The organism is Janthinobacterium sp. GW821-FHT03A03 (genome assembly GCF_059421435.1).
In genome coordinates, this window is record NZ_JBWKUZ010000021.1 from 1 (window position 1) to 96,642 (window position 96,642).

83 protein-coding genes and 1 pseudogene are annotated in these 96,642 nt (G+C 60.6%); 37 read left to right on the forward strand and 47 right to left on the reverse strand.

Translation table 11 applies throughout. The features are described 5' to 3' along the window. Window positions 1–129 precede the first annotated feature (129 nt). From AC07VI_RS24900 to AC07VI_RS24995, 20 genes are all read right to left on the reverse strand, one after another. Complete coding sequence (locus AC07VI_RS24900) at window positions 130–975, reverse strand: LysR family transcriptional regulator (protein WP_086148206.1); 846 nt, start codon at window positions 973–975, stop codon at window positions 130–132. Between the two features lie 28 nt (window positions 976–1,003). After that, on the reverse strand, window positions 1,004–2,161 hold the full coding sequence (gene cfa, locus AC07VI_RS24905) for a cyclopropane fatty acyl phospholipid synthase (protein WP_492996357.1): 1,158 nt from the start codon (window positions 2,159–2,161) through the stop codon (window positions 1,004–1,006). A 296-nt stretch (window positions 2,162–2,457) separates the two neighbouring features. Then, window positions 2,458–3,495 (reverse strand): cupin-like domain-containing protein, encoded by a 1,038-nt coding sequence (locus AC07VI_RS24910; RefSeq protein WP_492995137.1) that lies wholly within the window; start codon window positions 3,493–3,495, stop codon window positions 2,458–2,460. A gap of 78 nt (window positions 3,496–3,573) precedes the next feature. Beyond that, the gene (locus tag AC07VI_RS24915) at window positions 3,574–5,523 is read right to left on the reverse strand and encodes a glycosyl hydrolase family 18 protein (protein ID WP_492995139.1); all 1,950 of its coding nucleotides are present in this window, start codon (window positions 5,521–5,523) and stop codon (window positions 3,574–3,576) included. Window positions 5,524–6,065: 542 nt separating this feature from the next. After that, the gene (rlmD, locus tag AC07VI_RS24920) at window positions 6,066–7,406 is read right to left on the reverse strand and encodes a 23S rRNA (uracil(1939)-C(5))-methyltransferase RlmD (RefSeq protein ID WP_086148210.1); all 1,341 of its coding nucleotides are present in this window, start codon (window positions 7,404–7,406) and stop codon (window positions 6,066–6,068) included. A gap of 131 nt (window positions 7,407–7,537) precedes the next feature. Then, window positions 7,538–8,569: an RNA polymerase sigma factor RpoS gene (gene rpoS, locus AC07VI_RS24925; RefSeq protein ID WP_086148211.1), complete on the reverse strand. Its 1,032-nt coding sequence runs from the start codon at window positions 8,567–8,569 to the stop codon at window positions 7,538–7,540. Window positions 8,570–8,577: 8 nt separating this feature from the next. Continuing rightward, window positions 8,578–9,489, reverse strand: a complete 912-nt coding sequence (locus AC07VI_RS24930) for a peptidoglycan DD-metalloendopeptidase family protein (RefSeq protein ID WP_492995141.1) — start codon at window positions 9,487–9,489, stop codon at window positions 8,578–8,580. A gap of 61 nt (window positions 9,490–9,550) precedes the next feature. Next, a complete protein-coding gene (locus AC07VI_RS24935; RefSeq protein WP_086148213.1) occupies window positions 9,551–10,441 on the reverse strand; it encodes a protein-L-isoaspartate(D-aspartate) O-methyltransferase in 891 nt (296 codons plus the stop codon). A 9-nt stretch (window positions 10,442–10,450) separates the two neighbouring features. Beyond that, window positions 10,451–11,188 (reverse strand): 5'/3'-nucleotidase SurE, encoded by a 738-nt coding sequence (gene surE, locus AC07VI_RS24940; protein ID WP_086148214.1) that lies wholly within the window; start codon window positions 11,186–11,188, stop codon window positions 10,451–10,453. A 94-nt stretch (window positions 11,189–11,282) separates the two neighbouring features. Further along, window positions 11,283–13,748: a tetratricopeptide repeat protein gene (locus AC07VI_RS24945; protein WP_492995144.1), complete on the reverse strand. Its 2,466-nt coding sequence runs from the start codon at window positions 13,746–13,748 to the stop codon at window positions 11,283–11,285. 21 nt (window positions 13,749–13,769) lie between these two features. Beyond that, entirely contained in the window at window positions 13,770–14,375 is a 606-nt protein-coding gene (locus AC07VI_RS24950; protein ID WP_086148216.1) for a toll/interleukin-1 receptor domain-containing protein, read from the reverse strand. Window positions 14,376–14,653: 278 nt separating this feature from the next. Beyond that, window positions 14,654–16,645 carry a DNA repair helicase YoaA gene (gene yoaA / locus AC07VI_RS24955; RefSeq protein ID WP_086148217.1) on the reverse strand — a complete coding sequence of 664 codons (1,992 nt, stop codon included), beginning with the start codon at window positions 16,643–16,645 and terminating at the stop codon, window positions 14,654–14,656. A gap of 99 nt (window positions 16,646–16,744) precedes the next feature. Further along, on the reverse strand, window positions 16,745–16,945 hold the full coding sequence (locus AC07VI_RS24960) for a YdcH family protein (RefSeq protein ID WP_076566935.1): 201 nt from the start codon (window positions 16,943–16,945) through the stop codon (window positions 16,745–16,747). Window positions 16,946–17,090: 145 nt separating this feature from the next. Further along, window positions 17,091–17,798, reverse strand: a complete 708-nt coding sequence (locus AC07VI_RS24965; protein ID WP_494808827.1) for a hypothetical protein — start codon at window positions 17,796–17,798, stop codon at window positions 17,091–17,093. A 16-nt stretch (window positions 17,799–17,814) separates the two neighbouring features. Beyond that, window positions 17,815–18,912, reverse strand: a complete 1,098-nt coding sequence (zapE, locus tag AC07VI_RS24970; RefSeq protein WP_086146047.1) for a cell division protein ZapE — start codon at window positions 18,910–18,912, stop codon at window positions 17,815–17,817. A gap of 218 nt (window positions 18,913–19,130) precedes the next feature. Further along, on the reverse strand, window positions 19,131–20,561 hold the full coding sequence (gene lpdA, locus AC07VI_RS24975) for a dihydrolipoyl dehydrogenase (protein ID WP_035820749.1): 1,431 nt from the start codon (window positions 20,559–20,561) through the stop codon (window positions 19,131–19,133). Further along, window positions 20,551–20,934, reverse strand: a complete 384-nt coding sequence (locus tag AC07VI_RS24980; RefSeq protein WP_099374981.1) for a PspC domain-containing protein — start codon at window positions 20,932–20,934, stop codon at window positions 20,551–20,553. The genes lpdA and AC07VI_RS24980 overlap by 11 nt, the downstream gene beginning before the upstream one ends. 94 nt (window positions 20,935–21,028) lie before the next feature. Continuing rightward, entirely contained in the window at window positions 21,029–22,270 is a 1,242-nt protein-coding gene (gene odhB / locus AC07VI_RS24985) for a 2-oxoglutarate dehydrogenase complex dihydrolipoyllysine-residue succinyltransferase (RefSeq protein ID WP_099374982.1), read from the reverse strand. Between the two features lie 112 nt (window positions 22,271–22,382). Beyond that, the gene (locus AC07VI_RS24990; RefSeq protein WP_086146044.1) at window positions 22,383–25,238 is read right to left on the reverse strand and encodes a 2-oxoglutarate dehydrogenase E1 component; all 2,856 of its coding nucleotides are present in this window, start codon (window positions 25,236–25,238) and stop codon (window positions 22,383–22,385) included. Between the two features lie 254 nt (window positions 25,239–25,492). After that, window positions 25,493–26,467, reverse strand: coding sequence for a LysR family transcriptional regulator (locus tag AC07VI_RS24995; RefSeq protein ID WP_099374983.1), 975 nt, complete (start codon window positions 26,465–26,467; stop codon window positions 25,493–25,495). Between the two features lie 118 nt (window positions 26,468–26,585). On the opposite strand from AC07VI_RS24995, the gene AC07VI_RS25000 reads away from it, so the two are divergent. Then, entirely contained in the window at window positions 26,586–27,041 is a 456-nt protein-coding gene (locus AC07VI_RS25000; protein WP_086146042.1) for an MBL fold metallo-hydrolase, read from the forward strand. Window positions 27,042–27,114: 73 nt separating this feature from the next. On the opposite strand, the gene gltA is transcribed toward AC07VI_RS25000, so the two are convergent. The 7 genes from gltA to AC07VI_RS25035 form a co-directional block, all read right to left on the reverse strand. Beyond that, window positions 27,115–28,416 carry a citrate synthase gene (gene gltA / locus AC07VI_RS25005; protein ID WP_086146041.1) on the reverse strand — a complete coding sequence of 434 codons (1,302 nt, stop codon included), beginning with the start codon at window positions 28,414–28,416 and terminating at the stop codon, window positions 27,115–27,117. Window positions 28,417–28,538: 122 nt separating this feature from the next. Then, complete coding sequence (locus AC07VI_RS25010) at window positions 28,539–28,820, reverse strand: FAD assembly factor SdhE (protein ID WP_034752073.1); 282 nt, start codon at window positions 28,818–28,820, stop codon at window positions 28,539–28,541. A 117-nt stretch (window positions 28,821–28,937) separates the two neighbouring features. Next, window positions 28,938–29,648 (reverse strand): succinate dehydrogenase iron-sulfur subunit, encoded by a 711-nt coding sequence (locus tag AC07VI_RS25015; RefSeq protein WP_034752075.1) that lies wholly within the window; start codon window positions 29,646–29,648, stop codon window positions 28,938–28,940. A gap of 9 nt (window positions 29,649–29,657) precedes the next feature. Then, entirely contained in the window at window positions 29,658–31,439 is a 1,782-nt protein-coding gene (gene sdhA / locus AC07VI_RS25020; protein ID WP_086146040.1) for a succinate dehydrogenase flavoprotein subunit, read from the reverse strand. Window positions 31,440–31,441: 2 nt separating this feature from the next. Further along, complete coding sequence (gene sdhD, locus AC07VI_RS25025; protein ID WP_034752078.1) at window positions 31,442–31,807, reverse strand: succinate dehydrogenase, hydrophobic membrane anchor protein; 366 nt, start codon at window positions 31,805–31,807, stop codon at window positions 31,442–31,444. Between the two features lie 2 nt (window positions 31,808–31,809). Further along, on the reverse strand, window positions 31,810–32,232 hold the full coding sequence (sdhC, locus tag AC07VI_RS25030; protein ID WP_086146039.1) for a succinate dehydrogenase, cytochrome b556 subunit: 423 nt from the start codon (window positions 32,230–32,232) through the stop codon (window positions 31,810–31,812). A 306-nt stretch (window positions 32,233–32,538) separates the two neighbouring features. Next, window positions 32,539–33,423: a GntR family transcriptional regulator gene (locus AC07VI_RS25035; RefSeq protein ID WP_086146038.1), complete on the reverse strand. Its 885-nt coding sequence runs from the start codon at window positions 33,421–33,423 to the stop codon at window positions 32,539–32,541. A gap of 305 nt (window positions 33,424–33,728) precedes the next feature. On the opposite strand from AC07VI_RS25035, the gene AC07VI_RS25040 reads away from it, so the two are divergent. The 5 genes from AC07VI_RS25040 to AC07VI_RS25060 all read left to right on the forward strand — a co-directional run bounded on the left by AC07VI_RS25040 (window position 33,729) and on the right by AC07VI_RS25060 (window position 40,662). Further along, window positions 33,729–34,718, forward strand: a complete 990-nt coding sequence (locus AC07VI_RS25040; RefSeq protein ID WP_099374984.1) for a malate dehydrogenase — start codon at window positions 33,729–33,731, stop codon at window positions 34,716–34,718. 111 nt (window positions 34,719–34,829) lie between these two features. Further along, window positions 34,830–35,828, forward strand: a complete 999-nt coding sequence (locus tag AC07VI_RS25045) for an HpcH/HpaI aldolase/citrate lyase family protein (protein WP_086146036.1) — start codon at window positions 34,830–34,832, stop codon at window positions 35,826–35,828. A gap of 13 nt (window positions 35,829–35,841) precedes the next feature. After that, window positions 35,842–36,387, forward strand: a complete 546-nt coding sequence (locus AC07VI_RS25050) for a hypothetical protein (RefSeq protein ID WP_086146035.1) — start codon at window positions 35,842–35,844, stop codon at window positions 36,385–36,387. Window positions 36,388–36,474: 87 nt separating this feature from the next. After that, window positions 36,475–39,195 (forward strand): aconitate hydratase AcnA, encoded by a 2,721-nt coding sequence (acnA, locus tag AC07VI_RS25055; protein ID WP_086146034.1) that lies wholly within the window; start codon window positions 36,475–36,477, stop codon window positions 39,193–39,195. 213 nt (window positions 39,196–39,408) lie between these two features. Beyond that, on the forward strand, window positions 39,409–40,662 hold the full coding sequence (locus AC07VI_RS25060) for a DUF2863 family protein (protein WP_086146033.1): 1,254 nt from the start codon (window positions 39,409–39,411) through the stop codon (window positions 40,660–40,662). Window positions 40,663–40,733: 71 nt separating this feature from the next. On the opposite strand, the gene AC07VI_RS25065 is transcribed toward AC07VI_RS25060, so the two are convergent. Both AC07VI_RS25065 and AC07VI_RS25070 read right to left on the reverse strand, forming a co-directional pair. After that, window positions 40,734–41,198, reverse strand: coding sequence for a CYTH domain-containing protein (locus tag AC07VI_RS25065; RefSeq protein WP_086146055.1), 465 nt, complete (start codon window positions 41,196–41,198; stop codon window positions 40,734–40,736). 12 nt (window positions 41,199–41,210) lie between these two features. Further along, window positions 41,211–42,332, reverse strand: a complete 1,122-nt coding sequence (locus AC07VI_RS25070) for a M14 family metallopeptidase (protein ID WP_086146032.1) — start codon at window positions 42,330–42,332, stop codon at window positions 41,211–41,213. A gap of 302 nt (window positions 42,333–42,634) precedes the next feature. On the opposite strand from AC07VI_RS25070, the gene AC07VI_RS25075 reads away from it, so the two are divergent. Both AC07VI_RS25075 and AC07VI_RS25080 read left to right on the forward strand, forming a co-directional pair. Beyond that, a complete protein-coding gene (locus tag AC07VI_RS25075; protein ID WP_086146031.1) occupies window positions 42,635–43,297 on the forward strand; it encodes a TetR/AcrR family transcriptional regulator in 663 nt (220 codons plus the stop codon). Between the two features lie 96 nt (window positions 43,298–43,393). Next, the gene (locus tag AC07VI_RS25080; RefSeq protein WP_492995155.1) at window positions 43,394–43,765 is read left to right on the forward strand and encodes a hypothetical protein; all 372 of its coding nucleotides are present in this window, start codon (window positions 43,394–43,396) and stop codon (window positions 43,763–43,765) included. 61 nt (window positions 43,766–43,826) lie between these two features. Here AC07VI_RS25080 and scpC read toward each other — a convergent pair whose 3' ends face one another. Then, complete coding sequence (scpC, locus tag AC07VI_RS25085) at window positions 43,827–45,323, reverse strand: succinyl-CoA:acetate CoA-transferase ScpC (RefSeq protein ID WP_086146054.1); 1,497 nt, start codon at window positions 45,321–45,323, stop codon at window positions 43,827–43,829. A 160-nt stretch (window positions 45,324–45,483) separates the two neighbouring features. Here scpC and AC07VI_RS25090 point away from each other — a divergent pair, with 160 nt between their 5' ends. Continuing rightward, a complete protein-coding gene (locus tag AC07VI_RS25090; RefSeq protein ID WP_086146029.1) occupies window positions 45,484–46,377 on the forward strand; it encodes a LysR substrate-binding domain-containing protein in 894 nt (297 codons plus the stop codon). 56 nt (window positions 46,378–46,433) lie between these two features. Here the strand turns inward: AC07VI_RS25090 and AC07VI_RS25095 are convergent, their stop codons facing one another. Beyond that, window positions 46,434–47,741, reverse strand: coding sequence for a sugar MFS transporter (locus tag AC07VI_RS25095; RefSeq protein WP_086146028.1), 1,308 nt, complete (start codon window positions 47,739–47,741; stop codon window positions 46,434–46,436). A gap of 303 nt (window positions 47,742–48,044) precedes the next feature. Here AC07VI_RS25095 and AC07VI_RS25100 point away from each other — a divergent pair, with 303 nt between their 5' ends. Both AC07VI_RS25100 and AC07VI_RS25105 read left to right on the forward strand, forming a co-directional pair. Further along, window positions 48,045–48,278 (forward strand): DUF3563 family protein, encoded by a 234-nt coding sequence (locus AC07VI_RS25100; protein WP_083708080.1) that lies wholly within the window; start codon window positions 48,045–48,047, stop codon window positions 48,276–48,278. A gap of 110 nt (window positions 48,279–48,388) precedes the next feature. Then, the gene (locus AC07VI_RS25105) at window positions 48,389–48,916 is read left to right on the forward strand and encodes an NADPH-dependent FMN reductase (RefSeq protein ID WP_492995159.1); all 528 of its coding nucleotides are present in this window, start codon (window positions 48,389–48,391) and stop codon (window positions 48,914–48,916) included. A 58-nt stretch (window positions 48,917–48,974) separates the two neighbouring features. On the opposite strand, the gene AC07VI_RS25110 is transcribed toward AC07VI_RS25105, so the two are convergent. The 4 genes from AC07VI_RS25110 to AC07VI_RS25125 all read right to left on the reverse strand — a co-directional run bounded on the left by AC07VI_RS25110 (window position 48,975) and on the right by AC07VI_RS25125 (window position 53,739). Further along, complete coding sequence (locus AC07VI_RS25110; protein ID WP_099374987.1) at window positions 48,975–50,681, reverse strand: lactate permease LctP family transporter; 1,707 nt, start codon at window positions 50,679–50,681, stop codon at window positions 48,975–48,977. Between the two features lie 93 nt (window positions 50,682–50,774). Further along, on the reverse strand, window positions 50,775–52,220 hold the full coding sequence (locus tag AC07VI_RS25115; protein WP_492995161.1) for a LutB/LldF family L-lactate oxidation iron-sulfur protein: 1,446 nt from the start codon (window positions 52,218–52,220) through the stop codon (window positions 50,775–50,777). Next, on the reverse strand, window positions 52,217–52,933 hold the full coding sequence (locus AC07VI_RS25120; RefSeq protein WP_099374989.1) for a LutC/YkgG family protein: 717 nt from the start codon (window positions 52,931–52,933) through the stop codon (window positions 52,217–52,219). Before AC07VI_RS25120 ends, AC07VI_RS25115 begins: the two co-directional genes overlap by 4 nt. Then, window positions 52,930–53,739, reverse strand: coding sequence for a (Fe-S)-binding protein (locus AC07VI_RS25125; protein ID WP_492995164.1), 810 nt, complete (start codon window positions 53,737–53,739; stop codon window positions 52,930–52,932). Before AC07VI_RS25125 ends, AC07VI_RS25120 begins: the two co-directional genes overlap by 4 nt. Window positions 53,740–53,892: 153 nt before the next feature. On the opposite strand from AC07VI_RS25125, the gene AC07VI_RS25130 reads away from it, so the two are divergent. The 8 genes from AC07VI_RS25130 (at window position 53,893) to AC07VI_RS25165 (ending at window position 62,693) form a co-directional block, all read left to right on the forward strand. Continuing rightward, window positions 53,893–54,591 carry a FadR/GntR family transcriptional regulator gene (locus AC07VI_RS25130; protein ID WP_226935830.1) on the forward strand — a complete coding sequence of 233 codons (699 nt, stop codon included), beginning with the start codon at window positions 53,893–53,895 and terminating at the stop codon, window positions 54,589–54,591. A 111-nt stretch (window positions 54,592–54,702) separates the two neighbouring features. Further along, a complete protein-coding gene (locus tag AC07VI_RS25135) occupies window positions 54,703–55,803 on the forward strand; it encodes a GGDEF domain-containing protein (protein ID WP_492995167.1) in 1,101 nt (366 codons plus the stop codon). 81 nt (window positions 55,804–55,884) lie between these two features. Beyond that, window positions 55,885–56,904 (forward strand): helix-turn-helix transcriptional regulator, encoded by a 1,020-nt coding sequence (locus AC07VI_RS25140; protein WP_086146022.1) that lies wholly within the window; start codon window positions 55,885–55,887, stop codon window positions 56,902–56,904. Between the two features lie 63 nt (window positions 56,905–56,967). Next, the gene (locus tag AC07VI_RS25145; RefSeq protein ID WP_492995169.1) at window positions 56,968–57,381 is read left to right on the forward strand and encodes a hypothetical protein; all 414 of its coding nucleotides are present in this window, start codon (window positions 56,968–56,970) and stop codon (window positions 57,379–57,381) included. A gap of 276 nt (window positions 57,382–57,657) precedes the next feature. Next, a complete protein-coding gene (locus AC07VI_RS25150) occupies window positions 57,658–58,464 on the forward strand; it encodes a TorF family putative porin (RefSeq protein ID WP_086146020.1) in 807 nt (268 codons plus the stop codon). A gap of 57 nt (window positions 58,465–58,521) precedes the next feature. Further along, window positions 58,522–60,597 (forward strand): methyl-accepting chemotaxis protein, encoded by a 2,076-nt coding sequence (locus tag AC07VI_RS25155; RefSeq protein WP_086146019.1) that lies wholly within the window; start codon window positions 58,522–58,524, stop codon window positions 60,595–60,597. A 318-nt stretch (window positions 60,598–60,915) separates the two neighbouring features. Then, window positions 60,916–61,533 (forward strand): hypothetical protein, encoded by a 618-nt coding sequence (locus tag AC07VI_RS25160; protein WP_139842502.1) that lies wholly within the window; start codon window positions 60,916–60,918, stop codon window positions 61,531–61,533. A 122-nt stretch (window positions 61,534–61,655) separates the two neighbouring features. Further along, window positions 61,656–62,693, forward strand: a complete 1,038-nt coding sequence (locus tag AC07VI_RS25165; protein ID WP_086146017.1) for an acyl-CoA dehydrogenase family protein — start codon at window positions 61,656–61,658, stop codon at window positions 62,691–62,693. A gap of 265 nt (window positions 62,694–62,958) precedes the next feature. Here the strand turns inward: AC07VI_RS25165 and AC07VI_RS25170 are convergent, their stop codons facing one another. The 3 genes from AC07VI_RS25170 to AC07VI_RS25180 form a co-directional block, all read right to left on the reverse strand. Further along, complete coding sequence (locus AC07VI_RS25170) at window positions 62,959–64,971, reverse strand: S9 family peptidase (RefSeq protein WP_492995173.1); 2,013 nt, start codon at window positions 64,969–64,971, stop codon at window positions 62,959–62,961. 234 nt (window positions 64,972–65,205) lie between these two features. Further along, window positions 65,206–65,640 (reverse strand): GNAT family N-acetyltransferase, encoded by a 435-nt coding sequence (locus AC07VI_RS25175; RefSeq protein WP_086146015.1) that lies wholly within the window; start codon window positions 65,638–65,640, stop codon window positions 65,206–65,208. Window positions 65,641–66,093: 453 nt separating this feature from the next. Next, on the reverse strand, window positions 66,094–67,530 hold the full coding sequence (locus tag AC07VI_RS25180; protein ID WP_492995176.1) for an MFS transporter: 1,437 nt from the start codon (window positions 67,528–67,530) through the stop codon (window positions 66,094–66,096). An 80-nt stretch (window positions 67,531–67,610) separates the two neighbouring features. Here AC07VI_RS25180 and AC07VI_RS25185 point away from each other — a divergent pair, with 80 nt between their 5' ends. Continuing rightward, a complete protein-coding gene (locus AC07VI_RS25185) occupies window positions 67,611–68,270 on the forward strand; it encodes an ArsR/SmtB family transcription factor (protein WP_086146014.1) in 660 nt (219 codons plus the stop codon). A 387-nt stretch (window positions 68,271–68,657) separates the two neighbouring features. Here the strand turns inward: AC07VI_RS25185 and AC07VI_RS25190 are convergent, their stop codons facing one another. Beyond that, entirely contained in the window at window positions 68,658–68,924 is a 267-nt protein-coding gene (locus tag AC07VI_RS25190; RefSeq protein WP_492995177.1) for a hypothetical protein, read from the reverse strand. 453 nt (window positions 68,925–69,377) lie between these two features. On the opposite strand from AC07VI_RS25190, the gene trxA reads away from it, so the two are divergent. Both trxA and trxB read left to right on the forward strand, forming a co-directional pair. After that, the gene (gene trxA, locus AC07VI_RS25195) at window positions 69,378–69,695 is read left to right on the forward strand and encodes a thioredoxin (RefSeq protein ID WP_086146013.1); all 318 of its coding nucleotides are present in this window, start codon (window positions 69,378–69,380) and stop codon (window positions 69,693–69,695) included. Between the two features lie 5 nt (window positions 69,696–69,700). Next, entirely contained in the window at window positions 69,701–70,723 is a 1,023-nt protein-coding gene (trxB, locus tag AC07VI_RS25200; protein ID WP_086146012.1) for a thioredoxin-disulfide reductase, read from the forward strand. A 514-nt stretch (window positions 70,724–71,237) separates the two neighbouring features. Here trxB and AC07VI_RS25205 read toward each other — a convergent pair. The 3 genes from AC07VI_RS25205 to AC07VI_RS25215 form a co-directional block, all read right to left on the reverse strand. Then, entirely contained in the window at window positions 71,238–71,912 is a 675-nt protein-coding gene (locus AC07VI_RS25205; protein WP_492995179.1) for an AAA family ATPase, read from the reverse strand. A 411-nt stretch (window positions 71,913–72,323) separates the two neighbouring features. Continuing rightward, complete coding sequence (locus AC07VI_RS25210; RefSeq protein WP_086146010.1) at window positions 72,324–73,856, reverse strand: efflux transporter outer membrane subunit; 1,533 nt, start codon at window positions 73,854–73,856, stop codon at window positions 72,324–72,326. Between the two features lie 80 nt (window positions 73,857–73,936). Then, on the reverse strand, window positions 73,937–74,119 hold the full coding sequence (locus AC07VI_RS25215; RefSeq protein ID WP_139842501.1) for a hypothetical protein: 183 nt from the start codon (window positions 74,117–74,119) through the stop codon (window positions 73,937–73,939). A 21-nt stretch (window positions 74,120–74,140) separates the two neighbouring features. Here AC07VI_RS25215 and AC07VI_RS25220 point away from each other — a divergent pair, with 21 nt between their 5' ends. The 8 genes from AC07VI_RS25220 to AC07VI_RS25255 all read left to right on the forward strand — a co-directional run bounded on the left by AC07VI_RS25220 (window position 74,141) and on the right by AC07VI_RS25255 (window position 84,537). After that, window positions 74,141–74,482, forward strand: a complete 342-nt coding sequence (locus tag AC07VI_RS25220) for a hypothetical protein (protein ID WP_139842500.1) — start codon at window positions 74,141–74,143, stop codon at window positions 74,480–74,482. A 71-nt stretch (window positions 74,483–74,553) separates the two neighbouring features. After that, window positions 74,554–75,657, forward strand: a complete 1,104-nt coding sequence (locus AC07VI_RS25225) for an efflux RND transporter periplasmic adaptor subunit (RefSeq protein ID WP_492995182.1) — start codon at window positions 74,554–74,556, stop codon at window positions 75,655–75,657. Further along, window positions 75,654–78,770 (forward strand): efflux RND transporter permease subunit, encoded by a 3,117-nt coding sequence (locus tag AC07VI_RS25230; protein WP_492995184.1) that lies wholly within the window; start codon window positions 75,654–75,656, stop codon window positions 78,768–78,770. The genes AC07VI_RS25225 and AC07VI_RS25230 overlap by 4 nt, the downstream gene beginning before the upstream one ends. A 97-nt stretch (window positions 78,771–78,867) precedes the next feature. After that, window positions 78,868–80,037, forward strand: coding sequence for a saccharopine dehydrogenase family protein (locus tag AC07VI_RS25235; RefSeq protein WP_086146007.1), 1,170 nt, complete (start codon window positions 78,868–78,870; stop codon window positions 80,035–80,037). Between the two features lie 142 nt (window positions 80,038–80,179). Then, the gene (locus AC07VI_RS25240) at window positions 80,180–80,953 is read left to right on the forward strand and encodes an isocitrate lyase/PEP mutase family protein (protein ID WP_086146006.1); all 774 of its coding nucleotides are present in this window, start codon (window positions 80,180–80,182) and stop codon (window positions 80,951–80,953) included. Beyond that, window positions 80,940–82,058, forward strand: a complete 1,119-nt coding sequence (locus tag AC07VI_RS25245; protein WP_086146005.1) for a bifunctional transcriptional activator/DNA repair enzyme AdaA — start codon at window positions 80,940–80,942, stop codon at window positions 82,056–82,058. Before AC07VI_RS25240 ends, AC07VI_RS25245 begins: the two co-directional genes overlap by 14 nt. Before the next feature lie 31 nt (window positions 82,059–82,089). After that, window positions 82,090–83,316: an MFS transporter gene (locus tag AC07VI_RS25250; RefSeq protein ID WP_492995187.1), complete on the forward strand. Its 1,227-nt coding sequence runs from the start codon at window positions 82,090–82,092 to the stop codon at window positions 83,314–83,316. A 315-nt stretch (window positions 83,317–83,631) separates the two neighbouring features. Then, a complete protein-coding gene (locus AC07VI_RS25255) occupies window positions 83,632–84,537 on the forward strand; it encodes a LysR family transcriptional regulator (protein WP_172404757.1) in 906 nt (301 codons plus the stop codon). 478 nt (window positions 84,538–85,015) lie between these two features. Here the strand turns inward: AC07VI_RS25255 and AC07VI_RS25260 are convergent, their stop codons facing one another. Further along, window positions 85,016–85,483, reverse strand: coding sequence for a helix-turn-helix domain-containing protein (locus tag AC07VI_RS25260; RefSeq protein WP_099374999.1), 468 nt, complete (start codon window positions 85,481–85,483; stop codon window positions 85,016–85,018). A gap of 235 nt (window positions 85,484–85,718) precedes the next feature. Here AC07VI_RS25260 and AC07VI_RS25265 point away from each other — a divergent pair, with 235 nt between their 5' ends. Both AC07VI_RS25265 and AC07VI_RS25270 read left to right on the forward strand, forming a co-directional pair. Further along, window positions 85,719–86,972, forward strand: coding sequence for an MFS transporter (locus tag AC07VI_RS25265; protein WP_099375000.1), 1,254 nt, complete (start codon window positions 85,719–85,721; stop codon window positions 86,970–86,972). 204 nt (window positions 86,973–87,176) lie between these two features. Beyond that, entirely contained in the window at window positions 87,177–87,968 is a 792-nt protein-coding gene (locus tag AC07VI_RS25270) for an alpha/beta fold hydrolase (protein WP_099375001.1), read from the forward strand. Between the two features lie 211 nt (window positions 87,969–88,179). On the opposite strand, the gene AC07VI_RS25275 is transcribed toward AC07VI_RS25270, so the two are convergent. Continuing rightward, entirely contained in the window at window positions 88,180–89,379 is a 1,200-nt protein-coding gene (locus AC07VI_RS25275) for an MFS transporter (protein WP_492996360.1), read from the reverse strand. Between the two features lie 141 nt (window positions 89,380–89,520). On the opposite strand from AC07VI_RS25275, the gene AC07VI_RS25280 reads away from it, so the two are divergent. Further along, window positions 89,521–90,405, forward strand: coding sequence for a LysR family transcriptional regulator (locus AC07VI_RS25280; protein ID WP_086145999.1), 885 nt, complete (start codon window positions 89,521–89,523; stop codon window positions 90,403–90,405). Between the two features lie 443 nt (window positions 90,406–90,848). Here AC07VI_RS25280 and AC07VI_RS25285 read toward each other — a convergent pair whose 3' ends face one another. Together AC07VI_RS25285 and pdxR are read right to left on the reverse strand one after the other, a co-directional pair. After that, entirely contained in the window at window positions 90,849–92,354 is a 1,506-nt protein-coding gene (locus AC07VI_RS25285; RefSeq protein WP_086145998.1) for a glycosyltransferase family 39 protein, read from the reverse strand. Between the two features lie 381 nt (window positions 92,355–92,735). Beyond that, on the reverse strand, window positions 92,736–94,136 hold the full coding sequence (gene pdxR, locus AC07VI_RS25290; RefSeq protein ID WP_086145997.1) for a MocR-like pyridoxine biosynthesis transcription factor PdxR: 1,401 nt from the start codon (window positions 94,134–94,136) through the stop codon (window positions 92,736–92,738). 87 nt (window positions 94,137–94,223) lie between these two features. Between pdxR and AC07VI_RS25295 the strand changes: the two genes are divergently transcribed. From AC07VI_RS25295 to AC07VI_RS25310, 4 genes are all read left to right on the forward strand, one after another. Next, a complete protein-coding gene (locus AC07VI_RS25295) occupies window positions 94,224–94,670 on the forward strand; it encodes a GNAT family N-acetyltransferase (RefSeq protein ID WP_086145996.1) in 447 nt (148 codons plus the stop codon). After that, window positions 94,667–95,287 (forward strand): FMN-dependent NADH-azoreductase, encoded by a 621-nt coding sequence (locus AC07VI_RS25300; protein ID WP_086145995.1) that lies wholly within the window; start codon window positions 94,667–94,669, stop codon window positions 95,285–95,287. Before AC07VI_RS25295 ends, AC07VI_RS25300 begins: the two co-directional genes overlap by 4 nt. Window positions 95,288–95,315: 28 nt before the next feature. Continuing rightward, window positions 95,316–95,747: a carboxymuconolactone decarboxylase family protein gene (locus tag AC07VI_RS25305; RefSeq protein ID WP_086146049.1), complete on the forward strand. Its 432-nt coding sequence runs from the start codon at window positions 95,316–95,318 to the stop codon at window positions 95,745–95,747. A 358-nt stretch (window positions 95,748–96,105) separates the two neighbouring features. Then, window positions 96,106–96,336 carry a hypothetical protein gene (locus tag AC07VI_RS25310; protein ID WP_086145994.1) on the forward strand — a complete coding sequence of 77 codons (231 nt, stop codon included), beginning with the start codon at window positions 96,106–96,108 and terminating at the stop codon, window positions 96,334–96,336. 177 nt (window positions 96,337–96,513) lie between these two features. On the opposite strand, the pseudogene AC07VI_RS25315 reads toward AC07VI_RS25310, so the two are convergent. Beyond that, window positions 96,514–96,642 (reverse strand): annotated as a pseudogene (locus tag AC07VI_RS25315) (serine O-acetyltransferase EpsC); the annotation flags it as partial.

A 96,642-nucleotide genomic window follows, 5' to 3' on the forward strand; every position in this document is an offset into this window, starting at 1 on the left:
ACTGCGTCGAAACCCTTGTTCCATCGGACACTCCTTCTCTGTAACGAAAAAGTGTCAACTTATTCCAGGACGGGTCACGCTTATGAATAAAAGCCGACCCGCGGGTCGGCTTTTTTACGTCTGCAGCATCTACCTGACCTTCTCGGCGACGTCGAGCAGGCAGGCGCGGGCGCGGTCCAGGGTCGGGTTGTCGCGCTGGGCCGCATACACGGCGCAGGCGGAATGCGAAAATTCGGGCGCGTCATGCACGCGGTGCAAGAGGCCCGCGTCCAGGTAAGGCTGCGCGCTGCCGATGCGAAAGTAACTGGCGCCGCCCGCTTCCAGCAGGTACACGAGGGCCAGCGGCCCCAGCGAGATCGACACGGGCGGGCTGCTCAGTTCCGGATACGCCGCCTGGTGATTGGCCGCGAAGCTGGGCCCCCAGTCCACGTACACGTACTTATCGACATGCATCTGCCCGTCCGCGCGCGTGGTCACCATCACCAGCTTTTCTTCGGCCAGCAGCTCGCTGACGAGGCCGGGACGCTGGGGCGGGTTGTACAGCACGGCCAGGTCCAGCGAGCCGTCGTGCACGGCGTCGAGCAGGCGCGCCGGGCTGTCGACTTCCGCGCGCAAGGCGATTTCGGGGCAGTCGCGGCTCATGCGTATCAGCCAGTCGCCGAGCATCGGCTGCCATAAGCTCAGTTCGCAGCCGATGCTGACGGCGTCATCGCGCCCCGGCGGCAAGGCCACCTGGTGGCGCGCCCGTTCCCACACCTGCACCATGGTGGCCGCATGGCGCATGAAGCGCTCGCCGGCCGGCGTCAGCCGCGCACCGGCCTTGTTGCGCACGAACAGCTGGCGCCCCAGCTGCTGCTCCAGCGTGCGGATGCGGGCGCTGACGGCCGTCTGCGTCACATGCATGCGCTCGGCCGCCATGATAAAACTGCCGCAGGACGCCACTTCGAGGAAGGTACGCGCTTGATTGATATCCATCAAGCGATGATATCAGCTGCCGCACATTTCAACTGACGCGCTCGTAGCCGCCGAGCACGCCCTGCTTCGATAACACCCATTGCCACAGCTGCAGATCGCGCGCGCGGAAGGCACCCGCGCAGGACAGCAAATAGTATGACCACATGCGGTGGAAGCGCTCGCCCAGCTGGGCGGAAAAGCGCGGCCACGCCTGCTCGACATTCGCATGCCAGGCCATCAGGGTCTTGTCGTAGTCGGCGCCGAAGTTGTGCAAGTCCTCGGCCACGAACAGATCGTCGATGGCGTCGCCGATCTGGCCGATCGACGGCAAGTCGCCATTCGGGAAAATGTATTTGTCGATCCACGGGTCGCACGCGGAATGGCGTTTATTTTTACCTATCGTGTGCAGCAGGAACAGGCCGTCGTCCTCCAGGCAGCGGTGCGCCACCTCCATGAAGGTGCGGTGATTTTTATGCCCCACGTGCTCGAACATGCCGATGCTGACGATGCGGTCGAATTTTTCATCGGTGTCGCGGTAATCCTGCAGGCGGAAGTCCAGCTGTTCGCCGCCCGGCATGCCGCGCGCATACGCAACCTGCTCTTGCGAAATCGTCACGCCCACGCACTGCACCTGGTATTTTTCCGCCGCATAGCGCATGAAACTGCCCCAGCCGCAGCCGATGTCGAGCACGCGCATGCCCGGCTCCAGCCGCAGCTTGCGGCAGATCAAATCAAGCTTGGCTTCCTGCGCCTCGGCCAGGTTGCTGGCATCCTTCCAGTAGCCGCAGGTATAAGTCATGCGCGGATCGAGCATGGCCGCATAGAAGGCATTGCCCAGGTCGTAATGTTCCTTGCCCACCATCCACGCGCGGCGCTCCGTCTGCAGGTTGAACAGGCGCGCATACAGGGCGTGGAAGGCCAGGCGCATGGGGCGCACGTCGTCGGCCACGCGGGCACGCAGCAAATGGCAAAAGAATTCATCGAGCCGGCCCGCATCCCAGTCGCCGTCCATATACGCTTCGCCCAGGCCCAGGTTGCCGCTGGCGAAAGCCCGTTCGGGCACACCTGGTTTGCGCAACTGCATGTCCCACGCGGCGCGGCCATTCAGGCGGATGTCGGCCCTGGCCAGCAATTCGGCCGCTTCGCGCGTCAGCCGCGTGTCGAGCCCGAGTCCGGTGCCGCCCGCCGGTGTTTGTTGCAACTGCATTGCTGCCCGTGTCGTTTGCTGCGTGTTCATGCCGTGCCGCCTCCAGATGATTGTCGGTACTGGCGCGCCGGCAAGTCATTCAGATGCCAGGCGGCGCGCCACCCACAAAATTATCCGCCCGCCACGACCATCTGGATAATGAAACATCATGGTGATTCATATCAAAATATTTGCTCCAAAATGATTTTAATCAATTATTTTATGGAAATATCTTATACAAGAAGCGCGCCGTAGCATGAAAAAAGCCGCCTATACGGCGGCTGTTCGCGGTGCGTTGGCGCCAGTCGGCCCCGCGATCAAAAGTCGTGATTCGATGGATACTTGCTGTAAAAATCGTTATCCCATTTGAAGTTGGTGAACGCCACCGTCATCGACACGTCCAGCGCTTCGACAAAATGCCAGCAGCCGACGGGCAGGAACAGGATCTCGCCCGGCGCCAGCACGCATTCGCGCACCCGCACGTCGGCCATCAGCGGATAGCGCCGCAGGTCGATGTCGCGCCCGTCGACGGGCGTAAAGCAGTGGCGCTGGTTGTACACGCGCGCCACTTCGCAGGCGGCCATGATGCGCAGGCGCTTGCGCCCCTTGACTTGCGCCATGAAGTTGTTCGTCAGGTCGTGGTGGAACGGCGTCACCGTGCCGGCCGGGCCGAACCACAGGAAGCCCGTGGGAGCGCCACTTTGCTCCAGATATTCGGGCAGCTGGCCGATATCGTCCCACAGCTCGCGCAGCGCCTGCCGGTTTTGCGAATCGTTGTTCGCCGTCATGTAAAAATCGTTGGTCGCGCCGCTGTTCTCGACCAGGCTAGCGTACTCGCCAAAGGCCATCTTGCGCTTGTGCGCCACGCTGTTCATTTCGTACTGGGCATCCGCTTCGCGGCCGAACTGCACTTCCACCTCGCGCTGCGCAAAATGTGCGCGGAAATAGGCCGGGCTCCATTTGGCCATGGCGGGCCAGTCGTCCAGCATGCCCGTGATGATGACGGGCTGGTTGGTCGAATAGTATTCCTCCAGGAATTCCTGCGCGCAGAGCCTCTCGCGGCGGGGAATTTCGGGTGAGCGCAGCTGGTTCAGCTTGCGCTGGATATCGATCACCCAGTCGCGCTTGGCCAGGCGGTTCGACAGGCGCACGGCGCCGGCCAGATACGGGCTTTGCAGCGCCAGCTCCACTTCGCGGCGCGCCAGGCCTTCCGCGATGCCGGCCTTTTGCAGCGCCGGCATCAGCGCCGAAGGATGGCTGCCCAGCATGAGGTTTTCCGCGATCCAGCTGCGCCACTCGCGGCTCAGTTCCTGCTCCTGCTGCTTGTTGACTCCGAATGTCGATACCGCCGCCATCGCCCGCCTCCCATGTTTTTCCATGAATAAACGGCCGGACAGCATGGCTATCCGGCCGCGTCTTACGCTACATCAACATTACCGCACTTTCCACACCTCGGTCGCCAGCACGCCGTTCGCGTCGCCATCGAGTTCCCACGAGAATGCGCCGCGCAAGCCCTGGTCCTTCACGTACTTCACCTTGGTGCCGATGACGGTCGGGTCGTCATAGCTCCACCACTGGCCGCCCGCTCCCGTGTACAGGTACAGCTGCTTGGTCACGGGATGGTAGTAGCGCGTGCCGGCCTTGGCGACGAGGATTTTATAGTCCTCGATGCCCGACTCGTAGGTGCCCGGCGCCGTGCCCGTGGCCGCCTGGTACAGGCCGTCGCCGTTCGGTCCCGGCGCCACGCCCGTCCAGCCGCGGCCATAGAACGGTATGCCCAGCAGCAGCTTGTCGCGCGGCACGCCGGCGGCAAGCATGTACTGCACCGCCTTGTCGCCCACGTATTCGCGCGCCATGCCCGTCGACGGATCGGCAGGGTCGGCAAACAGCTGGGCGTTGAAGTTGGTGCTGTTTTCCCAGCCGCCGTGGAAGTCGTAGGTCATCAGGTTGATCCAATCCATGTACTGCGAGTACAGGGCCGGTTCCGTGTTGTCGATCTTGTCCTTGCCGGCACCGACGGCCGCCGTCAGCAGGTAGCGCTTGCCGTTGGCGGCGCCCAGCGCATCGAGCTGGCTGCGGAATTCCGCCATCAGCAAGGTGAAGTTGCGCTTGTCGTTGGGGCTGACCGTGTTGTACGGCTGGCCGCCGCCGACCGGGTATTCCCAGTCGATGTCGATGCCGTCAAAGATGTTGGCCGCCGCCCCCACGCCGCCGCGCCCGCCCTGTACCGGCAGGTTGCCCTTGATGTAGATGTCGATGCAGGAACGCACCATCTGCTTGCGCAGCGCATCGGTGGCCGACCCGACGGAGAAGTTCTTCGACCAGCTCCAGCCGCCCAGGGAGATGAACAATTTCAGGTTCGGGTGCGCCGCCTTCAGCTTTTTCAGCTGCAGGAAGTTGCCCGACAACGGCGCGTCCCACGGAATGGCCTGGCCATCGACGGTGCGCTTCGGCGTGCGGATGTAGTCGGCCTCGGCATCGCCGCCCGTGCCCGCGTCCGGCGAATTCGGATTCGTCGCGCCCGGCTCCGTCTTGGTGATCATGCCGCATTCATAGCCGCCGTTTTTCGGATAGATATTGCCGAAAGCGTAGTTGATGAATGTCAACTTGTCGGCCACGCCGCTGGTATGCACGTTCGCCACTTCATAGTCGCGGCCATACACGCCCCATTGGGCGAAATAGGAACCGACTTCGCGGCCCGCGGGCGTCGGAGTAGGCGTCGGAGTAGGCGTTGGCGTTGGCGTTGGCGTTGGCGTTGGCGTTGGCGTTGGCGTCGGTGTCGGCGTCGGTGTCGGCGTCGGCGTCGGCGTCGGCGTGATGCTGCACAGCTCCTGGCTGGTCCATGGTTTGCCCGTGCCGGCGGCGCCGTTGTTGGTCGACGGGTTATCGCCCAGGGTCCAGTAATTGGCACGGTAATTGGTGCCGGCAAAGCTGACGATGGCGCCCGCGCTGTAGGCGGTACCCGATGCCCACGCCAGCGCGCAGGTGCTGCCCGTTGGCGTTGGCGTTGGCGTTGGCGTTGGTGTTGGCGTTGGCGTTGGCGTTGGCGTTGGCGTTGGCGTTGGCGTCGGCGTCGGCGTCGGCGTCGGGGTTGGCGTCGGGGTTGGCGTGGTGCCGCCGTCGCAGCTGCCGCCGGCGCTCCACAGGCTCGGCGTGGAAACGGGATTCCAGCCCGAGCCCACGTGGTCGGTCTGCGTCACCAGGGCCGTGTAGTTGGCGCCCAGGTACGTGACCACCGTGCCCGCGTTATACGTGCCGCCCTCCTGCCATGGGATGCAGGCGACCGTGCTGACAGCCAGCAGTTGCGAACCTGCCGGCGCGCTGGCGTCGCCACCGCCGCCGCACGCAGCCAGCACGCCACCGCTGGCCAGGCATACCATCATGTTCCTGATCGTTTTTCTGAGTATTAAATTTTCCACGTTGTCTCCTGTTCAGGTTTGCGGAAATACCACTCTGCTTCGATAAGAGCTACCTGTGATCTTGTTTTTTTGCAGTTGCAAGAACAGCATGCTGCTGAAAAAATAGGCGGTCAAGTGGTTTTGAAGTGGCCTCGAAGTGAGTAATACCACTTTGCGCAAAAAGCGCAGCGGCTTATGCGAACGGCGTGTTGTCCTACTGGACAATGAAAAAACGGCAGAGGAAGGACGAAAAAAGACGCTGGACCAGGAAAAGACAGACCAGTTTTTTAATACGCTGTGAGTGGTATTAGCGCGGAACCCGGGCCAGCGCATGGGGGAGCTTCAGCGCGCCTGAAAAACGTTCAGAGCAAGGCGCCTTGCCGAAGGCAGTACGAATAGTACGGCTAGGCAAGGCAACGCAGCTATGGACGTTTTTTCACGTTCAGAGCAAGTCACCTTGCCAAAGACAGTACGTAAGTACGGCTAGGCAAGGCAACGCAGCTATGGACGTTTTCTCAGGTGTGCCCTCAGAGCAAATCAAACACTGCCATGGATTCCACGTGGGAAGTATGCGGGAACATGTTCACCACGCCCGCCTTGCTCAGTACATAACCCGCTTCCAGCGCCAGGATGCCGGCGTCGCGCGCCAGCGTGGACGGGCTGCACGACACATACACGATGCGCTTGGGCAGCAGGTCCGGACGCACTTGCGACAGGCCGACCAGCGCCTGGCACAGGGCCATGGCGCCATCGCGCGGCGGGTCGACCAGCATGCGGTCGAATTTGCCCAGCGCGATCAGGTCGTCCGTCGTCACTTCGAACAGGTTGCGCGTCGAGAACGAGGTTTTTTCCGCCAGGCCGTTGGCCAGCGCGTTCTCCAGCGCCCGCTCCGTCAGGGTGGTGCTGCCTTCGATGCCGACCACTGCGCTGCCTTGCGTGGCCAGCGGCAAGGTGAAATTACCGAGGCCGCAGAACAGGTCGGCCACGCGGTCTTGCGGCTGCACTTCCAGCAAACGCAGGGCTTTCGATACCAGCACGCGGTTGATGTGGTGGTTCACTTGCGTAAAATCAACGGGTTTGAACGGCATCTTGACGCCGAATTCCGGCAGCAGGTAATGCAATTGCTTGTCGAGCGGATAGAACGGCACGGCCGTTTCCGGACCTTTCACCTGCAGCCACCATTGCACGCCGTACTCGTCGGCAAAGGCCTTCAATTTCGTTTCGTCGTCCGCCGTGAGCGGCGCCATGATGCGCAAGACCATGGCCGTGACGTCTTCGCCGACAGCCAGCTCGATCTGCGGCATCTGGTCGAAGATGGACAGCGACGCAATCAATCCACGCAGCGGCAGCAGCATGGCGGAAATGTGCGGCGGCAGGATTTCGCAGCTATCCATGTCAGCGACAAACGCCGATTTCTTTTCATGGAAGCCCACCAGCACGGCATCCTTCTTCTTGACGTGGCGCACGGACAGGCGCGCGCGGTAGCGGTAGCCCCAGGTCGGGCCATACATGGGGCGCATGATGCTTTGCGGGCGCACCTTGCCGATATGCCACAAGTTGTCTTCCAGCACGCGCTGCTTGATCGCCACCTGCGCCGACGGCTCCAGGTGCTGCATCGAGCAGCCGCCGCAGTTGTCGAAATGCTTGCACTTGGGCGTCACGCGCATGGCCGATTCGCGGTGCAGCGCCGTCATGCGGGCCATTTCCCAGTTTTTCTTCTTCTTGAACGTCACAAAGCTGACGCGCTCGCCCGGCAATGCGCCTTCGACAAACACGACCTTGCCCGGCGAGCCGTCTTCGTTCTCGATATGGCCAACGCCGCGGGCGTCCATGTCGAGCGATTTGATTTCGATGATATTTTCTTGCATAGCGATCAATAGGTAAGAGTGGGCCAGGACGCAGGGCCGCGCTGGAACTTGAAAGAATGGGGGAAAGTCAGGCGCCGCGAGCGGGGCGTATGATAGCAGATGCGGCCCCGAAAATACCGGGACCGGGCGTCCTAGAGCAAGGAGTCGCGCACGACGCCGCGCGCCGCCATGGCGCGCTTCAGTTTAATCAGCGCTTCCTGCTGGATCTGGCGCACGCGCTCGCGCGTCACGCCCATTTCCTCGGCCAGGGTTTCCAGCGTGGCCGGATCGTCGTTGTCGAGGCCGAAACGGCGCATGATGACGACGCGCTGCTTGTCGGGCAGCTTGGTCAGCCAGTCGCGCACCAGCACCGTCATTTCGTGGTGTTCAGCGCGCGCGTCGGGGCTGTCTTCGCTGGCGCCGGGCAACATGTCCATCAGCGACGACTGCGGGTCGTTGTCGAGCGGCGCGTCGAGCGAGGTGGCGTGCTCGGACAGGGCCAGGATATCCTGCACCTCTTCCACGGGACGGCCCACCAGGTGGGCGATGTCTTCCGCGGTGGCATCCTTGCCGTCGTGGTGCTGGGCTTCCAGGTGATACTTGCCGCGCAGAATCTGGTTCAGTTCGCGCACCATGTGCACGGGCAGGCGCACCGTGCGCGCCTGGTTCATGATGGCGCGCTCGATGCTCTGGCGTATCCACCAGGTGGCGTAGGTGGAAAAACGGAAACCGCGCTCCGGTTCGAACTTGTCGATGGCGCGCATGAGGCCGATGTTGCCCTCCTCTATCATGTCGAGCAAGACCACGCCGCGGTTGATGTAATGCTTGGCGATCGACACGACCAGGCGCAGGTTGTGCTCGATCATGGTTTGCCGGGCTTCAAAATTGCCCTGCTTGGCCAGGGTGGCGTAATGCACCTCTTGCGCCGCCGTCAGCAGGGGCCGCGTGCCGATCTGGTTCAGGTAGTGCTGCGTGGTATCGGTCGACAGTTCGGCCGCCAGCACTTTCTTCAATTCATCGACACTTTCGACCAGCACGCTGACGCTGGCCACTTCGCCGCCCTCGCCCGCATCGACGGCGTCAATGCCCTCCAGTTCGCCGGCATCGTCCGTCACGACTTCGTCGGCCCCGTCTTCCGGCGGTTCCGGGTCATCGTCCAGCTGATCGTGCGGCGCGTGTGTCATTGCTTTACCTAACGGTTAGGCAGGAATTTCGAAGGGTCGACAGGCTTGCCCTGCTGGCGGATTTCAAAGTGCAGCTTCACGCGGTCGGCGTCGGAATCACCCATTTCGGCGATGGCCTGGCCTTTGTTGACGTTCTGCCCTTCCTTCACCAATATGCTGCGGTTATGCGCATACGCCGACAACAAGCTGTTACTGTGCTTCACGATGACAAGATTACCATAACCACGGATTCCGCTCCCGGCATACATGACTTTTCCCGCGCCGGCGGCCACCACCTGCTGGCCCGCCTTGCCGGCGATGTCGACGCCCTTGTTCTTGCCTTCGTCGAAAGTGCCGATGACCTTGCCTTCGGAAGGCCACATCCAGCTGATCTTCTCGTCGCCTGGCGCCGATGCCGCAGGGGCTGCTGCGGCGGCGGCCGGTGCGGCGGCGACGGTCGGGGCCGGCGCCGGCTTGGCGTCGCCGCTGCCGCCATCGGCGCGCAGCTCGGCCAGGGTGGCGTCGGAATACGCGCGCTTCTCGCCGCGCGGGCCCGTTTTCTTCGGCACGGCCGGCGCGGCCGGCTTGGTTTCCGTCGCCGGCGGCATGACGATGGCCGATGTTTGCGCGCCGCCCGTGTCGCCATTCGGCGGCAGCACGCGCAATACCTGGTCGACCTTGATGTCGTTCGGGTTGCTCAAGTCATTCCAGGCCACCAGGTCGCGGTAGTTCTGGCCGTGCTCGAGGGCGATGCGCAACAGGGTGTCGCCGCGCTTGACCGTGTAATACGCCGGGTCGCGGTCACGCGGATCGCTGGCGGCGGCGCTGCTGCTCGATGGATGGCGCTCCACGACGGGCGCCTGGACACCTGTCGTGCCGCAACCGCTCAACAGGGCGGCCAGCACGAGGCTGCAGAGGATTACATTGTTTTTCTTAATCATTCGTTTTCTTCATCATTCGCATGTATATTCAGGTCCTGCTTGCTAGCTGATCCGGGAATCATCATATGGTGCCCGGGCGCAAAGGCACGAAATGGCAATCTTCCAGGGTTTGGCTGGTCCATTCCATTTTCCCCACCCGGGTAATGAGTTGCAAGTGTTGCAATTTTGCACCGACTGGCGCAACCAGACGCCCACCGAGCGTCAGCTGTTCCAGCAGGGCTTGCGGGACTTCCAGGCCGGCTGCGGCAAGGATGATCCCGTCAAAGGGAGCCGCCTGCGGCAGGCCAAGCATACCATCTCCGTACTGCAAGCGCAGATTCGACACGCGCAGCGGGCGCAGATTGGCCTTCGCCAGCTCGTGCAGGGGCCGGATGCGCTCGATCGAATACACCTCTTTCGCCACCAGCGACAGCACGGTCGCCTGGTAGCCGCAACCGGTGCCGATCTCCAGTACGCGCTGCAAGCTGCCGCCATTGCGCATCACTTCGATCATGCGCGCGACGATGTACGGCTGGGAAATGGTCTGGTGATGGCCGATGGGCAGGGAGGCATCGATATACGCCTGCGACGCCAGCGCCTCGTCCATGAACATGTGGCGCGGCACGGCCTGCATGGCGTCGAGCACCACCTGGTCCTTGACGCCCTGCTTCGCGATGCGCGCCACCATGGCCCGGCGCACGGCGTCCGATACCAGCGGATTTTGCCGCGGCGGCGCCACCACGGCCGGCTGCGCCCGCTCATTGGCGATGGCCTGCGCGCGCGACGGTGCAATAGGCGCCATGGCGCCATGGTGCGGCGTGCCGCCCCGGGCCGCATTCTGCGCCGCATTCTGCGTGGCCGTCTGCGGCGTGGCGATGCGCGACTGCGCCAGCGACTGCCCCCCGCCCTGCCTGGCGGGCCTGCCCGCCAGCGAATCGAGGGAAAGGGGGAAGGTGCGCGGCTTATCGGTCATGGTCAGCGGTCATGCCAGGCCCTGGGCCAGGGCATCGAGTTGGGTAGTATGCGTCAGGTCGATCTGCAGCGGGGTGATCGAGACTTGTCCTTGTTGCACCGCGTAAAAATCCGTGCCGGGACCGCCTTCCCTGGCGGCGCCGGCGGGGCCGATCCAGAAAATTTCACGGCCACGCGGGTCGAGCGCGCGGATCACCGGTTCGGCCGAATGGCGCTTGCCCAGGCGCGTGGCCGCCACGCCTTGCAGTTGCTCATAGGGAATCGCCGGAATATTGACATTCAGCAAATACGGCTTTTGCAGGGCATCAAAGCGCCGTTCGACGATCTCGCGCGCCACGCGGGCGGCCGCGTCCAGGTTGACCCAGCCAAACTCGGACTGCGAAAAGGCGATGGCCGGAATGCCGAACAGATAGCCTTCCGTGGCCGCGGCCACGGTGCCCGAGTACAAGGTGTCGTCGCCCATATTCGGACCATTATTGATGCCGGAGACCACCAGGTCCGGGCGCTCCATCAGCATGCCCGTCAGCGCCACATGCACGCAGTCGGTCGGCGTGCCGTTCACATAATAAAAACCGTTGGCTGCCTTGTGCACGGACAGGGGGCGGTCCAGCGACAGTGAATTGGATGCGCCCGAGCGGTTGCTGTCGGGCGCCACCACCACGATCTCGGCAATCGGCGCGAGCGCGTCGGCCAGTGCCGCAAGACCCGGCGCCAGGTAGCCATCGTCGTTACTGATAAGAATTCTCATAACGGGATTTTACCTGAAGCAGTGCCAACACTGCGCGTACCGCACGCCGATCGGCAGCATTTTTTATGCCTGCGCACCGGCATGGCGCGCAGGCTCAGCGCTGCTCGATGCGCGCTTCCGACAAGGCCCCTTCCAGCGCCTGCACTTCATCCTCCTGCAAGGCCAGCAAGGCATCGAGGTTGCCTTGCAATTTATACATTCTTTTCAGCTGCGCCATACCGCGCTTGCGCAGCTTGCCGGGCACGCCGGGACGCAGCAGGCACGCTTTCAGATGCTCGGCCAGTTCGCCCGCCTGCGCATACTGCTCGCGCTCGATCATGCCCTGCAGCATGCCGATCATGCTGGCCAGGGTTTCCGGTTCCGCCACCTCATGGCCGTTGGCGCGGCCCGCGAGGATGGTTTCCTGCAAGTGGCGCGCGCTATCGAGCACGCTGTCCGCATGCGCGTGCGCCTTGTCGGCCGCGGGCGCGTTCAGCAGCCGGTCACTGCCGCTGAGTACGTCATCTTCCAGCAGGCGCGCCGCCGCGCTGTCGCCCTGCTGCTGCAGGGTGCCGGCCAGCTGCTTCTTGCTGTGCAAGGTATCGAGGTGATCTTCGCCCAGCAGGCGCGCATGTACTTCCAGCACTTGCTCCTGCACGCTGCGCGCCGCGTCGAGTTCGCCGCGCCGCAACATGGCTTCGGCCAGCTTGCGCTGGCTCATCAGGGTTTCCGGATGGTCCAGCCCCTGCGTGCGCTCGCGCGCCGCCACCTGGTCTTCATGCAACTGGCGCGCACCGGCCCAATCGCCCTGCCCGGCCACGATATCGGCCAGCAGATCGCGCGTGGCCAGGGTGGCCGCATGGTCGCCGCCCAGGCGCCGCTCCTGCGCCTGCAACACGGCGTCGAGCAGGCGCCGCGCGCCTTGCAGGTCGCCGTCGCGCCCGAGCGCCTGCGCCAGGGCCAGCTTGCTGCGCAAGGTATCGCCGTGTTCGGCGCCAAACAGGCGTTCGCGCGCCGCCACCACCTTGGCCAGCACTTGCTGCGCCTGCCCGAGCCGTCCCATGCGCAGCAAGGTGGCGGCGCGGCCATCCATCGCTCCCAGGGTCACCGGATGCTCACCGCCCAGCAGTCGCACGTAGCTGGCCAGCACCGCATCCTGCAACAGCAGCGCCGCCGCCAGTTCTCCCTGCAGGGCCAGGGTCTGCGCCAGGCAAGCCCTGGCGGCCAGGGTGTCGGGATGCTCGGCGCCCTGCAGGCGTTCGCGCACGTCGGCCACGTCTTCTTCGAGGAAGCGCGCCTCGTCGAGCTTGCCCTGCTGGCGCAGCAGGCGCGCCATGCCGCTCTTGCCGGCCAGGCTGTCGGGATGCTCTTCGCCCAGCAGGCGCACGCGGATCTCGACGCTTTGCCGGAAGGCGTCGAGCGCCTGCGCGCCGCGCCCGTCCTTGCGGTACAGCTCCCCAAGGCGGGCCAGGTCGCGCGCCAGCGGCAGGGCCACGGCGCGGCCCGGTTCGAGCAGCAAGGCCTGGCGCGCTTCGCTGATGGCGTCGAGCAAGGCGATTTCACGGCTCGATTGCCAGGGAAAATAGCCGCCCGTCATCCAGTGCAAAAAGGCTTCAAAGGTGCGCGTGAGGGAAAAGCGGTCGCCGCCCTGGTCTATGCGCACGGCCAATTGTTCGCCATAGGCAAAGGTTTTCGTCTGCTGCAACTGGACTTCGTCGAAGTAGCTGTCGAGGGCGATCTGCGGCAAGCCGTACGAGGCGCGCAGCAGCCGTTCAAACATGGGCTGGAAACCGGCGATGCCCTTGTGCGCGTCGCCGCGGCGCCACTCGGCGCGCTGTGCCCCGTCGCCCATTTCTATGCGCGAGGGCAAGGGATACACGAGCAGCGGGCGCTGCTCGTCTTCATGGCTGCGCCGGTATTCAATGGCGCGCGTGACGAGCGCGTCGACGCCTTCGAGGCTTTGCCGGTTCGGCGTGAAGACCACCACCAGCTTTTTCGGCAGCAAGGTGGTGCAGATGCCGGCGCTGTCCGTGCGCCCCGTGCGCGAATCGACCAGCACGTAGCGGAAATGCTGGGCCAGGGTATCGGCGAAGCAGCGGAACAGGGCCGGGCAGGTGTCGAACAATTGATCCCAGCGCATCTGCGACAGGCGCTCGCTGTAGCTGGCGTCGAAACGCCCGGCGCGCATCAGGTACAGCGGGCTGCCCTGGTCGACGCGCACCACGTATTGCTGCCAGTCGATGGCGTCGAGCACGCGCTGCGCCAGCACCGCATCGTCGCGGCCCGCGCCCTGCCCGGCACCGCTTTCCAGGCTGAAGCGTTCGAGCTGCAGGCGGCAAGCCTCGAAGAATTCCAGTACGCCAGGACGCTCCTCGTGCTGCTCGAAGTAATGGTGCAGGCCCGGCGCCTCCATGTCCCAGTCCAGCATCAGCACCGGCACGCTGGCGTTTTCGCGGCGCGCCAGCAGCACGGCGATATTCGACAGCGCCATGGTGCGGCCCGTACCGCCCTTGTAGGAATAGAAGGTGACGACTTCGCCAGGGGCGCTCAGAGGCGGTAGGGACAGGCGTTGGCATTCCATGACAGGACCTTTTGACGTGGATTAACGTGGAAAGTGTGGAGGCGGAACGGCACGCCATTCCGGCGGAATGTCGGGCAACACGAAACGGCTGCAATCGTGGCCAGGCGGTGTCGAACGCTTGAGCAAGTGGTAATGCGTGGCGATACGCTGCACGATGCGTTCGATGTCGGGCAGGTATTGTGGATTCGACTTCAGGTCGCCGCTGGCCAGCGTATAGCCGGAGAAATCGACGTACAGGCCCGATTCCGTGATTTGCGGCGGCAAGCCATCGGGATGGCGCGTCATGATGATGGGAATGATCAAGTGGCTGGGCAAGTCATACCAGGCGCGGCGCTCCTGCTCGATCAGTTGCATGGCGGCAAACTCACGCCGCGTGTAGCCGTGCGCTTCATATTTCGGCGTGTACAGCACGATCATGCACACGCTCTGGCACATGGCGCGCGCCACGCGCAGGTCGATATCGTCGCCGCCGCCCAATTGTTCGCTGTCGATGAACAGGACCTCCTCGCGGTCCAGGTGCGGCTCCAGATAGCAGGCCAGGGCCTCGATGAGGTCATTCTTGAATTTGTTCATGAACGCATATTGGCCGTGCGCATAACTCAAGAAACAGCCGTAGCGGATCTCCATGGCATCCCCCTGCTTCCCCGTGCGGCTTTGCCGTCGCCGCGCCCTGATCCCTCAGGGCATGAAGTCACTGTAAACGGCTGGGCAACAAGCTGTTTGCGCTGGCGCAAAGATGTGTCTGGCGTCCTGAACATCAGCGGCTACGCCAGAATGTGGCGCGATCACGCCCGTTTCCGGCATGCCGGGCACGCAGGCAGGGCAAGGCGCCGATGCGCCACGGCATCGGCTACTGCGTTGATTCCAAAGGGAAATAGCCGGCGCACTGGCGCCGGCAAGAGAAACTACTCGGCGCGGGGCGGCAAGTTGCGGAAGAACTCCACCACTTCGTTCGTATCGCGCGTGCGCTTGAACGGCGGCAGGCTTTGCCAGATGCGCTTGCCGTAGGGCTTGGAAATGAGGCGGGGATCGCAGATCATCAGCACGCCGCGGTCGCCCTCGTCGCGGATCAAACGGCCTGCGCCCTGCTTCAGGTTGATGATGGCTTCCGGCAGCGAATGGTGCATGAAACCGTTCTTGCCCTGTTTTTCCATCACTTCGATGCGCGCGGCCAGCACCGGGTCGTCCGGCGGCGCGAACGGCAGCTTGTCGATGATCACCAGCGACAAGGCATCGCCGCGCACGTCGACGCCTTCCCAGAAGCTCTGGCTGCCGATCAGCACGCCATTGCCGGCGGCGCGGAACTGGTCCAGCAATTCCGTGCGGCCCCGGTCGCCCTGCACGAACAGGGGGAAGTTCAGGCCGCGCTGCTTGAACTCGTCGGCCAGGCGTTCGGCGGCCCGCTTGACGGCGCGCAAGGTGGTGCACAGGAAGAAGGTGCGTCCGCCCGCCGCCTCGATGATGGGCAGGGCGCAGTCGATGACGGCGTCCGTATAGCCGAGGGAATTGGGCTGCGGCAGGTTTTGCGGCACGAACAGCAAACCCTGCTGGCCATAGTCGAACGGACTCGGCCACGTGTGCGACGGTTCGCCCGTCAAGCCCATCTGTTCGGAAAAATGCTTGAAATCGTTCTTCACGGCCAGGGTGGCCGACGTGAAAATCCAGCTGCGCGGCGTGCCTTCGCGCTGGTTGTTGAAGATAGGCGCAATCGACAGCGGCGTTTTATGCAGCTGCAGGGAGCTGGAAAAGGCTTCCACCCAGAACACCGCTTCCTCGCCGGCCGCCACCTTGGCTTTCGGGTCGAATTTCCAGCCGCTCAGCTGCTGCGCCAGCTCGACGCCGCGCACGCGGCACTGTTCCAGGGTTTCCGCCCGTTCCGCCTGGGTTTCCAGCACGGCCACCATGCCGTCAAGCTCATCCTTGAGGGTCTCGAGCGCGGGGAAGAAATCGCTGGACGGGGCGATCTGCGGCAAGGACAGGCGCACGATGTCCTGCGGGAAGGTCAACCGCAGGTCGCGCGCCGCCTTTTCCACCACCGTGACCGTCTTCGCCCAGTCGATGCCGCGCGCATGCGCGAGGCCCTCGGCCAGCACGTCGCGGCACAGTTCCAGGATTTGCGAGGTGGACACGGTATTTCCAAAGAACAAAGTGGCCGTGTCGGGCAGCTGGTGCGCCTCGTCGAAGATGATGGTATTGGCCGAGGGCAGCAATTCCGCCACGCCCGTGTCCTTCAGGGCCACGTCGGCAAAGAACAGGTGATGGTTGACCACCACTACGTCGGCTTGCTGGGCTTCCTTGCGGGCCTTCATCACAAAACAATCCTGGTAGTACTGGCACTCGGCGCCCATGCAGGTGTCGCGCGTGGACGTGACCAGGTTCCAGATCATGGCGTTTTCCGGCACCTTGGCCAGTTCCGCCTTGTCGCCGGAACTGGTCATCTTGATGAAACGCGAGATTTCACGCAAATGCCCCACGTCGTCGCGCGAGGTCATGCGTCCGTTCTGCAGCGTGCGTTCCAGGTGATAATGGCAGACGTAATTCGAGCGGCCTTTCAGCAAGGCCACGGAGACGGGCGCCTGCAGCGCGGCGCGCACGGTGGGGATATCGCGCAGGAACAGCTGATCCTGCAAGTTCTTCGTACCGGTGGAAACAATGGTCTTGCCGCCCCACATCAGGGCCGGCACCAGGTAGGCAAAGGTTTTGCCGGTGCCCGTGCCCGCCTCGGCGATCAGGGTCGTCTGGCTGTCGATGGCGCTGGCGATGGCCTTGGCCATTTCCGTTTGCGAGCGGCGCGGCTTGTAGCTGCCCACGGCCGGTCCCAGCGGACCGCCGGCGCCAAACAGGCGTTCGATGTCGGCATCGTGCTTGCCAGGGGCCGCCTGGGGTTCGTCTGGCACCTGTGGTGGCTGGCCTTCTTGGCTTGCAGGCAATAAATTGTGATCGGTCAAAATATACTTAAGGTTATGGCTGGGCCGGGCTGGGCGCTACTGGCGCCCTCAGGCTGGAACATCGGGCACAAGTTGCATTTTTAGCAATGTGATGTGGTCCTTCAGCTGCAATTTGCGCTTTTTCAAGCGGCGCAGTTGCAGCTCGTCATAGTGACCATCGAGTGTCAGCAACTCGATCACGGCATCGAGGTCACGGTGTTCCACGTCGAGTTCAATCAGGCGCCGCTCTATATGCTGTACATCGCTCATGTGTTGCGTTCCAGGCAGTGTTGATCAACAGGCGCGCGCAGCGTGCGCAGGCCGCCATCTGCGCCGGATCACCGGCGAGTGCATAGTTTAACCTGCCGCGCGGGATAGGGCACGCCATTTCCGGCGCGCCCGGCGGCGGGGCCGCTTATTTGGCAGGCGGGACGGCGACGGCCGCGCCGCTGGCCGCTGCCTTGGCCGCCTTGGCGTCAGCTTCGGCCTGGCGTTCGGCCAGGCGCTGCGCCACGCGCTTCTGGCGCGCCGCGGCCTCGGCCTGCTTGCGGGCAAACGCCGCTTCGCGGGCTGCGCGGCGCGGCGCCTCGGCGGCATCGTCGGCGGCCTGCTTTTTCACTTTGGCCGCATGTTCGGCTTCGCGCTCGGCCACGCTCTTGCCTTGCGGCTTGGGTGGTTCCGGCTCGGGCGCGACCACTTTCACGGGCTTGGGCAAGGCGGCGGCGCGCTGCTCGGCATCGAGACGCGCATCCTCCTGCGTCCGGGCCAGGTCGATATCGCGCAGGCGCACGGACTCGGCGCGCTTGAAGTGATTCGCTTCAGCCTCGATGGCGCGCAGGCGCACGAGGATCAGGCGGCGCTTTTCCTTGGCCTTGTCCAGGCAGCTGTTCACGAAGAACTTGCTGTAGCATTCCTGCTCGCGCGCGGCATACTCGTCCTCGGCCGCCTCGCGCTCGCTGGCTGCCAGCTTGAGCTTGGCATCGGCCTCGTCGATGGACAAGGTGGCGGGCACCTGCGGCACGCCGACCTCATCCAATGCCGCGCTGCCCTGGTGGGCGCAGGCGGACAAGGCCAGGGCCAGGCCAACGCCTGCCGCCAGCTGGTATAGTGTTTTTGCCATCATATTCATTCTTCCTGCCTCAAACGATCGCGTCGGCCGCGCCGCGCTGTTCTTTTTCCATGTATTCGCGCGATTGCATCTCGATGATACGCGAAACGGTGCGGTGAAACTCGTTGGCCAGCATGCCATTCGTGTATAGCTGCTCCGGCGCCACTTCGGCCGACATGATCAGCTTGACCTTCTGGTCGTAGAACACGTCGATCAGCCACGTGAAGCGGCGCGCCTCGGACGACTGCGCCGCCGACATGGCCGGTATGCCGGACAATATCACTGTATGGAAGCGGCTGGCGATTTCCAGGTAATCATTTTGCGAGCGGGGGCCGCCGCACAGGGTGGCGAAATCGAACCAGATGATGCCGCCGGCGCGCCGCAGGCAGTGGATTTCGCGGCTCTCGATGCGGATGTGCGCATCTTCGTCGGCCGTCTCGGCGATGCGCGCGTAGGCCTCGCGCAGCGCGCGGTCGGTGGCCGCGCCCAGCGGCGTGTAGTAGCTTTCCACCTGCTCCAGCGCACGGCCGCGGTAATCGACGCCGGCGTCGACGTTCATCACGTCCAGCTTGGCCTTGAGCAGCGCGATGGTCGGCAGCATGCGGTCGCGGTGCAGGCCATCCGGATACAGCAGGTCCGGGTCGTAATTCGAGGTCATGATGAAGGACACGCCGTTGTCGAACAGGGCCGACAGCAGGTTGTACAGGATCATCGCATCGGCGATGTCCGAGACGTGGAATTCATCGAAACAGATCAAGCGGTATTTCTTGGCGATGCGCTTGGCAACTTCATCGAGCGGGTCGGCCACGCCCTTCAATTCGTCGAGCTGCTGGTGCACGCCGCGCATGAATTCGTGGAAGTGCAATCGCGTCTTGCGCACCAGGGGCACGACCGAATAAAAACTGTCCATCAGGAACGACTTGCCGCGCCCTACCCCACCCCACATGTACACGCCCCTGGGCACGGCAGGACGGTTGATCAGGCGCTTGAAGGTGCTCGAGCGCTGGCCCTTGTAGGCCACCCACTCGTCATAGCACAGCTGCAGGCGGTCGACCGCGCGCCGCTGGGCGGCATCGGCCTTGAAATCGCGCTTCTGCAACGCGTGCTGGTAAAACTCTTCAACGTTCATGGGATTCGATTCAACAGGGATTCTTGACATAGCGCAAACGGGCCGGCAAGGCAGAAACTGCTTTGCCGGCCCGCTGCGAAGTACTCTACTGGTTTACAACGCCTGACAAAACCGTAGCGAGCGGAAGGAAGTTGTGGTCGAGAAGCGCAACTGTACGAAGGTACAGTGAGCATCACAAACCACAAATTACGACGCGCAGCAGGTTTTGCCAGATGTTCTTAGAAGTTCAACGTACGCTTGTCTACGGCCAGTGCCGCTTCCTTGGTCGCTTCCGACAGGGATGGATGGGCGTGGCAGATGCGCGCGATGTCTTCGGCCGAAGCCTTGAATTCCATCGCCACGACGGCTTCGGAAATCAGTTCCGACGCCATCGGGCCGACGATATGCACGCCGAGGATTTCATCGGTGGTCGCATCGGCCAGGAATTTCACCATGCCCGAGGTGTCGCCCAGCGCGCGCGCACGGCCGTTGGCCATGAACGGGAAGGTGCCGGCTTTGTAGGCAATGCCTTCGGCCTTCAGGGTTTGCTCGGTCTTGCCGACCCACGCGATTTCCGGCGAGGTGTAGATCACCCAAGGAATCGTGTTGAAGTTGGTGTGGCCATGCTGGCCGGCGATACGCTCGGCCACGGCAACGCCTTCTTCTTCGGCCTTGTGCGCCAGCATCGGGCCGCGCACGACGTCGCCCACTGCCCAGACGTTCGGCAGGTTGGTCTTGCAGTCGCCGTCGACGGCGATGAAGCCGCGCTCGTCGAGCTGCAGGCCGACCTTGTCGGCACCCAGGCCGTTCGTGTTCGGCGTGCGGCCGATCGAGATGATCAGCTTGTCGAACACGGCTTTTTGCGCTTCGCCCTTGGCGTCCACGAATTCCACGGTGACGTCTTTCTTGCCTGGCGTGATCGCACCGATCTTGCAGCCCAGATTGATCTTCAAGCCTTGCTTGGTGAACAGCTTCGACGCTTCCTTGGCGATCTGCTCGTCCACGGCACCCAGGAAGACCGGCAGGCCTTCGAGCACGGTGACGTCGGAACCGAGGCGGCGCCAGACGCTGCCCATTTCCAGGCCGATCACGCCGGCGCCGATGACGCCCAGCTTGGCGGGTACGGCGTCGATGGCCAGTGCGCCCGTGTTCGACAGGATCAGTTTCTCGTCGAATGGTGCGCCCGGCAGTTCGCGCGCGTTCGAACCCGTGGCGATGACCACGTGCTTGGCGCTCAGGGTTTCGTTGGCTTCGCCCGTCACGCTGATTTCATACGCGCCAGCGGCGGCGGCAGCGAAAGCGGCGCGGCCGTGGAAGAAGGCGATCTTGTTCTTCTTGAACAGGTACAGGATGCCGTCGTTGTTTTGCTTGACGACGGTGTCCTTGCGCTTGAGCATCTGGCCCAGGTTCAGCTTCAGGCCGGCGACGTCGATGCCGTGCTCGGCAAAGCTGTGGCCCGCGTGTTCGAAATGCTCGGACGATTGCAGCAGCGCTTTCGACGGGATGCAGCCGACGTTGGTGCAGGTGCCGCCAGGCGCGGCGCCGCCCTTGGCGTTCGACCACTCGTCGACGCAGGCGACGGAAAAGCCCAGCTGCGCTGCGCGGATGGCGGCGATGTAGCCGCCTGGGCCCGCGCCGATGACAACTACGTCAAATTGTTTAGTACTCATGTTTTGTTGTTCCAATCTCTTCGTCTGGTACGAAAATCCACAATAGAAGGTAAATCACCACGCCGAAGCCGAAGGTCAATGTAAACAGGACGAAGACGAGGCGCCAGATCCACGCTTCCATGCCGGAAGCGCGTCCCAGGCCGCCGCAGACGCCGCCGAGCCAGCGGTCGGTGCGCGAGCGGCGCAGGCGGTTGAATTCCTGCACCAGGTCGTTTGCCGGGCCGGCAGCCGCACCGGCGCCGGACGTGCTGTCCGGCTTGTCCAGGTTGATATTGCTCAAGAGCTTGGCTTTCGCTTGCGCGAATTCCGCGTCGCTCAGGGCGCCCGCCAGATGCAATTCGTGCAGGCGCTTGATTTCTTCAGAGACGTTCATGGGAATCCTCTTTCATTGAGATCAGCCAGCTGCGTCTTCTGGCAAGGGGTATCAGCTACATTGCCCCGGCGGCTACGCCGGGGGACTACAGTGCTTACAGGTCCAGCAACAGGCGTGCAGGATCTTCCAGCGCTTCTTTCATCGCCACCAGGCCCAGGACGGCTTCGCGGCCGTCGATGATGCGGTGGTCGTAGGACATGGCCAGGTAGTTCATCGGACGCACCACGATCTGGCCGTTTTCGACAACGGCGCGGTCCTTGGTCGCATGCACGCCCAGGATGGCCGATTGCGGCGGGTTGATGATCGGGGTCGACAGCATGGAGCCGAAGGTGCCGCCGTTCGAGATCGAGAACGTGCCGCCCGTCAGGTCGTCCAGGGTCAGCTTGCCTTCCTTGGCTTTCGCGCCGAATTCACCGATTTTTTTCTCGATGTCGGCGATCGACAGCTGGTCCGCGTTGCGGATGATAGGCACGACCAGGCCGCGCGGCGAACCGACAGCGATGCCGATGTCAAAGTAGCCGTGGTAGACGATGTCGTTGCCGTCAACGGAGGCATTGATGATCGGGTACTTTTTCAGGGCGGCGACGGCTGCCTTGACGAAGAAGGACATGAAGCCCAGCTTGACGCCGTGCTCTTTCTCGAACTTGTCCTTGTACTTGTTGCGCAGGTCGATGACCGGCTGCATGTTCACTTCATTGAACGTGGTCAGGATGGCGTTCGTCGATTGCGATTGCAGCAGGCGCTCGGCGATACGCGCGCGCAGGCGGCTCATCGGCACGCGCTCTTCAGGGCGGTCGCCCAGGCTGGCGGCCGACGGCGTGGCAACTTGTTGCAGCGCCGGCTTGGCAGCGGCTGGCGCCAGCGGCGCAACGGCTGGCTTGGCGGAAGCGGCCAGGGCGTCGCCCTTGGTCACGCGGCCGTCTTTGCCGGAACCGGCGACGTCGCCGGCGGACAGGCCTTTTTCAGACAGGATCTTGGCAGCGGCAGGCATGGCAACATCGCTCTTGTTCACTGCCGGTGCCGAGTCTTGGGCGGCGGCAGCCAGGGCTGGCGCAGGCACGGCGGACACTTCCATCGGGCTGACCTTGGCCGAGCCATCGGTGTCGATGATGGCGATGACTTCGCCGGCAACGACAGTGGCGCCGTTATCCTTGATGATCTGCACGATCACGCCGGCGGCCGGCGCCGGCAGTTCCAGCACCACTTTGTCGGTTTCGATATCGATCATGTTTTCGTCGCGCGCAACTGCCTCGCCGACTTTCTTGTGCCATGCCAGCAGGGTCGCTTCCGCAACCGATTCCGACAACTGGGGAACTTTGACTTCGATTTGTGCCATGTAAAACTCCGTTTATTTTGTTATTGCGGCGCCGCCCCTGCGTAGCAGGAGCGGCGCTCCGTCATCATCTAGTTGATCGGGCGCAATGCGCATCGCACGGCGCCCGGTATCCTTACTTGGTCAGGATAAAACCTTTCAGCTTCGAAAATGCCGTTTCCAGCAGATCTTTTTGCTGGGCGTAGTGCTTGTCATAGTAACCGACAGCCGGCGACGCCGAAGCAGGACGGCCGGCGTAGGCCAGACGCTGACCCGATTCCAGGCCTTCGAAGATGTTGTGCTGGATCTGGAACCAGGCGCCCTGGTTTTGCGGCTCGTCCTGTGCCCAGACGACTTCGACCAGGTTCGGGAACTTCTTCAGTTCGGCAGCAAACGACTTATGCGGGAACGGATACAGCTGTTCCAGGCGCACGATGGCCGTGTCGGTCTGGCCGCGGGTCTTGCGTGCGTTGACCAGGTCGTAGTAGACCTTGCCCGAGCAGGCGACCACGCGCTTGACTTTCTTGGCATCGATTTTGTCGTCGACTTCGCCGATGACGGTCTGGAAACCGCCCTTGGCCAGGTCGGTCAGCGGCGAACCGGCGTCCTTGTTGCGCAGCAGCGACTTCGGCGTCAGGATGACCAGCGGCTTGCGGAACTGGCGCACCATCTGGCGGCGCAGCAAATGGAAGATCTGCGAAGCCGTCGTCGGCTGCACCACTTGCATGTTGTTGTCTGCGCACAGCTGCAGGAAACGCTCTGGACGCGCGGACGAGTGCTCAGGACCCTGGCCTTCGTAACCGTGCGGCAGCATCATGACCAGGCCCGAAGCGCGGCCCCACTTCACTTCGCCGGAGCTGATGAATTGGTCGATCACCACTTGCGCGCCGTTGGCGAAGTCGCCGAACTGGGCTTCCCAGATCGTCAGCGTGTTCGGTTCAGCGGTCGAGTAGCCGTATTCGAAGGCCAGTACGGCTTCTTCGGACAGCACCGAGTCGATGACGGTGAAAGGCGCCTGGTTGTCCGACACGTTTTGCAGCGGAATGTAGGTTCCGGCATCCCAGCGTTCGCGGTTCTGGTCATGCAGCACGGCGTGGCGGTGCACGAAGGTGCCGCGGCCCGCATCCTGGCCCGTCAGGCGGATGGCGTAGCCGGACGATACCAGCGATGCGTAGGCCAGGTGTTCGCCCATGCCCCAGTCCAGGTTCATTTCGCCGCGGCCCATGGTGGCGCGGTCGCCCAGGACCTTCTCGACCAGCGAGTGGACCTTGAACTGTTCCGGCACGGTGGTGATGCGCGCGGCCAGGCGTTTCAGTTCCGTCATCGGCACGGCCGTATCGGCCGAGTCGGTCCATTTCTTGTTCAGGAACGGCAGCCAGTCGACAGCGTACTTGTTCTTGAAGTTCGAGATGACCGGATCGACGGTGTGCTTGCCGGCGTCCATGGCGTCGCGGAAGGCGGCCACCATCTTGTCGCCGCCATCGGCAGGGATCACGCCTTGCGCAACCAGCTTGTCCGCGTACAGCTTGCGGGTGCCCGGATGCTGGCCGATGCGCTTGTACATCAGCGGTTGCGTCAGTGCCGGCGTATCTTGCTCGTTGTGGCCCAGCTTGCGGTAGCAGATGATGTCGAGGACGATGTCCTTCTTGAATTCCATGCGGTAGTCGAGCGCGATCTGCGTCGCCAGCACCACGGCTTCCGGATCATCGGCGTTGATGTGCAGGACCGGCGCTTCGATCATCTTGACGACGTCCGAGCAGTACAGGGTCGAGCGCGAGTCGCGCGGGTCCGAGGTGGTGAAACCGATCTGGTTGTTGATCACGATATGCACCGTGCCGCCCGTGCCGTAGCCGCGGGTCTGCGCCAGATTCAGCGTTTCCATGACCACGCCCTGGCCGGCGAAAGCGGCATCGCCGTGCACCAGGATAGGCAGCACTTGCGCGCCGTGCACGTCGCCGCGGCGATCCATGCGGGCCTTGACGGAACCTTCGACCACAGGGTTGACGATTTCCAGGTGCGACGGGTTGAACGCCAGCGACAGGTGGACCGGACCGCCCGCGGTGGAGATGTCCGACGAGAAGCCTTGATGGTACTTCACGTCGCCGGCAGGCAGGTCGTCGCCATGCTTGCCTTCGAATTCTTCGAACAGTTCCTGCGGCGCCTTGCCCAGGGTGTTCACCAGCACGTTCAGGCGGCCGCGGTGGGCCATGCCGATGACGATTTCCTGCACGCCTTTTTCGCCGGCGCGCTGGATGGTTTCATCCATCGAGGCGATGAAGGTTTCGCCGCCTTCCAGGGAGAAGCGCTTCTGGCCCACGTAGCGGGTGTGCAGATAGCGTTCCAGGCCTTCAGCCGCGGTCAGGCGGTCGAGGATGTGGATTTTTTTCTCTGGGGTGAAATTCGGGGTGGAGCGGATCGATTCCAGTTTCTCTTGCAGCCAGCGCTTTTCGGCCGGGTCGGAGATGTACATGAATTCGGCGCCGATCGAACGCGTGTAGGTATCGCGCAGGAAGTTCAGCAGGTCGCGCAGCGTGGCGGTCTCGGGGCCGAAATAGGTATTGCTGATGTTGAACACGGTGTCCATGTCCGCATCGGTGAATCCGTAGAAGCTCGGCTCCAGTTCCGGGATCATCGGACGTTCCTGGCGCTGCAGCGGATCCAGGTTGGCCCAGTGCGTGCCCAGGTAGCGGTATGCGGCGATCAATTGGGTGGCGGCGACGCGCTTGCGGCCCATTTCGGCATCGAAGGAAGCGGTCACTGTGCGGATCGGGCCTGCTTTTGCGCGCTCGGCGAACGAGGCGACGACGGAGGCATGCGCCACGTCAGGCTTGTTGGTGCCATCGACTGCAGGCACGTGCTGCATGGCGTCGAAATAGGCGCGCCAGTTGTCCGGTACCGAACCTGGATTATTGAGATACGCTTCGTACAGATCTTCCACGTACGGAGCATTCCCACCGAACAGGTAGGAGTTGGACGTAAATTGTTGCATCATATTGCTCACCTTTCTTCGCGCTTCGCGAGATTAGCGGGTTAATCTAACCTTCCGCGACACGGCCTGACCGGTTAGCGGATTGCACATCAAGTTGTGGGGGAAGGGCTTTTTTATTGCGCCAGCATTCTTCATACCGTCATTTAGAATAGCACGCGGTATTGTAACGCAACAACCACTAGTTGAATTTTATTTGGCAAGCAAATGTAAGCCGTGTTGTTGATTTTCCCGGGCTTGCAAGCCTGCCACTATTGCGCTTACGTCACGTCCGCAGCCTTGCCGGCGCGGCGCTTGCGGCCATGTGGTCTGCCTGCCGACACGGGCGCGGCAATGGCCGCCAGCCACTGCGGGTCGCCGGCAAACCATTCCACCAGGAAGTCAAGCATGGTGCGCAGCAAGGGCGACATGTGCTGGCGCGACGTGTAGACGCCGTAGATGCCCATGTCCTGCGGCTGGTAGGCGGGCAGCAGTTCCACCAGCTGCCCGCTGGCGATCAGCGGCGCGGCCGAGTAACGGGGCTGCATGGCGATGCCAGCCCCCGCCACCGTCGCCACCAGCAGGACCAGCGATTCATTCGCCGACAGACGGCCGCTGACGGGCACAGTGAGCGCTTCCCCATTGTGGGTGAACTGCCACAGGCTCTTGCCGAAATACGTGTACGTGAGACAGTTATGCAGGGCCAGGTCTTCCGCCCGGCGCGGCGTGCCGTGCGCCGCCAGATACGATGGTGCGGCGCACACCACCGAGGCGCAGTTGGCCAGCTGGCGCGCGATCAGGTTGGGCTCGAGCGCATTCGTGATGCGGATCGCCAAGTCGATGCGCTGCTCCACCAGGTTGACGGCGCGGTTCTCCATCTGCAGATCGACGGCGGCGCGCGGGTAGCGCCGCAGGTAAGCGGTCACTGCGCCGGCCAGCGCCGTCTGCGCCAGCGATTGGGAACAGGTTATGCGCAGCAAGCCGTGCGGCGTATCGGCACCGCCGGGCGACGTGACGGCCATGGCGCCGGCCACCTCGAGCATCTGGCGGCAGCGCGCCAGGGTCGCATCGCCCGCATCCGTCAGACTCAAACGGCGCGTGGTGCGATGCAGCAGGCGGGCCCCTGCCCACTGCTCCATCTCGGCCAGATAACGCGTCACCATGGCGCGCGACATGTCGAGCGCCTCGCTGGCCGCAACCATGCTGCCGCGTTCGGCAATAGCGACAAATACTTGCGCGGCGGTTATGCGGTCCATCTGCGGCTCTCCATTGATTCATCCGATCCATGCAACTAAGTATTGCAATCTACCCTATTTCTCGCGCCTGGTCGAAAGGATAATATGCGACAAGGGTATCGAATATCGAAAGAATCATATGCTTGCACGCGCCGTCCAGCCTTCCCTCCCTCTGGAAACCTTCCGCCTGGACGTGCTGGGCCGCGCGCCATCCACTTCGCTGCTGCTGAGCGGCGTGGCGGACGCCATCCTCGTCAATGCCCAGTTCCTGCGCGACGATGCGTCGCAGTTGGCGCACACTATCGCCGCCAGCGGCAAGCGCCTGACCACCATCTACATCAGCGCCGCCGAACCGCAAGCCTATTTCGGCCTGGGCGTGCTGCAGCAGGCCTTCCCACACGCTCACATCCTCGCCAGCGGCGCCACGGTCGAGGCGATGCGCCGCCAGGCCGGCGCCCGTGTCGCTCACTGGGGCGGCATCCTCAAGCACAACGCGCCGCGCCGCATCGTCCTGCCCCGCGTCCACGATGAAGCCTGCCTGCCGCTCGAAGGCGCGAGCGTGTGCCTGCATTCCCTGCTGGCCGCGCTCGGCTGATTCAGACCTCGTCTGCGCGCATAAAAAAACGGGCCGAAGCCCGTTTTTTTTGTTTGCTCGATACAGCCGTGGATTAACGCTTGTCCAGTGGCAGCACTTCGCGCGTGGTCGAACCGACGAACAGCTGGCGCGGACGGCCGATTTTCTGTTCCGGATCGGCGATCATTTCGTTCCACTGGGCGATCCAGCCGATGGTGCGGGCCATGGCGAAGATACCGGTAAACAACGACACAGGAATGCCCAGCGCCGATTGCACGATGCCCGAGTAGAAGTCGACGTTCGGGTAGAGTTTGCGCGACACGAAGTATTCGTCGTTCAGTGCAATCTTTTCCAGTTCCATCGCCAGCTTGAACAGCGGGTCGTCCTGCAGACCCAGTTCTTGCAGCACTTCGTAGCAGGTTTCACGCATCAGCTTGGCGCGTGGGTCAAAGTTCTTGTACACGCGGTGACCGAAGCCCATCAGCTTGACGCCGGAGTTCTTGTCCTTGACTTGCGCGATGAAGGCAGGGATGTTCTCGACCGTGCCGATTTCTTTCAGCATGTTGAGTGCCGCTTCGTTGGCGCCGCCGTGGGCAGGGCCCCACAGGCAGGCGATGCCGGCAGCGATACAGGCGAACGGGTTGGCGCCCGACGAACCGGCCAGACGGACGGTCGAAGTCGATGCATTCTGCTCGTGGTCCGCGTGCAGGATCAGGATGCGGTCCAGGGCGCGCACCAGCACGTCGTTGACCTTGTACTCTTCGCAAGGGTTGGCGAACATCATGTGCATGAAGTTGGCGCTGTACGACAGGTCGTTGCGCGGGTACACGAACGGCTGGCCGACCGAATACTTGTAGGTCATGGCGACCAGGGTCGGCATCTTGGCGATCAGGCGGATGGCCGACACTTCGCGGTGACGCGGGTCGTTGATGTCCAGCGAGTCATGGTAGAACGACGCCAGCGCGCCGACGGTGCCCACCAGGACCGACATCGGATGCGCGTCGCGGCGGAAGCCGCGGAAGAAGAATTGCATCTGTTCGTGCACCATCGTGTGCTTGGTGACGGTGTCGACGAACTTGGCTTTCTGCGCCGCGTTCGGCAATTCGCCGTTCAGCAGCAGGTAGCACGATTCCATGAAGTCGGCGTTGACGGCCAACTGTTCGATCGGGTAACCGCGGTACAGCAACTCGCCCTTGTCGCCGTCGATATAGGTGATCGACGAGTTGCAGGCGGCCGTCGACATAAAGCCTGGGTCGTAGGTGAACTTGCCGCTACCGGCGTACAGCTTGCGGATGTCGATGACGTCCGGGCCAACCGTGCCTTTGTAGATGGGAAATTCAAGCGATGGGCTGCCATCGGAGAACGACAGGGTAGCTTTTGTGTCAGAGGTATTCATGGGCTCTTCCTTCTCGGGAGTGAGTCGAAATTAAAATCAAAAATTCTGGCTGCAATTCGCACCGCGCTCTGGCGGGGCTACAGCGCGCCACTCGCACCGTTTGCAATATATCGCCCAGGCGTCTAGGCAATGCGCAGTCGTTGCAGCAGTGCGCGCACATGCGGCAGGTCGACTTCGCCTTCCGGCTCTTTACGGGCCAGTACCAGATCCATTAACGCATTGTCCGATAAATCCAGCAAACGCGTCAGCGCGTCAACTTCTTCATCGGTCAATTCGGTTTCATACGCATCGAGAAAACGGGTCAGGATAATATCGTTTTCCAGCAAGCCACGGCGTGAACGCCAGCGCAGGCGGGCGCGGTTGGCCGGGTCGGCCTGATGCGAGGACAAAATTGATTCTGTCATTTGGTTTACCACTTTACGTGTGCCTTGCGGCACGGTGCTGCTTTGCAGGCGCCGCCTGCAGGCAAGAGAGGATACCCTCTTCCCGCAAACGGCGCCCGGCGGACGCGATCAGACGGATCAGATCGCGCGGCGGACCATCAATTCCTTGATCTTGCCGATCGCCTTGTTCGGGTTCAACCCTTTCGGGCAGACGTCGACGCAGTTCATGATCGAATGGCAGCGGAACAGGCGGTACGGGTCTTCCAGGTTGTCCAGACGCGCGCCGGTGGCTTCGTCGCGCGAATCGGCGATGAAGCGGTAGGCTTGCAGCAGGCCGGCCGGGCCGACGAACTTGTCCGGATTCCACCAGAACGACGGGCACGACGTGGAGCAGCAGGCGCACAGGATGCACTCATACAGGCCATCGAGTTCTTCGCGCTGTTCCGGCGATTGCAGGCGTTCTTTTTCAGGCGGGATCGAGTCGTTGATCAGGAAAGGCTTGATCGAATCGTACTGCTTGAAAAATTGCGTCATGTCGACGATCAGGTCGCGGATGACCGGCAAGCCTGGCAACGGACGCAGCACGATAGGCTCCGACAGTTCGTTCAGGTTGGTGGTGCATGCCAGGCCGTTCTTGCCGTTGATGTTCATCGCGTCCGAACCGCACACGCCTTCGCGGCACGAGCGGCGCAGGGCCAGCGAGTCATCGACGTCCGCCTTGATGCGCTGCAGTGCGTCGAGCAGCATCTTGTCGGTGTCTTTCAGTTCGACCGTCAGGTCTTGCATGTACGGCTTGGCATCCTGGTCAGGATCGTAGCGGTAGATTTTGAATTTGAGAGTGCGTGCCATGGTATAGCCTTAGAAAGTACGTGGTTTCGGTTTGAAGGTATCAACCGTCAGCGGCTTGGTCACGACTGGCTTGTACTCCAGTCGGTTGCCTTCCGAATACCACAGAGTGTGCTTCATCCAGTTCTCGTCGTCGCGTTGCGGATGGTCGTCCTGGGCGTGGGCGCCGCGCGATTCCTTGCGGGCCGCTGCCGAAACGATGGTCGCTTTCGCCGTCTCGATCAGGTTGTCCAGCTCCAGCGCTTCCACGCGGGCCGTGTTGAAGACCATCGATTTATCCTTGAACGAGACGTGCTTGCGGCGCTCGTCAAGCTTCATGATCTCTTCGACGCCCTTGCTCAGCATCTCGTCGGTACGGAACACGCCGCAGTACTTCTGCATCGTTGCGCGGATGTCGTTGGCCACGCCCTGCACGGTTTCCGTGCCGGTCGAGTTTTCCAGGCGCTGCAGACGGCCCATGGCGAAATCGGCAGCATCGGCTGGCAAAGGCTTGTTTTCCTTGGCTTTCAGACCGCTGTTGACGATGTGGTTGCCGGCCGCGCGGCCGAAGACCACCAGGTCGAGCAGCGAGTTCGTGCCCAGGCGGTTGGCGCCGTGCACGGAAACGCAGGCGCATTCGCCGATCGCGTACAGGCCGTTGACGACCTTGGCCGAATTGTCCGGACCGGTCGGGGTGACGACCTGGCCGTGGATGTTCGTCGGGATGCCGCCCATCTGGTAGTGAATCGTCGGCACGACAGGAATCGGTTCCTTGGTGGCGTCGACGTTGGCGAACTTGTGGCCGATTTCCAGGATCGACGGCAGGCGCTTGGCGATGGTGTCGGCGCCGATATGGCGCAGGTCCAGCATCACGTGGTCCTTGTTCGGACCGCAGCCGCGGCCTTCCTTGATTTCCTGGTCCATCGAACGCGAAACGAAGTCGCGCGGCGCCAGATCCTTCAGGGTCGGCGCATAGCGCTCCATGAAGCGTTCGCCTTCGCTATTGATCAGGATGCCGCCTTCGCCGCGCACGCCTTCGGTGATCAACACGCCCGCGCCGGCCACGCCGGTCGGGTGGAACTGCCAGAATTCCATGTCCTGCAGCGGCAGGCCGGCGCGTGCCGCCATGCCCATGCCGTCACCGGTGTTGATGAAGGCATTCGTCGAGGCGGCGAAGATGCGGCCTGCGCCGCCCGTTGCCATGACCGTCGTCTTTGCTTCCAGGATCATGCATTCGCCGGTTTCCATTTCCAGCGCAACAACACCGATCACGTCGCCTTCGGCGTCACGGATCAGGTCGAGCGCCATCCACTCGACGAAGAAGTGCGTACGCGCGCGCACGTTGCGCTGGTACAAGGTGTGCAACAGGGCGTGACCGGTACGGTCGGCTGCCGCGCAGGCGCGCTGCACCGGCTTTTCGCCGAAGTGGGCCGTGTGGCCGCCGAACGGACGCTGATAGATGGTGCCATCAGGGTTGCGGTCGAACGGCATGCCGAAGTGTTCCAGCTCGTACACGACTTTCGGCGCTTCGCGGCACATGAATTCGATGGCATCCTGGTCGCCCAGATAGTCGCCACCCTTGACGGTGTCGAACATGTGCCAGAACCAGTTATCTTCGGCCATGTTGCCGAGCGACGCGCCGATACCGCCCTGCGCCGCCACGGTGTGCGAGCGGGTCGGGAAGACTTTCGAGAGAACTGCGACGTTCAGGCCGGCTTCAGCCAGCTGCAACGACGCGCGCATGCCGGAACCGCCGGCGCCAACGATGACCGCATCAAAGCGGCGGGTAGGGATTGCAGATTTATATGCTGCCACGATTACACACTCCAGAGTATCTGTACCGTCCAGCCGGCACAAGCGATCAACCACAGCATGGTGGCAATTTGCAGGGTCAGACGGAGGCCAGCGCTTTTCACGTAGTCCATCCAGATGTCGCGTACGCCGACCCATGCGTGGTAGAACAGGGCGACGAAGGTCACCAGGCTGAACAATTTAAACCACTGCTGTGCGAACAGACCGGCCCAGCCTTCATAGCTGAAGTTGCTGCCGGTCAGGAAAGAAATCAGCAAGATGGCGACATACGCCACCATGACGATGGCGGTGACGCGTTGCGCCAGCCAGTCGCGCAAGCCGTAATGGGCACCGACGACGAGGCGTTTCGGTCCGATATTATTGTCTGCCATGTTTAAAATACTCCAAACAGTTTCAAAGCGACCAAGGCCGTCAACACCAGGCTCACGACCAGCACGGACGACGCGGTCTTGCGTGCCGAATCTTTCTCGATGGCGACGTGCACATCCATGAACAGGTGGCGGATACCGGCGCAGAAGTGGTGCAGGAAGGCCCAGACCAGACCCAGGGTGATCAGCTTGACGAACCAGTGCGAGGCGATGCCCTGGAAGTAAGCGAAGGACATTTCGGAACGCAGGCTCAGTTCCAGCATGTACAGGATGCACGGCAGCAAGGCGAAAATGATGAAACCGCTGATACGATGCAGGATCGAGACGATGGCGCCGACAGCCATGCGGTAGTTCGACAATTCGGTAACATGAATGTTACGGAATTGCGGCCGTTCTTTTTTTGGTACTTCTCTTACGGCTTCAGACATAACAAAAACCTCCCCTTTGAATTTCAACTAAATATTGAAGCCGCGATTTTCGCCGATTTTCGCAACCCATACCAATATCTATTGTTACATATAACCAAAATGGTTTTTTACTACAAAATACCGCGCTACTTTCCGTAGTTCACGTAATTTAATTACAGAACCGCCGGCAAAGCACGGCCCGCCGGGGCTGGCCATGCTTTACCTGCGCGTTCTGCTGTCTCCAATGCCCGTCTTGCGACTGGCACTTTGCAAGCGATGCACTTCAGCCTTGCAGCTTGTCCGGACGCCCGCGGGCGCCCCGCTGCTTCAGCTGAGTTCATTCTGATAATGATGACGACTGGTCAGGTACAGGCCCCGGCGCAGTTCGACTGGCTTGTCGCCGTAGGTAAACGACACGCGCTCGGAACTGAGCAAAGGCGTGCCGAGGTCGATATTTAACAATTGCGCGGCGCCCGCGTCGGCGCACACGGCGCGGATCTGTTCTGAGGCGCGGATCATGCGCGTGCCAAATTCCGTCTCAAACAGGCCATACATGGGGCCTTTGTATTCCACCAGGCGCTCGGCCGTCAGCCCTTTGAAGATCAGGCCCGGCAGCCACAGCTCCTCGACGATGGTCGGCACGCCGTCGAAATACTGCACGCGCTTGATGAAGATCACGGCGTCGCCGGATTTCAGGTCCATCAGGCGCGCCACGTCGGCCGGCGCGCGCACGCGCTTGACTTCGATGAACTTGCTTTCAGGGTAATGCGGCACGCCTTCGTCCGGCACCAGGCGCAGGAAGCGGAAGTGCGCGCGCGCCTCATGGTGGGTGGAAACGAAGGTGCCCTTGCCCTGGCGGCGCATGACGAGATTCTCGGCGGCCAGTTCATCGATGGCCTTGCGCACCGTGCCCTGGCTGACCTTGAAACGGCCGGCCAGTTCGACTTCGCTGGGAATGAGCTCGCCCGGCTTCCATTCACCCGATTGCAGGCTCTGCGTAATGAGCGCCTTGATCTGCTGGTAAAGGGGACTGAAGGTCGGCGAGGCATTGACTGCGGGCGTGGCCGCCACAGTGGTATTGACACTGGCGACAGGGACGGGGACGGAGCTGGCCGGCACGGCTGCAGGCGTGGCCGGGGTGCCCGCGGTCGGACTGACCGCCCCGCTTGCAGCAGTGGCATTGTTGGTCAGATTGGACGAGGCGGAATTCATAGTCCGACATTTCAACACAAATCACTGCCCGCGTCCAGTAAAACAGACGCGGTTATCTGTCTTATATAAGACATAAGATATGATTGACAGATAGAGATCAGAGGCCTAAACTGCCTTCGATAAAACATATGCGCCAGCGTTTTATGTTGTCGGCCAGCCACTCTGGTTTCGTGCAGCACAAGCGTGACGGCAGCGTACACCAGCAATTCGGTGGCGCCGGCCGGTTTTGGTATCATTATAGTTTTTCCGGATAAGCGTAAGCCCAGCTTCAAGCCCGTTTTCTTTCCCATTTTTGGAGATTCATCATGGCTAAAACCCCAATGCGTGTTGCAGTGACCGGCGCCGCCGGCCAGATCGGCTACGCCCTGTTGTTCCGCATCGCCAATGGCGACATGCTCGGCAAAGACCAGCCTGTCATCTTGCAACTGCTTGAAATCCCGGACGAAAAAGCCCAGAAGGCGCTCAAGGGCGTGATGATGGAAATCGACGATTGCGCATTCCCGCTGCTGACGGAAATGACCGCCCACTCCGATCCGCTGACCGCATTCAAGGATGTCGACGTGGCCGTACTGGTTGGCGCGCGCCCACGCGGCCCAGGCATGGAACGCAAGGACCTGCTGGAAGCGAACGCCCAGATCTTCACCGTGCAAGGCAAGGCGCTCGACGCCGTCGCTTCGCGCAATGTCAAAGTGCTGGTGGTCGGCAACCCTGCCAACACCAACGCCTACATCGCCATGAAATCGGCGCCATCGCTGCCGGCGAAAAACTTCACCGCCATGCTGCGCCTGGACCACAACCGCGCCCTGTCGCAAGTGGCTGCCAAGACCGGCACCGCCGTCAAGGATATCGAGAAGCTGACCGTCTGGGGCAACCACTCGCCAACCATGTACGCCGACTACCGCTTCGCCACCGTCAACGGCAAGGCCGTCAAGGACCTGATCAACGACCAGGAATGGAACGCCAACGTGTTCCTGCCAACCGTCGGCAAGCGCGGCGCGGCCATCATCGACGCGCGCGGCCTGTCGTCGGCAGCGTCGGCAGCGAACGCCGCCATCGACCACATCCATGACTGGATGCTGGGCACGAACGGCAAGTGGACCACCATGGGCGTGCCGTCGGATGGCTCGTACGGCATTCCTGAAGGCACCGTGTTCGGCTTCCCGGTCACCACCGAGAACGGCGAGTACACCATCGTTCAAGGCCTGGAAATCGATGCATTCTCGCAAGACCGCATCAACCTGACCCTGAAAGAACTGACCGAAGAGCGCGAAGGCGTGAAACACCTGCTGGCGTAAATCCAGTATTGGCGGCGCGGCCAGAGCGCCGCCCGCCAAGAAGGCCGCCCCGCGCATGTCGCGGCGCGGCTGTTTTATCAAGTAGTTTTTACCTGCAGAAATGCCTTAAGCATGCACCCTTCCGAGGTTTTATTCCAAGGCAAACGCCAGCCGCTGTTGCTCGCCGCTTGCGACCACTACGCCGGCTCTGAAAAGCTGATGCGTAAATCGATTGCTTTGCAACAAGAGCTTGGGCCCCTGTTCGATATCACGTTCGACTGCGAAGATGGCGCCAGCGCCGGCAATGAAGAAGCGCACGCGCAGATGATCGCCGGCCTGCTGGCCAGCGACGAGAACCAGTTCAACCGCATCGGCGTGCGCGTGCACGATGTCGACAGCCCGTTTTTTACGCGCGACGTGGAAATCATCTGTGCCGCCGCGGCCCGCCTGGCCTATATCGCCGTGCCCAAGGTGGGCGGCGTGCAGGACGCCATGCTGGCCATCGACCTGATCAATCTACACGCGCGCCGCGCCGGCCGCGACAACCTGCCCGTGCACATCCTGATCGAGACGCACGGCGCGCTGCGCGACGCCTACGCGATCGCCGCCCTGCCCCAGGTCGAATGCCTGTCCTTCGGCATCATGGATTTCGTCTCGGCCCATTACGGCGCCATCCCGGCCGCCGCCATGCGCACGCCGGGCCAGTTCACGCACCCGCTGGTGGTGCGCGCCAAGCTCGAAGTGGCGGCCGCCTGCCACGCGCACGGCAAGGTGCCCTCGCATAACGTGACAACCGACGTGCGCGATTCGGCCGTGGTGGCAAACGACGCCCAGCGCGCTACTGCCGAGTTCGGCTATACGCGCATGTGGAGCATCCACCCGGACCAGATCAAACCCATTATCAAGGCCTTCACACCGCGCCTGTCCGAAGTCAACGAGGCCAGCAACATCCTGAATGAAGCGCTGCGCGCCAACTGGGGGCCGATCGCCCAAAATGGCCGCTTGCATGACCGCGCCAGCTACCGATATTATTGGACCGTTTTGCAACGCGCCAAACTGGCGGGCCTGGGCCTGCCCGAGGCGGCCGCCGCATTACTGAATACACCTTCTTCCAGCACCACTGAAAACTGACAGGAATTACACGATGTCCATCTCCAAATTAGCAATTGCCTGCAGCGTCGCGCTGGGCGCCATGACCCTCACGCTGGCGCCGGCCAGCTTCGCCGCCACGGCAGAGGCAAATCCCAAGGCCGTCAAGGCCAAGCCGAAAGCCAAGGCCAGCAAGGCCAAGGCGGCCGCCAAGGAAGCCCATCCGCTCGCCATGTCGGTCGCCGACAAGGAAGAAGCCGATGAGCCGAACACGACGGGCTCGGCTTCCACCGACTTCAATTGCGAACTTGGCAATAAAATCACGATCTACACGAATGCCACGGATGACAAACACATCGCCCTGCGCTGGAAGAAGCGCCTGCACCGCCTGAGCCGCGTTGGCACCACCACCGGCGCCAACCGCTTCGAGAACCGTCTGTATGGTCTCGTCTGGATCGGCATTCCGGCCAAAGGCATGCTGCTCGATTCCAAGCAGGGCCGCCAATTGGCCAATGAATGCAAGGATGCGGAGCAAGCCAAGCCGGCGGCAGTGGTGGAAGCCGCGCCATCGCTGGGCGTGCTGCCAGTTACCGGCGGCTGATGTGAGCAGCAAGGGCCTCTTCGGGGGCTCAGTCATGTTTTGTAATTTGAATAATCAATAATAGACGATACCCAACAAGGAGAGGTCATGTCCCGCAACACTCTGAACACGCTCAAGGACTTTAATATTTCGGATAGCAAGAAGGGCAAGCTGTACTCCCTGCCTGCGCTGGAAAAAAGCCTGGGCATCAATGTCTCCCGCCTGCCAGTGTCGATTCGCATCGTGCTCGAATCGGTATTGCGCAACTGCGACGGCAAAAAAGTCACCGAAGAACACGTCAAGCAATTGGCGAGCTGGGGCCCGACCGCCGAGCGCACCGACGAGATCCCGTTCGTAGTGGCGCGCGTCGTGCTGCAGGACTTCACCGGCGTTCCACTGCTGGCCGACCTGGCAGCGATGCGCAACGTGGCCGCCAAGATGGGCATCAACGCCAAGAAGATCGAACCGCTGGTACCGGTCGACCTGGTGGTCGACCACTCGGTCACCATCGATCACTACCGCGAAAAGAAAGCGCTGGACCTGAACATGAAACTGGAATTCTCGCGCAACAACGAGCGCTACCAGTTCATGAAATGGGGCATGCAGGCATTCGACACCTTCGGCGTCGTGCCGCCGGGCTTCGGCATCGTCCACCAGGTCAACCTGGAGTACCTGGCGCGCGGCGTGCACCACGCAGGCAAGAAAGCCGGCGACGTGTACTACCCTGACACCCTGGTCGGCACCGACTCGCACACCACCATGATCAACGGCATCGGCGTGGTCGGCTGGGGCGTGGGCGGCATCGAGGCGGAAGCCGGCATGCTGGGCCAGCCGGTTTACTTCCTGACCCCGGACGTCATCGGCGTGAACCTGTCGGGCGCGCTGCGCGAAGGCTGCACCGCCACCGACCTGGTACTGACCATCACCGAACTGCTGCGCAAGGAAAAAGTCGTCGGCAAGTTCGTCGAATTCTTCGGCGAAGGCACTGAGTCCTTGACCCTGACGGACCGCGCGACGATCGCCAACATGGCTCCGGAATACGGCGCGACCATGGGCTTCTTCCCGGTCGACGAAGCGACCATCGATTACTTCAAGGGCACCGGCCGCAGCAAGGCTGAAATCGCCGCGTTCGAAGGCTACTTCAAGGCGCAAAACCTGTTCGGCGTGCCAAAAGCGGGCGAGATCGACTACACCCGCGTGGTGGAACTGGACCTGGCGTCGGTCGCCCCATCGCTGGCCGGCCCGAAACGCCCGCAAGACCGTATCGAGATCGGCAACGTCAAGGCCAACTTCGCCGAACTGTTCGCCAAGCCGACGACCGAAAACGGCTTCAACAAGAATCCGGCCGACCTGGCTGCCGTGTACGAAACGACGAACGGCGTGAAAGTGTCGAACGGCGACGTGCTGATCGCCGCGATCACCTCGTGCACCAACACCTCGAACCCGAGCGTGATGCTGGCTGCCGGCCTGCTGGCCAAGAAAGCCGTGGAAGCGGGCCTGAAAGTCGCTCCGCACATCAAGACCTCGCTAGCCCCTGGCTCGCGCGTCGTAACCGAGTACCTGACCGCTGCCGGCCTGCTGCCATACCTGGAAAAACTGGGCTTCGGCGTGACCGCCTACGGCTGCACCACCTGTATCGGCAATGCGGGCGACCTGACGCCCGAGCTGAACGCAGCCATTGCCACGCACGACATCGTCGCGTCGGCCGTGCTGTCGGGCAACCGCAACTTCGAAGCGCGCATTCACCCGAACATCCGCTCGAACTTCCTGGCTTCGCCACCGCTGGTCGTCGCCTACGCCATCGCCGGCAACATGACGCGCGACCTGATGACGGAACCGGTCGGCAAGGGCAAGGGCGGCAAGGACATCTACCTGGGCGACATCTGGCCGACCTCGGCTGAAGTGTCGGCCATGATGAAGTTCGCCATGAACGCCAAGGTATTCAAGGACAACTACGCGGACGTCAAGGGCGCGCCAGGCAAGCTGTGGGAAAAAGTCACCACCGTCTCCGGTCAAGTCTACAACTGGCCAAAATCGACCTACATCGCGGAACCACCGTTCTTCGACAACTTCTCGATGACGCCAGCGGCAGTGGCCACCGGCATCGAAGGCGCGCGCGCGCTGGGCGTGTTCGGCGATTCCATCACCACCGACCACATCTCGCCAGCCGGCTCGATCCAGGAAAACGGTCCTGCAGGCAAGTGGCTGAAGGAAAACGGCGTCCTGAAGGCGGACTTCAACTCCTACGGCTCGCGTCGCGGCAACCATGAAATCATGATGCGCGGCACCTTCGCCAACGTGCGCATCAAGAACCGCATGATCCCTGCCAAGGCGGACGGTTCGGCGGTCGAAGGCGGCATCACGATCCATCAGCCTTCCGGCGAACAGATGTCGATCTACGACGCAGCGATGAAATATGTTGCTGAAGGCACGCCAACCATGGTCTTCGGCGGCGAAGAGTACGGTACGGGCTCGTCGCGCGACTGGGCCGCCAAGGGCACCCAGCTGCTGGGCGTGAAAGCCGTGATCACCCGTTCGTTCGAGCGCATCCACCGCTCGAACCTGGTGGGCATGGGCGTGTTGCCGCTGCAATTCATCGGCGACGACAGCGTGCAAACGCTGGGCATCACCGGCAATGAAACCTTCGACCTGAAAGGCCTCGAAGGCGAAATCAAGCCACAGCAACTGGCTACCCTGGTGATCCACCGCGCCGACGGCAGCAGCCAGGAAGTCAAGGTCCTGCTGCGCATCGATACGCCGATCGAAGTCGATTACTACAAGCATGGCGGCATCCTGCCATTCGTACTGCGTCAACTGCTGGCCGAGTAATCCGCCCGGCTGTGATGTAAGATAAGAGCGCCGGTTCCGACCGGCGCTTTTTTTCGTCCATACGCCCTGTTTGCGCTTGAAATTACGGCAATCGGCATGATCTACAGACAGCTTACGTATTGCGTGCGGCCGAATCCTCTACAATACGGTTATAAGGGTTTATCATTGTTTGACTGATCCATTTTTTTCACTTTCCGAGACTCTTATCCCGCTATGCGTCGTCCTTCCAAAGATTCATCCCATAAACTGACTGCCGACAGCCAGCGCCTGGTCACCTTTGCCCAGGCGATCGTGCAGGCAGCCAGCCGTCTCGAAGAGCGGTCCTGGGAACACAGCCTGGATACGCAGCTCCAGAAATTACTCAAAACCGGCCACCAGGACACCGTCGACAACACCCTGGGCAGCCTGTTCAAGGAAGACTTGAACGCCTACGACGTGCTGATGGACTGCGTTGAAGCCGTCAGCGAATCGACCGTCATCACGCATGAAGAGGTGCGCTACGACGCCCTGCTGGTGGCCGTGCCCATCCTTGCGTGGACGCGCTTTTCCATCGCCTCCGGCCCCATGGCCGGCGACGCGCACGGCGTCTTGTCCGCGCACTTTGCGGCACACCTGCTGGCCGATGGCACGAAGATGGCCATGGCACCGACCCTGTACTCGATCGACCAGTTGCCGCGCAGCCACGTCGAGACGTATGCCAAGACGCAGAAGCTGGCCCTGGCCGCCCTGAAGGGCACGGCCGTCAAGCCATCGAGCAAGGAAGCGGAAACGGCGCCTTTCCTGGCCGACACCCGCTACCTGCTGGTGGCCGTGGTCGCGCCTGCCGGCGCGCCGCTGTTCCGCTGGCAGACGCCGGCCAGCCAGCTCGACTTCATCAAGGAGCGCAGCGCCGCCCTGGAGCAATGGCGCGCGCAGGCCACCCCGACCATTGCCCGCCTGCTGCCCGGCTGCGGCCTGGAATTGCTGCTGCCGGAAGCGTACTACGTGGCCTGCCGCGAAGCGGACAAGCTGATACGCCCCGTCTCCGTGCGCGCCGCCGTGCACTACCTGACGCATACGCTGGCCATCGAGCCGTCGGAATTGCGCGCCGTCATCGCCGGCTTCGGCGAAGAGGCGGCCGACGGTCAGGTGGACGAGTACCGCATCGCCTTCACCCTGCGCCAGGCGCCGGACGTCATCTACGGCATCGTCTGGCCCCTGTACGGCCAGGAAGACGAGGATGGCACGCCGATCGAAGGCCTGATCCAGGTCGGCATCGCCGCGCTGGACAAGCAAAAGACGCCCGTCGATGAAATTATCGAGCATCTGAACGCAGCCGGCGTGACGCAGATCAAGCGCCATGCGGAACGTTTTGTCGGAGAGTATTGCGACGATTGCGGCGCGCCGCTGTTTGCCGACCCGGTCGGCGAGCTGGCGCATGCGGAAATGCCGGAAGATACGCCGCAAGGCACCGAGCACTTCCACTAAATCGTGCAGACGTAAAAAAGGCGGAACCCCGGTTCCGCCTTTTTGCATTTCAAGCCACGCTTAACGCGCCATCACCACTGTGAAAACGGGTGGCGGATCAAATTCGCGTTGTAGTAGCGCGCATCACCCGACACTTCCGCGCCTATCCATTCCGGCTTCTCGAACGGCTGGTCTTCCGACGCCAGCTCGATCTCGGCCACCACCAGGCCCGCATTGGCGCCAAGAAACTCGTCGATTTCCCATACCATGCCCGCGTGTTCGATGCGGTGGCGGACCTTTTCGATCAGCGGCTGTTCGCACAGGCCATCGAGCAGTTCGACGGCGTCGGCCAGCGGAATCGGATACTCCCACTCGCCGCGCGTCGCGCCCACGTTGGCGCCCTTGATGGTCAGCATCGCCTGTTCGCCCTCGATGCGCACGCGCACCACGCGCTCGCGCGCCGACGACAGATAGCCCTGGCGCAGCAGCACCGGCTGGCCCAGGCCGCGCCAGGCGTCGCTGGCCAGCAGGAATTTACGCTCGATTTCGATGCCCATGAACAACGCCGATCAATCCAGCGACAACAGGATAGGCTGCAGCATGGCCGCGCCCAGGGCCGCGCTGCGCGCGCCATTCCAGCCCACGGCCGGATCCGGCAAGTCGGCGTTTTCCTTGAACGGCATTTCCAGCGTCAGCGCCAGGCAGCCGAAGTGGTGGCCGATGTATTTCGACGCCAGGGTCAGCATGTCCGACTTGTACTTGCTGGCCGCATAGCCGAACTTGTCCTGGAAGTCGGGGCTGGACTGCTTGTAGCGCTCGATGAAGGCCTTCTGGTGCGCCGCTTGCTCTGGCGTAAAGTTTTCCAGCATTTCGTTGCCAGCCACAAAGTTGTACGGCAGCGCTTCATCGCCGTGGATGTCGAAGAACATGTCGACGCCCGTTTCGTGGATCTTGTTTTTCACGCACAACACTTCCGGGCTGGACTCCAGCGACGGCGTCATCCATTCGCGGTTCAGGTTGGCGCCGGCCGCATTCGTGCGCAGGTTGCCGCGGATGGAACCGTCCGGGTTCATGTTCGGCACGATGTGGAACACGGCGCGCTGCAAGAGCTTGCGCGCAATCGGGTTGGCGTCGTCCAGCAGCGAGTCGATCAGGCCTTCGACAAACCATTCGGCCATCGATTCGCCCGGATGCTGGCGCGCGATGATCCAGATTTTCTTTTCCGCCTGCGGGTTGCCGATGGTAACCATGTTCATGTCGCGGCCGTCGACCGTGCTGCCCAGGTCGGACACGCGCGCCAGCGGATGCTCGGCCACTTCGCCCAGCAGGCGCAAATGGCGTTCCCACGAGTACGGCTCGAAGTAGGCGTAATACACGCTGTCGAGTTCCGGCGTGTGCGAGATCGTCATGACCTGGCCATCAAACGAGGTCGGTACGCGGAACCAGTTTTCGCTGTCGTAGCTGGCCACGGCCTGGTAGTCTTCATAGCCGGCCGGATACGTGGCCTGGCCCGCGTTCAGGAAGCGCATCGTGCACGCCTGGCCGCGCGCGCCCTGCAGGCGGAAGTGGAACCACTGGTGGATGTCGGCGTGGCTGTCCTTGCGCAAGTTCAGGTCGATGGCGCCGGCACTGGTGGCGCTCACCACGTCGATGGCGCCCGAGTCGAAGTTCTGGCTGATTTTAATGGTCATGTAATGATCCCGTCCGAATGTAAGTGTTCCGGCGTCGCCTCGTGGGCCACCGCCGTCGCGCTAAAAAACGCAGTGTAAGCTATGCCGCTATTTTCCGCCCTTTGGCCCCGTTCGCAAAGCCTGCCCCGGCGATTTATGCACCAATCCGGGGCATCGATGGAAAAGTGCCGGGTAAAAGCGCGAAAAATCGGCCAGCTGTTGCATCTACCGGACAAAAAACTGATTTGTAACAGCGGCTGACACATTGGCACCATGCCGCCCCCCTATAATTCTTGCTTTCATAGAGTCGCCAGGAAAGAGTCGTGGACAAGAAGTTAACTAATATCCAGGAAAGAAAGTTACGCGAGGCTCAGGCGCGGCGCGAGCACATCATTGACGTCGTCAAGGACCTCATCAAGAAGGGCGGCGCGCGCGCCGTCTCCATCCGCAAGGTGGCCGAAGCGGCCGGCTTTTCCACCACCGTCGTGTATGCCCTGTTCCGCGACAAGGCCACCCTGATCGCCCAGGCCATGGACAAGGATTTGCTGGAACTGGTGCGCGCCATGCGCGAAGCCTGCGCCACCAGCGCCGATCCGTGGCAGCGCATCAGCCTGGTCGGGCGCGCCTATATCGAGTATGGTTTCCGGCATCCCGACGAGTATTCGCTGATTTTCATGGAATTGCGCCCGCATGCGGAAATCGACGCCGTTGAAGTCGAGCACGGCAACATCGAGCAAGACCCGTATGCCTACGCGCTGCACCTGTTCGGCGAACTGGCGCAGGCGGGCCAGGTACGCCAGGACGAGCAAGCGCTGCACACGATGACGCAAATCTTCTGGCAGGCGCTGCACGGCCTCGTGTCGCTGCGCATCGTCATGGATGCGGGCGACCCATGGACGCCGCATCTGGAAATGAACGCGCATATCGACGACTTGCTCGCTGTCATCACGGCAGGCATCCGCTTGCGCTTTGCACCAGCTTCCTGACGTTTGATCCAGCGCAAACCGGGCCGCTCAAAAAGGCGGACAGTGGAGTGACGCCGCCTGCGCTGGTGCAGCGCGGCCCGCGCGAAGGAGTGCGAGATGAACGATGCCTATGCCACGGACCGGCTTGACAAACAGCAAAGCGCGCACAATGCTGTACGCATGGAAGCGCGCCTGACAAAACTGGAAACGGACCGGGAACATGACCGGCAATGGTTCAAGACCCTGGAACAGCGGCTTGGCGAGGGCCTGGACAAGGTGCGCACGGGATTGCGCGACGAATCGCAGTTGCTGCGCGCCGACCTGACGCAATTTCGCGGCGACCTGCGCGGCGACTGCCACGCCTTGCGCACGGAACTGGGCGACATCCGCAAGCACATGCATACCCACTTCCTGTGGTTCATGGGCATACAGGCCACCACCACGTTTGCCCTGCTGGGCCTGGGCGCCAAGGCGCTGCATATGTATTGAATAGTGAAAAAGGCAGGCGCGGTGCTGCACCGCCCTGCCCTGTGTTTGCGCTGACGCGAACTTACTGCGCTGCCAGCATGCTCTGCGTTTCCTGGTAGCGCGTATGCCACGACAGCGCCTCTTGCAGAATGTGCGGCGTGTGACCACCGCGCTGGCATGCCGCGTCGTAATATGCGCGCAATTGCTCGCGGTAGTCGGGATGGGTGCAGCGCTCGATGATCAAGGGCGCCCGTTCGCGCGGCGCCAGGCCCCGCAAGTCCGCATAGCCCCACTCCGTCACCAGCACGTCGACGTCATGCTCCGTATGGTCCACATGCGACACCATCGGCACGACGCTGGAAATGCGCCCGCCCTTGGCCGCCGATTTCGACACGAACATCGACACTTGCCCATTGCGCGCAAAATCGCCCGAGCCGCCGATGCCGTTCATCATGTGCGTGCCGCACACGTGCGTGGAGTTGACGTTGCCGTAGATATCGAATTCCAGCGCCGTGTTCAGTGCAATGATGCCCAGGCGGCGCACGATTTCCGGGTGGTTGCTGATTTCCTGCGGCCGCAGCACGATCTTCGAGCGGTAATGATCGATATTGTCCATCAGCTTCCGGTGCACGGGCGCCGACAGCGTGATCGACGAGGCCGAAGCAAACGCCAGCTGGCCCGAATCGAGCAGTTCGATGGCGCTGTCCTGCAGCACTTCCGAGTACATCGTCATGTTCTGGAAGGGCGAACCGATCAGGCCATGCAGCACGGCATTGGCGATGGTGCCGATGCCCGCCTGCAGGGGCAGCAGTTCCGGCCCCATGCGTCCGGCCGCCACTTCGCCTTCCAGAAAGGCGATCACGTGGCCGGCGATCGCCTGCGTTTCCGCATCGGGAGGCAAGGCGTTCGACGGGCTGTCGGGGCTGTCCGTGATGACGATGGCGGCAATGCGCGCCGGGTCGATGGCGATGGCCGTGCTGCCCAGGCGCTGGTCCACGCGCGTGAGCGGGATCGGTTCGCGGCCCGGCAGGGTTTGTGGAATATAAATGTCGTGCAAGCCTTCCAGCGCCAGCGGCGTGGACAGGTTGATTTCGATGATGACCTGCGTTGCCTGCTGGGCAAAGGCGGCGGAGTTGCCGACCGACATGGTCGGAATGATGGCGCCGGCGGCCGTGATGGCCGTCGCTTCGATGACGGCGATGTCGACGGCAGCCAGGTTACCCGAGCGCAACTGCTCGGCCGTTTCCGACAGATGCTGGTCGATGAACATGACTTCGCCGTTATTGATCTTGCCGCGCAAGACCGGGTCGACCTGGAACGGCATGCGGCGCGCCAGCACGCCCGCCTCGGCCATCAGGCCGTCGCTGCCGTTGCCCAGCGAGGCGCCCGTGATCAAAGTCAGGCTCAGCGGGTCCTGCAGGGCGCGCTCGGCCAGTGCGCGCGGCAGGGCCTTGGCGTCGCCGGCACGGGTAAAGCCGCTCATGCCGACGCGCATGCCGTTGTGGAACAATTTGGCTGCCTCATCGGCGCTCATGATTTTGCTGAGCAAGCCTGGGTGGCGGATACGGTCCTCGTACATCGTGATGCTCCTGGTATTCTTAATATTCTCAAACTGGATGGCTGTCATACACCAACCCCATAAGTGGGATTCAGTATAAAATCCCGGCCATATGCATGGCATGAATTAATTTCGCCACATCCAGTCGATATTTTCATGCCGCGCCGAGGCGAGCACCATCTTGGATATCCGTTCCCTGCGCTATTTCGTCGAAACCGTGCGCCTGTCGAGCTTTACGCAGGCAGCCGAATCGCTGCACCTGACCCAGTCGACCATCAGCAAGATGGTGCGCCAGCTGGAAGACGAGGTGGGCGCGCAGCTGCTCGTGCGCGACGGGCGCAAGCTGACGCTGACGGACACGGGCCGCATCGTCTACCAGCACGGCCAGGAAATGCTGGCCAACATGCGCCAGCTGACCCTGGAAGTGCGCGACACGCAGGCGCTGGCGCGCGGCAGCCTGACGGTCGGCATCCCGCCGATGATCAACGTGCTGTTTACGCCCGTATTAAAAGCCTTCCGCGCGCGCTATCCGCACATCAGCCTGACCTTGCAGGAAGACACGGGCCAGCAGATCGAACGCAAGGTGGCGGCCGGCGAGCTGGAAATCGGCATGACGGTGCTGCCGGCCGATCCCGAACTCGATCTCGTCGCCGTGCCCGTCGCCAGCTACCCGATCTGGGCGCTGGCCGAACCGGGCACCTTCCAGAAGCAGCGCACGACCTTGCCCTTCAAGGCGCTGGCCGAGCTGCCGCTGGTGTTATTGAAAGATGATTTCGCCCTCACGCGCAGCCTGCGCCAGTATTTCGCGCAGGCCGGCTTCGAGCCGCGCATCGCCGCGCAGAGCGGACAATGGGACTGGCTCGTGGCGATGGCCTCGGCGGGACTGGGCGTGGCCCTGCTGCCGGAGCCATTCATCCACCGCCTGGCCGGCGAACCGCTTGAGACGGTGCGCATCGTCGAGCCGGAAGTGGCGTGGCAGGTGGCGCATATCTGGAGCGGGCGCTATCTGTCGCACGCTGCGCGCGCCTGGCTCGAGGTGTGCGAGGATGTGCTGGGCACGAAATTCGAGCATTAACGCAAAAAAAAGGGTGGCCTCGGCCACCCTTTTCAGCATTATCGATTCCGCGCCGCTTACTTTGCGCCAGCGCCTTCGCTGTACATGCCGGCGTATTTCCAGCCGAAGTACAGGATAAACGTATAGCACAGGGCCGGCACGAGGAAGGACAGCTGCAGGTTGATGTGGTCGGCCAGGAAGCCCTGGATGAACGGCACGATGGCCCCGCCGACGATGGCCATGCACAGGATGCCCGAGCCTTGTCCCGTTTGCGCGCCCAGCTTGTTCAGCGCCATGCTGAAGATGGTCGGGAACATGATGGAGTTGAACAGGCCCACGGCGATCAATGCCCACATGGCCGTGTGCCCGCTGGAGAAGACGGCGACGAGAATCAGCGCGATGACGACGGCGGCGTTGAAGGCCAGGGTCTTGCCCGGGCTGACATAGCGCATCACGCCAAAACCGACGAAACGGCCCAGCATGGCGCCGCCCCAGTAATAGCTGACGAAATAGGCGGCGTCGGCGTGGCTCAGGCCCGCGATATGGCTCTCGCCCAGGAAGTTGATCAGGAAGCTGCCGATGCTCACTTCTCCGCCCACGTACAGGAAGATGGCCAGCGCGCCCAGCACCAGATGGCGGTGCGACCAGATCGACACCTTGTGGCCATCCTGCGCCAGGGCCGCCGCATCGTCGGCATGCGAAATCTTCGGCAAGCGGGCCAGCGCGAACAGCACGGCCAGCACCACCAGGGTGGCGGCCAGCGCCAGGTACGGACCCTGCACGGCGGCCGCTTCCTTGGCCCGGTAGGCCAGCTGCTCGGCCGCCGGCAGCAGGTCGAACTGCTGCACCGTCAGCACGGTGCCCGACAAAATCAGCATGCCGCCCAGGGCCGGCGCCACGGTGGTGCCCAGCGCGTTGAACGCCTGCGTCAGGGTCAGACGGCTCGACGCCGTCTGCGGGTCGCCCAATTCCGTCACGTAGGGATTGGCAGCCACCTGCAGCACGGTGATGCCGGCCGCCAGGATGAAGAAGGACAACAGGAACAGCGCGTAGCTGCCGGTGGAAGCAGGATAGAACATGGCGCAGCCGGCGGCGGCGATCAGCAGGCCGGCGACGACGCCGCGCTGGTAGCCGATTTTCTTGATCAACATGCCGGCTGGCAACGAAACGATGGCGTAGGCGCCAAAGAAGCAGAACTGCACCAGCATCGCCTGGACATAGGTCAAGGTGTAGATCGAGCGCAGATGGGGAATCAGCACATCATTGAGCGAGGTCAGCAGCCCCCACATGAAAAACAGCACCGTGACAATGATCAGGGCGCCTGTATTGTTTTGCGTGCCGGCCTGCGCGCGCGTTGCGCCCAGCCCCTGCTTTACGTGTTCCATACTTTCTCCATTGTTCTATCCAAGATTGTCGTGCCCTGCCCTGGCCCATCGCTTGCATGGGCACCATCAGGCAGCGGCAGCGCTCGTGTCTGAAAGCAACATCTTCGCAAGGCCGAGCGCGTAGTAAAACTACCTTGCTGCGGCCGCATTATGCCCGAAAGGCCCCGGATTGCGCAGGTTTCGCATCAATTATTCGATAATTGAATAGCTGACATTCGAAAACAAAAGTAGCCTTATATCTTGGGATTGGTATACTTATGTTGCAGTGCAGCACAACGCGGCACGCCACACAAGGAGTTCGCCATGTCTACCGCATTTACCTATCACACGACGCAAAACAACAATGTCATCGCCACCTTGCTGCACGCCGCCAAGCGTGTCGGCGCCTGGCTGGCCCAGAGCAGCGATCACCGCGAACGCGCCTATGAAGAAGCCTATCTGGCCGAATCGACCGACCGCTACGACCTGGAATACCGCATGCGCGAACTGGCCCGCGCCAACCCGCAGCCAAGCTGGATGAGCGGTCTGAGCCGTTAAGAGCGCAGCCATACCAGCCACGCATAGCAGCCCATCGTCGGCTGTTGCAACATCGATAGCGCCATCCTGCTCGCCTTGCGCTTGAGCGCGCGATGGGCTATACAGGCGAGATGCAAACGCCCATTACCATCCTCGCCATCGCCGGCAGCCTGCGTGCCGCCTCCCTCAATACCGCCCTGCTGCGCGCCATCGCCCGGCTTGCACCAGCGCCATTTGATATCCGCATCTACCAGGGACTCGGTGACCTGCCGCTGTTCAATCCCGACCTCGACGCCGACAGCCTGCCGGCCGTGACGGGCCTGCGCGACGCCATCGTGGCGGCCGACGTGCTGCTGCTGGCCAGCCCTGAGTACGCGCACGGCGTGAGCGGGCCCATGAAGAATGCGCTGGACTGGATGGTGGGAAATGAATCGTTCATCGACAAGCCACTGGTGCTGCTGAACGCTGCACCGCGCGCCACGCATGCGCAGGCGGCGCTGCGCGAAACGGCATGCACCATGTCGGCGCGCCTGATCGACGAGGCCTGCATCAGCCTGCCCCTGCTGGGGTCGGGACTCGATGCGGAAGGCATCGCCGCTGACCCGGCATTGCGCCGGACCATCCTCGATATGCTGCAGTGCATCAGGTCATTTCCATGACCTTCTGCACGTTTTGCTGAAAATTTATCTAGTTTTACTACGTACTTCTACGCACCGCTCAATGCGGGATCATGCCGGTGAACACATACGCCTGCAGCATGGTGATGATGCCGATGATGACGGCAAACAACAGGCTGTGCTTCAGGGTAAAGCGGAACAGGTCCGATTCCCTGCCCACCAGTCCCGTTGCCGCGCAGGCCACGGCGATCGACTGGGGCGAGATCATCTTCGCCGTCACGCCGCCCGTCGTGTTGGCCGCCACCATCAGGGTGTCGGACACGCCGATCTGGTGCGCCGTCGTGTTTTGCAGTGAGCAGAACAGGGCGTTCGACGACGTGTCGGACCCCGTCAGGAAGACCCCCAGCCAGCCCAGGAAGGGCGAGAAGAACGGGAAGGCGGCGCCGCTGCCGGCCAGCAGCAGGGCCAGGGTGGACGACATGCCCGAGTAGTTGGCAACAAAGGCAAACGCCAGCACCAGGCCGATCGACAGCACGGGACGGCGCAATTCCACCACGGTTTCCACGAACGCCTTGACGCCATCGCGCGGCTTCATGCGCAGCATCAGCATCGACAGCACGGCCGTCAGCAAGATCGCCGTGCCCACGGCCGACAGCAAATCGAGCTTGAACACGGCTTCATACGCCTTCGGCTCGGCCACGATGGGCATGGTCTTCATCACCAGTTTGTCGAGATAGGGCACGTGGATCTTGATGACCAGGCCGGACAAGGCGCCGCCGGCGGCAAACAGGGCCTTGAAGCCGGGCAGGCTCCACACGGTGACGATGGCCGTCAACAGGCCGAACGGCGCCCAGGCGCGCATGGTCTGCGCCGTCGTGTAGGGCGAGGCGGCGCGATTGCCGGCGCCGCGCACGGCCGAAGCACCGCCCGCGCCGCCAAAACCGGACAGCGCGGCCGTGCCGCCGCCGACGGCATGGGCCACTTTCGCATTCTTCGGCTGCCACACTTTCAGGAACAGGGTCAGCGACACCAGGCTGACGAGGGCCGAGGTGATGTCCGGCAGCTCGGGGCCGATATGGTTCGAGGTGAAGTACTGGGTGACGGCAAAGCTCAAGCCCGTCACCAGCGCGGCCGGCCACACTTCGCGCACGCCGCGCAAGCCATCCATCATGAACACCAGCCAGAACGGCACCAGCAGCGACAGCAGCGGCAGCTGGCGGCCCGCCATGGCGCCGATCAGGAAGGGGTCGATGCCCGTCACCTGGCCCGCCACGATGATGGGGATGCCCATCGCGCCGAAGGCCACGGGCGCCGTGTTGGCGATCAGGCACAGGCCCGCCGCGTACAGCGGGTTGAAGCCCAGGCCCACCAGCAGCGCCGAGGTGATCGCCACGGGCGCGCCGAAGCCGGCCGCCCCTTCCAGGAAGGCGCCGAAGGCAAAGCCGATCAACAGCACCTGCAGGCGCTGGTCGTCCGTGACCGACAGCACGGAGGCGCGGATGATGTCGATCTGCCCCGTCTTGACGACGATTTTATACAGGAAGACGGCCGTGACGATGATCCAGGCGATGGGCCACAAGCCGTACGCAAAGCCGTAGCCGGCCGCCGCCAGCGCCTGCGGCACGGGCATGCCATAGGCGAAGATGGCCACGGCCAGCGCCAGCGCCAGCGTGACGGCGGCGGCCACATGGCCCTTGATGCGCAGCGCCGCCAGGGCGATGAAGAAGAAGATGATGGGAACGGCTGCCGCCAGCGACGACAGCCACAAACTGCCGAGCGGGGTGTAAAGTTGGGTCCAGGTTTGCATGTCGGGTCTCCTCCGGTGGATGCGGGTTGAGTGAAAAAACGGCTTTTGATGTAGTTGTGTGCAGCGTGTTTTTTGCGGTATGGCGGGGTGTCGCTATTCTTCCTGCCCCCGTGCATTAAGCAGGTCGGCCAGGCTGCGCGGCGCCGGCGTCAATGGCTTGCGGTGCTGCGTCCAGCCCAGCTGCTTGCCCGGCGTGAGCCTGCGCAGGCGCGTGGCGGCCCAGCGGAACAGGCGGTAGCTGGCAGGGCGCGCGAAGGCGCCGCTCCAGAAGCGCCAGATCAGGCTTTCGCCGCGGCTGAACTTGGCCCCCTGGCCGCGCAGCCGATGCGCCACCTGTTCGTCCGGATTGCGGTTCGCCTCCGTGCGCAGGCGCACCAGCAGTTGCGGAATCGGGATGCGCACGGGGCACACCTCGCCGCAGGCGCCGCACAGGCTCGACGCGGTGGCCAGGTCCGCCGTCGCGGCGAGTCCCAGCAAGTGGGGCGAGATGATCTTGCCGATCGGCCCCGGATACGTGGTGCCGTAGGCGTGGCCGCCGATGCGCGTGTAGACGGGGCAGTGGTTCATGCAGGCGCCGCAGCGTATGCATTGCAGGGTGGCGCGCAGCTGCTCGTCGGCGTAGGCCTGGCTGCGGCCGTTATCGAGCAAGACCAGGTGCACTTCGCGCGGCCCATCGAGCTCGCCGGCGCGGCGCGGGCCGGAAATCAGGTTGGAATACGTGGTGATGGCCTGCCCGGTGGCCGAACGCGTCAGCAGGCTGGCCAGCGGCACGATGTGCTCCAGCTTGGCGACCACTTTTTCCATGCCCATGATGGCGATGTGCACGTCCGGCACGGACGTCGTCAGCCGGCCATTGCCCTCGTTTTCCACCAGCCACAAGGTGCCCGTGTCGGCCGCCGCGAAGTTCACGCCCGACAGGCCGATGTCGGCCTCGACGAAGGCCTGGCGCAGGGCGCGCCGGCCCGTCTGGATCAGGCTGTCGACGTCTTCCGTGTAAGGCGCGTCGGGAATATGCTCGGCAAACAGGCCCGCGATGTCGGCCTTGGTTTTGTGAATGGCCGGCATGACGATGTGCGACGGCTTTTCGCCGGCCAGCTGGACGATGTACTCGCCCATGTCCGACTCCAGGCAGGTCATGCCGCGCGCTTCCAGGTAGTGATTGAGCTCGATTTCCTCGCTGGCCATCGACTTGCCCTTGATGAAGCGCGTCGCCTGGGCCTTTTGCGCGATGGTGTGGATGATGGCGTTGGCCTGCTCGCCATCCTCGGCCCAGTGCACCTGCACGCCGGCCGCCGTCAGCCTGTCTTCCAGCTGCACCAGCAGGTCAGGCAGACGCGCCAGCGCGTGCCGGCGCACGGCTTCGCCGATGTCGCGCAGGCGTTCGAGTTCATCGCCGTCGGGGAACTGGGCGCTGCGCTTGTCCTGTAAAAAATCCATGGCGCCGCGAAAGCTCTGGCGCAGTTTCGGATCGTCGAGCGCGGCGCGGGCGCGCGCGTGAAAGTCTGCCGGTTTGACGAATTGCAAGGGCTTGGCGTTCATGGCTGGCCTCCTTCATGGGCTGGCAAGTCGTCGACGATCAGCACCCACAGCCAGCGCGGGCCATGCGCGCCATAGGCAAGGGTTTGCTGGATGTCCGACGTTTTCGACGGTCCCGACACCAGCACCAGGTTCGATGGCATGCCGTCCGCCCAGCGCTCGGCGCGCGCCGCCGCGTGCAAGTCCACGTGCAGGCTGCTCGCATACACGAGGCAGACGTGCAGGGGCGGCGCCAGCGACACCGTGCGCGGCGCGGCCGCGTCGGGCGCAATGACCAGGGTGCCCGTGGCGGCAATGCCCGAGCGGGCGACCGTAAAACCGGCGTCGACCGTGTCGAACAATTCGCCCTTCCACTGCGCCAGCGGACGGTCAAAAGACAGCGCTGACACGCCCACCGGCAAGGCGGCGCGCAAGGCCTGCCCTTCGGCGCTGGCGGCATCCACCAGCAAACGGCGCGCGCCGTGCTCACCGAGGCGCTGCGCCAGCAGGGCCGGCCAGGCGTCCACGCTCACGCAGTCGACCTGCGCATGCGAGACGCGCAAGGCTGCCTGCATGACGCTTATCCTGTGACGCGGCGACAGAGGAGATGCGGCGCGGCGCGCCTGGTAGTGGCTGTCGATGACGGTATCGATGGTATCCACCGCCTCGGGCGCGGAGGGTGCGGCGGCGCGCAGCCGGCCCAGCATGCGTTCGCGGGCGGTCAATGCCGCACTCATGGCGCGCCTCCCGTGCGGCGCCACAAGAAGCTGGCCAGGTGCTCGACGGGCAGCGGCGCGCCCTGGTGCTGGGCGGCGTGGCCGATGTTGAGCAGGCAGCCGCAGTCGGCCGAGACGAGCCGGTCGCAGCCCGTGGCGCAGGCCGAGGCGATCTTGTCGCTGACCATGGCGCCGGAAATGTCCGGATGTTTCAGTGAGAACGTGCCGCCGAAGCCGCAGCATTCCGACTCGCGCTGGTGTTCGACGCGGGTCACGCCGGGCAGGGCGTCGAGCAGGGCCACGCCGTGCGTGCGCGTGCCCATCTCGCGGCGCGCCCCGCACGAGGTATGCAGCACCACGCTTTCATCGGCCTGCCCTGGACCGGCCAGGGCCAGGCCGGCCAGGTCGAGCTTGAGCACGCAGACGAGAAATTCGCTCAGTTCATACACGCGTTCGGCCAGTTCCAGCGCCTTGGGACCGGCCACGGGGTCGTCCTGGAACAGCTGCGGCCAGTGGTGGCGCATCATGCCGGCGCAGGAACCGGACGGCACGATCACGGGCCACGGCTGCGCAAACAGGTCGAGCTGGGTGCGGGCCACGGCGCGCGCCTGGTCCGGGTTGCCGCTGCTGTAGGCGGGCTGGCCGCAGCAGCTCTGGCCGCGCGGATAGTGCACCAGCAAGCCTTCCCGTTCCAGCAGGCGCACCGCGTCGAGCCCCGCCTGCGGCACGAACAGGTCGACCAGGCAGGTGGCGAACAGGTACACCTGGAGCGGTGCGGGCGGGTAGTGGCGTGATGCGTGGCGCGGCTGGCGCGGGTCTGGCTGCATGAGTGTGTCTCCCGGCGCTCTGTGTGTTGCTGCGGCGCCGCTGTGTGTTGTTAAGAATGACCGGTTCACGCATAATTCCAGCTTCCGCGCGCCGCTTCAAATTGCTCGGACCACTTGAAAACAACAGACGAGACAACAGCGATGGCGACAGGCATGCAGACGCGGGGCAGGGTCGAGACGGTGATGCGCAGGCTGGAGACGGCCCTGCTGGACGGCAGCTTGCCGGCGGGTGCGCAACTGCCGGCCGAACGCCTGCTGGCGCAGCAATATGGGGTTTCGCGCAATACCGTGCGCGAGGCGGTGCAGCGGCTGGCGGCGCGGGGCCTCGTGCGCAGCCGGCGCGGCGCCGGCGTCTTTGTGACAGATCAATTGCGCACCGGCATGGCTTCACCGTGGAGCCAGCTGGTGGCCGACCACCCTGCCCTGCGCGACGACATCCTGGAATTTCGCCGCGTGCTCGAAGGAGCCACGGCCTACTTTGCCGCGCAGCGGGCCAGCGCGGGCGAACGCGCGCAAATCCTGGCCTTGCTGGCCGAACTGGAGCAGGCGCGCGCGGTCGACGACAAGCACGGCGAGGCGCAAGCCGATGCGCGGCTGCATGAAGTCATTGCGCAGGCGTCGCACAACACCATGTTCTTGCACTTGCACACCAGCATCATCGGCATGCTGCGCGAACACATCACGCTCAACGGCACGGGCCTGCGCCAGCAGGATGACGCCACCTCGCTGCAACTGCTGTCGCAGCACCGCACCCTGTGCGAGGCCATCTGCGCCAGCCAGCCGGAAGAGGCGCGCACGGCCATGCAAAGCCATATCGACTTCGTGCGCACGCGCGTCAACCACGACGATTAAGGCCACTGGTAGGGCCAATTGGGGATTTTCAGGGGCACGCTTGGGATGCGTCGCAATTTGTCGCAGGGCGGGGCAAGAATGAGGCTTCGATTCGCTACCCGACAGGTTTCCATGCAGCAGCACCATGCAAGCAACGACTCCCGCAGCCTGGCGCTGCACCCCTGGCTGGCCCGCTTGCGCGATCCGCAACAGGAAGCGGCCTATCTGCGCCTGCCGGCGCCGGGCCAGACGCATGGCTGGCCGCCGCTGGCCCTGTACGCCAGCGCCAGCTTGGCCTTTGGCGCGGCGCTCCTGCCGCCCGACCGCTGGCCCTTGGCGCTGGCCTGGTGCCTGGCCATGGCTTGCGCCCTGTGGCAGGCGCTGCGCAGCCCGGCCACCGGGCCTTGCCGCGAGGCGGCCCGCCGCACCGTGCTCGCCCTGGGCATGGCCGGCTTCCTGACGAGTTTTTCGCTGCGGGACGCCGACGCCGCCTGGCACGCCATGGCCTTCTGCGCCCTGCTGTTGCTGCCATATGCCGGCATCACGCAAGGCACGCGGCACGCCGCCGGCCTGGGCGGCGCCGCCAGCCTGGCCTGGTTCTGCCTGCACGGCGCCAGCCAGGCCGCCGACGCCGCCACCTTGCTGGCGCTGAACCTGGGCGGCGTCTGCGCCAGCCATGGCTTGCAGCGCCAGCGCCGCGCCCAGTTCATGCAGCGCCGCATCCTGCTGGAACAAGCCATGCGCGACCACCTGACCGGCTGCTACAACCGGCGCTACCTCGATGAACGCCTGCTGGACGCCGAACTGGCCCGTTCGCAGCGCCATGGCCTGAGCCTGACCGCCATCCTGTGCGACATCGATCACTTCAAGCGCATCAACGACGTGCACGGCCACGCCGCTGGCGACGCGGCGCTGCGCACGGTGGCCGCCCTGCTCGGCGACGCCACCCGCCGCGGCATCGACAGCGTGGTGCGCCACGGCGGCGAAGAATTCCTGCTGATCCTGCCTGAAACGGACCTGGCGGGCGGCGTGCGCCTGGCCGAACGCCTGCGCGCCAGCCTGGCGCGGCAGACGGCGACGACGGCCAGCTTCGGCGTCGTCACCATCGATTGCCGGCCTGGCGCACCGGCGCCCGACGCATCCGCCCTGGTCGCCGCCGCCGACAAGCTGCTGTACCAGGCCAAGCATGCGGGACGCAATTGCGTCAGGGCCGCCATGCTGGCCCCCCTGTAATTGCCATCGAATTAATGTTACCATTCGACAACTTATGTACTCCACAGTACACATCCTGCCACTGAATTGAACGGAAACACCATGTCCGAGCGCCCGCCACGCCCCTCCACCATCATGCGTCAATGGCAAATGCTGCGCCTGATACCGCAAGCGCCGCGCACCATCACGGTTGCCGAACTGCACGACAAGCTCAAGGCGATCGATTTTGCCATCGGCATCCGCACCATCCAGCGCGACTTGCTCGACCTGGCCGAGATATTCCCACTGACAAGCCCGCTCGACAGCAAACCGTTTGGCTGGTGCTGGATGGAAAACGCCGCGCGCATGGACATGCCGGGGCTGTCGACGCCCGCCGCGCTGACCCTGGCGCTGATGGAGCAGCAATTGCGCCACGCCCTGCCGCCATCGACCCTGGACAGCATGCAGCCCTATTTCAGCGCCGCGCGCCAGACCCTGAACGCCACCAACGAGCGCGCCCACGCGCCCGCCTGGCTGGACAAGATACGCACCATCGCCCCCATGCAGCGGCTGCTGGCCCCCGTCATCGACGAGGCGTGCCAGCGCAATGTGTACGAGGCGCTGCTGCAGGACCGCCAGCTGAAGCTGCGCTACAAGAAACGCGACGCCGACGCCGCCGTCAGCTACGACGCCGTCCATCCGCTGGCCATCGTGCAGCGCGGCCAGCTGATCTACCTGGTGTGCCTGTTCGCCGAGTACAGCGACGTGCGCACGCTGGTGCTGCATCGCGTGCAGCAGGCGGATATCCTCTACTTGCCTGCGCGCAAAAAAGAAGGCTTCGACATCGACGCCTACATCGCCTCCGGCGCCATGGGCATCCGCGAAGGCGAACCGCTGCGGCTCGAAGCCGTGTTTGCGCGGCGCAGCGGCGAACATCTGTATGAAACGCCGCTGAGCGCCGACCAGCAATTGCGCGAGCGCCCCGACGGCGCATTGCACCTGACCGCCACCGTACCCAGCACGCGCGAACTGCAATGGTGGCTGCTGGGCCTGGGCGATGGCGTGGAAGTGCTGGCGCCGGCCACCTTGCGCGAACAGATGAAGAACACCATCGCCAGCATGGCCAGCCGCTACGCGGCCTGACGGCGGACCACGGCGGCGGCGAAAACTGCTACCATCGCGCGCCGCCAATGATTCCATCCCGCCATGACCGTCCTCGTCCACACCCATCCGCTGGTGATCCAGCTGGAAAACGACTTGCTGCCCCTGTTCCGCGCCGCCCTGCCGCAGCTTGCCGCCGGCGCGCCGCAGCTGCTCGCTTCCGTCTTCGCGTTTTCCAGCGGCACGACCAGCGCCTTCCAGGATTATCATTTCGGCATTTCCTGCCTGCTCGGGGACGTGCCCGACGACCAGCCCGAGGAAGTGGCCCTGCTGGTCAGCGTATCGGGACTCGACAGCAGCGCGCAATTGTGCGCCCAGGTGCTGTGGGGACAGCCGTCCGGCCTCGTCGAGGCGCAGGCGGACTTGCCGGCCGCCGGCATGCAAGCCTTGTCCGGCGCCCTGCCCGGGCTGCTGGCCGCCTTGCTGACGGCGGCGCAGCGGGGCCGGCCCGCCGCATGACAGGCGCTTGAAAAAGTGCCAGGAAACAACAACTTATGATTTCCGCAGTGCAACATTATTGACTTGCACTAGTCATACGCCCTATCCTTTCGGTTACGTTTGGTGGGAATGCGTGCATGTTGAAATGACGCTGCATGGTGCTTGTCCGCGACCGTGCATGCCTGCATCGCCAGCCGAGCGCCAACAAGTCCTTTCCGCATCTTTGCCGCATTTATTGCAACCATCAGGGCAGCGCGCCTGGACGGCCGCCGCCAGCAAACTACGGAGCCGACTGCCATGCCTTGCCTGATCCAGAAACCCGCCTTTTCCCTCATTTGCTGCGCCTGCACGCTGCTGGCCGTGCTGCCGGCACACGCGCAGACGGCGGGCGCCGGCGACGCCCCCGCCGCGGCGAGCCTGAGCGCCAATGTAACGCTCGCTACGCAATACATCTCGCGCGGGTTCCGCCAGACCTGGGGCAAGCCCGCGCTGCAGGCGGGCTTGGACTATGCGCACCCCAGCGGCTGGTCGCTGGGCACCTGGGCTTCCACCGTCAGCGACCGCTACATCCAGGACGCCACCGTCGAATGGGATCTGTACGGCGGCTACGGCGGCACGGCGGGCGAACTGGGCTACAGCGTGCTCGCGTATTACTACAAGTACCCGGGCGCCGTCTACCGCGCCACGGGCGTCAAGTACGACTATGGCGAGCTGTCGCTGGGCCTCAGCTACAAGATGCTGTACGCCAAGTACAACCGCACGGTCACGCGCGACTTCTTTGGCATCACCAATGCGCGCGGCACCGGCTACCTGGACGTGGGCGCGAACGTCGACCTGGGCCATGCCTGGACCCTGAACCTGCACGCCGGCAATGGCCGCGTGGCGGGCAGCGGCAACGCCATGTGGAACTGGCGCGACGCCAGGGCCGGCGTCACCAGGGCGCTTGAAGGCGGCTGGAGCGTCAGCGCCGCCGTCACGCGCGCCTGGGGCGCCACCGACGCCTACGACCATTACACCCTGGGCATTCCCGATGCGGCCGGCCGTTTCGACACCTCGAACCCGGCCGCGGCCACCTTCGTGCTGGCCATCAGCAAGACTTTCTAGGCGCGCTACCCGCGACGCCCGCGACACCAATACCCCTCCCCACCAAGGAACAGCATCATGCAACTCTCACTGAACAGTAAAATCTGCGTCGCCGCCACCGCGCTGGCCATCCTCAGCCTGGGCGTCACGGCGGCCGTCATCGGCTACAAGAGCAGCGCCAGCGCCGAGGCGGCCGCCCTGGAACTGGCGCGCACGTCGGCGCGCGAAGTGGCCGGCGCGCTGCAGGCGCGCATCGCCAGCAACCTGTCCAGCGTGTCGGGCCTGGCCGGCGCCATGCGCGGCACCAAAAGCGCCGGCCTGCCGCTGCAGCGCGAGCAGATCAATGAACTGACCAAGGCCACCCTGACCAGCTCGGAAGACTTGCTGGGCGCTGCCGTGACGTGGGAAGCGAACGCGCTCGACGGCAAGGACGCGGATTTCGCCAACCAGAAGCCGAATTACGACGCCAGCGGCCGCTTCATGCCCTACTGGACGCGGGGCGCCGGCGGCAAGCTGCAGGTCGAACCCATCGTCTTTGACCCGAAACCGGGCGCCAACGACTGGTATGACGTGCCCAAGCGCACAGGTAAAACTTTCTTTACGGAACCTTACATCTACCCCGTCGATGGCAAGGATGTGCTGATGGCCTCGCTTGTCGCGCCCATCATGATCGACGGCCACTTCAAGGGCACGGCCAGCGCCGACTTCATGCTCACGCGCCTGGCGAAGATCCTGGCCGGCCTGAAGGTGATCGAGGGCGGCAAGCTGGCCCTGATCTCGAACGGCGGCCTGTATGCCAGCCATCCCGCGCCCGAACGGCTGGGCAAGAAGGCCGACGACATCCCGGCCGCCGGCCTGGACAAGGTGCGCCAGGGACAACCGTATGAATACGAGGATGGACAAGGCTATATCCACTTGCTGCAGCCGCTGCAGATCCACCCGGATATCGCGCCATGGAGCGTGGAGCTGAACTTCCCGAAAAGCGTGGCCACCGCCTCGGCACGCGACCTGATGACCTACACCCTGATCGTCGCCCTGCTGTGCGCGGCGGCCACGGCCGGCATTCTGATACTCGTCGTCAACCAGCTGACGCGCCCGCTGCGCACGCTGGGCCGCACCATGACAGACCTGTCCAGCGGCGACGCCGACCTGCGCGTCAAGCTGGAAGTCCAGGGCACGGACGAGCTGGCCGTCATCGGCAAGGGTTTCAACGCCTTCGTGGAAAAGATCCACGCCGTGCTGCTGCAAGTGCAAGCCAGCGCCGACAACGTGGCGCGCGCCAGCGCGGAAATTGCCCAAGGCAATAACGACCTGTCGGCCCGCACGGAACAGCAAGCCAGTTCGCTGGAAGAAACGGCCGCCTCGGTGGAAGAACTGACGGGCACGGTGAAGGAAAACGCCGACCATGCGCGCCAGGCCAATCAACTGGCCGCTTCCGCATCGAGTGTGGCACAGAAGAGCGGCGAAGTGGTCGGCAGGGTGATAGAGACCATGACCTCGATCAATGACTCGTCCAATAAAATCGTCGACATCATCAGCGTCATCGATGGCATCGCCTTCCAGACCAATATCCTGGCCCTGAACGCGGCCGTGGAAGCGGCACGCGCCGGTGAACAGGGGCGTGGCTTCGCCGTCGTCGCCACGGAAGTGCGCAACCTGGCGCAACGCTCGGCCGCTGCCGCCAAGGAAATCAAGCAGCTGATCGACGATTCCGTCGGCAAGGTGGCGGCCGGCAGCAAGCTCGTCGATGAAGCGGGCGCCACCATGGAACAGGTGGTCGACAGCGTGCGCAAGGTGACCGCCATCATGGCCGACATCAGCGTCGCCACCAACGAGCAAAGCGACGGCATCGCCCAGGTCAACCAGGCGCTGGCGCAGATGGATGGCGTGACGCAGCAAAACGCGGCCCTCGTCGAGGAAGCGGCGGCGGCCGCCGAAAGCCTGCAAGACCAGGCCAGCCACCTGGCCGACGTGGTCAGCGTGTTCAAGCTGGGCGAGCAGGTGCGCCAGGCGGTACCGACGGCCGTGGCGACGCCGCGCGCCGTGACGCCAGAGGCACCCGTGCCCGCCCGGCGCCTGAGCGTTGCCAAGCCGCAAGCGGCACGCCACGCGCCGGCCAAGGCAGCGGCAGGAGATGACTGGGAAGAGTTTTAAGCTTGCCTGCGCGGGCGGCAGCCGGCGCCCTTCTCGGGTGCCGGCAATCTCCCCATCGGCGCCATTTCGCAAAATGACGGCGCCTGTATGCGCGCGACGCACGATGTCAAACAATACAGCAGCCATTGCGCCGCGTATTCGGCGCAATGCACGCCAGTTGCGCCTCCTCCTTCAGTCCGTCAAACAATTTCAGCGCATTGCCGCGATATGATCCAAATCAAGCTCGCGATAGATTCGGTGAGAATTTCCCTGCATTAATACTTCTATAATCAGGCCGCGTTTACGGCACGCACCGCTGCCGGATGAAAAGGACCCTGAATGAAAAAATTAATGGCAGTATTGGCCGGCTCGGCCGCGGCACTCCTGAGCGGCTGTGGCGGCGGCGGCGGTACGACACAGCAGCTTGCCGGCGATTCCGGCAGCACCTCGCCACTGGCCGCCTACATCGGCACCTGGCAGTCGGCTTGCGACAATCACGACCGTCAAAAGCTCGTCATCGCATTCAAGAGCGACGGCAGCGGTTCGCTGGAACTGACGCCGACCGGCGAGACCTACTTCAAGGCCGATTGCTCCGGTCCCGTGGTGGCGACGGATGGCATGAGCGCGAAGATCACGGGCAAGCCGGACGGTACGGCCGACATGCTGATCAAACTGGCGGAAAACGCCGCGGCAACGAGCTTGCGCGTCGACAAGATCACCTCGTCAGTCCCGGCCTATACCTTCCAGCGCAGCGGCGCCACCGTGAAATATGTGCTGCGGGACGGCAAGCAGCAATGGTGCGTCGACGTGGACAATGGCGAATCGTGCATGTGGGACGAAGGCATGCAAGCCGCACAAAGCATCCCCGGCGGCCTGTCCTTGCGCGGCAACGAACTGTACACGGTGATGCTGGACAAGGGCGCATACGTCCTGGACATGCATTACGTGAAAAAATAAGCGCTGCGGGGCATCATCGTCCAGCACGGTGATGCTCTTGTGCCCGCCGATACGGCTATGTGCAAAATCGAACAGACATTACCAAAATAGAAAGATAAGCTCTTGAAAAACAGGAGCTAGCCATGCCGTCCACTACCATCGCCTCCCACCAGGATTTCAGCCACGCCGCCTTGAACGCCCTGCTGCGTCCGCAGGACGGCGAGCTTGCGCCCATCGACGGCCTGCGGCGCCTGCGCGACGCGGGCCTGGACCAGCTCCCGCTGCCCGGCCATGGCGCCACCCTGCAACGCTGGCAAGCCCTTGCCGCCGTGGCCGCCATCGACCTTTCCCTGCTCAAGCTGTATGAAGGCCATGCCGATGCGCTGGCCATCCTGGCCGAGATCGACGGCCCCGGCGCGCCGGCCGGCAGCAGCTGGGGCGTCTGGTGCGCGGAAATGCCGGGCGCGCGCGTCCGCTTGCAGCAGGCGGCCGATGGCCGTTATGTGCTCGACGGGCGCAAGGCCTGGTGTTCCGGCGCGAGTGGCCTCAGCCATGCCTTGCTCAGCTGCTGGAATGAAGAGGGCCAGGCCTGCCTCGCTTCGGTGGCACTGGCGCAGCCCGGCGTGCACGTCACGGACGAAGGCTGGCAAGCCGTCGGCATGCACGCCTGCGCCAGCGTCGACGTGACCTTTTCGGCCGCGCGCGCCTTTCCCGTGGGCGCGCCGGGCGCCTACCTGGGCCGCCCCGGCTTCTGGCACGGCGCGGCCGGCATCGCGGCCGCCTGGTATGGCGCCGCCTGCGCCATCGCCAGCCACCTGCATGCGCGCGCGCAGCATGCCGCACCCGACGCCGTGCGCCTGGCCCAGCTGGGCCAGATCGACTGCGCGCTGCACGCCGTGGGCGCCCTGCTGCGCGAAGGGGCCGCCGACATCGACCGCCACCCGCAACGCGACGCCATGGGACTGGCCCTGCGCCTGCGCCTGGCAACGGAAGACGCGGCGACCCTGGTGCTGCACCTGGCTACGCGGGCGCTGGGCGCCGGCCCGCTGTGCAGCGACGCCCGCTTCGCCCGCCTGGTGGCCGACCTGCCCGTGTTCCTGCGCCAGAGCCATGCGGAGCGCGATCAGGCAACGCTGGGAGGCATCGTCGCCGGCGCGGAAGATCACCCGTGGACACTCTGACAGCTGGCAAACGCGCCTGACAGAACGGCTGTGGCGGCAATGCCTCTTGGCCGCCAAGGGAAAATTATCAAAAAGCAATCCTAATGGCGCGTGCGGCATCCCCCGCAATACCGGCGCAGGCGGCAGACGCGCCGCCTCCAGAATGCGTGGCGCGCCGCCGTCGCGAGAGCGGCCGCACATTAACCCATTGCAATTAAATTAATGTCGAGTTGACATTTTTTAACGGCCGGAAGCCCCGCGCAGGCGACTCGCCAGCCGTGGGTGCTTAGCGCATCGCCTCCTGCAGTCCCGGCGCAAACTCGGCGCCATGCTTGACTTGCGCGGTGGACGCCTTGAGCGTGGCGCCCATCGGCTCGGCGCGGCCAGCCAGGCACTGGCCCAGGAAGTTTTCCGTCACCGCATTGAAAGCGATGTTGTTCACGGGCCGGGCAAAGCCATGGCCCTCATCGGGAAACAGCACATAGGTGACAGGGATATTCTTCGCCGCCATGGCCGCCACGATCTGGTCCGATTCAGCCACGTTGACGCGCGGATCATTCGCGCCCTGGCCGATCAGCAGCGGGCGCTGGATGTTCTGCGCAAAGTTCAGCGGCGAGCGCTCCTTGAGCAGCGCCCTGCCCTCTTCCGTGGTCGGGTCGCCCATGCGCTTGTAGAACTGCTGCTTGCCCGCTTCCCAGTACGGCGGGATGGTTTGCAGCAAGGTAAACAGGTTCGACGGGCCGACGATGTCGACGCCGCAGGCAAACGTGGTCGGCGTAAACGCCATGCCGGCCAGGGTGGCGTAGCCGCCGTACGAGCCACCCATGATGGCCACCTTGTCGGCAGTGGTCACGCCGCTCTTGACGGCCCATTGCACGGCGTCAAGCAGGTCGTCATGCATCTTGCGGCCCCACTGCAGGTCGCCGGCCGAGATGAACTGCTTGCCGAAGCCCGTCGAGCCACGGTAATTCACCGACAGCACGGCATAGCCGCGGTTGGCCAGCCACTGGTGATAGCTGTTGTAGCCGTAGGTGTCGCGCGCCCACGGGCCGCCATGCACCAGCAGCACCATCGGCACCGCCTGCGTGGCCTTGCCGCCGGCGCCCGCCTTCGACGCCTGCGGCAGGGTCAGGTAAGACACCAGGGTCAGGCCGTCGCGCGCCTTGATTTCCTGCGGATACATGGGCACCAGCGGCGCGCCTTCCAGCTCGGGCCGCGTCACGTACAGCTGCGTCAGTTTTTTGCTCTTGCGCTCATACAGCCAGCTCGACGGCGGCGCCGTGACGGTGTCGACGCCCACCAGCCACTTGTCGTCGGCATCCGTGCGCGACGTTACATTGAACTGGCCCTTGGTATTCTTCTTCAGGAAAGCCAGGTCGGCCTTCAGGTCATCCGTCAGCGGCAAATATTCCTGCTGCAGATAATTGACCGTATAGGCTTGCACGCGGCCCGTGCGCGTGTCGTACAGCGCATCGGCGATATCGGCGTGCGGGTCTTGCGCCACCACCGCGGTCTTGCCGCTGGCCACGTCCTGCGCCAGTAGCGCCGAGGTATTGCGGCCGCGCGAATCGGTCCAGTACAAGGTCTTGCCGTCGGCGGTGAAGGCCAGCGGCGACGTCGTCTGCGAGTCTTCCAGGCCCACCTCGGCCAGCGGCGCGCTGTCGACCTTGCCGTCCGTCATGCGGAAATACGTGAAGCCGCCATCGGCGCGCGCCTTGCTGGCGATGCGCAAGTTGAGCAATTCGTCGGCCACGTAGCCGCCATAACCGTCATTTTGCTGCACCAGCGTCAGCTTGCCGCTGGCCAGGTCCAGGCTGTACACGTCATGCCAGCGCGCATCGCGGTTATTGATGCCGACGAGGATGCGGTCCTTCACCTTGCTGCTGATCTGGACGATCCGCACGCGGGTTTTCTCGAACGGCGTGTAATTGGTCTGCTTGCCGCTTGCCACATTCACGCCGTAGAGCAGGAAATTCTCGTCGCCGCCCTTGTCCTGGATGAACAGCACGGTTGTCGAATCGGGCGACCAGAAGCTGCCGCGGAGGGGCCGCAGCTTCTCTTCCGTCAGCGGCCGCGCCTGCGCCAAGTCGCCAGCCGGCGCCACCCACACATTGAGCACGCCGTCGCGCGGCGCGATCCACGACAGCCACTTGCCATCCGGACTGAGCTTGCCGCCGGACTTGCTGGGATTACCGAACAGCTTGGCACGCTCGATCAGCGGCGCCTCCTTGGCAGGAGCTTGGGCGTGCGCCGGCAGTGTGCCGGCAAACAACAGGACGGGCAGGACATAGCGAATCATGGACACCTCATGGTTGATAAATAAAGGGAAACATCACACGTGCATGTGCCAGCCCATCATAGGCCAAAGCCGGGTTGCCAGGTTGACTACAGCGATGGAAGACGAAAATCGGGGGACAGGATGGTGGAAAGAAGGGATGGAATGCACGACGAATCCTTGCCCCCAAGAAAAGCCAGGTGACAGCTTGTAGCCAGCGGCCGAAGAGGCCGAAGGTTGTCCCTTGCCGCGCCAGGCTCAGGTAACCTGAAGCTCGAAGCGATGCATCTCGTCGTCGACGCCGCGATATATCCACGTAAGTTCCGTGAAGAAAGCGCGTGCGGCCGCGTTCTCTTGATCGACAAAGGCGACCCAACCCGCAGCCGGCGGATGGCAGTTCCAGCGAACGAGCGCAGCAACTGCCCGGCGCCCGAGGCCGGTCCCGCGCGACACCGGCGATACAGCAATATCCGTTATCCCGTGGAGACCGCCAGCTTCCGGACTCCAGGCACAGCCGATCAAGACGACGGGCAGGCTGTCCTCGACGCCAACAAGCTGGACGCCGTTCTCGGCGTGCAGGGCATGATCGAGCCACGCCTCGTCGAGCGGCCCCAGCGCCTTGTTGAGCTGCTCATCCTCGAACCAGCTCTGGATCCATGACCAATCTTCCGGAACGATTCTTCTCAGCTGCATAGATGTTCCTTGATCGGCTGTATAGCAAAAATTAGATTCAGTTGACGAGATCTCGTGTTCTCCGATGTCACGCAGTCTGCTCCCCCGAGGTCCTGGACGAGCAACTCGATGGCTTCCGTCAGCGCTCCTAGTCCGATGCCAAAAGCTCGTTTGACGATGCGGGCTACCCTACGGACCTCGCCCGTTAGATTGATAATTCCCGCCTGTCACTTGCGTAAAGCGCACATGGCCTCGCAACCCTTGGTCGTTGCGTAGGTCGTTTTCAACGTTTTAAACCTCGCACCGGCATAATCAGCAGTTTCAGCTTACCGAGATCGGCGTCAACGATACTCGGGAGCAATCCCAATCCCCAGATTTTTCCGTCACGGATTGCTCAGAATGATGAGCGACTGCTCATGATTCGCTCGGCAAGGATTTGCACGGTTACTGCCTGGATCTTGCCACAATAAAGCGTCATCGTTTAATGCGTGTCGATAACAGGACGGCAAGCGCAGATGCGATAGAAAACGAGGCGAACAACGCTAGGGCCGCCCCTTGGGCACCTGCCACTCCACCTGGGTTGGCCAACCCGGCGCCATTGACAATGACGCCCGCGAGTGCAGCGGAAAGTGCCGTTGCATAGAGCTGAACAGTCGTGATTGACGCGGATGCCAGTGTTTCTTCACCAGCAGCGGCAACCGCGAAGACGCGCGTGAGCAGGTGCGGCCAGCTCAATCCGATCCCAAAGCCAACACACGTGAGAGCAATGCAATAAACCACAATACTGGCTTCCTTGTTCTGCCATGTCGAAATCGGTATCGTTGCCGCTAGGATGGTCAGTGCTACTGTAACTATGACGGGGCTGATCCTGATCAGCCGATACGCCCGAGTGTCATCGCTAGTCGCACTGTAGAGCGAAGCCAGAGTCCACCCTCCCGCCATAGCCGCTGTCATGTAACCAGCGACAAGTGGCGTCAGACCATGGATCACCTGTAGAAAGTAGGGAACAAAAATCTCGGTCGTCAGGCCTGCCACCAGCAAACTCATGATTGCATAGATCACGCCAAGTTGGCTTGACAAGGAATAGGCACCTGAAGGCAACAACTTGTTGCAGCTTCGACTGTCTATTCGAGCAATCAGAGCGGCAATGATCAGTCCGATAATGATACCTCCCACATTCCAAGCGAGGCTTTGCGATAGGCTGGCGATCGAAATTGCCAAGACCGATAGCACCAGCAATGTAATGGAGGCAATCGGCAGGCGCCCTGTGGCCGTATCCTTAGCTTCCTTGCCGCGAAATTGGGTTGCCACGATAAGGGCCAGCAGGAGTGCTGCGGGCAGCATTACCCAGAAGGCCAACCTCCAATGACCGTTCTGGGCAAAAACTCCCCCAATAGCCGGACCACCAAGCGTCGCTACGCCCCACATGCCTGATACCAGCGCCATTGCCCTAGGCCACAGGTGCGAATCGAACACCACCCGGATTAAGGCATAACTGAGAGCGAACAGTACGCCGCCGCTCACCCCCTGCACCGTACGGGCTGCCAGCATGACGGGCATCGTTGGTGCCAAGGCGCAGCCCACGGCGCCAAGCGAGAACACAGCCAAGGCAAGCAGATAGGTCTGGCGGGGCCCCATTGTGGCGATAAGTCGGGTAGAAACAGCCGATCCTACAATTGACGCCACGACAAACAATGTAGTGTTCCAAGCGTAGTAAGCCAGGCCGCCGATTTCTTGGATAACCGTCGGCAAGATCGTTGTAACGATATAGATGTTTACTGCGTGCAGTGCCACTCCGCCGGCCAGCGCGATAGAGCGTAAGCCATTACGCCCGTGGAACAACTCACGCCACGAGGCCTGAGGGGCAGCTGCTGTCGAGGTCATGTCCGATTCCTTCGAAGGTTTCTTCATTGCATCATTCCATTGGATGATGGAATGATAGATGGATGATATTGTGACGTCAATAGAGAACTGAGACTGCAGCCATGAATATGATTGAGACCCCATCCAAGACCCTCAACGAACTGGCCGACATCGCCAAAACGCTGGGGCATGCACATCGTCTTGCCTTGCTGGAAGCCATTTTTCAGCGAGAAAGCTCGGTGGAGCGCCTGACGAAACTCTCAGGGCTTTCCATCACCAATACTTCCCAGCATTTGCAGCAACTCCGGCGCGCAGGCTTTGTCCAAACCCGCCGTGACGGCAAGCATGTCCTGTATCGGATTGGCACCGGGCCAGTTGCCAATATGCTTGCCGCCTTGCACGACTATCTCGATTTCCAGCAAGCAGAGATTCAGCGCGTGGTATCGAGCGATATTCACTACTCGGAGCACCTGGAAGGTGTCTCTGTCGAAGAGTTGATCACCAGACTGGAAGAAGGAGTTCTGCTGTTGGATGTCCGCTCGGAGGAGGACTACGCGAAAGGACACATTCCCGGTGCAATCAATATCCCAACCGAGGCTCTAGAACAGCACTTCGTCGAACTGCCGCGCGACCAGGACATTCTTGCTTACTGTGGTGGACGTTATTGCGTACTTTCTATTCAAGCGGTTTCGCTGCTAAGGACGAAGGGATTCAAGGCGCAACGCCTTGAAGATGGTTTTCCTGGATGGCAGGCTGCGGGCCTGCGTATCGATGCGATGCGACGCTGACCACGACTGGCAGGAGCATCACCAGAGGATCGAGAATTCGGTCGGCCAATGGTCATTGTCTACCCATCCAGAAACCCCGCTCAGAGCAAGGGCAGCAGGGTTTGGTCTTTGAGGGCCGTGTGCGACCAAATCCCATTGCAATCCATACGCCAAGCCGCTACGACGGCCTGAGTCTCCAAACTGGCGAACGTTAAGACATTAATCGCACAGCGATCCGTTGTGCATTTCGCTGAAGCAGTTGTCCATCGGCTTGCCCGGTCGGCTGAAATCGATCTTGGTAAGATGGTGGTAGGCCCATAGATCCTGCATTTTCCCCGACAATTCGTTGCTGTTGTCGACAAACAAGTATTTCGGTGCCGTGCGCTCGGCAACGATACCAGTAAACCGTCACGATATTCTCACCGCGCAGACGATCGCCCCCTCACGCTTTAGCGCCCCCTCCCCTTTTTTAACGACGTCGTGCAAGATCGCCATTCCCTGGCTCAGCCCAGCCGCCATTTTCTTCAGCCGAACGTTCTCTTCGTGCAGAAGCTTGAGCTCCCGCAAGCCTTCGGATCGCATACCGCCGTACTGCTTCTTCAGCGATAAAAGTCTACATGGTGCCGCAGTAGCACCGACTACGGGCATTAGCAGTGCCGGCAACAGCGATGGCATGGCTTGCGCACTTGCTGCCAAGATCACGAATTCATCGATGGCACGGCTGGCCGCTTACTGCATTGACATTAACATTGCACGTGACTATCATTCAATCATTCCATTGAATGTAGTTTTTGGATGTTGAAACCAAAAATGTATCTACTCTGAGTCACCAGCTCATTCTTTCTGAGCAACAGTAAAACTAATGACTTACCCCTTTATGGCCGCAACTCCATGGCCAAGAAGGTCAAAGAAAGAAAGACTAAACAGATTCTTATCAAGAAGCAGCCTAGGGCCTCGCGTTTCCTTGACCATAAATGCGCATCCCCATTGCATTCAAGTGCCGGGCCCTGCCCCGGCTGCCTGGATGATGTTTGAACGTAGGCAGGGAAACGACTGATTGTGTGGTCCGCATCTTTGTTAAGGACAACACATTCTGACATCAATCAATTTTAAGAAAGTAGACGCGTGATGATCAGTTCATTAAATAACAACAATTTCGACCTTGCGGTGACCCACGTTCCTGGCCTGCATGTCGTTCGCTTTTGGGCCGAATGGTGTGGACCATGTCGCGTGATGGCGCCTGTATATGATGAAGTGGCACAGGAGCTGCGGGACGACGCCCATTTTGCTGAAGTCAATATCGACAATGCTGACAGGTTGGCAAATAAGTTCCGCGTGCAAAGCGTTCCAGCAATTTTGCTGTTCAGAGATGGAAAGGTTGTCGATCATATGGTTGGTACCATTGGCAAGCGACACGTTATCGAATTTATTAAGCATAATTTATAACGAATATGGCCACACACCACGAACTCATCATCCTGGGCTCCGGACCGGCCGGATGGACTGCAGCCGTTTATGCTGCCCGTGCAAACTTGAAACCGATGGTCATCACAGGCTTTGAGCAGGGTGGCCAATTGATGACGACTGCTGAAGTAGACAACTGGCCTGGCGACAGTCAGGGCCTGCTAGGCCCTGATCTGATGGCACGCATGCAGGCACATGCCGAACGATTTGATACAAAAGTGGTTTTTGACCAAATTCACCATGCTGAGCTGTCAATGCGCCCGTTTAAACTCAACGGCAATAACGCAGAGTACACCTGCGATGCCTTGATTATCGCAACGGGTGCCACTGCAAAATACATGGGCCTTGAGTCAGAACAGAAGTACAAGGGGCGCGGTGTTTCCGCTTGTGCAACCTGTGACGGATTCTTCTATAAGGAGCAAGATGTCGTGGTGGTGGGCGGTGGAAATACTGCAGTTGTGGATGTACTTTATCTGTCCAATATCGCCCGAAAAATCTATTTGGTCCACCGGCGCGGCAGTTTGCGTGCAGAGAAAATTATGCAAGATAAACTATTTGCCTTGGTCGACGCCGGAAAAGTGGAATTGCTCTGGAATCACACCATCGCGGAGGTTCTGGGCGACGCTTTCAGTGTCTCAGGCGTACGAGTGAATTCGATATTGGACAACAGTTCACGCGATATTTCCGTGAAAGGACTTTTTGTCGCAATTGGCCACCAACCGAACACACAATTGTTCGATGGCCAGTTGTCGATGAATAGTGGTTATCTTGAGATTCAATCTGGATTGAAGGGCAATACTACCCAAACTTCGTCCAAAGGCATTTTTGCGGCTGGCGATGTTGCTGATCAGCATTATCGTCAAGCTATTACTTCGGCAGCGTCAGGATGCATGGCAGCTCTCGATGCTGAGCGCTACTTGACTCAACCATATGCGGCTAAAATTGAATCTTCTGAATGCCGCTGGCCACCGCATGTACCGAAAGGTTGGGACGGCCCCATGAGCGGCTGACGATTTTCGACGCGCAAGACATTGAGGCGCCGTTTCAAAGTGGGCATGGAAAGGCAAGCCGAACTCTGGAAGCCAGCGGCGGCTCAATAACGCGTTGCCATGGGCCGCACCCGGATAGGGCATGTGCGCGCCGGACTGGCGCGACTAGGCGCAAAATCCGGTGCTGCGTCGGCCTGCCGCATGCCACGCTACAGCACCATTGGAGCCCCCTGCAATCGCAACGTCCAGTTTCCTCGGGGGCGGTCAGAACAGAGACATAGCGATGCCTACGATCTGTCCGGGCAAAAAAGATGGCAACTGCGGTCCCGAAAATCGCCGAGATCAACATGCCCCAGAGGCTACAGGGAGTCGTTTCAGGCGCTGCGCTCGCTGTCAGCGCTGCAACCTCTGGTTATGCGAAGTTCTTTATTGTTACGTCTTGACTTACTCAGCCATAACAGAAACAGCATTTTTGCTCGCCCCCTCCGAGAGTTGCTGCTGCAGCATCGCTCAGGGATTTCAGTAGCATGAGAGGTCACCAAGCTGCCAAGGCCTGCAGCACGAAATCAGCACGTTCACGAATACAGATCCTTGGCAACAACGCAACCTCGTATCCCAATGATGGGTAGGCGCGCTCAAGCCTATCAAATTCTTCCAGTGCCGCGTCGATATTATGTCGGCGCTCAGCATCTTTGACATGAATGTCAGGCCAGGGAGGCGCTAAAAATACGCAAGGATGATAACGATGGCTTTCTCCAAGCTGTGCGAGCAGCAGCGAACCCTCTAGCGCCTGTAATGCAGCGGCCGCATCGATGATGCTTCGGTCGAAGAACACCCACCGCCCTTCCGCGCACTGGGCAGCTGCATAGTCAATTAATGCCATTTCGACAACCCTGTGCAGGAATGCCGACATATCAAGCCACGGCAAGGCCCGCCCTCCGGTACGCATCTCCTCCTGCACAATACGCCTTCCGGGCTCTTCGATCACGGTATGCCCCCGCCGCTGGAGTTCGGACAGCAATGTGGATTTACCTGCACCTGAACAACCTGTAATAACGACACAACGGCTCATTGAAGATGAATACTTATTGACATTCGATTTGGGGACCATGAGGGTACTTAAAATAGAAGATTGGAGTGCGGAAGCCTGGCATTGGCATTGATGCTTGGAATGTCGAATGCTGACCACTAAGATGACGACACATGCCATAGGCCTTGCGTCTATTTTGCGGGTTTGTCTGCATATTGCGCTTTGCCCGAACGTTAGCGTCCGGCTGGCGAGGTGCCCCGCCGTGACCGCTAGCGTAACGCCGGACTGTATCGCCGCTACAGACAGTGTGTCATATCCGACGATAGCGCCGATGATAGTCAGTGCCGGCCCCTTGGCACGTGTTCGCCTTTTTTGTGCGTTTCGATTCCTGGCCTTGGCAGCTTAGAGGATTTATTCGTAACAGCAGCCGAAATCGCCTCAGGCGCAGCGTTGGCGGACGCAATTTGCATTGTCCACGCAACGCTTTCAGCCATTCTGCATGCGCTGCTTCCATTCTTGCGGTGGCCACGCTCAATTCTGCTTGCGCGCAGACTGTCATCAATATCAACATCACGGACAAGGTAAGCGCCTTCATGATGCGTCGGGAGCCCGGGTCCTCGCACGCGTGTCCATGCGATGAGCAGGATCGAGGCTTGCCCCTCCCACTGCCTTGTGCAGCGCCACCACTGCAAGTGCCCGCTGTTCCGTCAATTCAGCACTGCTCATTTGCGCTTGCCGCAAGGCGATAGTGGCATCGAGCAGCTCAGTCATGTTCACAACACCACGTTCATACAGTAATTGGGCGTTTGCTTTGGAGCGCTGGGCCGCCTCAAGACGCCTGGCATCCTGCACCGCGCGGCGACGGCCAGTTTCGATCGCGGTAAGTGCATTTTCAGTTTCTTCGATGCCTTCGAGTACGGCCTCTTGGTAGCCGGCAATAGCTTCCGCCAAGGCCGCTTCACGCGCATTGACGACGCCGCGACGCGCGCCCCAGTCCAGCAACGGTATGTTGACCGACATGGCCAAACTGGCATTGGTGGAACGCCCTGGAAGCGGCGTACCGATCCAGTTACTACTTGCAAGAAGATCTCCTACCAAGGTCAGACGTGGATACATATCTGCCACGGCAATACCCAGCTCTGCACCAGCCTGCGTCACCGCATGCTCTGCCCGCTGAATTTCAGGACGGACTCGAACGACATCTGCCGGCAACAATCTGAGCGTGAGCCTCTCCGCCATGGGCTGTGGCATCACATCAGGCAAGCGCTCATCGCTTGCGGCTTGCCCCGTCAGTATGGCAATGCGTTGCGCCGCTTGCCGAACAAACTGCTCAAGCAATTGCAGTTGCGCCATCATCTCAGCAGCGCCGGCGACCAGCCGATCGTTCTCGAAATCGCTTGCAATGCCCGACTTCTGCCGTTCCAGCACCATAGCCACCATATGCTCTTGGTCGTGCGCATTCTCCGTAAGCAAGACGTGCCGACGCTGGGCACCGCGCAGTTCAATATACGTGCGCACAACCTCTGCAACGACGGAGACCCTTGCAATACGTGCATCCGCCAAGGCGACACCCGCGGCGCTGCGGGCGGCCTCCCCACTGGCAGCAACACGGCCAAACAGATCCATTTCCCATGCTGCATCAAAACCCATCTGGTAGTAGCCACTGGCACGCGGCTCCGCGCGAAGCAAGGATATATTATCGGCCGAGTTGGTATTCCCGCCTCTCTGCTCACCGGCTTCAGCACCAAGATTGCCGTTACCGGACAGTCGCTGTTCGCGGCGGGCAGTGACGCCCGCATTGATCTGCGGGCGGCCTTGCGCAAGCGCGGGCAGTAGCAATGCGCGGGCGGCTTGCAAGCGATATAAAGATTGTTTTATTGATAAATTTTGTGCCAAGGTTTGTGCCACCAATGTATCGAGCACGGGATCGTTGAAGGCAGCCCACCAGGTCGCCGGATCGGTCCCAGGGGCATTTTCAACGCTGCCTCGACGGGTCCAATCCCCCTGTACGGGCATGCTCTTGTCAGGCAATGGGCCAAGCGACACGCAGCCAGCGAGCAGGCAGGCACTGAGCAAGCATGCCAACGTCGTTCGTCCAAGCTGAAAGTTCAGTTTTTTCTTCATTCCAAGTCCCTTGATTGATTTTGATTGACATGCATTTCAGTTGAATCAATAATAGATCGAGTAATCAGTCTAATAAAGATTCAGCATTGATGCAATTCAAAAATGAGATATTTGACGAAAAAAATGATTCCTAAAAACATAAATCCGAACGCTGTCGGCCCCGTGAGACAGCATTTTTTTACTTTGCCCATAGCGGCTGCCATACCAGTTCCAGGTCTGCCATTTGCGAGAACGCCGGCATGAGCGAGGGCAAGTTTTTTCATTACCTTCCAAGCAAGCCGGCCATGCTCGAAGCGATCGTTCATAAAGGCGGACGTAAGGCGGCACAACGCTTTACGCGACTGGTGCATGAACCCGATGTGATCGTATCGTCAACACTCTGGCGGCTTGAAAAAAGGCTATCCCCTATTGGCAGTACGCCTCAGATAGCCCCAGAACTGAGTCTTGGATCAGTCGCCAATTGCTTCCTTTCGCTCATCAATGGAGCAATCGGCCGTGCCGCGTTGGATCCTGTATTTCATTCGAGCGCCCATGCTCCGGCAGTAATGCAGATGATCCGCCGCTTTCTACTCATTCATTTTTCCCATCTTCCTCACATCGGTTGTTTGCAACCGCGAAGCCTATGAATCGCTCATCGAATACCGGGGTCACGCGCACGCGTGGCCAACGCTACCGCCTTATCGCAGGCATTGGCACAATGCTCGCCTTGCTGACTGTCTGGGCACTCTGGCCAGCACAATCGAGCGCACCGTCCAGCACACCGCCCATCCAGGTAGGCGTTGTCGTCGCCAGTCCAGCGGAATGGATACAAACCACCCGCATCAGCGGCACGCTGGTGGCGCGTGATGAGATCGCCATCGGAACTGCCCTTCAGGACCAACGTGTCGTCCGTGTGCTGGTGGAGATGGGGGACACGGTTCGGCAAGGTCAATTGCTGGCCGAATTGGAAAGTACGGGGCTCATGGCCCAGGTAAGTCAGGCTGAGGCCGCACTTTCCAGCGCGCGCGCCACCTTACGTGAGAGGCGTGCCACGCATCGCGAAGCCCAAGCCAGTTTTCAACGCATCGAACCGCTGGGCATTGGTACGGTCAGTGCACAGCAAGTCGACGAACGCCGAGCACAGGCAGAATCTGCTTTGGCCAGCCTGCAGGTGGCACGCGCTGATATCGATCAAGCGCTTGCGCGCCTGGCCGAAAGCCGTAGCCAATTGGGTAAGACAAGGGTGCATGCACCGGCGGACGGACTGATCGTCGAACGTGGTGCCCGTGCCGGAGCGCTCGCAAGCGGCGAACCCTTGTTCCGCTTGGTTCGCTCCGGACAGCTCGAACTCGAAGCCGAGATCGCCGAAGGTGACCTCGCGCGCGTGCGCCAAGGAACAGCTGCACACGTTAGCGTTGCCGGTCAGCCTGGGCCTATCGCCGGCCACGTGCGTCTAGTCACCCCCAGGATCGATCCCCAGTCCAGGCTTGGCAAAATTCGGATTGTCCTGGCCGTTCCACACAGTGAGCTACGCACCGGCGCGTTTGCGCTAGCGCAACTGGAACTGGGCAGAAAATCCCTGGCGGTAGCCTTGCCTTCCCGCTCGGTAACCATCACTGACAAGGGGCAGGCATCAGTAATGCTGGTGCATGACGACGGCAAGGTAATACGTCGTCAGGTGACGGTCGCCATGTGCGGCACGGACCTGATGGAGATCAGGTCCGGCCTCAAAACCGGTGAACGTGTGGTGGCCACCGCCTCGGCCTTCCTGCGCGATGGCGATGTCGTGAGCATTGTGGACAAGAAGGATGACATTCTGTGAATCTTCAGCTTTCTTCCTGGGCTATCCGCCGCCCCATACCGACCATGCTGCTGTTCTTGCTTCTGGCAATTGCGGGTTGGAGCGCCTTTATCGGTCTGCCGATCAATTCCAATCCACGCGTCGATTTCCCTGTCGTCACCGTGGCGATTACCCAGCCGGGCGCAGCTCCAAGCGAACTGGAGAACGCCGTCACACGCCGTGTCGAAGGTGCCATTGCCGGCATGGCCGGGATTCGGCACGTTACGTCCACTTTGAGCGAAGGGGTCTCACTGACGACCGTCGAGTTCCAACTGGGTATTGATCCCGATCGGGCGACCAACGACGTGCGCGATGCGGTGTCCAATGTACGTGCGGACTTGCCACAGAACATACTGGAGCCACTCATCTCGCGGGTCGATGTTGAAGGTGGCGCCATTCTTTACTATGCCATCAGCTCGACGTCGCGGGCACCGCAGGAATTGTCCTGGTTCGTTGATGACACGGTGAGCCGCTCGTTGCTGGCAACACCTGGCGTACAGAAAGTGCAGCGCCTCGGCGGTGTCAATCGGGAGGTCCGCGTTGAACTCAAGCCAGACCGGCTTGAAGCTCTCGGCATCACCGCAGACCAGGTCAATGCGCAGATTGTCCAGTCAAACATTGATGTGCCCGGTGGCCATACCATCTTAAAAGGCCAGGAACTGGCTATACGCTCCCTGGGCAGTGCGGCAAGCGTTGCTGAACTCGCGGCACGCCCCATCGCCTTGACGGATGGCCGCTGGAGCGTGCTGTCTGACCTGGCCAGCGTGACTGACGGTAGTGGGGAAGCACGTGAACGGGCGCGGCTGAATGGCAGCGAAGTTGTCGGATTTTCGGTATTTCGCAGCAAAGGCGCCAGCGACACCGTGGTTGCATCGGGGGTGGAATCAGCCATTGCCAAGTTGCAAAAAACCTATGGCGATGTGCAGATTCAGCAAATCATCTCCCTCGTGGACTATACCCGCGCCAGCTACAAGATGTCGATGATGACCCTGGTCGAAGGGGCAGCGCTGACAGTACTGGTCGTCTTTTTCTTCCTGCGCAACTGGCGGGCGACGCTGGTGGCCGCTATTGCGCTGCCGCTGTCCATCTTGCCGACTTTTGCCGTGATGGCTCAGTTAAACTACACTCTCAACAGCATGACCTTGCTGGCCCTGACGTTGGTAATCGGCATCCTCGTCGATGACGCCATTGTTGAGATCGAAAATATTGAGCGCCACTTGCACATGGGCAAGCGACCGTTTCAGGCGGCCATTGACGCCTCGGATGCCATCGGTTTTGCAGTCGTTGCCATTACGGCCACCATCGTCGCAGTATTCCTTCCGGTTAGTTTCATTGGCGGCTACGTAGGCAAGTACTTCACCCAATTTGGCATCACGGTGTCCGTTGCCGTACTGGCCTCGCTGCTGGTGGCGCGCCTGGCAACGCCGTTGCTGGCAGCATATCTGCTGCAGCCAAGTTCGTCCTTCAAGCCCGGGACTGACGCGCAGGTCAGGCCCGGTAGTTTGATGGGACGCTATCTGGCAATTCTGGAATGGGCATTGACGCATCGCGGTCTGGCGCTCGTTTCCGCTGGTGCTTTCCTGGCCGCCTCACTGCTGATGATACCCTTGTTGCCTACGGGCTTCATGCCTGTCAGTGATCAAAGCCTGGCGCAGATCAGTATCGCGCTTCCCCCGGGGTCGCAGTTGAAGCAAACCGACGCAAGGCTGCAGGCCATCACCAAAGAGGTGCGCAAGCACAAGGAAGTCGCTGCCGTGTTTGCCACAGCTGGCGGTCAGGATGGCACCAGTGCGGGGACCCTGCTGGTCCGGCTGACGCCGGCAAACAAGCGCGATATCAGCCAAAAAGCGTTTGAGCACACCTTGCGACAGACACTGAGCCAATTCCCGGACATGCGTTTTTCTTTCAAAGCAGAAGGCGATTCGCGGGATGTATCCATCATCCTGCTTGGCGCCGACCCCGAAAAATTGTCGCAAACGGCCCATGCGTTGCAAAAGCAAATGAAGGGCGTGCCAGGAATTAGCAATGTACAGGTCAATGAGCCCCTGCTTCGTCCGGAGCTGTTGATCCGGCCGCGTCCGATCGAAGCAGCGCGCGCGGGGGCATTGCCGCAGAGCATAGGTACCGTCATGCGCATTGCCACGGTAGGAGAGATCGATGCGAGTTCCGCGCGTTTCAACTTTGCGGATCGTCAAGTGCCTATCCGCGTCGCGCTGAGTACAAAAACGCGTAGCGAGCTGGAAACACTACGCCAGCTGCGCGTACCTACCATCGATGGCCAGAGTATTCCTTTGCACTCGGTGGCCGATGTGAACTTTGGCGCAGGACCTGCGCGCATTGATCGATTCGACCGCCTGCGCCGCATCTCCGTCGATGCCGACTTGGTTGCGGGCACCACACTGGGCACCGCGCAGGACCGTATCGGCCTGCTGCCCGTCGCGCTCAGTCTGCCTCCAGGCATTACGCGCGCAGAGTACGGTGATACGGAATACATGAATGAGATGTTCACGAAATTCGGCTTGGCCATGGGCTTTGGCGTGTTGATGGTGTACGCGGTACTGGTACTGTTGTTCAAGGACTTCCTACAGCCGATTACCATCTTGACCGCTCTGCCACTCTCGATCGGCGGCGCTCTGGGTGGTCTTCTTCTCTACGGGGCTGCGCTGGACCTGCCCGCTGTCATTGGCATTCTAATGCTCATGGGCATTGTGACCAAAAACTCTATCCTCATTGTCGAGTTCGCCACCGAAAAGCGACGCGAAGGGATGATACGGTTCCAGGCATTGATGCAGTCTGGCGCTGAGCGGGCGCGCCCCATCGTCATGACCACGATCGCCATGGCAGCAGGCATGGTGCCGGCCTTGCTCAGTAGCGGCGCCGACGCAAGCTTCCGTGCCCCCATGGCGGTGGCGGTAATCGGCGGCTTGATGACCTCAACCTTACTGAGTCTCGTTTTTGTTCCCGTGATCTTCACCTATATGGATGACTTGAGGCTATGGCTCGCTCCAAAACTGGCACGTCTGACATCGGTGACTGACCAAGATCGCAAGGACGCCGACGAGCATCACCTTCCAGGGAACGAGGTTACGCAGTAAAGCGGCCGCGCGCGAAGCCCCACTCATCTGAGGAATCTGAGAGAGCTCAATGCGGTACTTGAACGCCATTTATTAACAGTTTAGACAGGAGAAAAGAATGAAGGTATTGATATTAGGCGGTGGCGGCGAAATGGGGCGCATTGCCGCTCGTGAAGCGGCGAGCTATGACTTCGTCGAAACAGTGACTGTCGCAGACATGAACCACAAGGCGGCCCTTGCCGTGGCAAATAGCTTGGGCAGCAAAGGTGCAGCCTTTCAATGTGATGCGACCGCCCCGAGTGAACTGCATCCCCTGCTTGCCGCGCACGACGTGGTTCTCAACACCATAGGCCCCTTCTATCGCTTTGGTGTCCCTATTCTCCATGCCGTTATCACTGCGGGTAAGCACTACGCAGACATTTGCGATGATTGGGAGCCCACGCTGGAGATGCTCCAGCTTGATAGCTTAGCCAAAGCAAACAACGTTGTCGCCATCATCGGCATCGGCGCCAGTCCGGGCTTGACCAATTTGCTTGCAATGGTTGCAGCGTCCAGCCTCGACCAGACCGAGGAACTACTCACCGGCTGGTCTATCGTCGACGGAAACGATCAATCATCAACGCCTTCCCCGCGGGTCAAGCCGCGGAAACCGAGCGCGGCTTCAGTGCATTGGTTACAGCAACTCACAGGTACCATCAGGCAGCAGGAAAGAGGCCAACTGCGCCAGGTAAAACCGCTGCAGCGGCACATCATTGCCTACCCTGGCTACGGGGAGCTGCCCGTCTGGACAGTCGGCCACCCCGAGGCTGTCACATTGCCTCGTGCGTTTCCATCGCTCACCACTTGCGCAAACGTCATGATCGGCCCAGACCAGGATTTCCGTGATCTGAAAATGATCGCTTCCCTCATTGACAAGGGGATCATGTCCGTTGAATGCGCTGCGCTTGAACTTGATAAGGTTCAAGGCACGGCTCTAAGTAAAGCGCAGCGCAATGCAGATCCCTCGCCACCGGAGCTGTTTGCCTGGGCACGGGGCAGACGCGAAGGGCGAGCCATGATCTCAAGCGCACACCTGAAGGTGGTCATTCCCGATGGTATGGCAGGCGCGACGAGCATCCCCCTCGCCATGACTCTGCCCTTGTTCGCCAGCGGCTTTGGCGATCGTCGCGGCGTCTTTACGCCTGAGGATATTATTGATCCGCTAGCCTATTTCGACGGCCTCGCCACCCGTTGTCTCGGCCCTCTAGCTGATGCGGAATCACTGATCGTGCAAGCCTTCTTGCCATAATAGCACCGCATTAGTCAGGCAACACGGGACGCGTACTTACCGCCAACTAGTATGCAAGCAAAAAAATACTCGTCCGGTTTTCGGTTGTAGAACAAAGGGGCAAACAGACATACTGGCGCCACATTCTAACCAGGAGTTATTCATGAACTTTGCCCAACTACATCAACAAGCCGAACCGTTGTTGCTCGCCAACGTATGGGATGCCGCGAGTGCCCGTGCGGCGACATCCGCAGGCTATGCCGTCATTGGCACTTCCAGTGCGGCCATCGCCGATACTTTGGGCTATGCCGACGGCGAGGGTGTGAGTTTTGCTGATCTGAAAACACTGGTCGCTCGCTTACAAGCCGTAACTGACCTGCCACTAACCGTTGACGTAGAAGCCGGCTATGGCGAGACAGCAAGTGAGGTGGTGGATAATCTACTCAAATTGACGGATATGGGCGTGGTCGGAGTCAATTTGGAAGATAGTGTGGTGCGCAACGGTATGCGAGAATTGTTGAACGTTGACGTCTTCGTACAGCGTCTTGCTGATATCCGCACTGGATTGAAGGAGGCCGGCGTGGAATTGTTCCTCAATGTACGCACCGATACCTTCCTACTGGGCATTGCGAATGCACTTACGGAAACAGTCAGCCGCGGCCGGTGTTATGCCGCCACCGGCGCCGATGGCCTGTTTGTACCCGGTGTCACCGACGAGACTGATATCGCGACTATCGTGGCTGGCGTATCTCTGCCGTTGAACGTGATGTGCATGCCGAATTTACCATCAGTTGAAAAGCTCACTACGCTAGGCGTCAAGCGCATCAGCATGGGTAATTTCCTGCACAGTCGCATACAGCAGACCCTTCTGCAACTGTTTGTCGCCGTGCGCGAAGAGAAATCTTTTCAACGGGTATTTGCCTATGCTGGTCACTGATGTCCAAGAAATTGATGCCTACTACCGTGCACTGCTCGATCGGGCGGCTGATCATGTCGGCATCTTCTACGTCGGAGTGAAGACAACAGGCGTGTTCTGCATCGCCACATGCCGCGCACGCAAACCCAAGCGCGAAAATGTGGTGTTCTACACCAACTTCAAGGAAGCCCTTGATGCCGGTTACAGGCCGTGTAAGGTATGCAAACCGACGGAGAACGCCCACACCGCGCCACCCGATGTCGCCGAGGCCATTGCCTGGGTGCGCCAACACCCCAAAGAGCGCTTGAGCGACTGCCAGCTCCGGCAGCGTGGTCTTAGCCCAGAGCGCATCCGGCGATGGTTTCAAGCACACCATGGTATGAGTTTTCAGTCTTTTCAGCGCTCGTTGAGAATCAATACGGCTCTAGAAGAGTTGAGGGCCGGTCGCCGCGCGACTGATACTGCGTTCGATAGCGGCTACGACTCACTCAGCGGTTTTGCTTACACCTGCAAGAAGCTGACCGGAGGAGCACCGACGGAAGCCGCCCATGTCATTCTCATTCATCGTTTTACCACGCCTTTGGGGCCAATGTTCGCTTGCGCAACCGCGCGCGGCATCTGTCTACTGGAATTCGTCGACCGACGTATGCTGGAGACCAAGTTTAAGGATCTGCAAAGGCTCTTGCAGGCGCGCATCTTGACCGGCGAAAACCAGCACACCCGCCAGGCCGAGCTCGAGGTCAGCGAATACTTTGCGGGTACCCGCCAACAGTTCGCACTAGCGCTCGACACGCCCGGCAGCAACTTCCAGCGGTCGGTGTGGCTAGCGTTGCGTGCAATTCCCTATGGCAGCACCGCTAGCTATGACAAGCAGGCAGAGAAACTCGGACAGCCACAGCTCGTTCAAGCAATGACCAGTGCCAATGCTGCCAATCGTGTGGCTATCGTCATTCCCTGCCACCGGATGATAGATGAAAATGGCGGGCCGGCCAGCTACGGCGGCGGTCTTGCGCGCAAGCAGTGGTTGATAGAGCACGAGCGGCGCAATGTGGGGGCCGGGGGTATGCCGAATCGGGATAACACAAATCAGCTTGTACACATTGCCTCCCCAGTTACAGGTACGTAACATCGAACCAATAAACTGACAGGAAGCAGACATGGAATCAACGTCATCAAAACCAACGGCAACATCGTTAGTCAAGCAGAAAATGACGACATCCATGGTCTTACTCATGTCAATCGCTATAGGACTAACGGTCGCCAGCAATTACTATGCGCAGCCTCTGTTGTATAGCATGGGCGAACAATTCTCCCTGTCGGCCGCCGCCGCTGGCAGCATAGTCACTGTGGCGCAATTGAGCTACGCGGCCGGGCTTGTGCTGTTTGTGCCGTTGGGAGATGTGCTGGAACGCCGCAACATAATTGTCGCCATGAGTGTTATGGCAGCGATTGGTTTGATGGTCACGGCCTCCGCCAGTAGCATCGCCGTTGTGCTTTTTGGTACGGCCCTTGCAGGATGCATGTCGGTAGCTGCACAGATTCTTATTCCATTTGCATCTACCCTGGCGACGAAGCATGAGCGGGGACGCGTGGTCGGAACACTCATGGCAGGATTGCTTCTTGGAATATTGCTGGCCCGCGTGGCGGCAGGCATCGTCGCCGACCTGTATAACTGGAGAGCTATTTACTGGCTTGCCGCCATAATGATGCTGGCTGCTTCACTCATGCTCAGGTTAGTGTTGCCAAAGTCTAAGAGCGCAACGGATCTCAGCTACAAAGACTTGCTTGTGTCATTGTTTCATCTCTACATAGACGAATCTATATTGCGTTCGCGTGCCTTGATAGGTGTGTTCCTGTTCGCATCGTTTGGTGTTTTCTGGACACCATTGGCATTTCTGCTTGCGGGGCCGCCGCATGGTTACTCCAATACTGCTATTGGTCTGTTTGGTTTGGCTGGCGCCGCTGGCGCCATGGCTGCCAGACCATTTGGACACCTGGCCGATCGTGGTTTAGGCAATCGCGCGACCATTTTGGGCTTGATGTTGCTGTTGCTTTCATGGCTCCCAATCATGCTCGGCCAACAACATGTAATCGCACTGATTATCGGCGCCGTGCTGCTTGATATGGGCATACAGGGCGTTCATGTCGCCAACATGAGTGCGGTATATCGCCTGGCTCCCGAGAAAAGAAGCCGTCTGACCGCAGCCATGATGGCAGGCAATTTTGCTGGGGCCGCTAGCGGCTCGTTCATCGGCGCGTGGATCTTTCCGATCGCTGCCTGGACCGGCGTCAGCATTGCTGGAGCACTGTTTGCGGCCGCAGCGCTGGCGTATGCTGTTGTTGGCACATATTCTCCTTCACCCTGCCAGTTGGATTCCAATTGATGTCACGTTCAACTTTTTCCATGCATCCTTGAGGTATGGCATGCTAAAAAATGGCTGGCACTAGTGCCTTCACCGTTATCCAGATTCAATCAAGCTGGCTAGCTGGTTACGTAGGCATGCGTATTATTCGGAAATGCGAATGAGCCGGAGAATGAATCTTGCAGGATACGGGAGGTGGCGGCATCGGCAATAATGCGGCGCCGGTATGGATGGTGCCAGGTCTAGTAGACTCGTGGCAATGCAGGAAGTATTAAAATTTCGATGACATGCACGTGCGCGATCTGGGTTGATGAAAACAATATGAAAAGAAACGCAATGTTCGACCAGCTGGATTTACGATTACTGAAAGTATTTATTGCCGTATTTCGCGAACGCCATATCGGACGCGCCGCAGATACTCTTGGCATGACTCAGCCAGCTGTATCGACAGTGCTCGCCCGGTTGCGAAAAACTACTGGTGACCCTCTTTTCATACGCAGTGCGGAAGGGATGCAAGCGACTGAAATGGCCCGGAAGTGGTACCTCCCGGTGGCGGAGGCTATGAAGGCGCTGGAGGCGGCGCTGAGCCTGCCTGCTACGTTTGACCCCGCAACTTCACGGCGTACTTTCATTATCTATATGACAGATGTTGGTCAACTTCTTGTGCTGAACCGGCTGATGCAGCGGGTGGCGTTTTATGCTCCGCGCATCCATATCCGTGTCGTTGCGCACTGGGAAGGTTCTCTTGCTGACAGATTGCATGATGGAAGTATCGACATGGCGTTTGGCTGGATTCCGCAGCTTAAATCGCGTAAATCCAGTATTTTGTTATTCAAGGATAGATATGTTGGCCTGCACGACACGTCGGCGCCAGTCAATGCCAACAGCGAGTTTCTTCAATATGCAGTCGCTGATATACCAAGTTCAGCTCACCATGCTGTCCTTGACCGTTTGCAGGCACAGACTAGGGTGCCAGTCATTACGACTCCCAGTTTTTTCATACTGCCGGAAATACTTGTTGGCAAATCCTACATTGCAGTCGTTCCTGAGCGATTCGCCAAGCTCATCATTGACCAACGCAAGAAGCCACTCAGCATACTCAAACTTCCATTCATGCTCCCGACTTTGTCTATTCGCCTTCATTGGTCGGCGAGCAGTTGGCATGATGGTGGTATCGACTGGCTACGCCAGCAAATTACGGCATGTCTTGCTGATCCGCCCGCACTCACTGATGATCATTAATTTGCACAAATGACCTGATGTGACTGTCCGACCTGCGTAAATTCATGCTAACCATTGTCAGCATTGGCGTATCTGCCCATGGTGATGAGGATGACAAAAATCTCATCCCCCCCGACATTCCCACGCTCTCTCTTGCGCACGCGGACAGCTCGATCCAGGTGCTTCTTGAGTGACCGGACGTGCTTGGGTCGAAAGTAAGCAAGGCTAGCCAAAGGGACCGATACGAACAGTCCTTCACCTTCACTCTGCTACACCGCATGCGCCAATACAACGATACCGTTCTCCTGTGCGTACGCTGTCTATCGCTACCGTTTACCAATAATGTTGCCGAACGCGCCATACAAAAGGCCGGTAAATTCGGGGGCGAAGGCTTTCTGCCTCGTCATTGAGTGTTTGAACACGTCCATAGCTGAATCAACCGTTTTTATAGTCTGGTCATTCGCCCGGGTCAAAAATCGGACAATTACCTGGGACCGCCTCACTTTGCTTTTGACCTCATCGCTTGGCGGGCAACAAGACTACCAGGAGATGCGTTAATAGCTGTCGACCTGCTTTGCTTCAACTTTGCCGCCGCAGCAACCTTGAGTAAACGCTGGAAGTTGGGGCATTGCGCGTGGCTGGCAGCGGGGCATTGTGCAGCATGGCGCAAACCCTCGCTCATGGCTTGTAGGCGCTTGATAGTCGCGTCGATTTCGTCAGCTTTGGCCACTAGTACATTCCTGTCTACCTGCGGGGCACCAGTGGGAGAAAGCATCGTGCGGATTTCCTCCAGAGAGAGTTGCCCTGCCTGTCCGAGCGCAATCAATGCCAGTTGATTGACCACGTCCGGTGCAAAGTGTCGCCGCTCCCCCGCGCTGCTGGTTGCTGAGATTAAACCCTTTTTTTCATAAAACCGCAGCGAAGAGGCCGGTATGCCTGTGCGCCTGGCGACCTCTGAAATATCCATGATGCCCCCCTTGACTTGAAGTTGACTTCAACTTTTATCATGCCTGCAAACGACATTTTCGGCAACGGAAAGGAACGAGTATCTGTCTACCGCACTGCTCAAGCGGGTGTGGGAATGAACGGAACCGTTGCTGGACACGCCGCATGGGGATGGCTTTGCGCCCACATGCCGGCAATCCGCCACGGCGGATTGATGGCAAACCTCGATTCTCAAATCAATCCATCGGAGAACTACAATGCAAGAAAACGTGAGCATCGTCGCCCCCAGCGCCGGCGAAACCCCGTTGCGGCCCCAAGAGCGCAACACGGCCATTCCATCTGCCGTCTACCTTCTTGCCCTGAGTTTGTTTGCGATGGGCAGCGCCGAGTTTTTGATGGGAGGTATTCTCCCGATGATTGCGGCAGATCTGCACATCACGCTGCCAACGGCGGGAACCTTGATTTCCGCATTCGCAGTGGGTGCACTGATAGGCGGGCCGCCGTTCGCCATCTTGACGCTGCACTGGTCTAAGCGCAACACCTTGTTCGCCAGCCAAGTGGCTTTCATCGCTGCAACGGTGTTAAGCCTCCTTGCGCAAAGCTATTGGCCCATTCTTGCCGCCCGGTTCGTCATGGGCTTGGCGTATGCGTGCTTCTGGGCGGTTGCGGCAGCAAGCGCCGTGCAACTTTCACCTCCTGATCGCCGCGCCAAGGCACTTTCCATCGTTGTCAGTGGCTTGACCACCGCGATGGTTCTGGGCGGCCCCGCAGGAACGTTCATCAGCGATTCAACCGGCTGGCGCGGCGGATTCTGGGCCGTCATCGCGGTTACTGCTGTGGCGGCGGTCGCCGGCCTTCTCGCTTTGCCCAACAAGGCACCTGGCGATGCGGCGGCGCCTGACCTCAACACTGAGTTGCGCGCCATGAAGTCCCCGGTTCTTTGGGTGGCCTATGCTACGACGGCGGCTACCACTGCCGCCTACATGGGCACGTTCGCTTATCTCGGGGCCTTGATGCTCGAGGTGAGTAGATTGCCCGACCAGTGGCTGCCCGCTGTGCTGACTCTGTTTGGCGTTGGTGCCTTCATCGGGCTGACGATTGGGGGACGTACTGCTGATCGCTATCCGTTCGCCACGCTTGTGGTGGGCATCGCTGGCCTGATCGTCATATCCGCTGCGATGGCGCTGCTGGCGTCCCATATGGTGGCGACCATTGTACTGGTATTTCTGCTCGGCGTTTCAGGCTTCCTGCTAAATCCGCCAATTTGGGGCCGGGTCTATGCGATCGCTCCCGATGCGCCGATGCTTGCAGGGGCGACAAACACGTCAGCCTTTCAAGCCGGTCTGACGCTTGCACCGCTGCTTGCCGGACTGCCGATCAGCTTCGGTCATGGACTGCCAGCTGTTGCTTGGGTGGGAGCCGCAATCGGCGTTGCCTCGCTTGGATTCGCTGTTCTCGGCTCGCGATGGAGTCGCCGGGCCTGCCAACAGCAGGACGGACACTGTCGATAGGGATGAAGTCACCATTGCGCCAAACCTGCTGGATCGGCGGCTGAAGCCACCGGCCCCAATCCACAGTGGGCAAAAGTGATGAATCAGAAATACCTAAACTGATGGCGATTCAGTGCAAACGGCTCAGATACTGACAAAAACTGACAGTCAACCCTTGTATGATCCGCGAATCAAAAACTAAAATTTTGCAAGGATAAATTCACCATGGCTTTTTTTACTCATTCATCAGGTCAGTACTTACCAGTTGATGACGCCGAAATATACTTCGAAATCATAGGCAATCCGATCGGGAGTCCATTACTGTTACTGCATGGCGGCTTAGGCAACCTCACAGACTTCAATGGGATTGTAGGACAACTTGCAAGTGAATTTAGATTGATTGGCATTGATTTTCGTGGTCATGGCAAGTCGACGCTCGGAAAATCTCGCTTGACCTATCAACAATATCAAGCAGATGTTGAAGCCATCGTCGCGCATTTGAAACTCGATTATTTTTCTATACTGGGCTTTAGCGACGGTGGCATCACTGCCTTGCGCATGGCAGCTGAAACCCCGTCGAGGATTAGGGGGCTTGTGGCGGTGGCGGCTCAAAGTCAAATGGAGGCGGATGACCCTGCCCTTCCCATGTTAAGTGGCGTGACAGCTGGTTTCTGGAAGACAAAGTTCCCCAACGCAGTTTCCTACTACGAAGAGAACAATCCAGAGCCAGACTTCGATGTGTTGATCAAATCGGTTGTATCGCTCTGGACAAATATCAAACACAGTGCTTACCCTGGCAACCTGATCAAACAGATCACGGCACAAACGTTGCTGGTGCGTGGCGACGAAGATCATCTTTGTTCGTTAAAGAGCGTTGCTGAACTGCGAGATCAAATAAAAGGTTCTGTCTTCTTGAACATCCCTTATGCAGGGCACGAGGTGCACAAAGATTCTCCTATTCTATTCATGGAGGTAGCGTACGATTTCCTTGTCAATCGAACGGCAAAGAAACGTTAATTATCTAGTTCAGTGCTGGTCTGCATTGGCGAAATGAGGTTCTGTCGCATTGACTTCTTTAACCGTGCATTCTCGCCCTGCAAACTCTTGAACGCCCGCCGCCTTCGGACTGCATTCCTCCATACTGATTCTTCTAACCTTTCAGGCATCCATAGTATCGGTTGTAACCGTATACACATATGGTCGGGGCAAGAGTCCTGATTTTTTGAAACTACGATATTCGGCCAGCCCTCCCAGGGAATCCATGCGTACGGCAAGCCCAGGTTATCAAGAAAGCCGTGAGTAATAGTATGAACAATACCCAGGGAAAAATACCGACACCTGATGTTTCCAGCAAAATTCCGCCGATAAGGCCACCGGCTGCGATGGCAATATTCCATACGGTAACCAGAATCGATTGCGCCACATCTGCGCCTGACCCGGCGGCCTCGGCCGATGCAGTTTGTAACAAGGCAGCGGAGCCGCCAAAGGTTAGGCCCCATGCGATTACAGCGATATAGATGACCCACGGCTGAGTGCCGGCTAGGCCAAGGGCAAGCGATGCAAGCGCAAAACCCGCCAGGCTGAGCAGTACCAAAGACCGTAGCATACGGTCTATTAACATGGCACTGATCCAGATACCAGCCAGCGATGCCACACCAAAGAGCAGGAGCACCACATCGACCCGATTGGACAAACCCGCTGGCTCAAGGAAGGGCATCAAGTAAGTGTAGAGAATGCTGTGCGCGAGTATCCAGAACGCCAGTACCGCCAAGACCGGCCGCACGCCGGGAGTGTTAAAAACCTGATACACAGGGGTTTGCTTCTTTGCCGCTTGTCCTGGATAGTCTGGCACCTGCAGAGAGATCCAGGCCATCACTCCCAGCGTCAGCAGCGACATGACTCCAAAGGTAGTACGCCAGCCTAGGGTAGCGCCCAGTAATGTGCCCAGCGGCACGCCCAGCGATAATGCTAACGGCGCACCAATTCCCGCCACGGCCAAGGCACGCCCCTTGAGATGATCTGGCACCAGGCGTCGCGCGTAGCCGGCCAGCATGCCCCAAATCAGGCCGCCTGCCATGCCGGCCAAAAATCGTGCTGACAAGGCGACGACATAGTTGGAGGTCAATGCTGTAACCATGTTGAAGAGCAACATGGCGAATAACGCCGCAATCATCAATGGTCGGCGTCGCCAGGCCAGCGTTGCTGCCGTCAACGGGATGGCTGCGACTAGCGATCCAATGGCGTAGAGCGTAACGAACTGTCCAGCAAGCGCTTGCGATACCCCCATTCCTTCGCTTAGCTGTGTAAGCATTCCGGCTGGAATGGTTTCGGTTAACAACGCCAGAAAACCTGTCATCGCCAAGGCCAGAAGCGCGACAAATGGCAGCCGATCCGCGCTTTGAGCCGAAGTGGCATTCGTATTATTCATTTGTATCTTTCCTATGTTCTTCATCGGCAGCCAGATGGCACGCCAGTGGATGATCACAGTGTGGACGTCAATCGATAAAGGAAAAATAGGCTACAGTTGAAAATACATATGACTTTGGAGTCATAAATAAGGATAAAAAATATGGACAATCTGGGATCGTTGAACGTCTTCGTTCATGCCGGAGAAACCCGCAGTTTCACAGTTGCGGGGCAGCAGCTCGGCATTTCGGCATCGGCCGTCAGCAAGGCCATTGTTCGTCTTGAAGAGCGACTTGGCGTACGGCTATTTCACCGCTCCACGCGCACCGTCAGTCTTACGGCGGAAGGTGCGCAATTTCTGGAGCGTTGCCGCCGTATTCTGGGAGAGGTGAAGGAGGCCGAAGCTGAGCTATTACAAAATCGGGATACGCCACGTGGCAAGTTGCGCATTAGTCTGCCATCAGTCGGCACACTCTTCATGCCAAAACTGGCCGCCTTCAAGCGGCTTTACCCCGACATTCTGCTAGACATTGATTACTCGGACAGATTGGTAGACGTGATTGAAGACGGTTTCGATGCCGTGATTCGTACTGGCGAACCTAGCGACTCCCGACTAACAGCCCGTCGCATCGGCTCCTGTCGCAAAGTCATGGTTGGCGCGCCTGAGTACTTTCGGGTAGCGGGCTTGCCGCTCACGCCCGAAGACCTGATCAAGCATTCCTGCTTGCTCTATCGATTCCCCAGCACTGGCAAGCTGGACGCCTGGCCATTGCAAGTTGCCGGCGCGTCCAGCTTTAACCTGCAAGCCAGTATGGTGACAAACACTCTTGATCCACAGGTCTGCTTCGCTGAAGAGGGTTTGGGTATCGCTTGTGTGCCAGAAATAGCGGTTCGCCGGCAATTGCAAATAGGAAGTTTGACCAGTGTGTTAGATGATTACAATCATGACAGTATGATTTTTCATGTACTTTGGCCGTCGAGTCCTCATCTATCACCCAAGATTCGGGTGTTTGTGGACTTCGTCGTTCTGCATTTGTTTCCTCTTTGATCGCCCCTCCCCTTCCCGATGGCAGGCGCGATTGTAATCGCTGCAAACCTTCACTGTGGCTGCAGTGAAGATGCGGGTAATTGCCTGCTAGGTTGGTGACTCTCAAGCACCATCATGCGCCGGCGTAGAAGATGCCGTTGCCCTTTGATTTTATTGGAAGTCATTTTCCGTTGCTGACGATTTCCCTTAGCTTCCTCATAAAAATATGCTTCATTATGCGCCGAAAAGAGTAAAAATCATTCGCTTTCATTTCATCGCTTTTGAAAACTGGCTGCCAACGGGCTATTCACCTACACAGCAGAGAAAAAATTAAAATACTGCCGAATTATCGCTGACGAACCAGCCTCAGACAAGATTATTGCCGGCACAATTTAAATAATATTAATCATTTGATATGATATTTCATTTCAGCTTAGCAGCGAAAAAACGTACTTTGCATTCCGTCACTGCGGTAAAAGGTAGGCGACGCCAAAATGATGAAATCGTTTCCCTTTCACGGTCAATGCGGGCTGAACAACTGCATCTGGAAATCTCGCGGCAAGATACTGGGGCAGCGCAATGCCCTCCTCCTGCATATTCCACACAATGACAGCTCCTGCTTGTTTAAGGTCCTCTATTTTCACCCAAGGGCTTACACGGAGATCTGCATGAGAGAATATGATAGACGGCCGGTCCTTTGCATAAAATGCGACATTCCCTGCATTCCAAGTATTTCCAATGACATATTTCAATGATCGTTTCGTCGTTGCGTACCACCTGTTATTGATTTCACTACCAAAACTTTCGCCGGGAAAGTTGACGGCCTGCTCATTTCCGGTAATGTCAGTTCCATAAATTTTCTCTGCAATAAAGAAAGAAGCAGGAAATATCAGTAGTACAATCCAGGAACGGATAAAGTAACGAAAACGTTTTTGCGTCAAGATGGGCTGAAAAAGAAGAACGATAAAAATCCCCGTAAAAAACCACAGCGGCGCCCCCCACATGGCCCTCAATGGGCGCTGCGCTAGCAAAGATAGCAACAAGGAAAAAATTGCCGGTCCTAGAGCTAAAACAGCAATATAGCAAAAGTCAAAGTCATGCCATCGCGCCCTTAGCCAGACACGAGATGACCGCCATCGCCACAAAAATGATGCCACTACCAGCATGGGTAACAGTGCTAAAATTTGTGCCCCAATAAATGAAAAGTACTCCTTTATAAAAGTAAATGCATGTGTAATTTCAGGCGCTCTGTCCCCGACATACTTTATTGAAATAAAATCACTTTTTATGATCCAGTATAAATGTGGAAGGAATACTAGTGTGGATGTCAGCATAAGAAGCCACGGGCCTTTTGAGTACAGGCGACGACGGGAGGCTGGGTGAATAATAACGAATAGCGCGATGGGTACGATATATGCCCCCATAGAATAGCGCGACAACAAACCTAAACTGGAAACCAAACCCGCAAGAATCCAGTGCCCCAGCTGATCATCTTGGATCGCCTTATGTAGCAACCAACCAAACAGGGCGGAAAACGGCATCTGCAATACGATGTCATTCAATTCCAAAACCGGAAGATTGAGATAATAAACGCCTTCTAACAACAATGCACCGATCAGTGCCTGCATTTCAGTCGCAACTCGCCGTCCCAACTGCCACACGGCAAAGAAAACTGTGACAACGCACAATTGTCCTGCGAGATAGCTTATCCATAGCCCTCTATTTGACCAAGATGTCAGGGTCTGTATGACCCATGGAAACAATGGTGGGTCTTTCTCATAGCCAAGTTGCCATTCTTTTCCCCAAGCTAAACCCTCGGCCATGTCTAGCGCAATATTGCTTTGAAATAATAATGGCAATATTATCCAGATGATCACATGCGCCAAAACGGCAATTGAGAAAATTTTCTTTAGTGTGTGGGGGCTGGTTTCGTGCGGTGATTCCGACGTGGTGATGGCTTCTAATTTCATGTTTTCTATATTTTTCAGCTACTGTCCAGCGCGTCCCGAATGCATCCCTTCTCTCTACGACTGTCATGGCTTGCATGCGGGACAAACACGCTGACGAGAAATACATCAGCGATTGACTGTAGCGATGCAGCATGGAGAATCTATGGAATTCGGATGAATAGTTCTTAAAGCCACCCTATTTGCGCACAGATACTGGCATGGAAAATACGTTGCTATCCCCCTTTTGAGACTAAACGCAAGGACTCTTGAACATCAAAGAACCAGGCCGCGAATGACATGAGCCAGACGGGCACCGACATTCCAGAATACGGTCTGCCTGCTGCCGATAAATCTATTGAGCGTTGGTTCGACTCAAGACAGCGCTACTAAAATTTCACCGTCTTAGATGATCTTATCCAGCCGAAGTGCCATCGCCGACGCCTGTTCGGGACTGGCTATGTTCGTGAATCCAAGAATCAAGCCGTGCCTTGGTTTGGCCTCCAGGTACCACCGTGACAGAGGTTCGACGACTATGCCAACGGCCTGGGCACGCTGAGCGAACTCGATATCATCACCTTGGCGAAGGCCGACAACGAGATGCATGCCGCCCGCCTGGGGAGTGATCAGTAGACGCGCGCCGAATTGCTGACGCAGTGCATCGACCAGCCATTGACGGCGGCGCGCGTAGAGGTTCCGCATTTTGTTTAGATGTCGCGCAAAGTGCCCTTCGTTGAGGAAAGCGGCTACGGTTGCCTGCAGCACGTACGGGCAGTAGTTATGCAGACGATCAGCCAGACGGGCAAACGCATCGACCTGTTCGGCCGGCACAACCAGATAGGCCAAACGCAGACCTGGAAACAGCACCTTGCTGAAGGTACCGGTATAGAGCACGCGGCCCTGCTGGTCGAGGCTCTTGAGGGCCGGCAAGGGCTTACCTAGATAACGGTACTCGCTGTCATAATCATCCTCGATGATCCAGCTACCTCGGCGGTTGGCCCAGTCTAGCAAAGCCAAGCGACGTGGCAGCGACAGCGATATACCCAGCGGACTCTGGTGGGTCGGCGTGACCACTGCGAATCGGGCATCTGGAGCACGGGCGATGCCTTGCGCAACATCCAGGCCTTGCTCATCTACTGGAACCGGCACCAATTGTGCACCGGCTTCCAGTAGGGCATTCCTGGCCATGAAGTAGCCGGGTTCCTCTAGCCAACACGTATCGCCTCGTTGCATCAGCGTGTGATGAATGAGGTCCAGACACGCGCGATAGCCGGCGCACACGAAAACCTGTTCCGGGTGGCAAGTGATACCCCGCGAAATCCCCAGATAGGTCGAAATGGCCGCGCGTAAGGGGGCATGGCCTCGTGCGTCCGGGTAGACGAGCCCCTCGACACCATCCTGCCGTAGCTGGCGACCCGCCAGTCTTGTCCAGAGCTTACGGGGAAACGCGTCCAGCGCGGGCAGGCCCATCTGCAGTGCCAGCGGCAGTGTCCCGGAATGGGTGGCTTGGTACACCGTCGAAATAACTGGGCCGCGAAGTATGGACGAGGAAACTGGCGGCAGTTGCGTTGAGACTACTGTCCCGGCTGCCCCACGCGTAATCAAATAACCTTCACCAATCAGCAACTGGTAGGCCGCTTCCACTGTACCGCGCGCCAAGTTCAGCTCCGCAGCCAATGAGCGAACTGCAGGTACACGGTCTCCCGGCCGCAGGCGGCCGTCGGCAATGGAATCACGGAATCGCTGATAAAGTTGGCGATAGATCGGCGCTGGCTGGCTGCGGTCCGGCAGGAAGGGAAAAATCATGGCCTAGTCATTTAAGCATTTTTTGGCCCTGTAGTTTAAGCCATTGCAGCCCTAAGATGAGCTATATCTCTACAACGGACTGCAGACATGAATTACACACTCCAACACCTCGAAGACAAGGAGGCCTTTCAGGCCAGTTTCGATCTGATGCGCGGCTTAAGGCCACATATCGCCAATCCGGCCGCCTACGTGGCACAACTGGTTCGGCAGAGCGAGCAGGGCTACCGTTTACTGGCGGCGTGGGCCGGCGAGCACATGGTCGGCCTGGCTGGTTATCGCGCGTTGGAAAACCTGCTCTACGGGCGTTTCATTTACGTCGATGATCTAGTGGTCAGCTCTGATCTTCAGCGCAGCGGCCTGGGAGCGCGGTTGTTGACTGCGGTTCGGGAGGAGGCCATGCAGCGCAGTTGTGATCATTTCGTGCTGGATACAGGCCTGCATATGCCATTGGCACAACGTTTCTATTTTCGCCAGGGGCTGTTGGCCCGTGGCATGCATTTCACGCAGAGCCTTCGGCCAGAAAGTCTGGCATGAACAATGTCCTGTTGATCAATGCCAGCCCGAATGGGCAGGTTTCCCATGCAAACCAGTTAGCACTGGAACTAGTTTCATCTTTGCAGCACCAGTATCCGCGGCTCGAACTTGTCAAGCGAGACTTGGGCGCACATCCACTGTCGCCACTCGGTATGGACTATGCCCGTGCCCTGACCTCTGATACGCCGTTCGACTCGCCGGAACTTGAGGCCTCCGAAGTTCTGATCGCCGAATTGGAACGCAGCGATATGCTGCTCATTGCCACCCCAATGCACAACTTCACGATCCCTGCCGCGCTCAAGCTCTGGATCGACTATGTCCTGCGAATTCACCGGACATTCAATTCAAGACCCGATGGCAAAGTTGGCCTCCTGAGCGACCGCCCTGTGTACGTGCTGGTCGGTTCCGGTGGTTTTCATCAGGGAGAACGGGCACGGCAACCAGATTTTCTCACTACTTACCTGCGCCACGTGCTTAACACCCTTGGCCTGTTCAACCTGCACTTCAGCTATCTTCAAGGCTTAGTATTCGGAGAAGAGGCCGTCCGTGCCACGCTCGAACATGCGCGTGTCCGACTGGCACTGGAACCTCGGTTCAACAAACTTGTTTATGCCTGATCCCTTTTTTCTACGCAGGAGTTTCACCATGAGTCAACTTAGATTGCCATTTCGTTCCCTATCGCCTGCAGCCTATCAAGGTCTGCTCGCCTGCAATACGGCGCTGGCCGCGAGCTCGCTAGGTTTGCCGCTGCTTGAATTGATTTATTTGCGCATCTCGCAAATAAATGGCTGTGCTTACTGCCTGGGCGAACATTCGCAGGCCCTGCGCGAATGCAAGATGCCGCAAGAGAAGCTGGATTGCCTCGCAGGATGGCGAATCAGCGAATTATTTAATGACCGCGAGCGTACCGCCCTGGCATGGGCCGAGACGCTTACCCATATTAGCGAAAAGGGCGCGCCTGACGAGCTATATGAGCCTTTGAAAGCACATTTCTCCGATGTCGAAATTTCCGATCTGACTTTGGCCGCGGCCTTGATGAATGCATTTAACCGGCTGGCGGTAGGTATGAAGCTCTAAAAGCGAGGTGATCGTCGGCTGTGTACTGGTTGCAGTGTTGCCACTCGCGAAACCTACGGCATATTGCAGGAATTCAAGCTCCAGATTTCAGTGCCCCATGGGACGCGGCAGTTCCAGAAGCTGCATGGCTGGAGTAGGCACGAATCCTTTACCTCGATTTCGTAATCGAAGTAAATTGCAACGCCGGTGGCTATCGCCGGGTGTACCCGGATGACGGCGTTGAGTACCCTGCCGACTATTTTGGCGCTAAAGAGTAATTGGAATGCATAGAAATCACCACTTGCGCAGTCGTCTTTAAAAAGAAATTCCGCGCTTCGGCGCCCGATATCTGGTCGGCATCCAGTGTGAGGACAGGTCCATGAGTAAAACCGTTGAACAAGCTGAAGCCGCGCTGGCTGCAGCGAATGCCGCCTACTTGAATGAGTTGGAGCGCGATTGCATTCAAAGAGAAAACTGTAGCTCCCAACAACGTGACCACGAGTATTATCAGCAGTCGCTGCGCGATGCCATTTACCAGTGCAAACGCGAGCTTGAAGAGGCCAAACACCGCCCACTGATCAGCACGGAGGTCGACAACGGTTCGCTCTGATCGGAAACTGCACCGAGTGCCAATCAACTGGCAGGCAGTTGACACCTGCCGAGGATAACTATGCGTCGCGGTTAGTTGATGTTGTACTAGTTGAGTTTGTTAAACTGAATACTGGTTCGGGAGGGGCCGTTCTGACCTAAACAATTTATCGTCGAGTGGGCAAAAAAATCTCAATTGGTAATGGATGGGGAACAGCGCCGCCGACAGGCCGTTGACGATGGCAGTCAAGGCTTCGCGCGACGGCAGTTCGCGCACCCTGCCGTTGTGGCGGATCTTGTGCTTGTCTTCGCGCGAGCTGCGCAAGGC

Excerpts from the sequence above, each read along its gene's own strand:
- AC07VI_RS24980 (WP_099374981.1), bottom strand. The coding sequence starts at position 20,934 with ATGAACGTCTCTGAAGAAATCAAGCGCCTGCACGAATTGCATCTGGCG.
- AC07VI_RS25000 (WP_086146042.1), top strand. The coding sequence starts at position 26,586 with ATGCTTGCACGCGCCGTCCAGCCTTCCCTCCCTCTGGAAACCTTCCGC.
- AC07VI_RS25050 (WP_086146035.1), top strand. The coding sequence starts at position 35,842 with ATGTCCATCTCCAAATTAGCAATTGCCTGCAGCGTCGCGCTGGGCGCC.
- AC07VI_RS25295 (WP_086145996.1), top strand. The coding sequence starts at position 94,224 with ATGAATTACACACTCCAACACCTCGAAGACAAGGAGGCCTTTCAGGCC.
- AC07VI_RS25015 (WP_034752075.1), bottom strand. The coding sequence starts at position 29,648 with ATGGCACGCACTCTCAAATTCAAAATCTACCGCTACGATCCTGACCAG.
- AC07VI_RS25240 (WP_086146006.1), top strand. The coding sequence starts at position 80,180 with ATGAACTTTGCCCAACTACATCAACAAGCCGAACCGTTGTTGCTCGCC.
- trxA (WP_086146013.1), top strand. The coding sequence starts at position 69,378 with ATGATCAGTTCATTAAATAACAACAATTTCGACCTTGCGGTGACCCAC.
- sdhC (WP_086146039.1), bottom strand. The coding sequence starts at position 32,232 with ATGTCTGAAGCCGTAAGAGAAGTACCAAAAAAAGAACGGCCGCAATTC.
- AC07VI_RS25150 (WP_086146020.1), top strand. The coding sequence starts at position 57,658 with ATGCCTTGCCTGATCCAGAAACCCGCCTTTTCCCTCATTTGCTGCGCC.
- AC07VI_RS25235 (WP_086146007.1), top strand. The coding sequence starts at position 78,868 with ATGAAGGTATTGATATTAGGCGGTGGCGGCGAAATGGGGCGCATTGCC.
- AC07VI_RS25110 (WP_099374987.1), bottom strand. The coding sequence starts at position 50,681 with ATGCAAACCTGGACCCAACTTTACACCCCGCTCGGCAGTTTGTGGCTG.
- AC07VI_RS25135 (WP_492995167.1), top strand. The coding sequence starts at position 54,703 with ATGCAGCAGCACCATGCAAGCAACGACTCCCGCAGCCTGGCGCTGCAC.
- cfa (WP_492996357.1), bottom strand. The coding sequence starts at position 2,161 with ATGCAGTTGCAACAAACACCGGCGGGCGGCACCGGACTCGGGCTCGAC.
- AC07VI_RS25155 (WP_086146019.1), top strand. The coding sequence starts at position 58,522 with ATGCAACTCTCACTGAACAGTAAAATCTGCGTCGCCGCCACCGCGCTG.
- AC07VI_RS25210 (WP_086146010.1), bottom strand. The coding sequence starts at position 73,856 with ATGAAGAAAAAACTGAACTTTCAGCTTGGACGAACGACGTTGGCATGC.
- AC07VI_RS25245 (WP_086146005.1), top strand. The coding sequence starts at position 80,940 with ATGCTGGTCACTGATGTCCAAGAAATTGATGCCTACTACCGTGCACTG.
- AC07VI_RS25065 (WP_086146055.1), bottom strand. The coding sequence starts at position 41,198 with ATGGGCATCGAAATCGAGCGTAAATTCCTGCTGGCCAGCGACGCCTGG.
- AC07VI_RS25160 (WP_139842502.1), top strand. The coding sequence starts at position 60,916 with ATGAAAAAATTAATGGCAGTATTGGCCGGCTCGGCCGCGGCACTCCTG.
- AC07VI_RS25115 (WP_492995161.1), bottom strand. The coding sequence starts at position 52,220 with ATGAACGCCAAGCCCTTGCAATTCGTCAAACCGGCAGACTTTCACGCG.
- AC07VI_RS25205 (WP_492995179.1), bottom strand. The coding sequence starts at position 71,912 with ATGGCATGTGTCGTCATCTTAGTGGTCAGCATTCGACATTCCAAGCAT.
- scpC (WP_086146054.1), bottom strand. The coding sequence starts at position 45,323 with ATGTACGAGGACCGTATCCGCCACCCAGGCTTGCTCAGCAAAATCATG.
- AC07VI_RS25060 (WP_086146033.1), top strand. The coding sequence starts at position 39,409 with ATGCGTCGTCCTTCCAAAGATTCATCCCATAAACTGACTGCCGACAGC.
- AC07VI_RS24900 (WP_086148206.1), bottom strand. The coding sequence starts at position 975 with ATGGATATCAATCAAGCGCGTACCTTCCTCGAAGTGGCGTCCTGCGGC.
- AC07VI_RS25140 (WP_086146022.1), top strand. The coding sequence starts at position 55,885 with ATGTCCGAGCGCCCGCCACGCCCCTCCACCATCATGCGTCAATGGCAA.
- odhB (WP_099374982.1), bottom strand. The coding sequence starts at position 22,270 with ATGGCACAAATCGAAGTCAAAGTTCCCCAGTTGTCGGAATCGGTTGCG.
- AC07VI_RS25130 (WP_226935830.1), top strand. The coding sequence starts at position 53,893 with ATGCAGACGCGGGGCAGGGTCGAGACGGTGATGCGCAGGCTGGAGACG.
- pdxR (WP_086145997.1), bottom strand. The coding sequence starts at position 94,136 with ATGATTTTTCCCTTCCTGCCGGACCGCAGCCAGCCAGCGCCGATCTAT.
- rpoS (WP_086148211.1), bottom strand. The coding sequence starts at position 8,569 with ATGACACACGCGCCGCACGATCAGCTGGACGATGACCCGGAACCGCCG.
- rlmD (WP_086148210.1), bottom strand. The coding sequence starts at position 7,406 with ATGCAAGAAAATATCATCGAAATCAAATCGCTCGACATGGACGCCCGC.
- gltA (WP_086146041.1), bottom strand. The coding sequence starts at position 28,416 with ATGAATACCTCTGACACAAAAGCTACCCTGTCGTTCTCCGATGGCAGC.
- AC07VI_RS25035 (WP_086146038.1), bottom strand. The coding sequence starts at position 33,423 with ATGAATTCCGCCTCGTCCAATCTGACCAACAATGCCACTGCTGCAAGC.
- AC07VI_RS25080 (WP_492995155.1), top strand. The coding sequence starts at position 43,394 with ATGAACGATGCCTATGCCACGGACCGGCTTGACAAACAGCAAAGCGCG.
- AC07VI_RS25120 (WP_099374989.1), bottom strand. The coding sequence starts at position 52,933 with ATGAGTGCGGCATTGACCGCCCGCGAACGCATGCTGGGCCGGCTGCGC.
- AC07VI_RS25220 (WP_139842500.1), top strand. The coding sequence starts at position 74,141 with ATGCTCGAAGCGATCGTTCATAAAGGCGGACGTAAGGCGGCACAACGC.
- AC07VI_RS24950 (WP_086148216.1), bottom strand. The coding sequence starts at position 14,375 with ATGGAGATCCGCTACGGCTGTTTCTTGAGTTATGCGCACGGCCAATAT.
- AC07VI_RS25180 (WP_492995176.1), bottom strand. The coding sequence starts at position 67,530 with ATGAAGAAACCTTCGAAGGAATCGGACATGACCTCGACAGCAGCTGCC.
- AC07VI_RS25165 (WP_086146017.1), top strand. The coding sequence starts at position 61,656 with ATGCCGTCCACTACCATCGCCTCCCACCAGGATTTCAGCCACGCCGCC.
- AC07VI_RS24995 (WP_099374983.1), bottom strand. The coding sequence starts at position 26,467 with ATGGACCGCATAACCGCCGCGCAAGTATTTGTCGCTATTGCCGAACGC.
- sdhD (WP_034752078.1), bottom strand. The coding sequence starts at position 31,807 with ATGGCAGACAATAATATCGGACCGAAACGCCTCGTCGTCGGTGCCCAT.
- AC07VI_RS25040 (WP_099374984.1), top strand. The coding sequence starts at position 33,729 with ATGGCTAAAACCCCAATGCGTGTTGCAGTGACCGGCGCCGCCGGCCAG.
- AC07VI_RS25175 (WP_086146015.1), bottom strand. The coding sequence starts at position 65,640 with ATGCAGCTGAGAAGAATCGTTCCGGAAGATTGGTCATGGATCCAGAGC.
- AC07VI_RS25265 (WP_099375000.1), top strand. The coding sequence starts at position 85,719 with ATGCAAGAAAACGTGAGCATCGTCGCCCCCAGCGCCGGCGAAACCCCG.
- AC07VI_RS25125 (WP_492995164.1), bottom strand. The coding sequence starts at position 53,739 with ATGCAGCCAGACCCGCGCCAGCCGCGCCACGCATCACGCCACTACCCG.
- AC07VI_RS25215 (WP_139842501.1), bottom strand. The coding sequence starts at position 74,119 with ATGAAAAAACTTGCCCTCGCTCATGCCGGCGTTCTCGCAAATGGCAGA.
- zapE (WP_086146047.1), bottom strand. The coding sequence starts at position 18,912 with ATGAACGTTGAAGAGTTTTACCAGCACGCGTTGCAGAAGCGCGATTTC.
- AC07VI_RS25010 (WP_034752073.1), bottom strand. The coding sequence starts at position 28,820 with ATGACAGAATCAATTTTGTCCTCGCATCAGGCCGACCCGGCCAACCGC.
- AC07VI_RS25270 (WP_099375001.1), top strand. The coding sequence starts at position 87,177 with ATGGCTTTTTTTACTCATTCATCAGGTCAGTACTTACCAGTTGATGAC.
- AC07VI_RS24910 (WP_492995137.1), bottom strand. The coding sequence starts at position 3,495 with ATGGCGGCGGTATCGACATTCGGAGTCAACAAGCAGCAGGAGCAGGAA.
- AC07VI_RS25260 (WP_099374999.1), bottom strand. The coding sequence starts at position 85,483 with ATGGATATTTCAGAGGTCGCCAGGCGCACAGGCATACCGGCCTCTTCG.
- AC07VI_RS25310 (WP_086145994.1), top strand. The coding sequence starts at position 96,106 with ATGAGTAAAACCGTTGAACAAGCTGAAGCCGCGCTGGCTGCAGCGAAT.
- AC07VI_RS25095 (WP_086146028.1), bottom strand. The coding sequence starts at position 47,741 with ATGGAACACGTAAAGCAGGGGCTGGGCGCAACGCGCGCGCAGGCCGGC.
- trxB (WP_086146012.1), top strand. The coding sequence starts at position 69,701 with ATGGCCACACACCACGAACTCATCATCCTGGGCTCCGGACCGGCCGGA.
- AC07VI_RS25255 (WP_172404757.1), top strand. The coding sequence starts at position 83,632 with ATGTTCGACCAGCTGGATTTACGATTACTGAAAGTATTTATTGCCGTA.
- AC07VI_RS25305 (WP_086146049.1), top strand. The coding sequence starts at position 95,316 with ATGAGTCAACTTAGATTGCCATTTCGTTCCCTATCGCCTGCAGCCTAT.
- AC07VI_RS25285 (WP_086145998.1), bottom strand. The coding sequence starts at position 92,354 with ATGAAATTAGAAGCCATCACCACGTCGGAATCACCGCACGAAACCAGC.
- AC07VI_RS25300 (WP_086145995.1), top strand. The coding sequence starts at position 94,667 with ATGAACAATGTCCTGTTGATCAATGCCAGCCCGAATGGGCAGGTTTCC.
- AC07VI_RS25250 (WP_492995187.1), top strand. The coding sequence starts at position 82,090 with ATGGAATCAACGTCATCAAAACCAACGGCAACATCGTTAGTCAAGCAG.
- AC07VI_RS25280 (WP_086145999.1), top strand. The coding sequence starts at position 89,521 with ATGGACAATCTGGGATCGTTGAACGTCTTCGTTCATGCCGGAGAAACC.
- AC07VI_RS25185 (WP_086146014.1), top strand. The coding sequence starts at position 67,611 with ATGATTGAGACCCCATCCAAGACCCTCAACGAACTGGCCGACATCGCC.
- surE (WP_086148214.1), bottom strand. The coding sequence starts at position 11,188 with ATGAGAATTCTTATCAGTAACGACGATGGCTACCTGGCGCCGGGTCTT.
- AC07VI_RS25170 (WP_492995173.1), bottom strand. The coding sequence starts at position 64,971 with ATGATTCGCTATGTCCTGCCCGTCCTGTTGTTTGCCGGCACACTGCCG.
- lpdA (WP_035820749.1), bottom strand. The coding sequence starts at position 20,561 with ATGAGTACTAAACAATTTGACGTAGTTGTCATCGGCGCGGGCCCAGGC.
- AC07VI_RS24915 (WP_492995139.1), bottom strand. The coding sequence starts at position 5,523 with ATGATGGTATGCCTGGCCAGCGGTGGCGTGCTGGCTGCGTGCGGCGGC.
- AC07VI_RS25105 (WP_492995159.1), top strand. The coding sequence starts at position 48,389 with ATGCAAACGCCCATTACCATCCTCGCCATCGCCGGCAGCCTGCGTGCC.
- AC07VI_RS24960 (WP_076566935.1), bottom strand. The coding sequence starts at position 16,945 with ATGAGCGATGTACAGCATATAGAGCGGCGCCTGATTGAACTCGACGTG.
- AC07VI_RS24930 (WP_492995141.1), bottom strand. The coding sequence starts at position 9,489 with ATGATTAAGAAAAACAATGTAATCCTCTGCAGCCTCGTGCTGGCCGCC.
- AC07VI_RS25190 (WP_492995177.1), bottom strand. The coding sequence starts at position 68,924 with ATGCCATCGCTGTTGCCGGCACTGCTAATGCCCGTAGTCGGTGCTACT.
- AC07VI_RS25275 (WP_492996360.1), bottom strand. The coding sequence starts at position 89,379 with ATGAATAATACGAATGCCACTTCGGCTCAAAGCGCGGATCGGCTGCCA.
- AC07VI_RS24965 (WP_494808827.1), bottom strand. The coding sequence starts at position 17,798 with ATGATGGCAAAAACACTATACCAGCTGGCGGCAGGCGTTGGCCTGGCC.
- AC07VI_RS25145 (WP_492995169.1), top strand. The coding sequence starts at position 56,968 with ATGACCGTCCTCGTCCACACCCATCCGCTGGTGATCCAGCTGGAAAAC.
- AC07VI_RS25070 (WP_086146032.1), bottom strand. The coding sequence starts at position 42,332 with ATGACCATTAAAATCAGCCAGAACTTCGACTCGGGCGCCATCGACGTG.
- acnA (WP_086146034.1), top strand. The coding sequence starts at position 36,475 with ATGTCCCGCAACACTCTGAACACGCTCAAGGACTTTAATATTTCGGAT.
- AC07VI_RS24935 (WP_086148213.1), bottom strand. The coding sequence starts at position 10,441 with ATGACCGATAAGCCGCGCACCTTCCCCCTTTCCCTCGATTCGCTGGCG.
- AC07VI_RS24945 (WP_492995144.1), bottom strand. The coding sequence starts at position 13,748 with ATGGAATGCCAACGCCTGTCCCTACCGCCTCTGAGCGCCCCTGGCGAA.
- AC07VI_RS24990 (WP_086146044.1), bottom strand. The coding sequence starts at position 25,238 with ATGATGCAACAATTTACGTCCAACTCCTACCTGTTCGGTGGGAATGCT.
- AC07VI_RS25225 (WP_492995182.1), top strand. The coding sequence starts at position 74,554 with ATGCTCGCCTTGCTGACTGTCTGGGCACTCTGGCCAGCACAATCGAGC.
- AC07VI_RS25100 (WP_083708080.1), top strand. The coding sequence starts at position 48,045 with ATGTCTACCGCATTTACCTATCACACGACGCAAAACAACAATGTCATC.
- AC07VI_RS25045 (WP_086146036.1), top strand. The coding sequence starts at position 34,830 with ATGCACCCTTCCGAGGTTTTATTCCAAGGCAAACGCCAGCCGCTGTTG.